Consider the following 112,108-nt stretch of genomic DNA (forward strand, 5'->3'; position numbering starts at 1 on the left):
GTGCCCGGCCCCGGAGCGCCCGCCGCGCGGCGGCGCTCCCCCGAGTTCGCGACGGCGTGCAACCTCACCGGGGCGGGGGCTCGTTTCAGTCCGAAGCGAGGGGGAGGCCCTATGCGCGAGCGGGCGCAAGAGGAGTACGTCGAGTACGTGACCGGCCGGCTGGCGTCCCTGCGCCGGCTCGCGTTCCTGCTGTGCGGCGACGAGCACCGCGGCGACGACGTCGTGCAGCTCACGATCGAGAAGCTCTACCAGCGCTGGCCGCGGGTCAGCGCGGTCGAGCATCTCGACCAGTACGTCAGGCAGATGCTCGTCCGGACGTTCCTCGACGAGCGCCGGCGGGCGTGGAGCCGCATCGGCCTGTTCGGCGCGACCGGGCCCGAGCCACCACCGCACGCGCCGCACGAGGCGGTCGACGACCGGCTGGCGCTGCGGGCGGCCCTGGAGAAGGTGCCGCGGCGGCAGCGGGCGGTGCTCGTGCTGCGGTACCTCTGCGACCTGTCCGTCGAGGAGACGGCCGCGATCCTGGGCTGCTCCCCCGGCACCGTGAAGAGCCAGTGCGCCCGGGGGCTGGCCACGCTTCGCCAGCTCGTGGGCGACGACCTGCAGAGGACGGTCTGAGATGGACTTCGACGACGAGCGGGCGGTCCGGCTGCTGACCCCGCTGCGGCAGGAGCCACAGCGGCCCTCCACGGTCGACGTGCGGCGGGCCGTGGTGCGCGGGGAGCGGCGGCGCATGACGCTCCGGGTCGCCTCCGTGGCGGTGGTCGTGCTGGCCGTCCTGGTGGGCGGGTGGGCGGTCGCGTCGCCCGAGGCAGGGCCGAAACCGGCGCCGTGGCCGGCGGCGTCCGGCACCAGGCCGCCGGACAGCGGGCTGTCACCGGGCGTGACGCCATTGCAGTGCACCGCCTACCCGCTGGAGTTGCCGCCGAGGGCCGCGGGCGGGGGCACGGTGACCGGGAGCGATCCGTCCGGGCAGTACATCATCGGCACGGGAATCGACGGCGGCACGGGCTTGGCGCTGCTGTGGGACGACACGAAGTACGGCGTCGTGAACGCGCCCGACGGGCTGCAGCTGCAGGGCGTCAACACGCACGGGGTGGCGGTGGGCGCGACCTACGGCAAGAAGCACGTGCCCTGGGTGGTGCAGGGCGGCGTCGCCCGCCTGCTGGCCCACCCGGACGGCGTCGACGCCGTGCCGTACGCCATCAACGGCAAGGGGCAGATCGCCGGGTCGATCCACAACCAGCCGGTGCTCTGGGCCGACCCCGACGCCGCGCCGGTGCCGCTGCGGCTGCCCGGGCCGGGGTACAGCGGCGTCGCCCGCGGGATCGCCGAGGACGGCACGGTGGTGGGCGAGCTGCTCAACGGCGACCGGTCGGCGGCCTACGTGTGGTCGCCCGACGGGACGCCGAGGATGCTGCCGGCGCCGGTCGTCGACGGCCGGCCGGCCACCAACTACGGGGCCGACCAGGTGCGCAACGGCTGGGCGTCCGGCCGGGTCGGCGAGAGGTGGGCGGTGTGGAACCTGGCGACCGACGAGGTGCGGGTCGTCACCGGCGGGGCGCCCGGCGTGGTGAACGGCTCGGGCTGGACGCTGGTGTCCACCGGCGCCGACGTCGTCATCGACACCCGGACGGCCGGGCTGATCATCCTGCCGACCCCGGCAGGGCAGGCCCCGCTCGCGATGCAGCCGGTAGTGCTCAGCGACGACGGGAGCATCGCCGCCGGCGTGGCGATCACGTCGGAGAACGGCCACCCGGTGCCGGTGCGATGGGTCTGCCGATGACCGCCCGGGCGCGGGCCACCTTCACGGCCGCCTTGAGGGTGCCGATGTCGTACGCCCCGTAGTGCCGGACGCCGTTGATGAAGAACGTGGGGGTACCGCCGACGCCACTGAGGTCGGCGGACTCCACGTCCTGGGCGATGCGCCCGGCGTGCTCGTGCCGGATGAGGTCCTCGTGGAACCGCTCGCGGTCCAGGCCGAGCCGCTCGGCGTAGCCGACCAGGTCCGCCGGCTTGAGCTCGTCCTGGTGGTCCAGCAGCAGGTCGTGCATCGGCCAGAAGGCGCCCTGGGCGGCCGCCGCCTCGGCCGCCTCCGCGGCCAGCTGGGCCTGCGGGTGGACGTCGGTGAGGGGCAGGTGGCGCCAGACGTAACGCAGGTCGGCGTCGGCCAGCAGCTCGCGCACGGCGGGTTCGGCCTGGCCGCAGTACGGGCACTGGAAGTCGCCGTACTCCACGATCGTCACCGAGGCCTCCGCCGCCCCGCGCACGTGGTCCGCGCTCACGTCCACGGCGGGGATGAGGTCCACGAGGGCTTCGGCCTCGCCCAGCAGGGCCCGGAGCCGGCGAGGCTTCGGCAGCATGGCGGTCACCCGGAAGACCACCCAGGTCAGCGCCGAGGCGAGCGCCGCGGCGGCGAGCACGCCCACCTTGGCCTCGGCCAGCTGGTCGCCGGTGAAGGCGAGGCTGGCGATGAGCAGCGAGACCGTGAAGCCGATGCCGGCGATGGTGCCGGAGCCCAGCACCGCGGCCCACCCGACGCCGGGGCGGACCCGGCCGCCGGAGACCCGGGTGACCAGCCAGGAGGCGCCGGCCACGGCGACCGGCTTGCCGAGCACGTAGCCGGCCAGCACGCCGAGGGTGACCGGGGAGGTGAACGCCCGGGACAGGAACGCGCCGTCGATCGGGATGCCGGCGTTGGCCAGGCCGAAGAGCGGGACGATGACGTAGCTGCTCCAGGGGTGGTACATCCGCTGGAGGCGGTCGTTGGGCGACAGCGTGCGGGTGAGGCCCAGCGACGCCGAGCGGGCCAGCTCCACGGTGGGCTGCTCGCGGAAGAGCTTGAACAGGCCGCTCGCCGCCTCCAGCGCGGTGCGGGCGGGGGTGTACGCGGTCGCGGTCAACCCGATGGCGAGGCCGGCCACGACCGGGTCGACGCCGCTGCGCAGCATGCAGTACCACAGCAGGAGGCACACCGGGGCGTAGACCGCGCCGCTCCTCACCCTGAGCGTGCGCAGGCCGAGCAGCAGGCCGAACACCGCGATCGCCGCGAGCAGCGGCATGACCTCGATGCTCTCGGAGTAGGCCACGGCGATGACGACCAGCGCCACCAGGTCGTCGACCACGAACACGGTCAGCAGGAAGACCCGCACCTGCTCCGGCACGTTGCGCCCGACGAGCGCGAGCAGGCCCAGCGCCAGCGCGGTGTCGGTGGACATGGCCACGCCCCAGCCGTGCGCGCCCGGGCCGCCCCGGTTGACCGCGAGGTAGATCGCCACCGGCACGAGCATGCCGGCCACCCCGGCCGCCATCGGCAGCACGAACCGGCGCCGGTCGCGCAGGTCGCCCAGATCGAGCTCGCGGCGCGCCTCCAGGCCGACGACCAGGAAGAACAGCGTCATGAGGCCGCTGTTGACCCAGGTGCGCAGGTCGAACGCCAGCGACCAGCCGCCGACGTGCAGGCCGAGCTCGGTCGCCCACAGCCGCTCGTAGCCGGCGTCGTCCACGTTGGCCCAGACCAGCGCCACCGCGATCGCGGCGACGAGGACGCCGGCGCTTCCGGACTCGGTGCGCATGAACGCCCGCACGGGCGCGGTGATGTCGCGCCGCCAGGCGGTCGTCTGCGGTTCGGTCACAGGGGGCAAGCCTATTACGCTCGCCCGGTGGGGATCACCGTGCTCATCGCCGACGACCAGGACATGGTCCGCGACGGGCTGCGCCGGATCCTGGGTGCGGCGCAGGACATCGAGGTGGTCGGGGAGGCCGCCGACGGGGTCGAGGCGCTGGAGCGGATCCGCGCGCTGCGGCCCGACGTGGCCCTCGTCGACATCCGGATGCCGCGCATGGACGGGCTCACCCTCACCCGCGAGCTGGCCGGCGGCCCCACCCGGGTGGTGGTCGTGACGACGTTCGACCTGGACGAGTACGTCTACACGGCCCTTCGCAACGGCGCGGCCGGCTTCCTGCTCAAGCGCTCCGGACCGGCCCTGCTGACCGAGGCGGTCCGGGCCGCCGTGTCGGGCGAGAGCCTGATCAGCCCGGCGATCACCGTCAAGCTGCTGCGCCACCTCTCCAGCCCCCGCCCGGAGTCCCCCGAGCCGCTCACCGAGCGCGAGCTGGAGATCGCCGGGCACGTGGCGGCCGGCCGCACCAACGCCGAGATCGGCGCGGAGCTGTTCATCTCGGCCGGCACGGTGAAGACCCACGTCGCCGCCGTGCAGCGCAAGCTCGGCGTGCGCAACCGGGTCGGCATCGCGGTCTGGGCCTGGAACCACGGGGTCGCGGCGCCGTGACCGCGGGATGGCCGCTGCTCGCCCTGGCGGCGGCGCTGGCCGTGGCCGCCGCGATCAGGCCCCGCCCGGCCGCCCTGCCCCTCGCCGCGGCGCTCGGCTCGCTGGCCGTCACCGCCGCCTACCGCGGGGCGCCGCAGCCGCCGGGGCTGTGGTTCCCGTTCGAGTTCTTTCCCCTGCTGGTACTGCAGGTCCGCCTGCTGCGCCGCGCCCCCGCCCGGACGGCCGCCGTCGCCGGCGCGCTGGTCGGGCTGGCCACCAGCGCGCTGCCGCTGCGGATCACCCTGCACACCCCCCACAACCGGCTCAACGCCTCCATCCTGCTCGTCGCGGTGGCCTTCTGCTGCGCGGTGGCGGCGGCCGGGACGGGGTTGCTCGTCCGGGCCGCCGACGCGCGGCGGGCGCGGGCGCTGGAGGCGGCGCGGCGTGCTCAGCGGCTGGAGCTGGCACGGGACCTGCACGACCTGGTGGCGCACGAGGTGACCGGGATCGTGGTGGAGGCGCAGGCGGCGCAGATCGCGCCCGATCCGCGGTCCTACGAGCGGATCGAGGCGGCGGGGCAGCGGGCGCTCGCGGCCATGGACGACATGGTCGCGGCGCTGCGCTCCCCGGACGCCCGGGTCCACGGCCTGGCGGACATTCCCTTGGCCGTTGCCCGCTACGGCCCCAACGCCTCGCTGTCCATCGACCCCGGCGCGGATCTGTCCCCCGCCGCCGGATCCGTGGCCTACTACGTGGTGATCGAGGCGTTGACGAACGTGCGGCGGCACGCGGCCCCGTCCGCGAAGGTTGTCGTTCGCCTCACCGATCGCGGCGTTCTGACGGTTGAGAGCGACATGTCCGAAGCCTCCCCGCAGCAGCGGCGCAGCGGGACCGGCCTCGCCTCGCTGGCCGAGCGGGTGCGGGCCGTCAGGGGCACGTTGCACGCCGGGCCCGGCGACGGGCGGTGGAAGGTGATCGCCGATCTCTCCCATTCGGCAGATGTGCGCCGCGGAGGGGTCGAACAGCCTTGAGGGCATGCTCGAACTGCTCGACATCACGAAGGTCTACAAGGGACAGAAACGGGCCGTCGACGGCCTGACGCTCCGGCTCGGCCCCGGGCTGGTCGGCCTGCTCGGGCCCAACGGCGCCGGCAAGTCCTCGCTGCTGCGCATCGCGGCCACGGTCACCCGCCCGACGTCCGGCCAGGTGCGCTACGAGGGGGTGGACGCGGTCGCCCGGCCCGACGGGCTGCGCCGGGCGCTGGGGTACCTGCCGCAGGACTTCGGGGTGTACCCGAACCTGTCGGCGGTGGAGTTCCTGGCGTACCTGGCGGCGGTCAAGGGCCTGTCCGCCCGCTCCGCCAGGGCGCGCATCGACGAGCTGCTGGAGCTGGTCAACCTCACCCACGCCGCCCGCCGCCCGCTCGGCGGCTACTCCGGCGGCATGCTGCGCCGGGTCGGCATCGCCCAGACGCTGCTGGCCGACCCGCGGGTGGTCATCGTCGACGAGCCCACCGCCGGGCTCGACCCGGAGGAGCGGGTGCGGTTCCGCAACCTGCTCAGCGACCTCGCCGCCGACCGGCTGGTGCTGCTGTCCACGCACATCGTCGGCGACGTCGAGTCGGTGGCCGGCCGGATCGTGGTGGTCAAGGGCGGGCGGGTCCGCCTCGACGGGCCGGCCGACGAGCTGCTGCGCGGGGTGACCGGCCACGTCTGGGAGGTCACCGTGCCGCCCGAGGCCGCCGCCGGGCTGCAGCAGCGGCTGCTCACCACCCGGGCCGTGCGCACACCGGCCGGCGTGCGGCTGCGCGTGCTGGCCACCGGCCAGCCGCTGGCCGACGCGGCGCCGGTCGCGCCGGACCTGGAGGACGCCTACGTGGGCGCGGTGCACCGGTGAACGCGCCGGCCGCCCTGGCACTGGCGGACTTCCGGGAGCGGGTGCGGCGCCCGGCGTACCTCCTCATGCTGATCTCGGCGATCGGCCTTGGCCTGCTGGCCGTCCCGCCGGTCGGCTCGCACTGGTCGGTGCTGGTGCTGGGCGGCTTCCGCGGCCGCTACACCAGCTCCTACGTCGGCCTCGTCACCGCCCTCACCAGCGCGCTGTGGCTGACCCTCGTCGGGTTCTACCTGGTGCGCGACGCGGTCGCCCGGGACGAGCGGACCGGGGTCGGGCAGCTGCTGGCCGCCACGCCGCTGCGCACGCCCGTGTACCTGGCCGGCAAGCTGCTCAGCAACGTCATGGTGCTCGGTTCGATGGTCGCCGTGCTGGCCGTCACCGCGCTGGCCCTGCAGCTGCTGCGGGGCGAGTCGCGGGCCGTCGACCCGGTCGCGCTGGCCCTGCCCTTCGTCCTGCTGGCCCTGCCGATGGTGCTCGTGACCGCGGCCCTGGCGATCTTCTTCGAGACGACGCCGGTACTGCGCGGGGGCCTCGGCAACGTCCTGTGGTTCTTCGTGTGGATGGTCGGCGTGCTCGGCGGCCAGTCGCCGAAGGCCCCCCTCGGCGGGCTGGGCCTGCCGCCCGTGAAGCTGCCGGACGGGGCGGGGCAGGACGTGGGGCTCGGCCTGATGTACGTCGACGATCCCCTGCGCACGTTCGACTTCCCCGGCCTGCGCCTCGACCCCGGTTTTCTCGCCGGCCGGCTGGCCCTCGTCGCCGTCGCGGTGGGGATCGCGGTGCTGCCGGCGCTGTGGTTCCACCGCTTCGACCGCCCGGCCCGGGCCGCCCGCGCGGGCGGCGGCCCCGAGCCGCGAACCGTGTACAAGGGGCTCCCCCGCACCGCGCCGGCCCGCGGCGGCACGGGCCTTCGCCTGCTCGCCGGGGAGCTGCGGATCCTCGTGCAGGGCGCGCCGCTGTGGTGGTGGCTGGGCGCGGGCGCCCTGGCGCTGGCCGGCCTGGCCGCCCCGCCCGGCCCGGTGCTGGCCGTCGCCTGGATCTGGCCGGTGCTGCTCTGGTCGCGGCTGGGCACCCAGCCGGCGACGTCGGGCGCGGCCGCCATCCTCGGCGCGTACCCGGCCCCGCGCCGCCGCGTGCTGGCCGAGTGGGGCGCGGGCGCGCTGCTGGCCGCGGCCACGGGCGCGGGCTCGGCGATCCGCATGGCGGTCACCGGCGACCTGCCGGGGCTGGGCGCGTGGGCGGCGGGCGCGGCGTTCGTCTCCGCGCTGGCGCTGGCCCTGGGCACGCTGACCGGGGCGCCGAGGGTCTTCCAGGCGGTCTACACCGTCATCTGGTACCTCCTGATCAACAACGCCGGCGCGGTGGACTTCATGGGCGCGCTGCGCGACCACGGCCGCCTCACCGGCCCGAGTCCCCTGCTGTGGGCCGCCCTGGCGGGCGCGGGGCTCCTCGCGGCCCTCTTCCGCACCGCCTGGCGCCAGGCCCGCCGCTGACGCTCGCGAGAGGCCGGCAAACCTGCCGGTCGCCGCGTGCAACGGCGGCGGGAGGATGCGGCGTGGTGCGGAGTGGGAGGCGGTGACAGAGTGATCAGCTTCGACGACTACGTCCGGCTGCGCGGCGAGCGGCTCGTGCGGCTGGCGCGGCTGCTGGTGCGGGACCGGCACCTGGCCGAGGACCTCGTGCAGGACGTCCTCGGCCGGGCCTTCGTGCGCTGGGAGCGGATCAGCCGCGCCGAGGATGTCGACACATACGTGAAGCGCATGCTGGTCAACCAGCACATCTCCTGGCGGCGCAAGCGGTCCTCGAGCGAGGTCGCGGTGGACACCAGCGCCGGGCATCTCGAGCGGGCCGATCCTGCGGACATCGGCGCCGAGGCGGCCGAGCGGGACGCGGCCTGGCAGCTCATCGCCGAGCTGCCGCCGAAGCAGCGCGCCACGCTCGTCCTGCGCTACTACGAGGACCTCGACGACGCCGCCATCGGGGAGATCCTGCGCTGCTCGCCGGTGACCGTGCGCACGCAGGCCATGCGGGCGCTGGCCACGCTGCGCCGGCGGCTGGTGGACGAGGCGGCCCTGACCCGGAAGGACGTGAACCGATGAGCGACCTCGACCCGATCATCGCGACCGCGCTGCGCGCCCGGGCCGACGGAGATGTGCGCATCGACTCGCTGCTCGAGGGGGCCCGCCGCAGCGGGGCACGACACCGCCGCAACCGCCGGTTGGCCGTGAGTGCCAGCGCGGCTGTCGTCGTCGCGGTGCTGCTCGCCGCGGTCGTGCTGCTGCCGCGCCAGTTCTCCGGGCCGCCCGCGAACACCCACACCCCGACCCCCGCCACCACGGCGAGCCCGACCACGGTGGCGCCCTCCCCGACGCCGCCGGAGCGGCCCCGCCCGCCGGAGGTGCCCGGGATGCGCCCGCTGGCCGGCGGCGGGCAGCTGGGCGAGGGGCGCCAGCTGCACCTCGACACCGCCGACCCCGACGTGATCGAGACGTCCTGGGGCTCCGGCGAGGGCGAGGAGATGTCCGTGACCCGCAACCCCCGCACGCCCTACCTCTACGAGCACTACGAGGTCGCCGGCCGGCCGACCGAGGGCGCCCGCGACGCGATGGCCGACGCGGACAGGGCGCACCGCGAAGGCACCGAGCACACGGACGACCTCGCCGTGACCGGCCGGCCGGCGACGCTGGAGTGGGGCCCCGACTGGGCGGCGCTGCGCTGGCGGCCGGTGGACACCGCGTGGCTGTACGCCGTGGTGTCGTTCCAGGAGCGTGAGCCCGACGCCACCAAGGCCGCCGAGCGGGCCCGCGGCGCGGTGCTGGAGGTGGCCGGGTTCCTGCGGCTGGACAAGGTGCGCCAGTGCGCGGTGGAGTTCCACCTCACGTGGAGCCTGTCGGACACGCACCTCGCGAGCTGCGCGACGACGTGGACCGCGACGGGCAAGGTGATCATGGCCACGGCCGGCTTCCGGCTCGCCGGCGGCTCCCCGTTCCTGATCACCGACACCGTGGCCACCGACCCGCCCCACGTCAACACCACGTACGACGGCAAGGGGCTCGAATACGACCCGACGAACGGCGCCACCATCTGGCTCGACGGGCACCAGTACACGTTCGAGCGCCGCCAGTCGGGCCTGCCCGAGGAGCCGATCCTGCACATGCTGACCAGCCTCGAACGCACGGCACCCACGACCGATCCTCTCGCACGATAGGACGATCTTCCGGGTGGGTCATTGCGGATATCGTGGCTGCGTGACCCGCCTGGAGTTCCGGATCCTCGGGCCGCTCGAGGCCTGCGTGCCCGATGGCGCGCCGATCGACCTGGGCGCCCGCAAGCAACGGGCGGTGCTCGCGATGCTGTTGCTGGAGCCGGGACGGGTGGTGTCGGTCGACCGGATCACCGGGGGGCTCTGGGGCGGGGAGGCGCCGGCCAGCGCGACCGGGACGCTGCAGGCCTACGTGTCACAGCTGCGCCGGGTGCTGGAGCCGGACCGGGCGCCCCGCACGCCGCCCGCGGTGCTGCTCACCCGGGACCCGGGCTACCTGCTGGCGGTGGACGGCGAGCAGGTCGACGCGGTCCGTTTCGCCGCCGGGGCCGAGGCCGGCCGGGCCGCGCTGGCCCGCGGCGACCTGGCCGCGGCCGAGCGGGGCCTGAACGCGGCGCTGCGGGAGTGGCGCGGCGAGCCGCTCGCCGACCTGGCCGACGAGGCCTTCGCCGCGGCCGCCGCCGCCCGCCTGAACGAGCTGCGCGACGCCGCGCTCGAGGACCTGGCCGAGGTCCAGCTGGGCACCGGGCGGACCGCGGCGGCGATCGCGAGCGCGCAGGCCCTGCTGGAGCGCCGGCCGTTCCGGGAGCGCTCGTGGGGCCAGCTCATGCTCGGCCTGTACCGCGAGGGCCGCCAGGCCGACGCCCTGGCCGCCTTCCGCCGGGCCCGGACGGTGCTGGACGAGGAGCTGGGCGTGCCCCCGGGGCCTCGGCTGCGCGAGCTGGAGTCCGCGATCCTGCGCCAGGACCCGGCCCTGTCCCTGCCGCCGCCGGCCCCCGCGCCGGCGGCACCGAACCCGGCCGCGCCGGCGCCCGAGCCGGAGGGGCCGCGGCTGGTCGGGCGGGCGACCGAGGAGGGGCGCATCGCGGAGCGGATCGAGCGGGCCACCGCCGGGGCCGGCGGGGTGCTGCTGATCGCCGGCGAGGCGGGCCTGGGCAAGAGCCGCCTCGCCGAGCGCGCGGCGCAGCTCGCCGCCGGGCGCGGCCTGGCGGTGGCCTGGAGCCGCTGCGTCGAGGCGAGCGCGACCCCGGCGTTCTGGCCCTGGACCCAGGTGCTGCGGGCGTTGCCGGAGACGCCCGAGACCAGGCGGCTGCTGGACGCGCTCGCCGGGCGCGGGGTCGATCGGCAGCGCGAGGACCCCGACGCCGCGCTGTTCCACCTGCACGAGGGGGTCGCGGAGGAGCTGCGGGGGCAGGCGGCCGCGCGGCCGCTGCTCGTGGTCGTGGACGACCTGCACGCCGCCGACGCGGCCTCGCTGCAGCTGCTGGCGCACCTCGCGGCCGGGCTGGCCCGCTCGGCGCTGCTCGTGCTGGGCACGATGCGGCCGGAGGCGGCCGACTCCGACCCGGCGCTGCGCGAGACGCTCGCGCTGCTGGCCAACGAGCGCGGGGCCGAGCGGCTGCGGCTGGCCGCGCTGACCGCCGGGGACATCGCCGAGTACACCGGGCGCCCTGCGGCGGTCGCCCGGGCGCTGCAGGAGCGCACCGGCGGCAACCCGTTCTACCTCAACGAGCTGCTGCGGCTGCTGGACAGCGAGCACCCCGACGGGTGGGCCGACGCCCACGCGGTGGCGGGCACCGGCGTGCCGGAGAGCGTCCGCGACGTCATCGAGCGGCGGCTGTCGCGGCTGCCCGAGCGGACCCGCGAGCTGCTGGCTACGGCGGCGGTGCTCGGCCGGGACGTCGACCTGCTCCTGCTGGAGGCGGCCACCGAGAACCGGGACAGCGGCGGGCACGAGCGGGTGATGGCCGCGCTCGAGCCGGCCGTCGCGGCCGGGGTGCTGCTGGAGGTACCGGACGGCTGGGATTATCGCTTCTCGCACGCCCTCGTCCGGGACGCCGTCTACGGCGGGCTGAGCCGCCTGGAGCGGGCGCGGCTGCACAAGCGGGTCGGTGAGGCGCTCGAGGCCTTCGACCGGCCCGACGACCCCAACCTGCTCGGGCGCCTGGTGCACCACTTCACGATGGCCGCGCGGCTGGGCGTCGCGGACCGGGCCGTGCGGCACGCGACCCGGGCCGCCGAGCTCGCCATGGCCCAGCTCGCCTACGACGAGGCCGCCCGCTACCTGGAGGCGGCGCTCGGCGCGCTGGACCCGACCCGGTCCGGGGCCGCCCAGCAGCGCTGCCGCCTGCTGGTGCAGCTCGGGGTGGCCCGGCGGGCGACCGGCGACGTGGCCGGCACCCAGGCCGTGCTCGACGAGGCGCTGACCCTGGCCCGGCAGCTCGGCGACGACGGGCTGGCGATGGACGCGGCGACGCTCTTCGGCGGGGTGACGCTGTGGGGGTGGCGGCCGTACCACACCTTCGACGAACGGATGATCGGCATCCTGCGCGAGCAGCTCGACCGGCTCGACCCCGCCGACATGTACCGGCGCGCGGTGCTGCTCGGCACGCTGGCCGTCGAGCTGTACCACCACCCCGACCGCGCGCAGGGTGAGCAGCTCGCCGAGGAGGCGGTGCGGCTGGCCCGCCGGCTCGGCGACCGGGAGCTGCTGGTCCGGACGCTGAACAACTACTGGAACGTGGCCTGGGTGCCGGAGCGGGCGGCCGAGCGCCGGGCGACGGTCGACGAGCTGCTCGGCATGGACGGGCTGCCGCGCACGGTGGAGGTGACCGCGCGGCTGCACCGGATGCACACCGAGTGCGGCGCGGGCGACGCGGCCGGGCTCGACGCCGACCTGGCCCGCTGCGTGCGGCTGGTCGAGGAGGTCCGCACCCCGGTGCTGCCCGCCCAGGTCCGCTACGCGCAGGCCGGGCAGGCGCTGCGGGCCGGCGACTGGGCCGCCGCCGAGCGGCTGGTCGGAGAGGCGTTCGGGCTGCAGGAGCACACCAGCCTGTGGGGAAGGCAGTGGATCCGGCTGGCGTTGGTGCACACCAGCCGGCGCTTCCAGGGCCGCCCCGGCGAGCTGCTCGACGAGCTGGTGCGCTGCGCCGACGAGCCGCAGCTGGAACTGCTGCGCCCGACCGCGGTGCTGGCCGCCGTCGAGTCGGGCGATGAGGACCTGGCCCGGGCCCTGGTCGCGCGCTGGGGGGCGGCCCGCGAGCGGCTATGGTGCTGGGAGTTCGTGGTCTTCCAGTGGGCGCTCGTCGCCGCCCGGCTCGGCACGCCCGATCCGCGGGAGCTGTACGCCGAGATCGCCCCCTACGCCGACCGCTTCACGGCGGTCGGCACGGGCTGCGCCACCTGGGGCTCGCTGCGGTTCGCGCAGGCGGCCCTGGCCGAGCGGCTGGGCGACCGGGCGGCGGCGCTGGAGCACGCGCTGGCGGCCCGGGCCGCGCACGAGCGGTTCGGCGGAGCCCACCTGGTCGCCGCCAGCGACAAGCAAGTCGCCGCCCTAGTGGATTGCAAGTGAACACCAACCGGGGTGCGCGACCGTGCTCCCATGACCACCGCACTGACTGATCTCCCGGTTGCGGCCGGGCCCGTATTTGTTCCCGGCGACGAGGGCTACGCGGCCGAGGTCGCGTCCTGGAACGCCGCCACCATCCACGAGCCGCTGGTCGTCGTCGGCGCCACCTGCGCCGAGGACGTCGCCGCGGCGGTGCGCTGGGCCGGCACCCAGGGCCTGCCGGTCGCGGTCCAGGCGACCGGGCACGGCGCCGTCCGCCCGGTCACCGGCGGCCTGCTGATCACCACCGGGCGGATGAACGAGGTCTCCGTCGACCCGGCGGCGCGCACCGCCCGGGCCGCGGCCGGCGTCCGCTGGGCCCAGGTGATCGAGGCGACCGCCCCGCACGGGCTGGCCCCGCTCAACGGCTCCTCGTCGCACGTGGGCGTGGTGGGGTACACCCTGGGCGGCGGCGCCGGCCCGCTCGGGCGCCGCTACGGCTTCGCCGCCGACCACGTCCGCTCGATCGAGATCGTGACCGCCGATGGCGCGCTGCGCACGATCGACGCCGGCCACGAGGCCGACCTGTTCTGGGCGGTCCGGGGCGGCAAGGGCAACTTCGGCATCGTGACCTCGATCGAGTTCGGCCTGGTCGAGGTGGCCGGGTTCTTCGGCGGCGGCATCTACTTCCCGGGCACCCACGCCGCCGAGGTGCTGCACGCGTACCGCGAGTGGTCGGCCGGCCTGCCGGAGGAGATGTCCACGTCGGTCGCGCTGCTGCGCCTGCCCGACCTGCCGGTCCTCCCCGAGCCGCTGCGCGGCGCGTTCGTGGCGCACCTGCGGGTGGCCTACCTGGGCGGGGCCGAGGAGGGCGACCGGCTGCTCGCCCCGATGCGGGCGGCCGCGCCGGCGCTGATCGACGACGTGCAGATGCTGCCGTACGCGGCGATCGACGCCGTGCACCGCGACCCGGTCGACCCGGTCCCGAGCCGCGAGCGCGGGGTCCTGCTCGGCGAGGTCACCGCGGAGACGGTCGAGCGGGTGCTGGCCGCGGCCGGGCCGCAGGTCGACGTGCCGATCGTCATGATCGAGCTGCGGCACCTGGGCGGCGGGCTGGCCCGGCCGCCGGCGGTGCCCAACGCGGTGAGCGGCCGCGGGGCCGGGTACTCCCTGTTCGTCATCGGCGTCGGCGTGCCCGAGCTGGCGCCGGTCGTGGACGCGGTGACCGACCGGATCCTCTCGGTCGACACGGTGCCCGGCGGCCTGATCAACTTCTCCGGCCACGCCGGCCCCGAGGCGCTCCTGGCCAACTGGGCGCCGGCCGACCGGGACCGGCTGCTGCGGATCAAGCGCGCCTACGACCCGACCAACGTGTTCTCCAGCGGCCAGGCGCTGGTCGGCTAACAGGTTTGCAACCGGGCCGCACTGTTGCGGCCCGGTTGCCGGCCGATGTGAGCGGCATGGGCTGGGCGATCGCATACCTGCGGCGTGACCTGCTGCGGGCGATGCGCATCGGGTTCGTGCTCGCCCTGTCGGCGGTCACCGCCGCGTCGTTGATCCAGATCGGCCTGCTGGACCTGTCCCCGCCGGCGCGGCTCACCAGCTTCGCCGTGGTGCTCGGCATGCTCGCCCTCCGGGCGGCCGAGTTCACGCGGGTCCGGCCGGTGCCGATCTGGGTCGACGCGCTCGAGCTGGCCGCGTTCCTGCCGGTCGCGGTCCAGGTCGCCGACATCGACGCGCTGCTCGGGCTGCTCTTCTTCCACCTGCTGTTCCGCTCGTCGGTGGCCGGCCTCGGGCGCATGCTGCCGCTGGCCGCCGGTTACGTCGCCGTCTGGGTGGGCGCGGCCCTGCTGGAGCCGCGCATCAAGGTGTACCCGGGCGCGATCGTCTCGCTCTGCGTGATCGGCTTCCTGGTGTACTCCATGAGGGTCCTCCTGCTGCGCCTGCAGGACCAGCACCGCTCCCAGAGCGCCCTGCTGCAGGCCGTGCTGCGCCGCTTCCCCTTCCCGGTGCTGGTCGCCGACCCGGCCGGCGGCGTGCGGCTGGCCAACCCGGCCGCCCGGGACCTGCTCGGCTGGCCGCCGGAGGGGGCGGCCTCGTGCGAGTCGCTGAACCTCACCGGCCCCGGCGGCGCGCCGGTCGACCTGCGCGCCCTCGGCCGGGCCGGCACCGCCGCCCAGGAGGTGCGCCTCACCCGCCCGGACGGCACGACCAGCGACGTGCTCGTCGAGGCGGTGCCGATCGAGGAGGGCGTCGGGACGGTCTTCGCCCTGCTCGACGTCAGCGCCCAGCGCGTCTACGAGGAGTCGCTGCACCACGCCGCGTACCACGACGCCCTCACCGGCCTGCCGAACCGCGCGATGCTCTGGCAGCACCTCAGCGCCGCCGCGGCCGAGCCCAGCCCCTACGCCGTGCTGCTGATCGACCTCAACGACTTCAAGACGGTCAACGACACCCACGGCCACCAGGCCGGCGACGACCTGCTCACGGGGGTCGCCCACCGCCTGCGCGACGCCGGCCTCGCCCTCGACCGGCGCGCGCTGGCCGCCCGCCTCGGCGGCGACGAGTTCGCGGTACTGCTGCCCGGCGCCGGCACCCAGCCGGCCGAGCGGCTGGCCGCGGCCCTGCGCGCCTGCTTCCTCCAGCCGTTCCCGACCAGCGCCGGCCGGCTGACCGCGCACGGCAGCGTGGGCGTGGCCGTGGCCGCGCCCGGCCAGCACCCGGACGAGGTCCTGGCCGACGCGGACGCCGCCATGTACCGCGCGAAGCCCCGCCGCATCGCGTCCTAGAGCCCCGCGACGTCCAGGGCCAGCGTCACCGCGCCGAAGGCCACCATCAGCCCGGTGACGAGGTTGACGCGCCCGGGGGACCCACCGGTCCGCCGCGCGGCCCGCCAGTACAGCGCGGACCCGACGAGCACGAGCAGCGCCTCGATGGCGGCGGTCAGCCAGTGGTACCGCCACAGCCCGAACCCCATCCGCGGCAGGTCGCCGAGGTTGCCCGGCAGCAGCGGCAGGTCGGCGTGGTGCACGAGCAGGTCGAGCAGCCAGTGCGAGAAGACCACCGCCCCGACGACCACACCGCCCCGCCGCCCCCACCAGCGGCTCATCAGCAGCCCGGTCAGCGCCGCGATGACCAGCGCGCCGACCAGCGAGTGGGTGTAGTCGGCGTAGATGATGCCGTCGCCGTAGCCGCCGTCGGTGCCCGGCAACGGGTCGATGTGCTCGACCCCGGAGATGTACAGCGGCACGAACACGACGTCGAGCCAGACCGTGCCGAGCATGAGCCCCCACAGCGGCACCGGCCGCTCGAATGACTTGACCGCCGCGGCCAGCCCGAAGTGCCCCGTGATCATCGCTGCTCCCCCTTGCCCGCCGCCGGCCACGGCAGCTTCGCGTCCAATGCCCCGACCAGCGCGGCGAACAGGATCGCGCCAACGAAGAACGCCATGATCGCCCCTCACTACTAAGTGAACTGCAGTTGCGTTAACCTGTCACGAGGAGCATGACAGCCCACCGCGCTAAACGCAACTGGAGTTTCATTGCAACCCACTGGCTCAGTAAGGCCGGGCGGGCGCACCGCCCGCACGAAGGCCGCGGTGACCGAGGCGCTGGTCGCCGAGCTGCTGGAAGTCGGGTACGCGGGCACCACGATCGAGCGCATCGCCCAGCGGGCGGGGGTGGCGAAGACGACGGTGTACCGCCGCTGGGGCAGCCTCGCCCAGCTGGTCGTCGACGCCTTCGCCGACACGGCGGGCGCCCAGGTGCCGCTGCCCGACACCGGCAGCCTGGAAGGCGACCTGCGCGAGCTGGGCCGGGCGAGCATCGCCATGCTGCGGATGCCCCACCTGCGCGCGGTCTTCGACGTGGTGGTGCGCGAGGCCATCCACGACCCGGCCGCCCGCTCGGCCCTGACCGAGTTCTTCGCCGCCCGGATCGCGAACGGCGCGGCCATCGTGGAGCGCGCGGTCGCCCGCGGCGAGGCGGCCGAGGGCACCGACCCGGCGGAGGTGATCCGCATGGTCGGCGCCCCGTACTACGCCCGCGCCTACATCACCGGCGAGCCCCTGGACCCGGCCCTGGCCGACCGCACCGCCGCGGTCATCGCCCTGGCCGCCCGCGAGGGCCTGCTGCTCCGCTAGTGGGCGTCGCGGTGGAGCATGGCGGCCTGGACGCGGTTGGTGCAGTCCAGCTTGGTGAGCACACGACTCACGTAGGTCTTCGCGCTGGGCTCGCTCATGCGCAGGCGGGCGGCGATGTCGGCGTTGGACAGGCCCTCGGCGATCAGGCGCAGGACGTCGGCCTCGCGCGGGCTCAGCACGGACAGGCGGGCGGCGGCCGAACGGCGGCGCTCGGCCTCCTCAACCCCGGCCGCGCCGACCAGGCCGATCAGGTGGCGGGTGACCGGTGGGGACAGGAAGGCCTCGCCGGCGTGCGCGGCCCGCACCGCGCGCAGCAGTTCCTCCGGGGCGCACGACTTCAGCACGAAGCCGGCCGCGCCCTGGCGCAGGGCGCGCAGCACGTTGGGCTCGTCGCCGAAGGAGGTCAGGATCACCACGCGGATGCCGGGCAGGGACAGCATCGCGTCCAGGCCGCCCAGGATGGGCATGCGCACGTCCAGCAGGGCCACGTCGACCTCGACCCGCCGGGCCTCGGCGACCGCGGCGGCGCCGTCCGCGGCGGTGCCGGCCACCTCGATGTCGGCGGCGGACTCGAGCACGGCGCGGATGCCGGCCAGGATCAGCGGCTCGTCGTCGGCGATGAGGACGCGGATCGGGGCCACTAGGCGACGCCGACCATGAGGCTCAGCGGGACGAACCCGAACATGAGGCCGGCGACGGCGATGCCCAGCAGGGCGGGGCGGCGGGCGGCCACGGCGAGCGGGAACACCGCCCACAGCCGGAACTCGCCGCCGCCGGCCGCGTGTCCGACGAGGGCGCCGGCCGGCTCGGCCCGCTCGGCCAGGCCCAGCAGGCCGCGGCCGGGCACGACGGGCGCCCGGTCCGGTGGGACCGGGTTGGTCACCGACAGCACCAGCGCGTCGTCCTCCCACTCGGCCCGGATCAGCAGGGGCACGCCCGGCGCGTGCTTGACGCCGTTGGTCAGGCCCTCCTGGACCAGGCGGTAGGCGACCGGGCCCGCCTCCTCGGGCAGCTCGCGCCGCGGGCCGCGGATCTCCAGGCGCGCGTCGACGCCGGCCGCGCGGGCGCCGGCCACCAGGTCGGCGATCGCGGTCAGGCCGGGGCGCGGGGCGCGCAGGCCGCCGACGAGCTCGTGCAGGTCGCCGACGGCGCCGCGGACGGACTCGGCCAGGCGGCGCACGGCGGCGCGCTGCTCGTCCGGCAGGCCCGCCACCTCCAGCACGGCCGCCTGGACCGACACCAGGCTCAGGCGGTGGCCCAGGGCGTCGTGCATGTCACGGGCGATGCGCAGCCGCTCCTGCGCGGCGAGTGCGGCGGCCTGGCGCTCCTGCTGGGCGACGTACCGTCCGGCCAGCACCGGCAGCAGCACGAAGACCACCGACGCGATGACCAGCTGCGCCGCCTGCTGCGGGCGCAGCGCGATCTCGGCGCCGAGGGCGGCGACGGCGGCCGTCGTCATGAAAGACCCGGATGTCGTACCGCGAACAGCCCGCCCGGCCTGATAGGCGCTCCACGGCAGCAGCGCGCAGGCCCCGCCGACCACGACGGCCGGGCCGAGCGCGCAGGCGAAGGCGGCCACCGGGCTGCGGTAGCGCAGCCGGATGACCGCCGCCACGACCAGCGCCCAGACCGGCAGCAGCAGCGGCGTGACCGGCGCCGGGTGGGCGAAGGTCAGCAGCACGCTGTCGACCGCCACGATGCCGGCAGCGGCGAGAAATCGGCGCATGCCAGCAGGCTACTGCGCGACGATCGGCGACGGTGCGGCGCGACTTTCGGCGACTGCGGTGCCGGCCGGGCTGCTCCTAGCGTCCGGGGCATGATCCTCGCCGAGCAGCTGAGCAAGCGGTACGGGCGCACCGTCGCGGTCGACGGGCTCTCCTTCGCCGTGCGCCCGGGCCACGTGACGGGCTTCCTGGGGCCCAACGGGTCGGGCAAGTCCACGACCATGCGCATGTTCCTGGGGCTGGACCGGCCGAGCGCCGGGCGCGCGCTGATCGGCGGGAGGCGGTACGACTCCCTCCGCCATCCCCTGCGGGAGGTCGGCGCGCTGCTGGAGGGGCGCTGCGCGCACCCGGGCCGGCGGGCGGCGCACCACCTGCTGTACCTCGCCCGCAGCAACGGCATCCCGGCGCGCCGCGTCGACGAGGTGCTCGCCCTGGCCGGCCTGGACGGGGCGGCGGCCCGGCGGCGGGGGCGCGGGCTGTCGCTCGGCATGGCCCAGCGCCTCGGCATCGCGGCCGCCCTGCTCGGCGACCCGCCGGTGCTGCTGCTCGACGAGCCGGTCAACGGGCTGGATCCCGAGGGGGTGCACTGGCTGCGCGCGCTGCTGCGCCGCTACGCCGCCGAGGGGCGCACGGTGCTCGTCTCCAGCCACCTGATGGCCGAGACGGCGCTGACGGCCGACCGGCTGGTGGTCATCGCCCGCGGGCGGCTCGTCGCCGACTCCACTGTGGACGATTTCGTGGCCGGGGCGCCCAGCCTGGAGGACGCGTTCCTGCGGGCGGTGGCCGGATGAGCGCCTTCGCCGCCGAGTGGATCAAGATTCGGACGCTTCGGTCCTCGGCGTGGACGCTCGGGCTGACCGTCGCGGCCGCGGGCGGGCTGGCGTACTTCGTCGGCTCGACCTTCCGCCACATCGACCCGGAGGTGGGGCGCTTCGACGCGGTCGTGGCCACCTTCTACGGCCTGTCGCTGGCCCAGCTCGCCCTGGTGGTGTTCGCGGTGCTGGCGGTGGGCGGCGAGTACGGCTCCGGCACCATCCGCCCGTCGCTGGGCGCGGTCCCCCGCCGGGGCGCCTTCTTCGCGGGCAAGGTGGCCGCGGTCGCGGCGTGCGCGGCGGTCACCTCGGCGGCCAGCGTGGCCGTGGCGTTCGCGGCCGGCCAGGCCGGTCTCGGGCCGCGGCACACCTCGCTGACCGCCCCCGGGATACCTCAGGCCGTCGCCGGCGCGTTCCTGTACCTGGTGCTGATCGCGCTCTTCGCCACCGGCCTGGCCCAGGTGCTACGCAGCTCGGCGGTCGCGCTGGGCGTGCTGCTGCCGCTGTTCTTCCTCGGCTCGCAGGGGCTGGCGAACATTCCGGAGGCCAAGCGGTATCTGCAGTACCTGCCCGACCAGGCCGGCGTGGCCATCCTGCACTTCTGGGGGGCGCCGGGCAGCCCGGAGTACAACCGCGACTTCGGACCCTGGACCGGGATCGGCATTCTCGCGCTGTGGGCGGCCGCCGCCCTGGCCGCGGGCTACCTGACCCTCCGCCGCAGGGACGCCTGACCGTCTCCGGCATGCTTTGGCCGTGATCAATCGGGCCGTCGTCTGGTGCGCCGCGGCCGGGATCGTCCTCGGCCTGACCGCCTACGCCGGGGACGAGCTCGACGGGCTCACCGGCACCGTGGTGCGCTTCGCGGCCGGGAGCGGCTTCGCGTGGGCCTGCGCCGGGCTGCTCGCCGGCTACCTGCTGCGCCCGCGCCGGACCGCGGCGGCCGGGGCGGTCGCGCTGCTGATCGCGGCGACGGTGGCGTACTACACGACGTACGCCGTCACCGGCGTGCGGTGGTACCGGATGTTCCACGAGGACGGCACCTCGGCCGCGCCCGACGCCATGCGCAGCCTCGCCCTGGCGGCGGCGTTCTGGCTGGTCGCCTCGGTCGCCGGCGGGGCCGTGCTGGGGCTCCTCGGGCACGCGATCCGGCGGGCCCCGGCCCGGCTCGCGCTGGCCGCCACGGGGCTCGCCTTCGTGCTGATGGCCGTGGCCGGGCTGGCGATCTCGATGGACTCGGTCGTGCCGGCCTGCGTGGCAGCCGTTGTCCTGCTGTCCCTTAGACCAGTTTTACGTTCAACTTAGATCTCGTCGGAGGTCTTGAGAGAGCGCTCTCCCAGGCCTACGGTCTCGGCATGCCGATGGATCAACGGCCGCCGAAGCGCCGCCGCACGCTGCTGGCCCTGCTCGCGGTGCCGGTCGCAGGGGCCGTGGCCACGAGCGTCATCGTCACCACGACGGCCGGGGCCGAGCAGACGGACACCGCCGGCATGGTCCAGGCCGAGGCGTGGAGCGCCCAGCAGGGTGCGCGCACCGAGAACACCACGGACGTGGGCGGCGGGCGCAACGTGGGCTGGCTCGCCGACGGGGACTGGATGCGGTACGACAACGTCGACCTCGGCGGCCAGGGCACCCTGACCGCGAGCGTGCGGGTCGCCGCGGCCAGCCGCGCGGGCGGCACGATCGAGCTGCGGGCCGGCACGCGGGACGGCGAGCTGCTGGCCAGCTACCCGGTCGGGTACACCGGCGGGTGGCAGAGCTGGACCACCAAGACCTCGGTGAGCACCACCGGCCTGACCGGCAAGCAGACCGTGTTCCTGCTGCTCAAGAGCGCCCAGAGCGGCGACTTCACGAACGTCAACTGGCTGCAGTTCCGGCGCACGCCGACGGCGACGCTGCCGGGGTCGCCCAGCGCCTCCCCCTCTGCCGCCGCGCCCACCTCCGCGGCCCCTCCTCCGGTCGTGACCGGGTGGCCCGCCGTCGACCCGGCGAAGCAGGCCGCCGACACGGCCGCGTTCTTCGCGCGCAAGCCGGCGCCGATCACCAACAACCCGGTGAAGGTGCCCGAGTTCCACGCCACCTGCACGGTGAGCCACCACGCCCCGGACGACCCGATCGTGTTCCCCGGGCTGCCCGGCGCCTCGCACGACCACACGTTCCTCGGCAACAAGTCGACGAGCGCGGCCTCGACCGCCGAGTCGCTCTTCGCCGCCGGGACGACCTGCACGCCGGCGCAGGACCACTCGGCGTACTGGATTCCGACGCTGTACCAGAACGGCAAGGTCGTCGACCCGAAGGAGGTGACCGTGTACTACGGCTCGCGCCTGAAGGACCCGAGCAAGACCCAGCCCTTCCCGTTCGGCCTGCGCATGATCACCGGCGACGCCAAGAACCAGAGCGACACCCCGGACCACCAGGGCAACCACTTCTGGTGCGCGGGCATCGGCGGGGAGGTCGGGCGGACGGCCGACGGGCAGTACCCGATCTGCGCCAAGACGGCCGAACTGGTCCGGCAGATCACGTTCCCGGACTGCTGGGACGGCGTGCACCTGGACAGCCCGGACCACAAGGCACACATGGCCAACGGCGACCACACCGGAGCCTGCCCGGCCAGCCACCCGGTGCCGATCCCGTCGGTGTCGTTCGTCATCGCGTACCCGCTGAACACCGACACCAACGGGATCACGCTCTCGTCGGGCAACGGCTTCTCGATGCACGCGGACTTCTTCAACGCCTGGGAGCCCGCCGCCCTCGCGCAGCGGGTCCGCGACTGCCTCGACCAGGGCTACAAGTGCAACGCCCAGGGCACGTTCTGACGACGGACGTTCCCCTCCGGACCGGGAAGGCCACCCGCCGCCACGGGTGGCCTTTCCCGTTTCCGCACTCGTTTCCCGTTAGCCGCAAGGCCGGACCACCCGCCGCGGTGTCAAAGTGTTGGCATGACGATCCGTTGCGTCATCGTCGACGACTCGGAGCGCTTCCGGTCCAGCGCGCAGCGCCTGCTGACGGACCAGGGCATCGTGGTCGTCGCGACGGCGTCGGACAGCAGGCAGGCGCTCCGGGCGGTCGAGGAGGAGCATCCGGACGTCGTACTGGTGGATGTCGGCCTGGGCGCGGAGAACGGCTTCGAACTCGCCGCGCGGATCCGGCTCAGCCCCGTCATCATGGTCTCCAGCCTGTCCCCGGAGGACGTGATCGACATGCTCGCGGAGAGCCCGGCGATCGGCTTCCTCCCGAAGGACCAGCTCTCCGGCTACGCCATCTGCCACCTGCTGGAGTCGTGACCGGCAGGCCGGGAGCTACGAGCTCGCGGCTTCCAGGAAGGTCAGGACGGCCAGCACCCGGCGGTGCGTCTCGTCCGTCTCGGGCAGGTCGAGCTTGGTCAGAATCGAGCGGACGTGCTTCTCGATCGTCCCCTCTGTCACCCACAGCGCCTTGGCCACGCCGGCGTTGGAGCGGCCCTCGGCCATCAGCGCCAGCACCTCGCGCTCGCGCGGGCTGAGCACGTCGAGCGGGTCCTTGCGGCGGTGCGCGGCGACGAGCTCCTGGACCACGGCCGGGTCGACCACCGTCCCGCCGTCGTGCACCCGGTGCAGGGTCTCGATGAACTCCTCGACGTCGGTCACCCGGGTCTTGAGCAGGTACCCGATCCGCTCACCGCTGGCCAGTAGCTCGATGGCGTGCTCGACCTCCACGAACGCCGAGAGCACGAGGATGGCCACCTTCGGGAAGCGCAGCCGGATCTCCCGGGCCGCGGCCAGGCCCTCGGTGGTGTGCGTCGGGGGCATGCGGATGTCGACCACGGCGATGTCCGGCGCCGTCTTCTCGACCAGGTCCAGCAGGTGGGTGCCGTCGTCGGCAAGGCCGGTCACGTTGAAACCATGCCGGTCGAGGAGGCTCGCTAGTCCCTCGCGCAGCAACACGTCGTCGTCCGCGATCACCACCGTTCGACGGAGGGCCGCGCTCGCCTCGAATGCCATCAAATCCAACATATCCCCGCGAGCCGGGGTAGACACCCCCCCATGCACGGGGGATTGACCGTCCGCCTGGCGCTGACCAGCGCGTTGTTCACCCTGATGATCAGCGCAGCGTTCGCCGTGATCCTCCTTTCCGTGTACCAGCTGCGGGCTTCGGTCATGGTGGTCACCCGGGCGGAGCAGGCCGTGTCCGCGTCCAACAGCCTGGAGCGGCTCGTGCTGGACGTCGAGGCCGGCCGGCGCGGCTACGCGCTGACCCACGACCGGGCGCTGCTGGAGCCGTGGATCGAGGCCCAGCAGCAGATCCCGCTGGACCAGCAGGAACTCGCCGCCGCGGTCTCCGGCAGCAAGGTCCAGGCGGCCCGCGTCACCCGGCTCAACGGCGACGTCACCGTCTACCTGGACAACTACGCCGACCCGGCGATCGCCGACAACCAGTCGGGTGAACCGCAGAACATCGACCCGCAGTCGATCATGGCCGGGCAGCAGCACATCGCCGCCCTGCGCGACGAGTTCGACGACTTCGTGACCAGCCAGCGGGCGGCCGTCGACCTCGCCCACGCCGAGGCGGACCGGGCCGGGCTGCGGGCCGTCACGGCCGGCATCGCCGGCTTCGTGGTCGCCCTCATCGCCGTCGGCCTGCTCACCCGCTCGCTCGCGGTCGTGGTGGTCCGCCCGCTGCGGCGCATGGTGATGGCGGCCGACCAGGTGGCCGGCGGCGACCTCACCGTGCGCGTGGCCACCGACGCCCCGGTCGAGGTGGGCGCGCTGCAACGCACGTTCAACTCGATGGTCGAGGCGCTCGACAAGGGCCGGGTCATGCTCGGCGCGGTGGCGGCCGAGCAGGCGGCGCTGCGCCGGGTGGCCACGGTGGCGGCCCAGGGCCGACCGGCCGACGACGTCTTCGCCGCGGTGACCGAGGAGGCGGGCAAGCTCTTCGCCGCCGACGCCGCCGTACTGCTGCGCTTCGAGCCCGACGGCAACGCCACCGTGGTGGCCAGCTGGAGCCAGGACCCGCGGCACCGGATCGGGCTGGGCAAGGTGGACCTGGCCGAGGAGGGCATCAGCGAGTCGGTGCTGCGCTCCGGGCGCCCGATCCGCCTGGCCGGCCCGGGCAGCGCCGACTTCCTGCAGCAGGAGTTCGGCGACACCTCGATCCGCTCGGCCATCGGCGCCCCGGTGCTCGTCGCCGGCCGCACCTGGGGCGTCCTCAAGGCGCTGTCCACCTGCGCCCAGCCACTGGAGCAGCACGACGCCGAGCGGGCGGCCGAGTTCACCGAGCTGGTGGCCAGCGCCATCGCCAACTCGCAGGCCCGGGCCGACCTCACCGCCTCGCGGGCCCGCGTGGTCGCCGCCACCGACGAGAGCCGCCGGCGCATCGAGCGCGACCTGCACGACGGCACCCAGCAGCGGCTCATCGCCCTGCTACTGGCCCTGCGGGCGACCGAGACCCAGGCCGACGGCCCCGTCCAGGACCGCCTGCACACCATCGGCGGCGACTTGTCGGAGGCCATCGACGAGCTGCGCGAGCTGGCCCGCGGCATCCACCCGTCGATCCTGTCCGAGGGTGGGCTCACCCCGGCGCTCAGGTCCCTGGCCCGCCGCTCCCCGGTGCCGGTGGAGCTGTCCCTCGAGCTGCCCGAGCGGCTCGGCGCCCAGATCGAGATCGGGGTGTACTACATCGTCGCCGAGGCCATGACCAACGCCGTCCGCCACGCGCACGCCAACCTGATCTGCGTGCGCGCCTCCGTGCGCGACGGCCGCCTCGGCCTGGTCGTCGAGGACGACGGCATCGGGGGCGCCGACCCGGGCACCGGCACCGGCCTGACGGGCCTCGGCGACCGGGTCGCGGCACTCGGCGGCAGCATGCAGATCGCCAGCCGCCCCGGCACCGGCACCCGCCTGGGCATCACCATCCCCCTCGCGACCCCTCTGGAGGGTGATACCGGTTGAGTCGGCCATGGAGGCCAGCCGGTACTGGCGGGTGCGGAAACCCGCAGCCACAGAGGCCTGCTGGCGCCGACGCCGCACCCCACTCATCGGGAGCACGGTGGAACAGTCATCCACGCCCCCATGAACAGGTGATTCCCATGACGGCCTGCCTGGTTGATCCAGTGAAGTGCATGGCACTGTTCGTCTCCGACACCCCGTGCTTCTCCGATCCCGACGCCGCCACCGTCCGCGCCGCGGTCGACTCGACCCTCGAGCGCCTGGGGGCCGAGGAGTGCTACGCCCGGGCCGCCGAAGTCTTCGGCGACCGGCCTGACGTCGCGTTCGACCGCATCCAGTGGGCCCGCAGCGTGTGCGAGCGCGCCCTGACCTCGGCGACGCCCGTTCCCTGCTGAGCGCGCAGCGCTCTTTTGAGGCGCAGCGCTCTTCCGCGGCCATAGCGCTCTTCTGCGCCGATTCCCGATAAGTCGGGCACGCCGTGCCACGACTTATCCGATTTTCCGCCTGTCAGGGCATAAATCCGACATGTCGTTGGCACGGAGTGCCCGACATGTCGGGAAGGCCCACTTGCCGCCCCAATTCCGCGTTGCCACCCGGGTCGCCTTTACCGCCCCGGCTTCGCCTTAGCGCCCAGGCCCGCCTTACCGCCCGGGGTCCACCTCCCCGCCCGGCTCCGCGTTACCGCCCAGGCCCGCCTTACCGCCCGACTCCGCGTCGCCGCTCAGGTCGCCTTGCCGCCCAATTCCGCGTTGCCGCCCGGGTCCGCGTTGCCGCCCGATCCCGCGTTGCCGGCCGATCCCGCGTTGCCGGCCGATCCCGCGTTGCCGGCCGATCCCGCGTTGCCGGCCGATCCCGCGTTGCCGGCCGATCCCGCGTTGCTGGCCGATTCCGCGTTAGGCCGAGTCCTCGCCCAGGCGGGCCACGATGTCACCCAGCGTCTCCAGCTCGGCCGCGGACAGGGCCAGCATCTGGGGCGGGGGCTGAGTCATGATCGCCTCGGCCCGGGCCGCCTCGGCTCGGCCGCGAGCGGTCGCCGTCACGAGTTTGGCACGGCGGTCGGCGGGGTGCGGCTCCCGGCGTACGAGGCCTCGTTTTTCCAGGTCGTCCACGACGAGCGTCGTATACGGCGCATCCGTCTGCAGCCGCGCCGCCAGCTCGCGCATCGTGAGCGGCTCGCCGGCCAGGCGGCGCAATGCCTTGATCCGCACGAAGCTCAGGTCGAGCGCCTCGCACACCTCCTTGCGGCGGTCGTGGCGCTCGTGCACCAGGGCCAGCAGGTCGCGCCAGACCTGCGCGGCCCGGTCGGGGGTTTCCGGGTCAGGCATCGACGAGCTCCGCCTCGGGTTGTCTGCTCTTCGCCCAGCGTCCGGTGGTGATGGTACCGATGGCAAGGATCGCGGCCCCGCAACCGGCAACGATCCACCAGCCAGCGTGGCTGGCCGGCGTAAAGCCGTCGGCCATGGCGCGGTCGTGCAGGCCGGCGTTGACCACGGCGCCGAGGACCGCGATGCCCAGCGTCGAGCCGAACTGGCGGCTCGTGGAGGCGAACGCGGCGGCCACGCCGGCCTGGGCGGTCGGCAGGCCCGACACGGCGGTGACCGTGATCGGCGGGTTGACCATGGCGAAGCCGATGCCGAAGGCGACGTACGCGGCGAGGACCCACACCAGGGGCGTATCCGGGGCCAGCACGGTCAGCAGCACTCCGGAGACGCCGATGCCGGCCCCGCCGACGAGCAGCGGCAGGCGCGGGCCACGGGCGCCGACCAGGCGGCCCGACACCGGGCCGAGGACCACCGTGATGGCCGCGATCGGCAGCGTCAGCAGGCCGGCGTGCATCGGCGAGAGGTGCCGCACCTCCTGCAGATAGAGGGTGTTGAGCAGCAGGAAGCCGGCCAGGGCGCCGAAGGCCGCGACCGCGATCATCGTGGCGCCCGCGAAGGGCGGGCTGCGGAACAGCGCGATGTCGACCAGCGGCTCGGGGCGGCGCGGCTCGACCAGCAGCAGGGCCACCAGCGCGACCAGGGCCACGATCCCGGCCCGCCAGTCGTGCTCGATGATCGCGTAGGTGGCGCTGGCCAGCAGTACCAGGACGATGATCTGACCCGGCACGTCGACCCGCCGCGGCCGCGGGGCGCGCGACTCGGGCACGAACAGCGCGGTGAGCACGATCGCGGCGATGCCGATCGGCACGTTGATCCAGAAGATCGTGCGCCAGCCGACGGTCTGCACGAGCAGGCCGCCGACCACCGGGCCGAGGGCCATGCTGATGCCGACGACGCCCGCCCAGACGCCGACCGCCTGGGCCCGCTCGCGCCGATCGGTGAAGACGTTGGTGATGATCGACATGGCGACCGGGTTGAGCATCGAGCCGCCGATCGCCTGCAGCACCCGGAAGACGATGAGCCACTCCAGCGACGGGGCGAGGCCGCACAGCAGCGAGCCGACCGAGAACACGACGAGCCCGGTCTGGAAGGTCCGGCGGCGGCCGATCCGGTCGGCGGTGGAGCCGGCCATGAGCAGGAGGCTGGCCAGAACGAGGGTGTACGCGTCGATCGTCCACTGCAGCCCGGACAGCGGCGCGTCGAGGTCGTGGCCGATCGCCGGCACCGCGATGTTCACGATGGTGTTGTCGAGCCCGACGATGAGCAGGCTCATGCAGCAGATGCCGAGCACCAGGAGGCGCCGGCGGCGTTCTTGTACGACCACAACTATTATATTCGTACAAGCTTTGCCGTTTGTGCAATCGGCAGCGAGGGGTTCGCGGCGGCCGGGGTGGCGCTCGGGTGCTGGGCGATCGCGCGGAGGGGCACGTCGCCCGGCGTGCGGCGGTGGCGCCGCTCGGGCGTCCGTGAGATCGGCGCGGCCGGCGAGGTCCTTGCACAGGTCCCCGTCGGCCGCGACTCAGAGGGCGTCGAGCAGGTCGTGTACGAATGCCGGGAGGCCCTTAGTTGCTGGTGCCGTTGCCCTGCGGGGCGCCGCCACCACCCGGCATGCCGTTGCCGTTGCCGCCGCCCTGCTGCTGGTTGCCGCCGTTGGCCTGGCTGAGCGTGGTGTCCGTGATGCTGGTCGCGGTGACCGTCGAGCCGTCGACCGTTCCCACCACGGTCACGGTGTCGCCGGTCTTGACGTCGGAGATCTGGTCGTTGCCGTTGTCCACCGTGGTCGACGAGCCGATGACGAAGGTCGTGGCGTGGCCGTCGGCGCTCTTGGCGGTGATCGACGTGGTGCTCACCTCGGTCACCGTGCCGCTCTGCAGGCGCTTGGTGGTGTAGCCGCCGTTGCCGTCGGAGGCGGTGAAGTCGCCGTACAGGGCGCCGGACAAGCCGTTGGCGCCGCGGTCCATGAAGCCCCCGCCGAAGCCACCCGGGCCGCCTTGACCGTTGCCGCCGGGGCCGGCCTGCTGGGAGGTCGACGACGAGTCGCCGCTGGCCGCCTTGATGACGGCGAACCCGCCGCCGCCGATGACCAGCGCGGCCACCACGCCGACGATGACGGTCTTCATCCGCGACGATTTCGGCGGGGTGGCCGGCGGCTGGGGAGCGGGGGCGGCGGGGGCGGCGGGCGTCGGCTGGGCCCAGACGGGGGCGGCGGGCTGCTGGTCGAGGTGGCTGCTCATCGAGGCTCCTGAGGGTCGTCGTCCGGCGGCTCGTACTCCGGGGAGCCGCTCACCAGCAACGATCCCGAGACTGCCTGGCACGCCGCCCCGCGAACCTTGGCAACCAGCTGTGAAGCGCAGGCCGCAACCAGCTGTGCAGCGCAGGCCGCGACCAGCCTGAGCAGCGCAGGCCGCGGCCAGCCTGTGCAGGGCAGGCCGCGGCCAGCTGTGCAGCTCAGGCCGCGACCAGCTCACCCGCCGGCGCCTCGGCCCGGCGGGCGCGTGGGCGCAGCGCGGCGACGACGACGAGCACCAGCCCGAAGAGCGCCCAGGCGGCGAGCACCAACACGTGCGGCCCCGCCCCCGCGCCGTCGAAGAAGGCGGTACTGCGAAGCAGCGACCCCGCGGCCCCCGGCGGCAGGTACTGCCCGAACGCGCCCCACCCCGAGGGCAACATCTCCGGCGCGCTGGTCAGCCCCGACAGCGGGTTGCCCAGCAGCATCATGACCGCCGCACCGAGCCCGAGCCCGCGGAACCCCAGCAGCGACTCCAGCCCCAGGAGCGTGAGCGCGGTGGCGGCGATGGACAGCGCGACGACACCGCTGTTGGCCCAGTAGTCGCCGGCGAGGGAGCCCAGCCAGTACTGCAGGATCCCCACGAGTGCCAGACCGCCCGTCACCGCGAAGGCCAGCGCGCCGGCGATGCGCCGCCCCAGCCCGACGATGAGGCTGGTGAGCATCCCCGCCGCCGCGATGCCGCCGAGTACCAGCGGCAGCGCGCCAGCGGACAGTCCCGCGCCGCGCGGGTCGTCGGCTGGCAGCGGTACGAGGTCCCGCACGACCGTGGCGTCCCCCTGCGGCGGGGCCAGCGCGAGCGCCACCTGCTGCAGCGCCTGCGCCACCACCGGGCTGGCCGCCGACGCGACGATCAGCTGGGGCTTGCCGGAGGTGAGGTCGATGGCGCCGTACACCTCGCGGTCCTTGATGAGCCGCTCGGCCGCCGCCGTGTCTCCGACGACCCTGACGTCGAACGCGCCCGGCCGCTTCGCCTCCAGCTGCTGCACGACCTGCGAGGTCGCCTGCGGCGGCCCGGCCACCGCCAGCGGGATGTCGTGCACGCCGGCCCGCGTGGCCGGCCACGCGAACGCCACCATGATGAGGCTGAGCAGTGCGGTCAGCAGGAGCACGATCGCACCGACCCGCCCCCACCCAGAACGCCCCTGCGTCACCTGCGCGGCCATCTCGCCTCCTAAAAAGAACGGTCGTTCGTTCTTTTAGAGTGAAACCGCTCGGCCGCCGCGTCAAGAACGAACGTTCGCTCGAGGATGCGACCCAGCTCACGCCCGCCGGACGGCGTTGGTCAACGCGGTCTCGGCCTGGGCGGCCAGCCGCTCGACCAGGTCGGCGGCGAGGGGCAGGTCGGTGATCAGGTCGACCGCCTCGCCGGCCCAGATCGGGAGCGTCGGGATCGCGCCGCGCTCGACGTCGGCCCGGTACTGCTCGCGCACCCCGGCATCGCCCTCCAGCTCGGCCTCGCGGCCGCGCCAGCGGTCGAGGTACGGGTGGCCGAGCGTCCGCGCCGTGTACCGCGCCGGCCAGGCCGAGCCCCGCGCGATGTCCAGCACCCGGCTGCGCTCGGTGTCCTCGGTCCGGCCGGCGACGATCGCCCTGGCCACGGCCGGGTCGACCAGCGCCTCGGCGGTGGCCTGGAAGCGCGTGCCGATCAGCGCGCCCGCGGCGCCGAGGGCCAGCGCGGCAGCCAGGCCGCGGCCGTCCGCGATGCCGCCGGCCGCCAGGACCGGGATCGGGCCGGCCAGGTCCACCACGGCCGGCACGAAGGGCAGGGTGGAGCGCCCGCGCCGGGCGCCGTGCCCGCCGGCCTCGGTGCCCTGGGCCACGATGACGTCGGCGCCCAGGTCGACCGCCCGGCGGGCCTCCTCAAGGTCGGTGACCTGCAAGATCAGGGCGGCGCCGGAGCTGTGCACGATTTCGGCGTACGGCCCGGGGTCCCCGAACGACAACATGACCGCCCGCGGGTCGTGTTCGAGCGCGCGCTCGACGGCGCCGGGCTCGATCGCCCAGGTGAGGAAGCCGACGCCCCACGCGCCTTCGACGAGCCGCAGCTCGCGGTCCAGCCACTCGCGCGCGCCGCCGCCGGCCCCCAGCAACCCGAGGCCGCCGCCCCGGGAGACGGCCGCGGCCAGCGCCCCGCCGGCCGAGCCGCCCATCGGGGCCAGCGCGATCGGGTGCCGCAGGCCGAACATCTCGGTGAACCTCGTGGTCAACGCCATGACCGGCATCATCGCGCGACCGGTCCGGTGGCACGATCCCCCGCCCGGCGCGCGGGGGAAGGGGCCTACGAGCGGGCGGGCACCGGGGCCGGCACGGTCGAGGCCGGCAGCGTGAAGGTGAAGCGCGAGCCCCCTCCCGGATTGTCCGCCGCCGCGATCGTCCCGCCGTGCCGTTCCACGATCCGCTTGCAGATGGCCAGCCCGAGGCCGGTCCCCGCGTAGCCGCTCGACCGGTGCGCCCGGTGGAAGTTGGTGAAGATGGCGTCGTGGTGCCCGGGCGGGATGCCGATGCCGTTGTCGGAGATCTCGACGCGCACCAGCCCGGCGTCGTCCGGGCTGGACGAGATGGCGATGCGCGGCACCGTGCCCGGCGCCGTGTACTTCACCGCGTTGCCCACCAGGTTGTCCAGCAACTGGCGCAGCAGGACCGGGTCGGCGCGCACCTCGTCGAGGTGGCCCAGGCTGAACTGCGGGGACGGCGCGCCGGCCGCGGCCGCCAGGTCGGCGCGGGCCGTGGTCACGTCGACGACCAGGGCGCGCAGGGCCAGGTCGACCGGGGCTATGGCGGCGTTGCGGGCCGTCGTGTAGGCCAGCAGGTCGTTGATGAGGTGCCGCATGCGGGCCGAGGCGCGGGTGATGCGGACCAGGCTGTCGCCGGCGTCGCGGACCGCGGGGTCGGCCGGCGGCATGGCGGCCAGCGTCTCGCCCAGGTTCTCGGCCCAGCCGTCGATCGTGGTCAGCGGGTTGAGCAGGTCGTGGGCGACCACGCCGGCGAAGGAGGAGAGCTCGTCGCGGTGCCGGCGCTCGGCGGTGACGTCGTGGAAGACCACCACGGCGCCGCCCTCGTCGGCGCCGTCGGCCGGCAGCCGCGTGGCGCTCACGCTGATGAAGCGGCCGTCGGGCACGCCGGCGTTGCGCACCAGCAGCTCCAGGTTGTGCACGTCCTCGCCCTGCAGCGCGCGGGTGTGGGCCATCTCCTCCTCCGGCAGCGGGGTGCCGTCGGGGTGGAAGAGGCCGTAGTGGCCGGGGTGCGCGACGGCCTGCGTGCGGCTGGTGACGCCGCCGAGGAGGGAGACGGCGGCCGGGTTGCGCATGATCCAGCGGCCGTCGGGGCGGATCACCGACACGCCGTCGCTCATGGCGTTGACGATCGTGGTGAGCAGGCGGGCCTGGGTGGCAGCCTCGCGGCCGGCGGCGGCCAGGCGGGTCATCAGATCGGCGCGCTCGTCACGGCCCAGCGCGATGGACAGGCCGACGATCGCGAGCATGCCGACGAAGCCCTGGGCCACCAGGGCGCGCACCGGGTAGGAGGCCACGGCGGCGAAGGGGCCGGTGCCGTGCAGCGTGAAGAGCACCGCGGCGACGCCGAAGGCCAGGTCGTGCAGGACGACGAAGGTGGTGTGCAGCCGCAGCGCGGCCCAGACGGTGAGCACGAGAAGCGGGAAGACCAGGGGGAGGCGGGTGCCGCCGAAGGCGATCCAGTACGCCGCGGCCGAGCATGCGATGAGCGCCGCGTACTCGGCCAGGCGGGCCGGGCGCGCGAGCCGCAGCGGGCGGCCGGACGAACGGTGGTACCCGAGCCGGAACCCCACCGCCGAGATGATCAGGATGCTGACGGCGTTGCGCAGGAACCACACCAGCCCGTCGGACCACTGGAACTCGCCGGTGGTGGCCCAGATGGCGGTCGGGCCGACCAGGGCGCCGGCCGCCGACCCGGCCACGGTCGCGGCCATGAGCCGCCACAGGTCGGCCGAGCGGGACAGCGGCTCGGTGCCGCCCGCGCCCCACAGGTGCGGTCCGAGCCGGGTCAGCATCCGCATGAACACGGCGACCTGGACCAGGTTGGCCGCCGTGAACCAGGCGGTCAGCATCACGGAGGCGCCGGTGGCCAGGTCGACGGCGACGGTGGCGGCGGCCAGCACGAGCGGGTCGAGCCGGCGCAGCGGGGCGCGGCGCTGGGTGGCGAACCAGATGGCGGCGACCCCGGCGGCCGGCCAAACCAGGCTCAGGCTGCTGCCGTCCATGATGGTCAGGCGACCGGCGATGGTGGCCAGGACGTACAGCAACGCCCAGAGGCCGGTCCGCAGCAGCGACGCCGACATCAGGCCGCCTGCAGCGCCTTCGCCAGCCCGGCCCGCAGGGTCTCGGCGGTGAACGGCTTGCGCACGTAGAGCGCGCCGGTCGCGAGGGCGCGGGCCAGCACCTCGCCGTCCCACAGCACGGTGAGGAACATGGCCGGCAGGTCGGCCCGGTGCCGGCGCAGCCGCGCGAGCAGCTCGATGCCGTCCATGCCGGGCAGGTCCACGTCGAGGATGGCCGCCTCGGGCAGGCCGTGACGGGCCACCGCGGCCAGGGCGGCGGCGCCGTTCTCGGCGGCGAGCACGTCGTGGCCGTCGGTGCGCAGCCGCTTGACGATCAGGTCGCGCACGTCCTGCTCGTCGTCCACCACCAGCAAACGGGCCATTCCGGCACCTCCCGCCCTCCCATCGGCAGGCGGGAGGTGCGACTGACGGTTTCAGCCCTTACCGGGGGATGATGCCCTGCAGGTGACGGCCGTTGACGGCGGAGCGGCGGCCGGCGTCGGCCTCCGTCTTCCAGGTGCGCACGTAGTTGGAGGCGGTCAGCCGCTCCACGTCGTCGAGGTCGAGCAGGTCGCCGACCATGGTGGTCAGCTCGACGACGTCGCGGCGGTCGTTCGCCGGGACGTTGTCGTGCAGGATCTGGTACACCTGGTTGCGCAGCGACCCCTCCCGGACCATCGGGCTCGGGGTGAGGGTCGGCTCCTCGGCGATGTCGACGATCTCGCCGGCCTCGTGGGTCACCGGCACGCCGCGGCTGCGCGAGCGCCGGGGCGTCGGCGTGGTGGCCGGGAGCATGCCCTCGAACTGGCCGCGCAGCGGGCCCAGCGGCGAGGGCGCCTCGGCGGCGGGCTCGGCCATGGCCCGGACGACGGCCTCGCGGGCGGCGCGGCGCTCTTCCTCCTCGCGCTCCTCACGCACGGCCTTCGCCTCTTCGACGGTCGGCAGCGCGCGCTGCTCCTCGGTGTCGATGACCAAGGGCTCCGGTTCCGCGGCGACGGCGGGGACCGGCTGGCCGGCCACCGCGGCCAGCCGGGCCGGGGCCAGGTCGGCGGCGATGAGCGAGGTCAGCCCGTCGTAGTCGGCCCCGTCGGCGAGCCGCAGCGCGATCTCGTCGAGGTCGTAGACGGCGACGGCGATGTCGGCGGTGGTCGGGTCGACGGCGGCGCGGATCTTGCGGTGCAGCACCTTGGCGATCGCCTTCGTACGCTGCTCCTTGCGCTTCTCCGCCTTGGCCGCCGCGATCGAGCTGTAGAGCCCGAGCTGCTGGTTGGCCTTGGCGAGATTCTTCGCGCGCAGGGTCATCCACGGATGGCGCACCCAGTGGCCGACCACCTCGTAGGCCGGCGAGGTGGGGGGCAGGTCGCCCTTGGCCCGCAGCCGGTCGCGCCGCTGGTTCTCGGTGTGCATCAGCCAGACGAGGTACCCCAGCGCCGACATCCCCGCGAAGAAGCCCGCGAGCAGCTTGTTGTCGTGGGCCATCCAGTTGAAGGCGACGGCGAACCCCGCGATGGCGGCGGAAAGCACCCGCGAGGCGACCGCGCGCTCGCCGAGCCGGCGCCGCACGTCGGCGTTGGCCAGCACGACGATGCCGCCGACCTCCAGCGCGCCGACGGCCGGGATGGCCCAGATCAGCGGGATGCCGAGCGCCTCGACCGCGCCGGACACCTGGCCGGCCATCGCGGTGAGCAGCACGACGATGTAGAAGAGCTGTCGCATGTAGGAGGTACGCCGGATCGTCTTCTGCAGATCCGCGTCGAGCTCGTTGATGCCCGGCGTGCTCACCGGTTTCTCCCGTCGTCGTCCGGCTGGGGCAACGGATAGCCCCGGGCCGCGAGGAACTCGGCCAGCGCCAGGTCCACGGAGCTCTGCACCGTGGTGTTGTGATCGACGACGAACCGCTGCAGGGTCTGCTCGATCTCCACCCGGACCCGGGTGTTGAGCTGCACCCGCTCGAACCGCGGCCGCTGCGGCGGCATCGCCACCGTCTTCTCTGTCGATTCCAACATCACTCCCGCTAGCCGTTTGCTAGCGCGCACGCTAGCAAAGCCGGCGTCGATGGCCGAATCCGACACGCCGGACACGTGTTCGAATCCGAACGAGGGCGACGGTCGGTAGTCGCCCGGGAGCGTTCTTCGCCCTGTGCCCGGACAGGACGAGCCAATACACTCACCGCATGCGAAGCCGGGCACGCACGTTCGTGATTGCCTTGCTCGTCCTGATCTGCGCCTGGGCCGGCCCCGCGGCCGCCGAGCCGGGCGACCCGACCGCCCCGCCGGACGAGGGCGCGGCCAACCTCACGCTGGGTGACAAGCTCGACGCGGCCAACACCGGCTGGCTCAACGCGCAGGCGGCGCTGGAGGCGTCCAAGAAGCGCCAGGCCGACCTGGTCAAGCAGATGGCGGACCTGCAGGCCGAGCTGGAGCCGGTGCGGGCCAGCGTGAACGTGATCGCGGCGGCGGCCTACCGCACCGGCGGCAAGATCCGGCTCAGCGCCGCGCTGGTCGACACCGACTCGCCGGACGCGTTCATGGACCGCGTGGTGCTGATCAACGAGATCGCGATGTACAACGACCGGGTCATCGGCCGGCTGACCAAGCTCGAGGCGGACCTCGCGGGCGCCAAGAAGGCGATCGACCAGGAGGTCGCCACGCAGCAGGCCCAGGCCGACGTCCAGGCCAAGAAGAAGGCCGACGCGGAGGCCGCCCTGGCCAAGATGCGCGGCAAGGCCGACGGCTACGTGAGCGTCAACTCACCGCTGGCCACGCCGGCCCCGCGCAACGCCGACGGCAGCTGGCCCTCGGAGAACTGCATCATCGACGACCCGACCACGACGGGCTGCATCACGCCGCGGTTGCTGCACGCGTCCCAGGAGGCCCGCAAGAACGGGTTCACCCACTTCTACTCGTGCTTCCGCCCCTCGGGGCCTTATGAGCATCCCAAGGGGCGGGCGTGCGACTTCGCGGCCGCCTCCGACGGTTTCGGGGGCGTCGCGACCGGCAACGACAAGACGTACGGCACCAACCTGGCCGCGTTCTTCGTCAAGAACGCGTCGTCGCTCGGCGTGCTGTACGTGATCTGGTTCCGCCAGGTGTGGACCCCGGCGGCCGGCTGGCACGCCTACAGCGGCGGCAACGGCGACCCGTCCAGCGACCACACCAACCACGTGCACCTGTCGGTGATCTAGCGCCTGTTGTGCAACAGGCGCTGAGGCCTCACGCCCGCCGCAGCGACCAGCCGAACGGGTCCTCGGCCAGCCCGCGCTGGATGCCCACGATCGCGTCGCGGATCGACGACGTCACCGGGCCCTCGGCCGCGCCCCCGATGAGGAACTCGCCGTCGCGGCTGCGGGCGGTGCCGATCGAGGTGATCACCACGCCGGTGCCGCAGGCGAAGGTCTCGCGCAGCGCGCCGCTGATGGCGTCCGAGCGCCACTCCTCGAGCGAGTACGGCCGCTCCTCGACGCCCCAGCCGCGGTGCCGGGCCAGCGTCAGCACCGAGTCGCGGGTCACGCCCGGCAGGATCGAGCCGTTGAGCGGCGGGGTGACCAGCAGCGGGGCGCCGTCGCGCTCGTACACGAAGAACAGGTTCATGCTGCCCGACTCCTCGATCCAGCGGTGCTCCACCGCGTCGAGGAAGACGGTCTGGTCGCAGCCGGCCTCCTGGGCCTGGGCCTGCGCGCGCAGGCTGACCGCGTAGTTGGCGGCCGCCTTCACCGCGCCCGTTCCGCCCGGCGCCGCGCGCGAGTAGTCCTGCGACACCCACACCGTGACCGGCTTGGCGCCGCCGGCGAAGTAGGAGCCCGAGGGCGAGGCGATGACCACGAAGAGGTACTCCGAGGAAGGCCGGACCCCCAGGAACGGATCCGTGGCGATCATGAACGGCCGCAGGTACAGGCTCTGTCCCTCGCCCGTCGGCACCCACTCCCGGTCGGCCTCGACCAGGGTCCACACCGCGCGCAGGAACAGCTCCTCGGGCAGCTGGGGCATGGCCAGCCGCTCGGCGGTCGTGTTCAGGCGGCGGGCGTTGGCCTGGGGACGGAAGAGCCCGACCTCGCCGTCGGGCAGCGCGTACGCCTTCAGCCCCTCGAAGAGCTCCTGGCTGTAGTGCAGCGCGGCCGTGGCCGGCGACAGCGAGAGCGGCCCGAAGGGTTCCAGGCGGGCGTCGTACCACCCTTTGCCCTCGGCGTAACGGATGGTGACCATGTGGTCGGTGAAGACGCGGCCGAACCCGGGGTCGGCGAGCAACGCGGCGCGCTCCTCGGCCGGGCGGCGCTCGGCGGGAACTGTGTCGAATTCGAGCATTCAGGAACTGTAAGCGGAACCTGAACGATCCCTAAGCGCCTTCCCGCCGACTGGGAGGTAACCAGGCGTGACTGCTATTCGCCCGAAATGCCGGGACATTCGCATCGTGATGTTTCGGACTTATGGGAAATCGGGGTGGCGGCTTGTCGCGCTCGGCCCGGGTCAGAACAGACCGGCCGGCGGGGAGGGCGAGGCCACCGCGGTCGCGTCCGTGGCGACCGCCGCGCCGGCGATCAGCCTGATCAGGTCGTCGCCGGAGACCAGCCGGGCCGGGAACGGATCCGCCGCGGCCGCCCGGGCCAGCGGGGCCTGCGGGATGCGCCCCGCCTCCGCGGACGCCACCAGGACCACGTTGCCGAACCGCCGCCCGCGCAGCACCGAGGGCTCGGCCAGCAGCACCAGGTCGCCGTAGACCCGGCGCAGCGTGGCCGCCTGTCCGCGGGCGAAGGCCAGCCCGGAGCCGTCGGCCAGGTTGGCCACGTAGAGCCCGCCCGGGCGCAGCAGCCGGGCCGCCGCGGTCAGGAACTCCAGCGACGCCAGGTGGGCCGGCACCCGGGCGCCGGCGTAGACGTCGGCGATGACCAGGTCGAAGCGGCCCGGGGCGAGGGACTCCACGGCCTCGCGGGCGTCGGCCGCCCGCACCCGGATGTCGGCCCCGCGGGGCAGGGGCAGCTCCCGGCGTACGAAGTCGATGAGGGCCGCGTCGCGCTCGACCACCCGCTGGGCCGAGCCGGGCCGGGTGGCCGCCACGTACCGCGGCAGGGTGAGCGCGCCCCCGCCGAGGTGCAGCACCGACAGCGGGGCCCCGGGCGGCGCCATCGCGTCGAGCACCGATGCGATGCGCCGCATGTACTCGAAGTCGAGCCGGCGCGGGTCCTCGACGTCCAGCGCGGACTGCGGGTACCCGTCCAGCAGCAGCGTCCAGCGGCCGGGCCGCCCGTCGTCCGGGCACAGCTCGGCCACTCCGCCGTCGACCTGCGCGACCGTGCTGGTCACCCGTTTGCGCCCACCCACGCCCGCAATCTTGCCCGCCGCGCCCGTCCAGACCCGCCGCCGGGCAACCGAAACTACGCTGCGTATACAGATCAACTACCGTGGCGGAGTTGTCCGTTCTCGCCTTTAGGACGACGATTCTGTCGACCTTCTGCTCATTGTCCGGACCCGAAAAACCGGAGGCGCGATGCAAGTACCCGCCGCATTCGAATACGCGAAAGCCACAAGCGTCGGCCAGACCCTGCAGCTGCTCGAGCAGTGGGGTGAGGACGCCCGTGTGATCGCCGGCGGCCACAGCCTCATTCCGATGATGAAGCTGCGCCTGGCCCGGCCGACCGCGCTCATCGACATCAACGACGTTGCCGAGCTGGCCTATATCCGGGTCGAAGGCGATGAACTGCGCATCGGCGCGCTCACCCGGCACGCCGAGCTGCTCGCCTCGCCCCTCGTCGAGGAGCACTACCGGATCTTCGCCGACGCCGAGCGCGTCATCGCCGACCCGTTGGTGCGCAACCGCGGTACCGTCGGCGGCTCGTTGTGCCAGGCCGATCCGGCCGAGGACCTCTCCGCCGCGTTCGCCGCGGTGGGCGCCTCGGCGGTGATCCAGGGTGCGCGGGGGTCGCGCACCGTGCCGCTGACCGAGTTCCACGTGGGGCCGTACGAGACCGTCGTCGAGCCCGGCGAGCTGCTCACCGAGGTCCGGGTGCCGATCCGGCCGGGCGGCGGCTCGGCGTACCACAAGGTCGAGCGCCGCGTCGGCGACTGGGCGGTCGCGGCCGCCGGTGCCGCCGTCTGGCTGGACGGCGACGCCGTGAAGGCGGCCGGCATCGGCCTGGCCGCGGTCGGGGCCGAGCACTTCCGGGCGGCCGAGGCGGAGGCGTTCCTCGTGGGCAAGCCGGCCACGGAGGAGACGTTCGCCGAGGCGGGGCGGATCGCCGCCGAGCACACCAACCCGGTCGCGGACCAGCGCGGGCCGGTCGACTACAAGCGGCACCTCGCCGGCGAGCTGACCGCGCGCGCACTGCGCACCGCGGCCGCCCGCGCGCGAGGGCAGGAGGCGTAGAACATGCAGATCACCGTGACGGTGAACGGCGAGCAGTACACCCGCGACGTGGAGCCCCGGCTGTTGCTGGTGCACTTCCTGCGCAACGAGCTCGGCCTCACCGGTACGCACTGGGGCTGCGACACGTCCAACTGCGGCGTGTGCACCGTCTCGCTCGACGGGGTCCCCGTGAAGTCCTGCACCGTGCTGGCGGTCATGGCCGACGGCAAGACGGTCGGCACCGTCGAGGGCCTCGAGGGCCCGGACGGCCTCGACCCGGTCCAGCAGGGCTTCGTGCAGTGCCACGGCCTGCAGTGCGGCTTCTGCACGCCGGGCATGATGATCACCGCCCGCGCGCTGCTGAACGAGAACCCCGACCCGTCCGAGCAGCAGATCCGCGAGGCCATCTCCGGCCAGCTCTGCCGCTGCACCGGATACGAGAACATCGTCCGGTCCGTTCGCTGGGCGGCCGAGCACCAGGCACAGGCAAAGGAAGGTGCGGACGCGTGACCGTCACCGAGAACCCCACGCCCATGGGCTTCGGGCGGATGCACCGCAAGGAGGACGCGCGGTTCGTCCGGGGCAAGGGCAACTACGTCGACGACATCCAGCTGCCCGGCATGCTGCACGGCTCCTTCCTGCGCAGCCCCTACGCGCACGCGAAGATCGTCTCGATCGACACCAGCGCCGCCGAGGCGCTGCCCGGCGTCAAGGCGGTCATCACCGGCGCGACGCTCGAGTCGCTGAAGCTGGCCTGGATGCCGACCCTGTCGTACGACACCCAGGCGGTGCTCGCGACCGACAAGGTGCGCTTCCAGAACCAGGAAGTCGCGTTCGTGGTGGCCGAGAACCACTACATCGCGCGCGACGCCCTGGAGCTCATCGAGGTCGACTACGAGCCGCTGCCCGTCGTCGCCGACGCCAAGCAGGCCCTCGCGCCGGGCGCCCCGGTCATCCGGGACGACAAGGAGGGCAAGACCGACAACCACATCTTCGACTGGACCGCCGGGGACAAGGAGAAGACCGACGCGGTCTTCGCCGGCGCCGAGGTCGTCGTGGCCGAGGACGTGCTCTACCCGCGGGTGCACCCGTCGCCGCTGGAGACCTGCGGCGCGGTCGCCGACTTCGACAAGGTCAGCGGCAAGCTCACCATCTACTCGACGACCCAGGCGCCGCACGCCCACCGCACGGTGTACGCGCTGGTGGCCGGGCTGCCCGAGCACAAGATCCGGGTCGTCTCCCCCGACATCGGCGGCGGCTTCGGCGGCAAGGTCGGCATCTACCCCGGCTACGTGCTGGCGATCGTCGGCTCGATCGTCACGGGCAAGCCGGTCAAGTGGATGGAGGACCGCAACGAGCACCTGACCGCGACCGCGTTCGCCCGCGACTACCACATGCACGGCGAGATCGCGGCGACGAAGGACGGCAAGATCAAGGCCCTGCGGGTCAAGGTCCTCGCCGATCACGGAGCCTTCAACGGTACGGCCCAGCCCACCAAGTTCCCGGCGGGCTTCTTCCACATCTTCACCGGCTCCTACGACCTGGAGGCGGCCTTCTGCGACGTCACCGGCGTCTACACCAACAAGGCGCCGGGCGGCGTGGCGTACGCCTGCTCGTTCCGCATCACCGAGGCCGTCTACCTCGTCGAGCGCATGATCGACGCGCTGGCCTTCGAGCTGAAGATGGACCCGGCCGAGCTGCGGATGAAGAACCTGCTCAGGCCGGAGCAGTTCCCCTACACCACGCCCACCGGCTGGGAGTACGACTCGGGTGACTACCCGAAGGCGCTGCGCCTGGCCATGGACATGGTCGGGTACGAGAAGCTGCGCCAGGAGCAGGCCGAGAAGCGCGAGCGCGGCGAGTACATGGGCATCGGCATCAGCTTCTTCACCGAGGGCGTCGGCGCGGGCCCGCGCAAGCACATGGACATCCTCGGGCTGGGCATGGCCGACGGCGCCGAGCTGCGCGTGCACCCGACCGGCAAGGCCGTGCTGCGGCTGTCGGTGCAGACCCAGGGCCAGGGCCACGAGACGACGTTCGCCCAGATCGTCGCCGAGGAGCTCGGCATCTCCCCGGACGACATCGAGGTCGTGCACGGCGACACCGACCAGACGCCGTTCGGCCTGGGCACCTACGGCTCGCGCTCGACCCCGGTCTCCGGGGCGGCCACCGCGATCGTGGCCCGCAAGGTGCGCGACCGGGCCCGGATCGTGGCCTCGGCGATGCTCGAGGTCTCCCCGGACGACCTGGACTGGGAGAAGGGCCGCTTCTTCGTCAAGGGCGACCCGGACCAGGGCAAGACCATCCAGGAGATCGCGATGGCCGCGCACTCCAGCCTCGAGCTGCCCGAGGGCGTCGAGGGCCACCTGGACGCGACCACCGTCTACAACCCGCCGAACCTCACCTACCCGTTCGGCGCGTACATCTGCGTCGTCGACGTCGACCCGGCCACCGGCCAGGTCAAGGTGCGCCGGTTCATCGCGGTCGACGACTGCGGCGTGCGGATCAACCCGATGATCGTCGAGGGCCAGGTGCACGGCGGGCTCGCCGACGGCATCGGCATGGCGCTCATGCAGCTCATGGCGTTCGACGAGGACGGCAACCACCTCGGCGCCTCGCTCATGGACTACCTGCTGCCGACGGCGCTGGAGTGCCCCTCGTGGGAGCTCGGCGAGACCGTCACCCCGTCGCCGCACCACCCGATCGGCGCCAAGGGCGTCGGCGAGTCCGCCACGGTCGGCTCCCCGGCCGCGGTGGTCAACGCCGTCCTCGACGCGATCAAGCCCTTCGGGGTCCGGCACGCGGACATGCCCCTCACCCCGTCGAACGTCTGGCGGGCCGTGCAGGGCAACCCGATCCGCACCGACCTCGCGATCAGCTAAGTAAGGGAAACCGATGAACCTCCTCGTTCGTGCCGACCAGCTCCGCGTGGGCCGGACCCCGTTCGTGCTCGCGACCGTGGTCCGGGCCGAGCGTCCGACCAGCGCCAAGGCCGGCGACCGCGCCCTGGTGCTGCCCGACGGCACGATCGAGGGGTTCGTCGGCGGCACCTGCGCCGAGTCGACCGTCCGTCTCCAGGGGCTCAAGCTGCTGGAGACGGGCGAGTCGACGCTGCTGCGCATCACCCCGGACGCCGAGGGGCCCGAGGACCGTCCCGGCGCCGAAGGGCTACTCACGGTCGCGAATCCGTGTCTTTCCGGCGGTACCCTCGAAATCTTCCTCGAGGCGATGATCCCGGCGCCGCTGGTCTTCGTCTACGGCGAGGCGCCCGTCGCCCGGGCCCTCGCCGACGTGGCCCGCGCCGTGGGCTGGGAAGGGTCCCGCGCCGAGACCGCGCAGACCTCGATCCCCCTCGACGCGAGCGCCGTCGTGGTCGCCTCGCACGGGCGGGACGAGGCCGAGATCCTCACCGCGGCGGTGAAGGCGCGGATTCCGTACGTCGCCCTCGTCGCCAGCCGCAAGCGCGCGACGGCGGTGCTGGCCGAGCTGGAGCTGAGCGACGCCGAGAAGGCCACCATCCACGCGCCGGCCGGCCTCGACATCGGCGCGCGGACCGCGCCCGAGATCGCGCTGTCGGTCCTGGCCGAGATCATCTCGTCCCGTCCCCGGCAGACCGCCCCGCCGCCCGGCGAGCCGGTCCGCATCATGCTGCCGTTGCTGGAGAAGCCTCCCGCGGTACAGATCGCTCCCGCGGCGCAGATCGCCTCCGCGGCGCAGATCGCCTCCGCGGCGCAGATCGCCTCCGCGGTACAGATCGCGAAGGACCCCGTCTGCAACATGGACGTCGCCGTGGTCCCGGACGCGCTGCACTACCAGCACGAGGGCACGGTCTACTACTTCTGCGGCACCGGCTGCCGCCGCGCGTTCGCCGACGCCCCGGGCCGATACCTGTGATCGACACCGTCGACGCGCTGGTCGAGGGCCTCGACCGGCAGGGCTACCTCGCCGACGCCGGGCTGGCCACCGCGCTGTACCTGGCCCTGCACATGCGCCAGCCGATCCTGCTCGAAGGCGAGCCCGGCGTGGGCAAGACGGCCGCCGCCGCCGCGCTGGCCGCGGCCCTGGACACGCCGCTCATCCGGCTGCAGTGCTACGAGGGGCTCAGCGCCGCCGAGGCCCTCTACGAGTGGAACTACCCGCGCCAGCTGCTCGGCATCCGGCTGGCCGAGGCGCGCGGCGAGACCCCGCGCGAGGCCGACCTCTTCGCCCCCGAGTACCTGCTGCGCCGGCCGCTGCTGGCCGCGATCGAGCACCCGGGCCCGCGCCCGGCCGTGCTGCTCATCGACGAGGTCGACCGGGCCGACGACGAGTTCGAGGCGTTCCTCTTCGAGCTGCTGGCCGAGGGCTCGGTCACCATCCCGGAGCTGGGCACCCGCAAGGCGATCGTGCCGCCGATCGTGCTGCTCACCTCGAACCGGACCCGGGACCTGCACGACGCGCTGCTGCGCCGCTGCCTGTACCACTGGATCGCCTACCCGCAGGCGGACCGCGTGGCCGCCATCATCCGCCGCCGGGTGCCCGCGGCCGGCGAGCCGCTCGCCGACCGGGTGGCCGGCGCGGTGTCCAAGCTGCGCGCCACCGACCTGGTCAAGCCGCCCGGCGTGGCCGAGGCGATCTCGTGGGCCAACGCCCTGCAGCTGCTCGGCCTGCCGCTCAACGTGGCGTCGGCGGAGGCGACGCTCGGCGCGGTGCTGAAGTACCGCGAGGACGAGGAGGCGGCCCGTGCCGTTCTCGCCGACATCGCTGGCTGACCTCGTCGGCCGGTTCGGCGCCGCGCTGCACCGGGCGGGCCTGCCCGTCGGGCCGGACCGCGCCTCGCGGTTCGCGCAGTCCATCACGCTGCTGGAGCCGCGGACCGTCGACGAGCTGCACCGGTGCGCCCGCACGACGCTCGTGTCCGATCCGGCGCACTTCGAGATCCTGGACGCCGTCTTCGACGCGGTCTTCCGGGGGTACGAGGACGTCGCCGAATTCCGGGGCGACCTCAACGCGGCCGGGGCGACCACCCACTCGAAGGCCTCGAGTCCGTCGCTTTCGGACGGCTCCGGCGGGTCCTCGCAGGTGGTGGAGGTGCCCGTCGGGGTGGCCGGGAGCGCGGCCGAGCGGCTGGCCGGCCGGGACTTCGCCACCCTCTCCGAGGAGGAGCTGGCCCGGCTGGCCGAGCTGATGCGGCACCTGCGCTTCGCCACGCCGCCCCGGCGCAGCCGCCGCTTCCGCCCCGCCGCCGACGGCCGGCTGGTCGACCTGCGGGCCGCGCTGCGCCGCGCCCGGCGCACCGGCGGCGAGCCGCTGCGGCTGCCCCGCCGGGCCCACCGCGAGAAGCCCCGCCGCCTGGTGGTGCTGTGCGACATCTCCGGGTCGATGGAGCCCTACGCGCGGGCGATGATCCAGCTGCTGTACTGCGCGGCCGGCGCCTCCCGGGCCGAGGTCTTCACGTTCGCCACCCGGCTGACCCGGCTGACCCGGCTGCTGGCCCGCCGCACCCGCCCGGCGCTCGCCCTGCACCGGGCCGGGCAGGCCGCCCCGGACTGGTCGGGCGGCACCCGCATCGGCGCGGCGCTCAAGCGCTTCAACGACGAGCACGGCCGGCGGGGCCTGGCCCGCGGCGCGGTCGTGCTCATCGTCTCCGACGGCTGGGAGACCGGCGACCCCGCGCAGGTGGGCGCCGAGATGGCCCGCCTGCGCCGCCTTGCTCACCGCATCGTCTGGGTCAATCCCCGGACCCAGAGCCCGCGCTACCAGCCGCTGGTCGGCGGCATGGCGGCCGCGTGGCCCCACTGCGACGCCGTGGTCAGCGGGCACTCGCTGACCGCCGTCGCGCCACTCCTCGACGCCCTCACCGGAGGTTCCCCCACTCATGCTGCTCACCAACGAGTTCGTCGTCGCGCGGCCGCTCGATGAGACCTGGAAGGTCCTCACCGACATCGAGCGGATCGCCCCCTGCATGCCCGGCGCCCAGCTGACGGGGGTGTCCGGCGACGAGTACCAGGGCAAGGTCAAGGTCAAGGTCGGCCCCATGACCGCGCAGTTCTCCGGGACCGCGGTGTTCAAGGAGCAGGACGAGACCGCGCACCGGGCCGTCATCGAGGCCAAGGGCCGCGACGCGAGCGGGAAGGGCCGCGCCTCGGCCCTCGTCACGGCGGTCCTCGTGCCGGAAGGCTCGTCGACGAAGGTCCAGGTGGAGACGGACCTGAACATCGCCGGGCCGCTGGCGCAGATGGGCCGCAGCACGATCGCCGACATCAGCACCCGCCTGCTGACCCAGTTCGTGACCAACCTCGAGGAGCAGCTCACCGCCGATCAGTCCACCGCCGATCAGTCCACTGTGGATGTCGTGGAGGAGGCGCCGGTGACCGCCCTGGAGGCGAAGCCCGAGGTCGAGGCGGTCAACCTCACCGCGGTGGCCGGCACCGGCACGCTGCTCAAGCTGGCGCTGCCCGTCGTCGTGGTGGTCGCCGCGATCGTCGCGCTGGTGGTCTGGCTGGTGTGACCACGAGGGGTCCGGCGCCTTTGCGGCGCCGGACCCCTTCGCTTCACCAGCTGCACGTTCGCTTCACTAGCTGAACGTTCGCTTCACTAGCCGAACGTTCGCTTCGCTAGCTGCACGCGAACACCGATGGGCTGGAGTTCGGGCCCCACGGGGTCTTGCCGACGATCAGGATCGTCGTCTGCTCGCCGGGCCGCAGCCGCGACTGGCGGGGCGTGATCTCCACGTTCGCCGCGGTCTGGGCCGCCGAGCCGTTGACCGCGAGCTGGACCTGCTGGGTGCCGGTGTAGGAGTACCGGAGGCGCCAGTTCTGCAGGTCCTGACGGCTCGTGTTCTTCACCGTCGCCTGGGCGATGAACACGCCGCCGAGGTCGAGCAGGGTGCTGTAGTGCACCGAGCACGCCGACGCCGGCGCGGCCCCGCCCTCGCCCTGGTCGGCCACGAACGAGGCCACCCAGGACAGCGTCGAGTTCCAGTTGATGGCGATCTCATTGGTGGAGTACGAGTTGATGTCGTCCACGTAGCAGAACTGCGGCGCGCAGCCGGCCAGCAGCTTGGCCGCGAGCGGGTCCTGCAGGTTGGAGTTCGGCCCGCCGGCCAGCGAACCGTTGGGCGGGTGCGGCAGCGACTGGTTGAGCTGGTGCGCGTAGATGCGCGTGTGCTGGTTCTGCGACGCGCGCTCGCCGAAGCCGGTGACGTAGGACTGGTTCAGCGCGTTGCGGCCGAGCAGGTAGTCCATGCCGGTGACCACGCCGTTGCGGAAGTCCGCCGCGCCGGTGAGGTCGTAGGCGGTCGCGACGACCACGAGGTTGTTCAGCACCGAGCTGTTCGAGCCCCACTCGTACTTGCCGGAGCTGGGCGCGTACGCGATGCCGTACGGGTTGGCGTTGATCGTGGCGAGGTAGCCCTTCGCCCCGTCGACCACCGACTGGCGCACCCGGTCGCGGTCCGGCAGTCCATTGGGGACGGTCGCGAGGTCCAGCCGGCCCAGCGCCGCGGTGCCCTGCCAGCCGAAGCCCTCCGGCTTGAAGATGTCGGCCGTGTGCCACTTGCTGGCGGTGACCGCGTCGCGGAAGGCCTTCTCGCCGGTGCTGATGTACAGCTCGGCGGCCGCCCAGTAGAACTCGTCGGTCACGTCGGCGTCGTCGTAGGCGCCGCCGCCGTTGCCGTCGCTGGCCGGGGCGTAGATCGCCGGGTGGGCCAGCGCCGCCGCGTACGCGGTGCGGGCCGCCGCCAGGAGCTTGTCCGCGAAGGCCTTGTCGTACGGGGCGAACAGGCGCGCGCCCTGGGCCGCGGTGGCCGCCAGGTTCAGCGTGGCCGCGGTCGACGGCGGGTGCAGCTCGCGCGGCTGCGGGTCGGCCGCCGGGTCGAGCGGCAGGCCGGTCCAGTTCTGGTCGTGCACCTTGTGGTGCACCATGCCGGCGAGCGGCTGCCCGGCCGGGACCTGCATGCGGAGCATGAACTCGAGCTCCCAGCGGGCCTCGTCGAGCACGTCGGGCGTGGCGTTGCCGTGCTCGGGCAGGCGCAGCGTGCCGTCGGCCAGCGACTGCGGGCGGCTGTTCGCCGCGGTCTTGGTCCGCTCGAAGGTGCTCATGAGCTGGTACGCGGCGATGCCGCCGTTCACGACGTACTTGCCGTGGTCGCCGGCGTCGTACCAGCCGCCCCGCACGTCGAGCCGGTAGTCGCACACCCCGGCCTGGCACGGGACGTCGGTGTCGCCCTGGTTGGGCGCGACCCCGAGGTGCCCGGCCGCGCGGCCGTACCCGGGCGCGATCGCGTCGGAGATCGCGATGCCGCTGCGCTGGACGTAGAACCAGGACAGCGCGTCCGTGCGCAGCTTCTCGTAGGCGGCGTTCGCCCCGATGTCGAACGGCACGCTGGTCTCGCCGTCGGCGGTCAGCGTGAAGCCGGTCCCCTTGGTGGCGTACGCCGAGAAGTCCACCGTCTGCACGTTCTGCCCGCTGGTGGCGTCGACCCCGCGCGGGACGGTGTTGCCGCTGGCCACGACGGAACCGGCGGCGCTGCGCAGCTGCCAGGGCAGCGGCGTGGTCGCGTCGGTGACGACGGTGGCCTGCTTCGGGCCGCCGGCGAGGTATCCGACCTGGTTGACCCGCACCCGCGGGCCGGTGTCCGGCACGTACACGGGCGGCGGCGCCCCTCCCTGCAGCGAGACGTTGTCGACGCAGAACGTCCACGCGGTGGCGCTCCCGCCGACCTGGAACGCGACCTGCCCGCCGCTGGTGGAGGCGGCCGCGGTGAAGGTGTAGCTGAAGTCCTGCGGCTGCGGACCGAGGGCCGGCGCCTCGGAGATTTCCTGGGTGTACGGCGGGTCGGCCAACTGCACGTTGGCTCGCACGGTCACCGGGATCGTGGCGCTGGCCGTGAACGCGAGGCGGTACGACTCGCCGGCCTGCAGGTTGATCGCGTTCTGCCCGATGATGGCGTCCCACGGATTGGTGGTGCCGGCGGGAATGTTCGCGCATAGGCGCCCGTCGACCACGGCGGCCGGCGAGTTGCCGGTCCACCACCACGGATCGGTCCCGCTGTCGAAGGTCCCGTTGACGATCTGTTCCGGTGCGTCGGCATACGCGACGGAGGCGGCCAGCGGCACGGCCAGCAACGCCGCCGCAACGGCCATGGGGAATTTGCGCTGCACAGACACCCCTTTTGGCGGAAAGGAAATGGGAGCGCTCCCACTGTCGCTTAGCGCACAGTCGGTGTCAAGTGCCGTGCCGCGTCGTTCAGCGCTTGAGGGCCGGAAGGACGTACCAGATGCCGATGAAAGCTACAGCGAACGCCGCGCCGACCGCGATCGCCCAGGACGTTCCCACGACCACTTCGAAGATCAGGAAAATGGCGCCCACGATCGAAAGCCACAGGAAGAACAGGCCGATGCCGGCGAGATTGCTGCTCAGCGCGACCAGTTCCTGCTTTCGGCCGCGGCGGAACAGAATGCGATGGTGGCTCACCGGGGCGATGAGGCAGACCGTCGCGATCGCGGTGCACACGATCGTGGCGACATAGGTGGCCTTCTGTCCCGGGGACACCTGGCCGAATCGGTTGTTGAACGGCAGCGTCAGCAGGAACGCGAACAGAAACTGCACGCCGGTCTGGGCCACGCGCAGCTCCTGGAGCAGCTCCGCCCAGTTGCGGTCGTACCGCTCGACCGGGGTCTCGTCGCGATCCGCCATGCGGGTCCAATTACCCACCGGACGAACCCGGCGAACCTGGAGGTTCGGCCCATCCGCGGGTGCGGCGCGCATTCTGGGGCTGTGTTTGCCCGCCTGCTGGGCTTATCGTCGCGAGGTGAGCGCACCCTTCGACGAGCTGACCGCCGGGCGCCGGGCGTGGATCGCGCGGGCCGGGCTGGCCGAGCTCGCCTCCACCATCGGGCGGCCGGGCCGGGCCGCCGTGGCCGCCCGCCCTGACCTGCTGGCCCGGGTCGACCAGCACGCGGCCGCCATCCGCGAGTCGCTCGGCGGGGCACTGCTCGACCCGGTGGCCCTGGCCGGCTACTCGGCGGCGATCCGCGACGCGGCCCGCGACGCCGGCGACGCCCTCGACGACTGGTCGCGCCCGTCCTGGGCGATGCTGCGCCTGCTGGCGGTGTGCAGCCTGGTTCCCTGATCGGGCCGCACATGCGGCCCGACCCTAGGGAGGGCTCGTGAACCCCTTCTAGACTTTCTGTGTCATCTCCCCGAGCAGCGTGTGTAGCCGCCCGACCACGCCCGGCCCATCGGCGATCTTCCCACTGTCCACGTAGTACACCAGGGAAGCGCGAAGCACGAGGTCGCCGTCGGAGGTCTCGACGTACGCCTGGCCGTCATCGAAGAACGAGAACGTCTTCGCGTCGACGTCCCGCGCGCCCTGCGCGGCCGACTTGTCGAAGCTCACCTGCTCGCTCGCGGCCATGGTGGGCCGGACCACGGACAGGAAGACGTAGAAGTCGCCGGACGCACCGTCGACCGCGCAGGCCTTGAGCGCGTCGGTGTCGCGGCGCTCCTTGTTGGCGGCGTTCTCGCCCAGGGCGGACTTGAGCTGGTCGTCGGTGGCGAGGTTGCACACATCGACCTTGTCGTACGCGGCGGCGTTGCTCTTGGCCTCGGGAGGGGGCGCCGTCTTGCCGCCACCGCAGCCGGCGAGCGCCAGGGCGGCGCCCGCCAGCAGCAGCACTTTGCGGGGGGTGTTCACCCTCGCTTTCTACACCTCTGGTGCTGGTGAGGCGCGTCAGACCCGCCCGAAGTCCTGGGTCCAGTACGGGGTGCCGTCGGTCTTGTAGGCCAGCCCGACGCCGACCGCGACGCTCGAGCAGTTCAGCATGTTGGCGCGGTGCCCGGGGCTGTTGATCCAGCCGTTGACCACGTCCTGGGCGGTGCGGTACCCCCAGGCGATGTTCTCGGCGGAGGCCCCGGTGGTGTACCCGGCGGCCGCCTCGCGCTGCACGAAGCTGCTGCCGTTCGAGCCGGCGTGGTCGAAGAAGTTGTTCGTCACCATGTCGGTGCTGTGCGCCCGCGCGGCGGCCACGAGACGGCTGTCGACGCGCAGCGCGCCACACCCGTTGGCCTGCCGGAAGTTGTTGGTCAGGGTGACCACGTCGTTCTCGATCGCGGCGTACTTCGCGTCACCGGCCGGCGTCGTGACCGGCGCGGCGGGCGTCGTGGCCGGCGTGGTCGGCGTCGTCGGCTGGGACTCGGGCTTGCTCGGCGTCTTCTTGGCGGTGGACTTCTTCTTCTTTTTCTTCTTCTTGCTGAGCTTGGTGGCGGCGTCTTCGCCGGTGGCGGCGCTCGCCACGTTGGCCCCCACGGCCTCGACGACGTGGGCGACGCCGGCCGTGACGGGCGCGCCGGCCGCGAGGGCCTGTGGTCCGGTGGTCGTGACGATCGCGAGGCCGAGGGCGGCCGCCAGACCGGCGGCGGCGATGGTGGTGGCACGGCGGGCAAACCGGGTCACTGTGCGAAGCCTTCCGTTCGGGTCGTTGGACGCACCTGTTATCGGGCCCGCCAACCGCCCGCTGAGCCCCCTCACCACCCCGCAACGCACGGCAACCGATCGGCTACCCGTGCGGAGCATTCCCTAGTGGTCGGCCGCCCGGATTTCCGCCAAAGGTTGGAGGGCGGGCGCCGCGGGCATTTCTACGGTTGAGGTACACATCGATCAGAGGAGCCAGTGATGCCCAGTCTCGTCCGCCCTCGCGACAATCGCTGGATCGCCGGCGTCTGCTCGGGCCTGGCCCGCCGGTTCGGCATGTCACCCAACCTGATGCGCCTGATCTTCCTCATCTCGTGCCTGCTCCCGGGCCCGCAGTTCGTGATCTACCTCGTCCTCTGGGTACTCATGCCGGACGAGTCCAAGGCCCGCGGCTACATCTGAGCCCGCCCCCTCCACAGCGAGGCTCAGCGCGGGACTGGGAGTGGCCCGGGGTGCGGCCCGGGCCACTCCCACCCACCTGCGCGGCGGCCCGGTGCGGCGGCCCGGTGCGGCGGCCCTGCGCGGCGGCCCGGTGCGGCGGCCCTGCGCGGCGGCCCGGTGCGGCGGCCCTGCGTGGCGGCCTGCGTGGCGGCCCTGCGTGGCGCGATTTCCGCCCGCACCCAACCGTTCCCGCGTCCGTCCATATCCGCGCCCACCCACAGCCCGGCCATCCCGCGCCCGCCCGCAGCCCCGGGAGGTCAACTCGCCCGGCGCAGCCCGGCCATTCCCGCGCCGGTCTCGGCCCTTGCCTCCGACGTCGCGGCGCCTTCGCGCCCGCCCACGTCGTAACCCTTTCCGTCAGCGCAGGGCCGCCCTCGACCTTCAACGTTGGCGCGGGCCGATCCATCTCATTCCCGGCCGTGCGGCCCAACGCGTCGTCGGCGCAGTCTCCGGCGAAGGTGGCGCGGGGGCGTGAGCGGTGGTTCGGGAGCGGGGTGGGTGGAACGGGGTGCGGCCCGGGTTTACCCATCAGGCGGCGGACGGCCCCGCCGAAGTCGGTGGCATGTCCAACGACACCAGCTTCACCACCGCCGGGCCCGGGGCGTTCGGGGACTTCTCCGAGGCCAACCGGCGCAGCGTCGCCCGCTCAACGCTCAACGGCCTCATGCACTGGCTCGGCGAGCCCGGACTGGCCGCGGCCCGCGAGTCGGCCGGACTGCAGGCGATCATCGACCAGCACGCGGCGGCGGTGCGGGATGCGCTCGGGGATCCGGAGCACGGGCCCGGGGCGGTGCCGCTGGCCGGGTACGCGACCGGCGTCCGCGACGCCCTCATCGAAGCGCAGTGGCAGCTCCCGCCGACCAACGAGGTCGACTGGGCCCACGTCGAGTGGCCCGCGCTCCGGCTCATCGCCATCTGCGCGCTCGCCCGGGCCGGCGGCCACATCTGATCGCCGGACCCGACGCATACCGAGAAGTCGCCAATACGTCCCGAAGATCCCCGATGCCCGGCGGTATTGGGGATTTTCGGACTTTCGGCCTGACGGGGTATAAATCCGATAAGTCGTGGCGCGGAGCGCCCGACTTATCGCTTTCGCGGCTTACAGCGGGCTCACGCAAGTCGCGGGCTCACGCAAGTCGCGGGCTCACGCAAGTCGCGGGCTCACGCAAGTCGCGGGCTCACGCAAGTCGCGGGCTCACGCAAGTCGCGGGCTCACGCAAGTCGCGGGCTCACGTTGGTGACACGGAGCGCCCCACTTATCGCTTTCGCCGGTTGCGGCGGGCGCGCGGGGTAGCGGTTCTCACGGGTGGCGTTTGAGGCGCGTCAGGGGCGGTCAGGGCGTGGTGGTGTCCGAGCGCGGGGAGCGGGACTGCAGCAGCAGGGCGCAGGCCGCCCCCAGCAGGCAGATGGCGGCCGTGGCCAGGAAGATCTCCCGGTACTCCGTGCGCAGCGCCGCCTGCAGGGCCGCCTTGTAGGCGTCCATCAGGCGCTTCTGCTCGTCCGCCGGCTTGCCGAAGACCAGCGGGAAGTTCAGGCGGGCGGTCAGCTCGTGGAAGCGGTGCAGGCCCCAGGCCGTCAGGGCGGCCACGCCGATCAGCATGCCCATCATGCGGGCGACCACGACGGCCGAGGACGATACGCCGTGCTGCGGTGGCGGGGTGGCGCGCAGGACCGCGCTGGACAGCGGGGCGATGGCCAGGCCCAGGCCCAGGCCGGCCAGCGCCAGGTCGGTGTCCAGGCGCGGCAGGACGGTCAGGTAGTGCCGATCGAGCACGTCGGCCGGCCAGCCCGCGATCAGCAGGTAGCCGGCGGTGGCCAGGAGCAGGCCGGCCGCGGCGGTCCAGCGCTCGCCCAGACGGGCGACCAGCCAGCCGCCCAGCACGGCGCCGATGGGCAGGGCGATCAAGAAGCGGGTCAGGACAAGCGTGGCGTGCACGCCGTCGCGGCCGAGCAGGGTCTGGGCGACGAGCTCGACGTCGACCAGGGTGACCATCAGCGCGGCGCCGGCGCAGAAGCTGGCGGCCAGGGCGGCGAAGAAGGGGCGGGGGCGGGCGTCGCGCAGGTCGACCAGGCGGGTGCGGGCGCGCAGCTCCCAGGCGACGAAGAGGGCGCCGGCGGCCGCGGCGCCGGCCAGGGTCCACGGGCCCCACGGAGGCAGGACCGCCTTCTCCGGGTCGGGGTTGTAGAGGGCGACGACGGCGGCGCCCAGCGCCACGGCCAGCAGCAGGCCACCGACGACGTCCGTGCGGCGGGCCTCCGCGCGCGGGCGGCCGGGCAGGGCGAACCACACGAGCGCGATCGCCACGGCGGCCAGCGGCAGGTTGAGCCAGAAGATGCCGCGCCAGGAGCCGAGCAGGGCGGCGATGGCCACGCCGTAGAGCGGGCCGAGGACGCTGCCCAGCTCCTGGGCCGCGCCGACGGCGCCGAGGACGGTGGCGCGGCGCCGCTCGGACCACAGGTCGCCGGCCAGGGCCAGGGTGACCGGGAGCAGGGCGCCGCCGGCCAGGCCCTGCACGGTGCGGCCGGCGGTCAGCAGCCAGACCGAGTCGGACGAGGCGGCGGTCAGGGCCGAGCCGGCCGCGAAGCCGGCCAGGCAGGCGATCAGCACCGGGCGGCGGCCCAGGCGGTCGGAGAGGGAGCCGAGCAGCGGCATGCCGGCGATGTAGCCGAGCAGGAAGCCGGTGACGACCGGCGTGACCCGCTCCAGCCGGTTGGTCGCGATGTGCAGCGCGTCGAGGATGTCGGTCAGCACGCCCACGACGACGTACGCGTCCAGCGCCGCCAGCAGCACCGTCGCGCCGCCGACGCCGATGGCGAGGCGGCGGCGCGAACCATCGGCCGGCGCGGCGGCCGCTTCGGTGCCCGCCTCGGCCCGCAGGGTCATCGCCGCGGCTACTTCGGCGCGGTGATGGTGGCGGGGGCGTCGAACTCCGTGAAGGTCACGGTGACCGTGCCGCCCTTGGCGTCGCCGACGGCCGGCAGGTCGAACGCGGCCTTGAGCAGCCGCTTGTTGTCCTTGGCGAGCCACAGGCGGCCGGGGACGCTGCCGGTCACGCCGGGGACGACCTTGGAGAGGTGCTCGGCGGGGAACTTCGCGCTCACGCGGTAGGTGTCCTTGCCGTCGACGGACTCGGAGGCCTCCGTCTTGCCCTCGGTGGCCGTGCCGATGACCTTCGCGATGCCGCGCTCGGGGTCGAGGATGGCCGACGGGTCGTAGACGGACGCGGCCAGCGCCAGCGGGATCTGCTGGTAGTCGCCGGTCGGGCCCTTGAGCCACATCGTCTGGCCGACGATCGTGAACGACAGGTCGGCCGTGGTGCCCATCTGCTCGACCTGGGCGGTGCCCTGGGCGTTGCCCTCCTTGGTCAGCACGCCGTCGGCGCGCTTGATGGCGACGCCGGCGATCGTGCCGTCCGCGGCGATGAGGAACTTGGCGGTCTTGATGCCCGCCATCGCCGTCGCGGCGTCCTTGAGCAGCCCGTCGGCGGCCGGCAGGTTGGGGTCGGCGGCCGGCGCGCCGCCCTTCTTGTCGGACTTGTCCGAGCAGCCCGTGAGGGCGACGAGCAGGGCCGTGAGGGCGGCGACGCCGGCTACGAGCAGACCGCGGCGGGACTGGGTGGGGGACATACCGGCATGCTAGACCGGGTGGGGAAACAACGCCGGTGCCGTCGCTGAGCGGCGTCTCAGGGTTACGCCGCCGTCGCGCAAGGCTATGCGCCCCGAGCCGGTCACGCGAATCACGCGAAGCGGTGACCGACGAGCAGCTCGGCTACCGCGCGGCCGGCCGCGGCCGTGGCACCGAAGGTCGCGATGTGCACCTCGCCGCGCGGATCGGCCGGGACGCCCATCTCGACCACGACGGCATCGGGACGTACCGCCAAGGAGGCATTCAAGGCATCGGTCATCCACGGATAGCGGTGCGGGTCGCGCACGACCAGGACCAGCGGGCTGCCCACCGACGCGTGCAGCGCGGCCGGCAGCCCCTCCTCCGAGGCCAGCGTCGCGCCGGAGGTGGCCGGGGCCAGCTCGGACAACGGCGCCATGAGCCCCCACGGCGTCTCGGGCGCGATCGCCATGTTGAGCTGCGGCTGGAACTCGATCACGTACGGCGCGCCCGCGAGTGGGAAGGTCGCGTCCGGCGCGGTGATCCGCAGCGCCCGGCGGGCCGCCGACAGCCCGATCTCGTTCGCCCGCGGGTCCCGGGCGATCTTCGGCGCGGCCACCGACCAGGCGGCCAGCCGGGCGACCCGGGCGGCCGCGTCGGCGAGGCGCTCCTCGGGCAGCTCGCCCGAGCGCACCGCGGCCACGATGGCGTCGCGCAGCATGACCGCGGTCTCCTCGTCGGCGTGGTCGCCGCCGACGCAGATCGCGTCCGCGCCGGCCGCCAGGGCCAGCACGGTGGCGTGGGCCAGGCCGTAGCGGCCGGAGATGGCGCGCATCTCGATGCCGTCGGTGACGATCAGGCCGTCGAAGCCGAGCTCGCCGCGCAGCAGCTCGGTCATGATCTTGTAGCTGAGGGTGGCCGGGAAGTCGGGGTCCAGCGCCGGGACCCGCATGTGGGCGCTCATCACGGCCTGGACGCCGGCGGTGATGGCGGCCCGGAAGGGGACCAGCTCGACGGCGTCGAGGTCGGCCCGGCCGGCCTTGATCAGCGGTACGTCGAGATGAGAGTCGACGCTGGTGTTCCCGTGCCCGGGAAAGTGCTTGGCGCAGGCCGCGACGCCGGCCCCCTGCAGCCCGGCGATCCAGGCCGCGGTGTGCCGGGCGACCCGCTCGGGCTCGGCCCCGAAGGCCCGCGAGCCGATCACCGGGTTGTTGGGGTCGTTGTTCACGTCGGCGTCGGGCGCGTAGTCGAAGGTGATGCCGACGGCGGCCAGGTCCCGCCCGATGTGCCCGGCGATCTCGCGGGTCAGCGCCGGGTCGTCGATGGCGCCCAGGGCCAGGTTGCCCGGCCAGGGGCTGCCGGTGTGCGCGTCGATCCGGGTGACGTCCCCGGCCTCCTCGTCGATGGCCACGATGACGTCTGGCTTCTCGGCCCGCAGGGCGGCGGTCAGCTCGGCCACCTGGTCGCGGTCGACGACATTGCGCGCGAACAGCACGACGCCGCCCAGCCCTTCGGCGAGGCGGCGGCGTAACCAGGTTGGTGGCTCCTTGCCGACGAACCCCGGCTGCAGCACGGCGTCCGCCATGCGCCCCAGGTCGACCCCCGTGCTTGCGTCCATGCGTGACCACCCCTTCGAGCCTGGCGATGATGGTCACATCACATCTCAGTAATAGTCAAGAAACCTTCCAGTAGTTAACCGGCTTGTACCACCGCCCGAACGCTCAGTTGTTGGGACGCAGTGTCCACACGACGGTCATCGTGGTGGTGACCGCGCCGTCCTCGCGGGTGATCTCGACGGCCACCGGGAACTCCGGGCGGCCGCCCGCGGCCAGTTCGTCGATCACGTCCTGGACCGGCCGGCCGAGGGTGGCGGTGGCCCGGACGGCGCCCCGGGCCAGCTTCGCGTAGGCGATGTCGGCGCGCACCGCCAGCGGCGTGCCGACCGCGAGGTGCGGGCCGAAGGCGGCCATCACCACCGCGCCGGAGGCGGTCTCGCCCAGCGCGAACAGGGCACCGGCGTGCGGGCCGGCCACGTGGTTGTGCAGCCGCGGCTCGTCCGGGAGGGTCGCGACGGCCCGCACGTCGTCGCCGTCCACCGTCACGTCGGCGATCTCGATGCCGACGGTGCGTGCGAACGGCACGGCCGAGATGAGGCCCTCGGCCAGCGCCTTCGAGTCAATGCTCATGCCGGCGATGTTACCGGCGGGTAGCAACTCAGGAGAACAGCTCGCCGATCGCCCGGACGATGTCGACGTAGAAGTTGCCCTCGATCTTGCGGAAGATCTCGAACGGCTCGCCCGGGGAGCCGACGAATGGCCGCAGCGTCCAGGCCAGCTGCGTGCCGACGAAGCCGAACAGCAGGATCCACACGTTGAGCAGGGTCATGCTGGCCGGCCGCTCCCCCGGTGCCAGCGGCGGCGGCACGGCCTGGGGCTGGCGCATCACGGGCACCAGCGGCTGCGGATAGGCCAGCGGATAGATGGTTCGGCCGTCGGGCATGACGAGCGGCTGCCCCGGCCCACCATGCGCCGGGGCAACCGGGTCGGCAGCGGCAACAGGGCCGACCTGGGCGGCAGGGCCAACAGGAACGGGCTCGGGGGCCGGGGCCGGAGCCGGGGAGACCGGCGCATTCTCGTCGGGCGTGGCCAGCGCCGCCAGGGCGACGGCCTCCTCGCGCTCGATGCGCTCCTTCTCGGCCCGCCGGGCGGCGGCCAGCCTGGCCGTGTGCTCATTGAGGGCCCGCATGCCGCTGGTGAGGAACCGCAGGCCGACGAACGCGGTCAGCGTCAGGATGGCCACGTTCAGGATCTTGTAGAACTCGTAGCTGAACGCGGTGATGAGGAAGAACAGGCTGATGGGCGCGAACGCCAGGGACAGCACCGAGGTCACCGTGATCGTGACCATGACCAACGCCAACGCCTGCTTGACCTGCAGCCTGGCCCCGAAGACCAAGTTGAACAGGTACAGCGTGGGAAGGCAGATCGCCAGCGTCATGAGGAACAGCAGCGGCAGCTTCGCGGCCGACAACACGGCCTGAAGGACGCTGCTGGAGGCGCCGAGCACAGCTCCGTAGCAGGCCAGTGCCACCACGGAGCTGTACAACATCTGCTTCGTCAGCTTGCCAAGGTCTCGCTCTTCGCCGATCTGCCGCCAGATGCCCTCACGATCGCGCAGGATGCGCTCGATGATGAGCAGACCGGAACCGGACTCGCCATAGGCCGCCATCGGCGCAGGCTATGTGATACCTGTCACTCAGCGCCAGCCCACGTCGATGCGTTGTCCTCTTTCGTCGAAAAAGTGCAGTGCTTCCATGCGCACAGAGACGGTCAAGGGGTGACCGTGCGTGACATTCGGGTACGGCGCGAGCCGCACCGCCAGCTCCGCGGGGCGGCGGTGGTGCCGGCCCGGGTCGGACAGCACACTCTCGCGGTTGGCCGGGCGGCGCTGCTGCGGGACGCGCCCGTTCACGCCGGCGCCGACGAGCTCGTCGTCCATGCCCCCGGAGCCGCGGCCGGTGAACTTGCTGACGAACCGGCGCAGGCCACCGCCGTTGATCGGCACGTCGGTCGGCGGCTTGCCGATCTCGTCGACGATCACCGCGGTCGCCCCGATGTCGAGGAACGCCAGCGACTCGTGGCCGTGGTGCTCGAGGTACCGGATCCGGCCCCGCAACACGTCGCCGGTGGTCGAGTCCGGCACCGGGGTCAACGCCTCCGCCCGGACCCCGATGACGATGCGCTCGCCGTGGAAGTGGGCCACCTGCCGCGAGCGCAGGTCGTTCCAGGGCAGGTGCAGCACCTGGTCGCCCATGTGCAGCGCGATGTGCCGGTCGAGGTGCACGTACACCTCGGCCTCGAGCAGGTTCATCCGGGGGCTGCCGAGGAAGGCCGCGACGTAGAGCGTCGCCGGGCGCCCGTACACCTGCGTCGGGGTCCCGACGTCCTGCAGCACGCCCTTGCGCAGGATCGCCACCCGGTCGGCCATGGTCAGCGCCTCGGCCTGGTCGTGGGTGACGTAGATCGTGGTCACGCCGAGCTCGCGGACCAGCCCGGAGATCTCGGCGCGCAGCTCGGCGCGCAGGCCGCTGTCCAGGTTGGACAGCGGCTCGTCCATGAGGAAGAGCTTCGGCCGGCGCACGATGGCGCGGCCCATCGCGACGCGCTGGCGCTGGCCACCGGAGAGCTGTCCGGGCTTGCGGGCCAGCACGTCGCCGATGCCCAGCGCGCTGGCCACCTCGGCGACCTGCTCGGCCCGGGGCTCAGGCTCGATGCCGGACAGCCGCAGCGGGAAGCCGATGTTCTCGCCGACCGTCATGTGCGGGTACAGGGCGAAGTCCTGGAAGACCATGGCGACCCCGCGCTCGCGCGGCGGCAGGTCGTTGGCCAGCTCGCCGTCCATGATGATCGCGCCGGAGGTGGGGTCCTCCAGGCCGGCCACCATGCGCAGCAGCGTCGACTTGCCGCAGCCGCTGGGGCCGAGCAACACCATGAACTCGCCCTGGCCCACGTCCAGGTTCACACGGTCAACGGCAACAGTGCCGTCAGCGAATACCTTCATCACATCTTTGAGCGCGACGGTAGCCACCGTCACCTCCGCCCCAGGTCAGCAATTCGCGAATCGGCCAGTTACCCCGAGTCAAATACTGTGATGAGGCGCACGCAACTTGGTCCATCGGGTGAATGACCAGTGTTCGGGGTGTTACCGCACAACTACTGTTACGGAACTTTGCAGTTCGGGCCGACGATCAGGCCGCCGCAAAGTTCACGGTCACTGATGTGTACCCCAGCGCGGCCAGGAACTGCTGGAGCATCTTGCGGGTGTTGTCCTCCGCGCGCTTCTGCAGGCCGGCGTCCTTGGCCGCGTCGCCGATCTTCTGCTCGGCGAGCTTGTAGACCTCCTGCAGACGGTTCGGGTCCGAACTGAAGGCGTCACCGATGCGGTTGAAGACGCCGCGGTCCTCTTGGTAGACGTAGCTGTGGTCGTTGTCGATCCGGACCGGCCGCAGCTGGGGCGCCGGAAGGTTGATCTCGGCCGTGCGACGGTCCTCCGACTCCTTCACCGCGCCCTGGCCGATGCTGGCGAAGTCGACGTACACCTCGACGGAGCCCGCGGCCACGAACAGGATGCGCTCGTTGAGCAGGAAGTCCGGGATGTACTTGCGGTCCTTCTGCACGTCGACGATGACCTGGAAGTTGCCCTCGGCGGCGACGAACTGGTTGAGGTCCTGCACGGACTTGAGCAGGGCCGGGCCGCTGCGGTCGGTCTGCTCCTGCGCGAAGGGGTTCTTCAGCCCGGGGAACAGCCCGATGGTCTTGGCCCCGAGCACCAGCGCGACGACCAGGCCGATCGAGGCGACCAGCCAGAACAGCCCGCGCATCGCGCCGCCGCCCTGCTTGATCACGATCGGCTCGCGATTGTCGACGATCTGGCCCTCGATCGGGCGCCGCTCTTCACTCGGTCGCGGATCGACCGGATCCCCTATCTGCGGGTTCCAGCCGGCGCCGGAAGTGACCTCGGGGTACTCCGAGGTCTTCGACTCGTCCTTGTCGGCCATACTCGACTCCGTTGATGGGAGGATCGTCTCCCCGTCAACGGTAAGGGCCGCCGCAAAACGTCGCGAGTCGATCTCAGGAGAACGCGGACACCCCCGTGAGCGCCTGGCCGATGACCAGCTGATGGATCTCCGAGGTTCCCTCGTACGTGAGCACCGTCTCCAGGTTGGCGGCGTGGCGCATGACCGGATACTCGGCGCTGATGCCGTTGGCGCCGAGGATCGTGCGGCACGACCGGGCGATGGCGAGGGCCTCCCGCACGTTGTTGAGCTTGCCCACGCTGACCTGCTCCGGCCGCAGCTTGCCGGCGTCGGCCAGCCGGCCCAGATGCAGCGCCAGCAGGTAGCCCTTCTGCAGCTCGACCGCGGCGTCGGCCAGCTTGGCCTGGGTGAGCTGGAAGCCGGAGATGGGGCGGCCGAACTGCTCGCGGGCGCCGGCGTAGTCCAACGCGGCGTGCAGGCTGTCGCGGCCGGCGCCGATCGCGCCCCACACGATGCCGTAGCGGGCCTCGGTGAGGCAGGACAGCGGCGCCTTCAGCCCGCGGGCCAGCGGCAGCCGCGCCGAGTCCGGCAGGCGGACGTCGTCGAGGAAGATCTGCCCGGTGCAGGAGGCCCGCAGGGAGAGCTTGTGGTGCACCTCGCGGGTGCTGACGCCGGGGGTGTTCAGCGGTACCGCGAAACCCACCACGCCTTCGTCGGCGCGCGCCCACACGACGGCCACGTCGGCCACCGGCGCGTTGGTGATCCACATCTTGCCGCCGCTGAGCACCCAGTCGTCGCCGTCGCGGCGGGCCCGCGTGCTCATCGAGCCGGGGTCGGAGCCGTGGTCGGGCTCGGTCAGCCCGAAGCAGCCGATGGCATCGCCGGACGCCATGCGCGGCAGCCACTCGTCCTTCTGCTCCTCCGAGCCGTACTTCCAGATCGCGAACATCGCCAGCGATCCCTGTACCGAGACCAGGCTTCGCACCCCGGAGTCGCCGGCCTCGAGCTCCAGGCAGGCCAGCCCGTAGGCGACCGCACTCGCCCCGGCGCAGCCGTAGCCCTCCAGGTGCATGCCGAGCAGCCCGACCTTGGCCAGTTCCTTGGCGAGGTCGCGGACCGGCACCTGGCCGCGCTCGTACCACTCGGCCACGTTGGGCCGGACGTGATCGTCGACGACGCGGCGGACCACGCCGCGGATGGCCAGCTCCTCCTCGGAGTGCAGGCCGTCGAGATCAAGCAGGTCGAGGGGGCGCGGCGTCGTCGTCACGCCCCCCAGACTAAGCGTCTACGCCTGCAGTACCCGTGCGTGGATGGACGTGCGCTGCTGCAACGCGGCCCGCAGCGCGCGGTGCAGGCCGTCCTCCAGATAGAGGGCGCCCTCCCACTGCACGACGTGCGGGAACAGGTCGCCGTAGAAGGTCGAGTCCTCCGCCAGCAGCTTGTCCAGGGCGAGCTCACGCTTGGTGGTGATGAGCTGGTCGAGCCGCACCGGACGGGGCGGGATCTCGGACCACTGCTTCAGTGTCAGCCCATGCTCCGGATACGGCCGACCGTCGCGGACCGCCTTGAAGATCATGAACGTTTCACCCCCCTGACCGTGCCAGGGTACCGACTGGGTGCGACAAAAAGCGGATCACGAGTCGTCTCGGTTACCCCAGTTGCCACGGTGCGTAATGCTCGGCGATTCCCGGCGCCCCCGTTTGAGCGACGGCGAGCGCTTGTCCTGGGCCCGGTAGCCGATGGTCATCGCGCCGATCGGGAAGTAGGCCTCGGGCACCCCGAACTCGGTCCGGAACTGCGCGATCCGGTCCGGGGTGATGCCGAAGAAGCAGGCACCGAGGCCCTCGTCGACCGCGCCGAGCAGGACCAGCAGGCTGGCCATCCCGGTGTCGATGTGCCAGTAGGGCACTGGCCAGCGGGCCTCGTCCCGGTCGGTCCAGCCCTTGTCCGGCTGGGCGTAGCGGTCCAGGTAGGCGTCGCGGTGGCTGAGCGGGACGACGACGACCGGCGCCCGGCTCATCCCCTCCAGCCACCCCGTCGGGAGCTGCTCCTCCGGCGAGGTCGCGGCCCAGAAGCGGGCCACGTCCTCGGGAGTGTCGAGCAGCAGGAACTCCCAGCCCTGGGAGAAGCCCGCCGACGGCGCGTGGGTGGCGTACCCCAGCAGCCGTTCGACGGTCTCCGCCGGCACCGGACGGTCGGGGTCGTAGTTGCGCACCATCCGCCGCCGGCGGATCACCTCGGAAAGCTCCACGCATGCAGCCTAGATCGCGCGGATCCCCCACGTGCCACGCCAGCTCGAACCCGGGTCCAAGGTCACCACGTCGCGACCCGACCGGAATGCGTCGGGCGGGCAGGTCATCGGCTCGATCGCCAGCGCCTTGCGCAGCCGGTCGGCGGGGAGGGTGTCGGAGGAGTACACCTGCCACCAGGAGAAGGCGGCGTCGGCCCAGACGGTGACGCCCCGGCCGTCGGGGGCGGTGATCTCGACCCGCGAGCCGCCGTCGGCGTCGGCCTCCACCTCGCCGAAGGCCGTGTCGAGCACGGTGGCGCCGAGCCGGCGGCCCTCCGTGAAGTCGTACTCGCTGCCGGCCACCCGGGCCGCGCCGATCGGCAGGAGGCGGGCGTCGACGAGCAGGCGGCTGCGGGCCGGCACGCGCAGGGTGAGGTCGTCCACGGCCACGCCGGGCACGAGGACGTACGGGTGGGTGGCGAGGCCGAACGGGGCCGCCGTGTCGCCGCCGTTGGTCACCAGGTGCTCCGCCTTCAGCCCGGCCTCGCTCACCGACCAGGTGGTCTGCAGGCGCAGCGGCCACGCGTACCCCGGCTGCGGCACCAGGTCGTGCGCGACCGTGATGCGGTCCTCGGCCACCTCGACGGCCTCCCAGCGGGTCCAGTTCACCAGGCCGTGGATGGCGTTGTGGCGCTCCGGCTCGGTCAGCGGCAGCTGCAGGTGCTCGCCGCCGAAGGCGTACTGCCCGTCACGGATCCGGTTCGGCCACGGCGCCAGCACCTGGCCGGCGCAGCCGACCGCGCGCTCGCGCTCGTCGAAACCGGCGACGACGTCCCGCCCGTCGGAGGTGAAGGTGCGCACGCCCCCGCCCACCTCGACGATGACGGCCTCCTGGCCGCCCGAGCGGATCGTCCACTGTGTACCCGAGGGCGCGTGCGAGAGCTGCGCGGAGGCGGCGGTTTCCATGGGCGCGACAATATCCTCAGTGCGTCGTGTCGGTGTAGCGGAGGAGGACGGGAAAAGTCAGCCCGAGGATGACCGCCACCACGGCGGCCGCGATCCCGCCGCTGACCCACGAGAAGCTCGCGCTGGTCACGTCGGCCACGGATCCAGCCCGAAGGTCACCCAGACGTGGACCTCCGGCCACCACCGCGAAGAAGACGCCCTGCAGCCGGCCGCGCATCGCGTCGGGAGCGCTGAGCAGCACGGTCTGGCGGTACACACCGCTGATCATGTCGGCCGCGCCGGCCACCGCCATGAAAGCTACACACGCCCACAGCCACGGGACGGCGCCCGCCGCGGCGACGGCGAGGCCCCAGCCGACCACGGCGAGCACGAGCGCGATCCCCTGCCGGCGCACCCGCCCGATCCAGCCCGACGACACGCCGGCCAGCACGGCGCCGATCGCGATCGAGGAGTACAGCCACCCCAGCGACGACGCCCCGAAGTGCTGGTCGGCGACGACCGGGAACAGCGCCTTCGGCATGGCCAGGACCATCGCCGCGATGTCGATGGCGAAGGTGAGCAGGATGAGCCTGTGCCCGGCCAGGAAGCGCAGCCCGTCGCGCACGTCACGTACTCCCGCGCGGTTGCTCGAACCGGTGGGCGGCAGCGCGGGCAGGCGCAGCGCGGCCCAGAGCACCACGGTGAAGAGCACGGCGTCGACCGCGTAGGCGGCGGAGAAGTCGAACGCGGCGATCACCACGCCGGCGCCGACCGGGCCGCCGATCGCCGCCACGTTGGACACCGTGAAGCCCAGCGTGTTGGCCGCGGCCACCTCCTCGCCGCTGACGAGGGCCGGGATGATCGCCTGGCGGACGGGGCTGTTGATGCCGAAGGCCGCGGACTGGGCCGCGATCAGGGCCAGCATCAGCCAGGCGTTGTCGAGGTGCAGCACCGCCTGGGCCAGCAGGCCGAGCGTGGTCAGCCACATCAGGGTGGAGCTGACGACCAGGACCTTGCGCCGGTCGTAGGCGTCGGCGATCGCGCCGCCCCAGATGGAGAACACGATGAGCGGCACCAGGCCGACGAAGCTCGACACGCCGACCCACAGCGCGGACTTCGTGATGGCGTAGACCTGCACCGGTACCGCCACGGCCGTGAACTGCACGCCGAAGAACGACACCGCGTTGCCGACGAAGATGCGGCGGTACGCCGGATGCTTCAACGGCCTGATGTCGATGGCGTGCCGGCGCAGCCAGCCCCCGGCCTCCTGTTTGTTCTCTTCCTCGACCGCCGTCACGGCGCGAGCCGCTCGAGCTTGCCGTCGCGGAAGCGCAGCCGGTCGTGCAGGCGGCTGGCCCGCCCCTGCCAGAACTCGACCTCGTCCGGCGCCACGAGGTAGCCGCCCCAGTGCGGCGGCGGGTCGACCGGCCCGTCACCGAAGCGCTCGCCGGCCTCCTCCCACCATCGCTCCAGGTCGGCCCGCGAGCCGATCACGCTGGACTGGGGGCTGGCCCACGCGCCGAGCTGGGCGCCCCGCGGGCGGACCGCGAAGTACTCCTCGGTCTCCTCCCGCGAGACCTTCCGCACCGCGCCGCTCACGATGACCTGACGGTGGAGGTGGTACCACGGGAAGACCAGCGACGCCCGGGGGTTCCCGGCGAGGTCGCGCCCCTTGCGCGACTCGTAGTTGGTGAAGAAGGTGAAGCCCCTCTGGTCGTAGCCTTTGAGGAGAACGGTCCGGGCCGACGGGCGCCCGTCCGCGTCGGCGGTGGCCAGCAGCATCGCGTTGGGCTCCGGGAGGCCGGCCTCGATGGCATCGGCGAACCAGGTGGCGAACTGGTCGAGCCAGTTGCCGGCGATCGATTCCTCGTCGAACTGGCCCTCGTACTCGGTGCGCATGCGCGACAAATTTTGCGGTGATGTGCTGGGTCTCACGCTCACATCCTTCCTCCGGCGATCGGATTTGCGTGAAGATGTGTCATGCAGGACACATCTGAGCCACCGTTCAGTCGGCAGCCGGCAGTGCCCGGGGCGAGGATGTCCAAAGGGAGCGTTGACACCCCGATTCAGCAGGAGTGCGTGATGTCCGATTTCAAGCCGGGACTCGAGGGCGTAATCGCCTTCGAATCCGAAATCGCGGAGCCCGACAAGGAAGGCGGCGCGCTGCGCTATCGCGGCGTCGACATCGAGGATCTCATCGGCCAGGTGTCCTTCGGCAACGTTTGGGCGTTGCTGGTCGACGGGAAGTTCGGCCCGGGCCTGCCGCCGGCCGAGCCGTTCCCGGTGCCCGTGCACTCGGGCGACATCCGGGTTGACGTGCAGTCCGCGGTCGCGATGCTCGCGCCCTACTGGGGCCTGGGCCAGCTGCTGGACATCGAGACGCCGCAGGCGCGCGAGGACCTCGCCCGGGTGAGCGTCACGGCCCTGTCGTTCGTCGCGCAGGCGGCGCGGGGGCTGGGGCTGCCCGCCGTACCGCAGAAGGAAATCGACAAGGCCGAGACCATCGTCGAGCGCTTCATGCGCCGCTGGCGGGGCGAGCCGGACCCGCGCCACGTCAAGGCGGTCGACGCCTACTTCATCTCCGCCGCCGAGCACGGCATGAACGCCTCCACGTTCACCACCCGCGTGGTCGCCTCCACGGGCGCCGACGCGGCCGCGTGCATCTCCTCCGGCATCGGCGCCCTGTCCGGCCCGCTGCACGGCGGCGCGCCGTCGCGGGTCCTCGGCATGATCGAGGCCGTCGAGCGCAGCGGGGACGCCGAGGGGTACGTCAAGAGCGTCCTCGACCGCGGCGAGCGCCTCATGGGCTTCGGCCACCGGGTGTACCGCGCCGAGGACCCCCGCGCCCGCGTGCTGCGGCGCACCGCCAAGGAGCTCGGCGCGCCGCGCTTCGAGATCGCCGAGGCGCTGGAGAAGGCGGCGCTCGAGGAGCTGCACGCCCGCCGGCCCGACCGGGTGCTCGCCACCAACGTCGAGTTCTGGTCGGCCGTGGTGCTCGACTTCGCCGAGGTACCGGCGCACATGTTCACGTCGATGTTCACCTGTGCCCGGGTGGCCGGCTGGAGCGCCCACATCCTGGAGCAGAAGGAGCTGGGCCGCCTGGTCCGGCCGTCGGCGACGTACGTCGGGCCCGCGCCTCGCAAGCCGCAGGATGTCGAGGGTTGGGACAGGATCCCGCACGGCGTGTGACCCTGGTTATTTTCTTCGGGGGTGCGGCGTGGAAAGTGGCAGGATCCGCGAGGTACCCGTCACGCCCGCCGCACCCCGGAGTACTCCATGGCTGAAATCCGCATCCCCGATGAGATCAAGCCCGCCGACGGGCGCTTCGGGTCCGGCCCGAGCAAGGTGCGGCCCGAGGGGGTGCGAGCGCTCGCCGACCTGGCCACCACCTGGATGGGCACCAGCCACCGGCAGAAGCCGGTCCGCGACCAGGTCGCCCGGCTCCGCCGCGGCCTCGCCGACCTGTTCAGCCTGCCGGACGGCTACGAGGTCGTGCTCGGCAACGGCGGCAGCACCGCCTTCTGGGAGATCGCGGTCTTCGGCCTGATCCGCGACCGGGCGCAGTTCGCCAGCTTCGGCGAGTTCGGCGCCAAGTTCGCCTCGGCCGCCAAGAAGGCGCCGTTCCTCGGCGAGCCGACCGTGATCAAGGCCGAGCCCGGCACCGGCGCGTTCCTGCGGGCCGAGGAGGGCATCGACGCCTACTGCTCGCCGCACAACGAGACCTCGACGGGCGTCGCGGTGCCGGTCCAGCGGCTCGGCGGTACCGATGAAGGCGCCTTGCACCTGACGGACGCGACGTCGGGCGCCGGCGGCCTCGATGTGGACGTCAGCCAGACGGACGTCTACTACTTCGCGCCGCAGAAGGGCTTCGGCTCCGACGGCGGGCTGTGGATCGCGCTCATGTCGCCCGCCGCCATCGCGCGCGCCGCGGAGATCAAGGAGTCCGGCCGGTACATCCCGGACTTCTTCGACCTGCAGACGGCGATCGACAACTCGCGGCTCGAGCAGACCTACAACACCCCGGCGCTGGCCACCATCTTCCTGATGGCCGAGCAGATCGACTGGATGCTCGCCGGCGGCGGGCTGTCGTTCGCGGCCAAGCGCAGCGAGGAGTCGGCCTCGATCCTCTACGGCTGGGCCGATCGCTCCCCCGTCGCGACGCCGTTCGTCGCCGACCCGGCGGTGCGCTCCAACGTCGTGGGGACGGTCGACTTCGATGCCTCGATCGACGCGGCCGCGATCTCCAAGGCGCTGCGCGCGAACGGGATCGTGGACACCGAGCCGTACCGCAAGCTCGGCCGCAACCAGCTGCGGATCGCGATGTTCCCGGGCGTCGACCCGGCGGACGTCGAGGCGCTGACGGTCTGCATCGACTACGTCATCGAACGGCTCTGATCAGCGGGGTTTCGCTTTTTCGTCGGCGCGGCGCGCGTCCGTCCAGCTAGGGTTGCCGTACTGTAACCAGAAGGCGCCGGCCGAAAGGCGCCTGAAGCGGGTGGGACGGAGGCACGCTATGCGGCCTGTGCGATTCGTCGCCCTCTCGGAGGACGGGCAGGCGTTCGTCCTGGCCGACGAGGTTGGGCGGCTGCTGGCGCTGCCCATCGACGAACGTGTGCAGAGTGCGCTGCGCCCCGATCACAGCCATCCGACCAGCACCGTCGAGACCGGCTCCTCGCAGCTCGCCCCGCGCGACATCCAGGCCCGCATCCGCTCCGGCGAGTCGGCCGAGGAGGTCGCGCGGGTGGCCGGCGTGCCCGTCGACCGCGTGCTGCGCTACGCCGGCCCGGTGCTGCAGGAGCGCGCGATGCTCGCCCAGCACGCCCGCCGCACCCGGCTGAAGACCTCGGAGAAGGGCTCCTCGCTGGCCGAGGTCGTGGACACCCGGCTGGGCCAGCACGGCATCGACACCGAGAAGATCTCCTGGGACGCGTACCGGCGCGAGGACGGCACCTGGCGGATCACCGCGACCTGGCCCAGCGGCAAGGCGACCGCCCAGGCCGTCTGGGAGCTGGACAAGGCCCGTCAGCTGGTGGCGCCGCACGACGACATGGCGCAGTACCTGTGCACCGAGCGCGGCCCCGGCATCCTCGGCCAGGAGCCCCCGGCGGCCGAGCGCGCCACGCCGGCCCGCGGCGAGACCAGCCGCGGCGACCTGGGCCTGCGCCCCGACGCCGTGCGCAGCGGCGGCCACGAGCCGATGCGCCCGGCCGCGCCGGAGCGCCGCCCGGGCGGCCGCACGCTGGGCAACGACCCGATCCGGGCCGGCCGGGACGCGCTGCTGGCGTCGCTGGACCGCCCGCTCGGCAACACCCCGGCGGCGGCCGCCGAGGACCCGGTGGTGACCCCGCCGCCGGTGAAGCACGACAACCGCGCACGCGGCGCGGCCGCGCTCATCGGCCGCTCCCCGTTCGACGACGACGGCACCGACCCGGCGAAGGAGATCCCGGCCGTGCCCTCGCTGGCCGTGCTCCGCCCGCGGCGCAACACCGCCTCGGCCGCGGCCGCGGTCGAGCAGCCCTCGGCGACCGCCGAGAAGCCGCGCAAGCGCCTGCCGAGCTGGGACGACGTCCTCTTCGGCGGCGCCCCGGCGGCCCGCGAGACGAGCTGATCCACAGGCCGTAGGTTGGTGTACATGGAGTACACCAACCTCGGCCGGACCGGCCTCTCCGTCAGCCGGCTGTGCCTGGGCACCATGAACTTCGGCCCCAAGACCACCGAGCCCGACAGCTTCGCGATCATGGACCGCGCGCTGGACCATGGCATCAACTTCTTCGACACCGCCAACGTCTACGGCTGGAAGCTGGGCGAGGGCGTCACCGAGAACATCCTGGGCCGCTGGTTCGCCCAGGGCGGCGGCCGCCGCGAGAAGGTCGTGCTGGCCACCAAGGTCTACGGCAAGATGCAGGAATGGCCCAACGGCCAGGGCCTCTCCGCGCGCCACATCATCGCCGAGGCCAACGCATCCCTGAAGCGCCTCCAGACCGACTACATCGACCTGTACCAGATGCACCACATCTCCCGGACCACGCCCTGGGAGGAGATCTGGCAGGCGATGGAGGTCCTCGTCGCCCAGGGCAAGGTGTTGTACGTCGGGTCCTCCAACTTCGCCGGCTGGCACATCGCCGCCGCCCAGGAGTCGGCCCGCTCGCGGCACTTCCTGGGCCTCGTCGCCGAGCAGTGCATCTACAACCTCATGGCCCGCACGGTCGAGCTGGAGGTCCTGCCGGCCGCCCGCCACTACGGCCTGGGCGTCATCCCCTGGTCCCCGCTGCACGGCGGCCTGCTGAGCGGCGCCCTGGCCAAGCTCGCCGCCGGCTCGGCGGCCCGCACGGGCGAGGGCCGCGCCGCCGACGACCTGGAGAAGCACCGCGTCGCCCTGGAGGCCTTCGAGAAGCTGGCCGCGGACCTGGGTGCCACCCCGTCCAACCTGGCCCTGTCGTGGCTGCTGGCCCAGCCGGCCGTGACCGCCCCGATCATCGGCCCTCGCACGATGGAGCAGCTGGACAGCACCCTCGGGGCGCTGGAGCTGGAGCTGTCGCAGGAGACGCTGGACCGCCTGGACGAGCTGTTCCCGCCCGTCGGCAATGGCGGCGCGGGCCCGGAGGCCTGGGCCTGGTAGGACCGCTTCTCGGCCGTGGCGCTGGCCAACCCGGCGCCACGGCCGGCCGCGATCTCGTACTCCGGTTCCCGGCCTTGGCCCTGGCCAACAAGGTGCCACGGCCGGCCGCGGTCTCGTACTCCGGCCCCTGGCGCTGGCCAACCCGGCGCTACGGCCGCTGCGGTCTCGTACTCGGTTCTCGGCCCTGGCGCTGGTCAGCCCAGTGCCACGGCTGCCAGGATCTCGTACTCCGGCTTGGGGCCGAGGTGGCTGCGCATGAGTCGCACCTCGTCCACGCGCCACAGCGGGCCCCGGTAGGCGGCCAGGATCGCCAGGTCCTCGCTCAGCTCCTCCCGGCTGAGCACCTCCCCCGGCCGCGCGATCGTGACGTGCGGCTGCCAGTCCCGCCTGTCGTACGGCAGCCGGCGCCGCTTGAGCGCCTTTCGCGTGGCCGCGCCGAGGGGCCGCAGGTCGTCGCTCTCGAGCCCCGCGACGAGATGCCTGAACCGGCCGCGGCCGATCGTCTTGCCGCCCGCGATGCGCACCGTCGGCGGCGTGACTCCCGCGAGCTCCTGCAGCGCCTCGACCGACGGCCCTTCGTCCGCCACGTCGCCGATGAACGCCACGGTCATGTGCCACCGGTCGGGGGTGGCCAGGCGGACGGAGCGCTCCCGCGGCCGCGCGATCGCCAGGCCGTCCACCATCTGCTTGAAGTGCTCGCGCACGTCCGGCGGTGGGTACGCCGCCATGAAGACCCTCACCGCCCCATCCTCGCGCCTCGGGGCGGCCTCAGCGCTGCTGAGCGCCCAAGTTGCGCAGGACGAGCCCGGCCCGCTGCAGCTCCCCCTCGACCCGCAGGCGTTCGAGCTCGAGGTCCACGCCGGCGAGCTCCTGCAGATGCTCCTCGACGTCGAGCTGGGCGCAGGCGGTGCGCAGCCCCTCGTCGTACGCTTCCTGCACCGCCACGAACCACACCCGCGACCGCTTGGCCACGCTCTGCCGCAGCTGGTTGAGCCGGCGCAGGTCGCCCGCCACCTGCTCGATCGGCGGCCCGGCGGCTCGCGGTGGCCGGACGCGCGTGACCTCGTCGACCCCGCGCCCGAACCGGCTGAGCTGCCACCTTCGCCCCAGCCTCGTCGCGCTCCACCGCCCGCCGAGCACCGACCTCCGGCGCCGCCGCCACGGCAGCCAACGCCGCGCCCCCTCGACCCCGCGCGAGATGATCTCGTCGGCCGACAGCAGCAGGGCACAGACGAGACACGGCGCCACGGCGATCAGCCCGATGACGCCGGCCACCAGCAGGCCGTGCAACACGCCCACAAACTGAGATTAGGCTCACAAGAAAGCGATCGCTACCGATTCACTCCTTTCCTTTCTTGCCAACCTCGCGCCATCCCGGCGGAACCACGCCGCTCGTCCGCAGGGGCGAGGGCCACGACCTGGGCCAGGGGTCACCCGCGCCCGCTTCGACGCAGCCCGGGTCACGCCCCTGACCTGGGACCCGGCCGAGTCACTTTGGTCGGCGTGACCGCCTCAGGGGCGGTTAGGGGGCCGCAGAACCTCGACCGGCCACGGAACCCCAGGCCCCGGGCCTCCTGAGAACCGATGTGAGCGCGGGGAAGTAGCCGGGCACAGAGTCTGGACCGGCCGCGAGGGCCGAGTCGGTCGCGGGGAGCCTGTCCGGTCGCGGGGAGCCTGTCCGGTCGCGGGCCGGACAGGCCGCAGAAGCCCGCCGCGGCGCCCGTGTCCGGGTGCGGTCCTAGCCGGTCGCGCCGACGGAGGTGGCCCGGGCCGACGGGAGGTTCGTGCGGAGCGCAGCGGGTTCGGTAAAGGCGGCGGGGAGCCGGCACCCGGGTCGAACGGGCCGGTGATGGGGTCGGGCAGGCGGCGCCCCCTCGCCGCCGCCTGCCCGGCCTCACCGCCGCCGCCCGGTCGGGGCTTGGCCCGCGCGCGGGAGCGGCCGGTCCGTTGCTACTGCGTTGCCGCCGTCAGAAGGGCTCGAAGTCCTTTGATGGCCTCCTCGTCACCATCCACCCGGATCGGCGAATGCACATCGGTCATTGGGATTGATTCGCGTGCCCAGAGCCACCGGAGAAGGTGGTCCGCAGGGCCCGTTACCACCGCGTCGGCCGAGGTGCTTGTGGCCTGGGGTGCGAGGGCGGTGGCCACCACGCCGTCAGGGCCGATCCGCATCAGCCAGGCGGCGATCACCGGCGCCGCGGACGCATCCCCGGAGCCGGTCGCCGAGGAGCCGGGCAGCGGGTCAGGCGAGGAGCCGTCCAGGGCCGAGGGCGGCGCCGGCGGTGGGCCGGCCGTGGCCGTGGAGGCGGTTGCCGCGGCCGCGTAGGCGGTCACGAGGGTGGACGGCGAGGCGGCGGGGGAAACGGGGGCGGTGGCCTCGATGCGGACCGAGTGGGCCCCCATGCCGGACAGGACGGCGGCAAATTCCTCCGGGTAGGTCTTCACCAGGTAGGCGACGAACAGCTGCAGGATCTCGTCGATGCCGTCCACCGCCAGGTCGGCGGGGATGGGATCGGGATCGGCGTGGTGGGCCAGCTCGGCGTCGAGGCGGTGGATGACGGACTCCTGGGCCATGCGGCGGATCCAGAACATCACCGTCTGGTCTGGGCCGTGCCAGGTCTGACAGGGGTCGGTGTCGCCGCGCCGGGAGAACTCGTGGGTCAGGGCGGCGTAGCCGCGGTCGAGCAGGGCGAGCGGCTCCTCCGTCTCGACCTCGGCGGGCGGCCACGGGTCGGGCCAGGCGCCTGTCTGCATCACCGCGGCCTTGTGCAGGTAGACCTGAGCGACGTGGCGAACCAGGTCGGCAACGGTCCAGCCTGGGCAGCTAGGCACCGCGGCGGTCAGGCCCGTGCCGGCGACGTCGCGGAGGCGCATGTAGTCGAAGGCGAGGCACTGGAGCAAGCGCGAACGTTCCATGCCCCGACTCAACCACATGGGTACGACAAAAAGTCAGCGCACGGCTGGCCGTACCGCGGGAACTCCAGCCGTCTCGTGCACCCGCACGTGCAGGCGAGGGCGCAGGCCGACGTGGATGTGGCCCCGCACGCGGCGCAGCTGGACGATGGCCACGGCCAGGGCGGCGAGCAGGGAGATCAGGCCGCCGAGCCACAGGCCGGAGCGGGGGCCGTAGCGCTCGGCGCACCAGCCGATGATCAGCGAGCCGATGGGGGTGGTGCCGAGGAACACCAGCACGTAGAGGGCCATCACGCGGCCGCGGAAGGCGGCGTCCGTGCCGAGCTGCACTCGCTGGTTGGCGGCCTGGGCGAAGTAGATCATGAAGAAGCCGGTCGGGACGAGCAGGATCACCGCGGTCACGAAGTTCGGGGCGAACCCGACGAGCGTCTCGAAGCCGGCGAAGAGGATGGCCGCGGCGAGGATGCGGTACACCGACGGGCGGTTGCGGCGCCGGGAGCTGGCCAGCGCGCCGGCCAGGGCGCCGATGGCGATGGCGGTGGTGAGCAGGCCGAAGTACTTCGCGTCGACCCGGAACTCGACCCTCGCCAGCACCGCCAGGGTCAGCTGGAAGTTGAACCCGAACAGGCCGACGATCAGCACGAGCAGGATGGCGAGGCTCAGGTCGGGGCGCTGCCAGACGTACTTCAACCCGTCGATCGTGCGCGCCTCGCTCGCCGACACCGTCGTCCCCTCGACGCGGAACAGCTCCGCGGTGCGCATCCGCGACAGGCAGAGCAGCGGGGCCGTGCACAGGATGGCGGTGAGCAGGAAGATCGGGCCGGTGCGGTCGTGCAGCACAGCGATGATCACGCCGGCGAGCGCCGGGCCGACGATGCGGGCCGTGTTGAAGGTGGCCGACGACAGCGACAGCGCGTTGGGCAGCAGCTCCCTGCCGACCAGCTCGGAGACGAACGACTGGCGCACCGGGGTCTCGATCGCGCTGATGACGCCGAAGAGGGCGGCCGTCACGAAGACCCACCACAGGTTGGCCAGGCCGGAGACCACGAGCGCACCGAGCAGGGTGGCGACCACCGCTGAGGCCGCATTGGCCAGGAGGAGCAGGCGTCGCTTGTCGAACCGGTCGGCCAGCTGCCCGCCGTACAACGTGAGGAGCAGAACCGGCATGAACTGCAGCGCAGTGACGACGCCCAATGCGGAGGCGGAATTGTTCGACAGCTGCAGGACGAGCCAGTCCTGCGCGGTGAAAAGCATCCAGGTGCCGAGAAGCTTGACGAGCTGACCGATGGAGAAGAGCCGATAGTTGCGAACTTGCAAAGAGCCGAACGTGGTACCTGTCATGCGCTGCGTCCGATCCTCCCCATAATCTCGGCGGCCCTGGTCAGCACCTCGCGCTCCTCCGGCGTGAGGGCCATGAGCTGTTTGGCGAGCCATTCGTCGCGGGTGCGGCGGTGCTCGGCGACGACCGCGCGGCCCGACTCGCTGGCGGACAGCAGAACCTGCCGGCCGTCGGTCGGGTGCGGTGAGCGCTGGACCAGTCCGCGCTCCTCCAGCTTCGCGACGATCTTGGTGAGGGTCGGCGGCTGGACCCGCTCGACCTCGGCGAGCTCGCGCGGCGTCAGCGCGCCGCCCAGCTCGAGGCTCGTCAGGGCGGACAGCTGAGTGATCGTGAGATCGCCCATCGGCCGTGCCTGGCGCAGGCGCCGGTTCAGCCGGGTGATGCTGTCGCGCAGGGCCGCCGCGAGCTGGGCGGCCGCGAGCTTGGGGGTCCGGACCATCACGTTAGTTAGCTTACCTAATGAGCATGGCTAACGACCTGTGCCATCGGTCACCATGCACCTGCGGGTGACGCCACCGGGCGAGTACCGTGATCAGCGTGACGAGGCCCTCCCAGCCACCCAAGCCGCTCGACCCGCCGATGGTGCCCTTCGCCGTGGCGGGCATCGTGCTGTGGGTCATCGCCGCGCTGATCATGCTGCCGTTCCACGACCGGCTGGCCGACTCGGGGCGCGGCGACTGGCTGCACATCGCGATCGCGGGCGCACTGTGGGGCATCCCGGGGCTGCTCACGATGATCGTGCACGACCGGAACCGGCGGCGGCGCCGGGCGCGGGCGGCGTCCGATTCCTTCAAGACGGACGAGCCGGCCGCCCCCTAGCTTGGAGCCATGGCACTTCGACTCAACGTCATCGGCATCGTCGTGGCCGACATGGCCCGCTCGCTCGCGTTCTACCGCCGCCTCGGGCTCGATGTGCCCGCGTCGGAGGACGCCAACCCGCACGTCGAGCACGTGCTGCCCGGCGGCGTGAAGCTGGCGTGGGACACCGTGGCGACGATCCACTCGTTCGACCCCGAATGGACGCCGCCGGTCGGGGGCGGGCGGATCGGGCTCGCCTTCGAATGCGACTCGCCGGCCGACGTGGACAAGGTTCACGACGAGCTGGTCGCGGCCGGGTACGACGGCCACAAGGCGCCTTGGGATGCCTTCTGGGGTCAGCGGTACGCCGTCGTGCACGATCCGGACGGCAACGGCATCGACCTGTATGCGTCCCTGTCGTAATTTGCTCTTGCCACGGCGGAGCCGGTAGGGAGGCCCCCCAGGGGCCGACCGGTGTCTGACGGGAGCAACGGTCTCCAGTTGTACGGACCGGAGCCCAGAATCATTTCAGTAATTCACTGAGGGTTATTCCGGTCAGCGCCTTCACCTCGCGCGAGAGGTGGGCCTGATCGGCATAACCCGAATTCGCGGCGACGGCGGCATAGGCCATCCCGCGGCGTGCCTGATCGAGGGCGCCGTTGAGCCGGAGGATACGGTCGAGGGTCTTGAGACCGTATCCGTAGAGGAACAATCCGCGCCTATGCAGTTGTCGCTCGCTCATGCCAATTTCGGCGGCCACGCCGGCGACCGGGTGCCCGGTGCGCAGGTGGGCGAGCACCCGCGTGGCCAGCGGATCGGGGTCGGCCTCCACCGCGAGCAGGACGTCCTCCAGCAGCGACGCCCGGTCGGAGGCCTCGTCGAGCCGCTCGGTCAGCCGGCGCACACGCCCGGACGGCCACAGGTCCCGCAGCGGAACCCGCCGATTGCGCAGCTCACTGGCGGCCACACCGAGGAACGCCGGTCCGGTCCCGGGCGCGAACCGCACCGCCGTGGAGCGCCGGCCGGCGGCACTCCACGTCAGATGCGCGGTCGTGTCAGGCCCGGCGACGAACAGCTCGCCGTCGGAGTGGATGACGTCCATGCAGCCGTCGGGAAGGATACGGCTCGAGTGGGACCGATGGGGGGCGAGCCGCCAGACGACCGCACCGGGTATACGGGACGGTCGCTCTGTGTAGTTCGACTCAGCCGTGCCCATAGGGTTCGGCCGGCTCGTCGGCGTCGACCGAGCCCGAGGCGCGGCTCACGGAGACCGCCTCGACCTCGCTGTCGTCGAACACCGTCGGCAGCTCGTCGACCGGCTGGACCTGCTCGACGAGGACCTCGGAGTGCGCGCCGCAGCCGTGGTCGACCGAGACGACCTGCGCGTCGTCGGGCGCGTACTCGTTGCCGCACACGCCGAACGCCTGCCGCATCGAGCCGGCCAGCTGCAGGTAGAAGCCGCACGTGCCGCAGCGGGCCGAGGACGGGGCGGCGACGGAGATGGGCGCGTTGGGGCCGCGGTCGCCGTCGTACCAGCGCTGGGCCGCGTCGAGGCGCCCCTCGCGGGACAGCACGCGGGTGCGGCCGAGGCCCAGCTCAAAGTTGGCCTCTTCGACCGCGGGATCGTCGGACTGCACGTAACCGGGCTGGAGGCGCGGGTCGTCCGACGGGGTCGGCAGCAGGTCGCCCACGCCGAGGTCGCCCGGCTGCAGCCGCTCCTGCCAGGGCACCCACTCCGGCGCGCGCAGCGCGTCGGGGCCGGGCAACAGCGTCGACTCGCAGATCGTGACCTGCTTGCTGCGCGGAATGCGGGTGACGGTGACGGCCCAGCGCCAGCCGCGGTACCCGGGCAGGCCGCACTCGAAGAAATGCGTGACGAGGCGCTCACCCTCGGCGACGACACCCAGGTGCTCGCCGATGTGATCCGGATCGACGACGTCCAGACCCTGGAGCGCGACCTCGACGGCGTCCGTCAGGACCTGGTCGGGCTTGGCGGCGCGGCCGCTTCCGCGCGCGGGTGCAGTCGAGGCAGTCACTCCACCATTGTTCCTCATCGCCACGCCCTGTGGGCACGGCGGCCCCGGCGCGCCCCCGAAACTGTCGTACCCATGGTTCAGGATGGTGGCATGTCCGTGATTCGAGGAGTGGCTCAGACCGTGGTCACCACCGTGCGTGCGGCACGGGTCGCGACCGTCGGCACGACCAGGGCCGGCCGGTTCCTCGGGCGCAACATCCTGCGGGTCCGCGAGCGCGGGGCCGGCGGCGAGACGGGCATGCTGCGACTGCTCGATCTGCACGCGGCGTCCTGCGCCGGGGACACCCTGGTCGCGCTCGGTCTCGCCGGGACCATCTTCTTCTCGGTGCCGGCCGGGGACGCCCGGGGCCGCGTCGCGCTCTACCTGGTCGTCACGATGCTGCCGTTCGCGCTGCTCGCACCGGTGATCGGCCCCGTCCTCGACCGGTTCCGCCACGGCCGGCGATATGCGCTGGCCGTGACCATGCTGGGCCGGGCGTTCCTGGCGTTCATGCTCTCCGAGCACCTCACCGGCTGGGCGCTCTATCCGGCCGCGTTCGGCATGCTCGTGCTGTCCCGGGCCTACGGCGTGGCCCGCAGCGCCGCCGTGCCGCGCCTGCTGCCGGCGGGCCTCGGCCTGTCCGAGGCGGGCGCGCGGGCCTCGGTGTTCGGCACGTTCGCCGGCGCCATCGTGCTCCCCGTCGGCCTCCTGTTCGGGCAGTTCGGGGCGCCGTGGCCACTGCGGCTGGCGATCCTGGTCTTCCTCTACGGCATGGTCACCGCCCTGCGCCTGCCGCCCCGCGCCGACTCCGACCCGCCGGAGACGATGCCGAGCATCCTGCGGCCGATGGGCCGCCGCGGGGTGAAGGTCCTCAGTGGCCGCGTGGTGGTGGCCGCCCTGATCGGCGGGGCCACGCTCAGGGCCCTGTTCGGGTTCCTGACGTTGTACCTCGCTTTCGCCGTCAAAGCGGGCACGGTGCCGGTCCGGCTCGCCGCCTGGCAGCTCTCCCAGCAGCAGGCGATCGTGGTCGTCGCGGCGGCGCTCGGCGTCGGGTCCTTCCTGGCCACCGCGATCGGCACGCGGCTGCGCATCCACCGGCCGGCGCTGCTGCAGGGGGTCGGCATCGTGCTCACCGCCCTGGTGGCGATCCTGGCCGCGCAGCGCAACTCGCTCGGCACGATCGCCCTGCTGTGCCTGTTCACCGCCATCGCCAGCGGCCTGGCCAAGCTCGCCCTCGACGCCTCGATCCAGGAACGGGTCGACGAGCACGTCCGGGCGAGCGCCTTCGCCCACTCCGAGACACTGCTCATGATCGCCTGGGTGCTGGGCGGCGCCGTCGGCCTCATCCCGTTCGGCGGCTCGTGGGGGCTGCTGCTCGCCGCCGCGTTCGCGACGCTGGGCGCGGTGCGCGCGGTGTACTCCGCGGTGGTGCTGCGCAAGGAGCGGCTGCGCGGGGCCCCGCCCGACGTCGCCGCCTCCGACGCCACCACGGTCGCCACGCCGGCGGCCGCGTCCTCGGGCACCGCTGCCGCCGGGGCCTCCGGCGGGCAGGCGCCCCCGACGGCGCGGATGCCGGCCGGAGACGCGACCACGGTGCCGCGGCCCGCGGAGACGGTCACCGTGCCGCGACCGGCCCCGGCCGACGACGACGGGGAGCGGCGGCGCTTCGGCTGGCGACGGCGGACCACGGCGGGCGAGACGGCGGCCGAGGCGGACCGCGAGCGCGCGCAGCCGGAGCCGGCGGCCGCGCCGACCGCGACGCGCAAGATGCCCACGGTGGACGGCGAGGACGGCGGGTCGCCGTTGGCGCCGCCGGGGTACACGCTGTACCGGCCGTCGGGCACCGATCCGACCGCCCGCCTCCGGGACGACGACCGATGAGCGGCCGCAGGCCGGGCCGCGGATTGCCACCTGCACCGCGTGGGTACTCACCGGCTCTGACGGTTATGCCACGGGGGCCGGTCGTGAGTGGCACGGGCTGGTCGATCGGGCGCGGCCTCGGTGTTGGCGGCGGCGGGCGCGCGGGGCTTGGAAGCGCGCGGCGGTCATGGGGGAACGGGTCGGGGACCCGGCTGGAGGGGGACAACGGATGAGGCGATTCCTCGGGTACGAGCGGGCGTTGATCGTGACCGCCGTCGAGGCGGAGCGGGCCGCGGTGCTCGGCGGGCTCGGCGTCGACGGGCAGGCGCCCGATGCGCTCGAGACCGGGGCGCCGGTCGTCGTGGTGGCCTGCGGCGTCGGTCCGGCGGCTGCGGCGGCGGTGACCTCGCAGTTCCTGACCATGGCGATGCAGCAGGGCGCGCCGTTCGACGTGGTGGTGTCGGCCGGCATCGCGGGCGGGTTCGCCGGGCGGGTCGAGATCGGCGGGCTGGTCGTGGCGACCGAGTCGATCGCGGCCGACCTCGGCGCCGAGGGGCCGGACGGGTACCAGAGCGTGGACGACCTGGGCTTCGGCACGTCCCGGCACGACGCCGACCCGGCGCTGCTGCGGCAGCTGCGCCAGGCCCTGCCCGAGGCCGTCGGCGGGCCCGTGCTGACCGTGTCGACGGTGACCGGCACCGCCCACTCGAAGGAGCTGATCGAGAAGCGCCACCCCGACGCCGTCGCCGAGGCGATGGAGGGCTTCGGCGTCGCCACCGCCGCGCGCCTGTGGCCGGCCGCCGCCTTCGGCGAGATCCGGTCGGTCTCCAACGCCGTCGGGCCGCGCGACCGCGCCGCCTGGCGCATCCCGCAGGCCCTCGCCACCCTGCGCGAGACCTTCGCCATCCTGACCGGGCGCGGCCTCTAACCCGCCAGGGGTCACCCCCGGCCGGGCGGGGCACAGGGCGGTCCACCGGGGCAGGACGACGGGGCGGCACGGCGTCGGGGCACCCCGCATCGAGGGGGCGGTCGCGGGGTAGCGGGACACCCGTGGTCAGGCGCACCGCTGCGGGGCCACCAGGGCGCTGGAGACGGCCGCGCGGCACCCAGGTCGGGTGGCGGGGACACCCGAGGTCTGGCATGGCGCTGCGGGCAACCCGAGATGGGCTCGGGGCAACGCGGCGTGGGCTGATCCCGACGGAGCCGACCCGGGCGAGTGCAGCGCCAACGAGACACGTCCCGAGCCGGGTCAGGGGTGGTCGAGCCCGGGCTGAACTGGAGGTGGCCGGGCCTCACGCGGCGGCGGACCGGCCGGGGCCGAGGCCGCGAGTCGGGCCAGCAGCCCCGGGAGGCCCGGCGGGGCAGCGGCCCGGGATGCGAGGCGGGCCAACAGCCCAGGGCGCGGCGAGCCAGCAGCCCCCGGCGCGCGGCGGGGCAGCGGCCCGGGATGCGAGGCGGGCCAGCAGCCCCGACGCGCGGCGAGCCAACAGCCCCCGACGCGCGGCGAGCCAACAGCCCAGGACGCGCGGCGGAGCGGGGCCTGGTGGTTCGCGTGGCGCGTGGCGGGATCGATCGCGGGGGCGTTGCGGCCGTGGCCGGACCGCGGCGGCGAGGTGGTGGCGAACCCGAGGGCTCAGCTTCGGAGCGGGCATCCCGGGCGGTGGGGCGGGAGAGTCGCGAGGGTCACACCGGGGGTTTCGTGACTCGGGGTGCGGGCTGCGCCCCGAGGTCTAGATTCGGGTTTGTGACGCTTTCGCTCGCATTCTCGCCGTGCCCCAACGACACGTTTGTGTTTCACGCGCTGACGCACGGGCTGGTGGCCGGGGCGCCCGGCTTCGACGTGACGTTCGCCGATGTCGATGTTACGAACACGGCGGCGCTGAACGGGGAGTTCGACCTCGTCAAGGTCAGCTACGCGGCGTTGCCCTGGCTGCTCGACAAGTACACGCTGCTGCCCTGCGGCGGGGCGCTCGGCCGCGGCTGCGGGCCCCTCGTGCTCGTCAAGGATCCCAGCATCGGCTCGCTGGCGGGCAAGCGCGTGGCGGTGCCCGGGGACCGTACGACCGCGTATCTGCTCATGCGGCTCTGGTCGGCCGCCGAGCCGCCGGCCTCCGTCGAGGTCGTGCCGTTCGCGGAGATCATGCCCGCGGTGGCGGCGGGGCGGTTCGACGCCGGGCTGGTGATTCACGAGGCGCGGTTCACGTTCCAGCGGTACGGGCTGCGGGCGCTGGTCGATCTCGGGGAGTGGTGGGAGAACGACACCGGGCTGCCGATCCCGCTCGGGGCGATCATCGCGCACCGCGATCGGGTCGATCCCGAGCAGGCGACCGCGTGGATCAAGGAGTCGGTGCGGCTGGCCTGGGAGAATCCGCGGGCGAGCCGGGAGTTCGTGCTGGAGCACGCGCAGGAGATGGAGCAGGCGGTCGTCGATCAGCACATCGCGCTGTACGTCAACGAGTTCACCGCCTCGCTCGGGCCCGACGGGCACGCCGCCGTCGACGCGCTGCTCAACCGGGCCGCGGCCGAGGGGCTGGTGCCGGCCACTCCGCTGGTTGGGGCATAAGCCGCAACAACGGTATAAAGGAGGCCCGTGCGCGAACGGCGCACGGGCCCATGTGAGCGGGGCTAGACCTCCAGCTCCCGCGCCACCAGGTGCACGGCCTCGGCGACCGTGCGGGACGTCTTGCGGTCCGGGAAGCGGCCGCGCTGCAGGTCCGGCTGGATCTTGGCCTCCAGCACCTTGATCATGTCCTCGATCAGGCCGTGGAGTTCCTCCGGCGGGCGGCGGTTGGCCACCGCCCGGGCCTCGGTGACGGACGGCGGCGCATCGAGCAACTTCACCTGCAGGGCCTGACTGCCCTTGCGGCTCTCGACCACCCCGAACTCGACCCGCTGACCGGTCTTCAGTTCACCCACGCCCGACGGCAGGGCCGCCTTGTGCACGAAGACGTCTCCCCCGTCGTCGCTGGTGAGGAACCCGAAACCCTTCTCCTGGTCGTACCACTTCACTCGACCCGTCGGCACGCTGCCCTGCTCCCCAGTGTCGGACCCGTCCCGGGCGCGCCTCACGCGCGGCACGCGGGATTGCACACCAAGGCTAGTCACCCGAAACGACCCGGCCAACCGAGATCATGCCTTGGAGAAATGCCGGGAACGGGTGCAGATCGGGGTAGACCACCGCGGCGCCGGCCGCGCGGAGTTCCTCGGCGGAACACGGGCCCGTGGTCACGCCCACGCCCGGGATGCCGGCCAGCGCGGCGGCCTGCATGTCGGCCACGTGGTCGCCGACGTAGGCGGTGGCGCCGATCTCGCGCAGCACCTGAGCCTTGCCGGCGTGGAAGACGTCGCCGTAGACCCGGTCGACCGCGATGCCCAGGTGCGCCAGGTGCGCCTCGGCCAGGCGGCCCAGCTTCGAGGTGATGACGACGATCCGGGCAGGCACCCGGCGTACCGATGCCAGGGCTTCCAATGCTCCTGGGAGGGCCACCGCGGGCGTTATGGCGTGGTCCACGTAGAGCGCCCGGAAGATGCCGACCGCCTCCTCCACCCGCTCGGGCGGGAACCACTCGGCCATTTCCTGCCGCAGCGGCGGGCCGAGCCTGGTCACCGCGAGGTCGGCATCGATGGGAACGCCCGTGCGTGCGGCTAGCGCGCGCCACGTGGCGGCGATGCCGGGCCGGGTGTCGAGGAGCGTCATGTCAAGGTCAAAGCCAATGACAACCGGTTGTTGAGACACCCTTAAGGATGCCCAGGTCAAAGTAGGTGGGCCATCGAGAAAGGGGCCCGTCTCCTATTGACGGGCTGAGACGTTGACCACTACCGTCACGATCACTTTTAGGAAAGTTTCCTAAGGGAACATCCAGGAGACGCGATGAAACGATCTGTCCGCAACGGCCTCATCGTCGCCGCCGCGTTGGCGGCGGCCGGGGCCGTCGTGCCTATCGTCACGACTAACGCCAACGCCGCCGGCAACCTCAGCGCCACGTTCACGGTCGACCAGGACTGGGGCACGGGCTGGGGCGCCAGCTACAAGATCACCAACGGCACCGCGAGCGCGATCAACGGGTGGACGCTCGAGTTCGACCTTCCCGCGGGCGGTTCGATCACCAGCTTCTGGGACGCCGACGTGACCCAGACGGGTCAGCACTACGTCGCGAAGAACAAGTCCTGGTCCACGACGCTCGCCGCCGGCGCCAGCTTCAGCTGGGGCATGAACGGCGCCGGCGCCAAGCCGCCGCTCAACTGCAAGATCAACGGCGTGAGCTGCAGCGGCGGGACCCCGACCACGGCGCCGCCGACCACCACCACGCCCCCGACCACGCCGCCGGTGACGACCTCGCCGACCACCAAGCCGCCGACCACGCCCCCGCCGACCACCAGCACCCCGCCGTCCACGGGCAGCAAGAAGGTCGTCGCGTACTTCACCGACTGGGGCATCTACGGCCGCAACTACCAGGTCAAGAACATCGAGACCAGCGGCTCGGCCTCGAAGCTGACCCACATCATGTACGCGTTCGGCAACACCACGGGCGGCCAGTGCTCGATCGGTGACAGCTACGCGGACTACGACAAGGCGTTCACCGCGGCCGAGTCGGTCGACGGCGTCGCGGACACCTGGGACCAGCCGCTGCGCGGCAACTTCAACCAGCTCAAGAAGCTCAAGGCCAAGCACCCCGGCCTGAAGGTCATCTGGTCCTTCGGCGGCTGGAGCTGGTCGGCCGGCTTCACGCAGGCGGCGGCGAACCCGACCGCGTTCGCCAACTCCTGCTACAACCTGGTCAACGACCCGCGCTGGGCCGGTGTCTTCGACGGCATCGACATCGACTGGGAGTACCCGAACGCCTGTGGCCTGCAGTGCGACGCGAGCGGCCCCAACTCGTTCAAGAGCCTGATCGCGGCGGTCCGCGCCAAGTTCGGCTCGAGCGCCCTGGTCACCGCGGCCATCACGGCCGACGGCTCCAACGGCGGCAAGATCGACCTGGCCGACTACGCCGGCGCCATCTCGAACCTCGACTTCATCGACCCGATGACGTACGACTACTTCGGCGCCTTCAACGCGCAGGGCCCGACCGCCCCGCACTCGCCGCTGACCTGCTACTCGGGCATCCCGACGGCCGGCTTCTGCTCCGACGCGGCGATCCAGAAGCTCAAGTCCAAGGGCATCCCGGCCAGCAAGCTCCTGCTCGGCATCGGCTTCTACGGCCGCGGCTGGACGGGCGTCACCCAGGACGCGCCCGGTGGCACCGCGACCGGCGCGGCCCCCGGCACCTACGAGGCGGGCATCGAGGACTACAAGGTCCTGAAGAACAGCTGCCCGTCGACCGGCACCGTCGGTGGCACCGCCTACGCCAAGTGCGGCAACAACTGGTGGAGCTACGACACGCCTTCGACGATCAACAGCAAGATGGCGTACGCCAAGCAGCAGAGCCTGGGCGGCGCGTTCGTCTGGGAGCTCTCCGGCGACACGTCCAACGGCGAGCTGATGACCGCCGTGAGCGGTGGCCTGAAGTAACGGGAAGTACTGCACTACGAGGGCGGGCCCGCCGGGCCCGCCCTCGTTCGTCGTTCGGGCCGGTTAGCGTATGAGGCGAGATGACGACGACGACGCTGGCCGACCATTTGCGCGCCCTGCCCGACGAGGAGCTGGCCGCGCTGATCCGGCTGCGCCCCGACCTGGTCATCCCGCCGCCGTCGGACTTCTCCGCCCTGGCCCACCGGGCGCAGTCGCGGGTGGCCGTGGCCCGCGCGCTGGACGCCCTCGACCAGTTCACCCTGGAAATCCTCGACGCGTTGCGGTACACCCGCGTGGGTCACACCTCGTCCGTCGAGGCGGTCCTCGCGCTCACCGCGCAGTCCGGGGTGGAGGCTGCCCGGGTGCGCGCCGCGATCGACCGGCTGCGCGCGTTCGCGGTGATCTTCGGGCCGGATGAGGCGCTGCGCATCGTGGGGGCGGTAGAGGAGGTCTGCTCGCCGTACCCCGCGGGACTCGGAAGGCCGGCGGAGGAGCTCGACCCGATGGCGGGCGTCCTGGCCGCCGACGCCGCCGGGCTGCGCCGCACCCTGCTGGCCGCCCCACCCGCCGCCCGCGCGGTCCTCGACCGGCTCGCCGCCGGTCCCCCGGTGGGCACGGTCGCCGTCGCCAGCCTGCAGCCCGGCTCCGACTCGCCCGTGCGCTGGCTGGTCGAACGCCACCTGCTGGTCATCGTCGGGCGCGACGCCGTGGAGCTACCGGTCGAGGTGTCGCTGGTGCTGCGCCGCGAGTCCGGGCCGCTCGGCCAGCTGCACCCCGACCCCCCGCCGATGGACACCCCCCAGCGCGACCCTGCCCAGCTGGACCGGGCGGGCGCGGGGCAGGTCCTGGATCTGGTGCGCAACGCCGAGACGCTGATCGAGGCCATCGGTCAGGAGCCGCCGTCGGTACTTCGCTCAGGCGGCCTCGGCGTGCGCGAGCTGCGCCGCTACGCCAAGACCGTCGGGGTGGACGAGCCGCAGGCGGCGCTGCTGGCCGAGGTGGTCACCGCGGCCGGGCTGATCGGCGAGGAGATCATCGACAACAAGCGGGTCGAGAGCGTCTTCCTGCCGACCGTGGCGTACGACGCCTGGCGGGCCGGCGGCATCGCGGCCCGCTGGCACCGGCTCGCGGTCGGCTGGCTCACCATGACGCGCGCCCCGGCCCTGGTCGGCCAGCGCGACGACCGCGACCGGCCGATCAACGCGCTCGCACCGGAGCTGTCCCGGCCGGGCGCGCCGGCCCAGCGCCGGGCCGCGCTGCAGGTGCTCGCCGACCTGGCGCCGGGCTGCACGGTGGCCGCGGCCGGGGTGGTGGAGACGCTGGCCTGGCGGGCGCCGCGGCGGATCAACCGGGGCGCCTCGGCCGGCATCGAGGCGAGCCTGGCCGAGGCCGCGTTCCTGGGCCTGACCGGCTTCGACGGGCTGACCGGCTACGGCCGGCTGCTGCTGGCGGAGCTGCAGGCAGACGGCCTCGACCCCGAGGACCCGCTGGGCATCGACGCCCCCGGGGGCTTCGCGCTGGCCGGCTCGGCCGCGCTGCTCGACACGCTGCTGCCCGCCCCCGTCGACCACGTGCTGCTGCAGGCCGACCTCTCGGTGATCGTGCCCGGCCCGCCGGAGCCCACCCTGGCCGGCGAGCTTGAGCTGCTGGGCCAGCAGGAGTCGGCCAGCGTCTACCGGATCACCGCCGAGACGGTGCGCCGCAGCCTGGACGCCGGCTACTCGGCCGCCGACCTGCACGCGCTGCTGGCCCGCCGCTCGCGCACGCCGGTGCCGCAGACGCTGACGTACCTCGTCGACGACGTCGCCCGCCGCCACGGCGGGATGCGGATCGGCTCGGCCAACTCCTACGTGCGCAGCGACGACGAGTCGGTGATCGCCGAGGTGCTCGCCGACCGGCGGCTGCAGTCGCTCGGCCTGCGCCGGCTGGCCCCCACGGTGCTGGCCTGCCGCCACACGCCGGCCCGGCTGCTGGAGGCGCTGCGCGATGCCGGCTACCCGCCGGTGCAGGAGGACTCGACCGGCGCCGCCGTCCTCACCCGGCCCAAGGCCCGGCGGGGTTCGCCGCGGCCGGCATGGGCCGCCAGGGGTGTCGAAGATCCCGCCGCATCGGTACGGCTTTCCGCACCCCGCCTGGCCGGGGTCATCGAGCAGATCCGCCGGGGCGACGCGGCGGCCCGGGTGGCGCGGCGGGCCCCGGTGACGGTGCGGGCCAACGGGGCCAACGGGGCATCGCACACCGAGGCCCTCGAGGTGCTCCAGCAGGCGCTGCGGGACAAGACGCGGGTGTGGGTCGGGTACGTCGACGCGCACGGGGCCACGGCGTCGCGGCTGGTCCGGCCCGTCTCGATGGGGTCGGGGTACCTGCGGGCGGAGGACGAGCGCACGGAGATGCTGCACACCTTCGCGCTGCACCGCATCACCGGAGCGGTTCCCGAGTCCGAGGTGTAAGCGCTATTCGCTGGCTCGCACCGTGCCGATGACGGACACGACGAGCAGGACGCCGGCCAGGACGCCGGCGGTCTCGCCGATCGCGTCGGTGAGCGGGCTGTGCAGCACCAGCCAGGAGACCAGGAACCAGGCCAGGGTGGCGATCGCGACGACGGCGACGCCGAGCTTGGCCATGCATCGATGGTAGTTGCGCCATCTGTCCGGCGGATCAGGTGATTTTCCTGATCCGCCCCCGATGTGCCCGGAGCCCGGATCGGACGACGCGCCCGCCCCCGAACTGATTCGACCACCCGGATCGCTGACCGGGTGGTCCCGAACGCGCCCGTCCGGCTCCGCGGCGACGGCCGCGAGACCGTCAACCTCCAAAACGCGCCCCGGGTGGCGGGCGGTTGCAAGGGGGTCCTCTCTTCCCACTATCCGGGAATGTCATACCCGCATGCGACACTGGTTCGGTGCCAGAAGGTCCATTGATCGTCCAGTCCGACAAGACCCTGCTGCTCGAGGTCGACCACCCCGACGCTCAGGCGTGCCGCATGGCCATCGCGCCGTTCGCGGAGCTGGAGCGCTCGCCGGAGCACGTGCACACCTACCGGCTGACCCCCCTCGGGCTGTGGAACGCGCGCGCCGCGGGCCACGACGCGGAGAGCGTGGTCGACTCGCTCCTGCGCTACTCCCGCTACCCGGTCCCCCACGCGCTGCTGGTGGACATCGCCGAGACGATGGACCGCTACGGGCGGCTCCAGCTGCTCAACGACCCGGTCCACGGCCTGGTCCTGCGCGCCTCCGACCGGGCGGTGCTGATCGAGGTCGCCAAGAGCAAGAAGCTCGCCGGGATGCTCGGCGCCCATATCGACGCCGACACCGTCATCGTCCACGCCTCCGAGCGCGGGCGGCTCAAGCAGGCGCTGCTGAAGCTGGGCTGGCCGGCGGAGGACCTGGCCGGCTACGTCGACGGCGAGGCGCACCCGATCCACCTGGCCGAGAGCGACTGGAAGCTGCGCTCCTACCAGCGCGAGGCGGTCGACTCGTTCTGGGCCGGCGGCTCGGGCGTGGTGGTGCTCCCCTGCGGCGCCGGAAAGACGCTGGTCGGCGCGGCCGCGATGGCCGAGGCCCAGGCGACGACACTGATCCTGGTCACCAACACGGTCGCCGGGCGGCAGTGGAAGCGTGAGCTGATCGCCCGCACGTCGCTGACCGAGCAGGAGATCGGCGAATACTCCGGCGAGCGCAAGGAGATCCGGCCGGTCACCATCGCGACCTACCAGGTGCTGACCACCCGCCGGAGCGGCCAGTTCGCGCACCTGGACCTGTTCAACGCCCGCGACTGGGGCCTGGTCGTCTACGACGAGGTGCACCTGCTGCCCGCCCCGATCTTCCGGTTCACCGCCGACCTGCAGGCCCGGCGGCGGCTGGGGCTGACCGCGACGCTGGTGCGCGAGGACGGGCGCGAGGGCGACGTGTTCTCGCTGATCGGGCCGAAGCGCTACGACGCGCCGTGGAAGGACATCGAGTCGCAGGGCTGGATCGCGCCGGCCGAGTGCGTCGAGGTGCGGGTGACGCTGACCGACGCCGAGCGGATGGCGTATGCGGTGGCGGAGCCGGAGGAGCGGTACCGGGTGGCGGCGACGGCGCGGACCAAGCTGCCGGTGGTGCGCGCGCTGATCGACCGGCACAAGCACGAGCAGATCCTGGTCATCGGGGGGTACATCGACCAGCTGCACGAGCTCGGGGAGTTCCTCCAGGCGCCGATCGTGCAGGGGTCGACCACGAACCGGGAGCGGGAGAAGCTCTTCGACGCGTTCCGGGCGGGGGACCTGCGGACACTGGTGATCTCCAAGGTCGGGAACTTCTCGATCGACCTGCCGGAGGCGGCGGTCGCGGTGCAGGTGTCGGGGACGTACGGGTCGCGGCAGGAGGAGGCGCAGCGGCTCGGGCGGGTGCTTCGACCCAAGGCCGATGGGCGGCAGGCGCACTTCTACACGGTCGTGGCCCGGGACACGATCGACACGGAGTACGCGGCGCATCGGCAGCGGTTCCTGGCCGAGCAGGGGTATGCCTACACGATTACCGACGCCGACGACGTGCTGGCCTGATTCGCGCTGCTCAGGTCTTGATTCGGTAGCGGAGGTACACGACACCGCTGCCGAGCTGGCTGCCGTGTTCGTCCTCGATGTAGCCGTCGAGGGACACGTTCGACACGTAGATCAGCTTGGCCATGGCGCTGCGGCGTGGTTGGTTACGGGCCCTCGGTCAGCACCGACAAGGCCTCGGTTATCAGGGCGGAGACGTCGTCGGTGGACTCGGCGGTCTCCGCCCAGGCCATCAGGGCGTTGATCATGGCGCCCACGCAGGCGCCGACGAAGGCCTGGCAGCGGAAGTCGTCGGCGGGGCGGCCCAGGCGTTCGGCCAGCGGGGCGGCCAGATGGCGGATGGACTCCTGCATGACGTCCAGGGCGCGCATGCGCAGGGCCGGGACCGAGAACTGGAGCCTGGCCCGCTGCAGGACCTGCTCCGTCTCCTCCTCGGTCACGCCGGCGATGGTCGTCAGGAAGGCGTTGCGGACGACGTCCAGCGGGGGCAGGCCCGGCGGGGCGTTGCGGATCTCCTCGGCCATGAGGTCGTCGTAGCGGTCCTGGATGACCACGTCTTCCTTGGTCTTGAAGTAGCGGAAGAAGGTGCTCGGGGAGATCTCCGCGGCCTCCGCTATCTGCTCCACGGTGGTGGCCTCGTAGCCCTGCTGGACGAACAGGCGCACGGCGTGCTCCTGAATCGTCCAGCGGGTCTTCTGCTTCTTGCGCTCACGCAAGCCGGGAGAGCTCATCAACCGATTCTTTCGCAGCGTCGGGCGATTGCGCATGGGGCAGGAAGAACGCCACCAGAATGGCGCCCACCACGGCGATGGCGGCGCAGACGAGCAGCACCGCGGCCATGGCGTCCAGGAAGGACGTGCGGGCGGCCAGGGCCAGGGCGTGGTCGCCCGTCTTGGCGGCCAGGTGCACGGCGGAGGAGATGGACTGGCGGGCGGCTTCCGGGGCGTTGTCCAGGCGGTCGCGGTACACGGCGGAGGTCAGGCTGCCCAGCAGGGCCACGCCCAGGGCGCCGCCGACCTGGCGCAGGGTCATCGTGATCGCGGTGCCCGAGCCGGCGTCGTCGCGCGGCAGGGAGCCGAGCACGGCGTCCATGGCCGGGGTCAGGGCCAGGCCCACGCCGGCGCCGGTGATGGCCAGCCAGGCGGCCACGTAGCCGTAGCCCGAGCCGATGCCGGTCTGCGCGCCCATGACCATGCCGGCGGCCCCGATGAGCAGGCCCACGGCGATCGGGATGCGGGTCTGGGTGAGGCGGGCCAGGCGCTCGCCGAAGGGCGCGCCGAAGAACATGCCGCCGATCAGCGGCAGCAGGCGCAGGCCCACGCCCAGGGCGTCGCTGCCGCGGACCGCCTGCAGGTACTGCGGCAGGATGAACAGCGCGCCGAAGAGGGCGAACGAGGCCAGGACGCCGGCGGCGGTGCCCCAGGCGAAGCGCGGCAGGCGGAACAGCCGCAGGTCGATCATGGGCTGGGCCAGGCGCCGCTCGACGAGGGCGAAGGCCAGCAGGAGGAGCGCGCCGGCGGCGAGGGCGGCGAGGACCCTCGCGTCGGTCCAGCCGCGGGTGGGGGCCTCGATCACGCCGTACACCAGGGCGACCAGGCCCAGCGTGGACAGCGCGGCGCCGAGGTAGTCGATGCGCTTGGGGTTGGCCGAGCGCGACTCGGGGATGAGGAAGGCGACGGCGACCAGCGCGATCAGGGCCACTGGCACGTTGATGACGAAGATCGAGCCCCACCAGAAGTGCTCGAGCAGGTAGCCGCCGATGATCGGACCGAGCGGCAGGCCGATGCCCATGCCCATCGTGACCAGGGCGATCGCCTTGCCCCGGTCGCGCTCGTCGAACAGCACCGGCAGGACGGCCATCGTGAGCGGGGTCAGGATGGCGCCGCCGACGCCCATGAGCGCGCGGGCCGCGATGACCTGGCCGGCGCTGTCGGCGTAGACGGCGACCAGCGAGGCGGCGGCGAACACGAACAGCCCGGCCATGAGCAGCCGCTTGCGGCCGTAGCGGTCGCCGAGCGCACCCATGACGAGCAGCAGGCCGGCGAAGACCAGCACGTATGCGTTGACGATCCACTGCAGGTCGTCGCTGCCGGCGTTGAGCGCGGTGGCGAGGGTGGGCAGGGCGACGTTGAGGATCGTCGTGTCGAAGCCGACGGTGAGCACGCTGAGCACGATCGCGACCAGCGCCCACCACCGCCGTGGGCTGGAAGTGACAGCATCCATGATTTGAGAGTAACTGTCACTTGGTAGCCGCTGTCAATCAACGCCGGGTATCCGTTTTACACCCCGCCAGGGCATAAATCGGATAAGTCGTGGGAGCCGCCGCGGGTCTTGGCACAGCGGAGCTGGCAGGGAGGCCCCCCGGGGCCGACCGGTTCGCCCAGTCTGGCTCGATGCGGCTTCGCTCTGATCGACCCAGACCAGGCGCCGACGGGAGCAACGGTCCCTGGTTGCGCGGACCGGAGTCCCGAAAAAACTAGGCGGCCCGGAACTCCGCGGACAGCAGCTCCGCGATCTGGGCCGTGTTCAGCGCCGCGCCCTTGCGCAGGTTGTCGCCGGTCACGAAGAAGTCGAGCGCGCGGGGATCGTCCACCGAGCGGCGGATGCGGCCGACCCACGACGGGTCCGTGCCCACGGCGTCGATCGGCATCGGGAACTCGCCGGCGGCCGGGTCGTCGACCAGGATCACGCCCGGCGCGTGGCGCAGCACCTCGCGGGCGCCCTCCGCGTCGACCTCCGCGCCGAAGACCGCGTGCACGGCGACGGAGTGCCCGGTCACGACGGGGACGCGGACACAGGTCGCGGAGACCTTCAGGTCGGGCAGGCCGAGGATCTTGCGCGACTCGTTGCGCAGCTTGAGCTCCTCGGAGGACCAGCCGGCGTCGCGCAGGGAGCCGGCCCACGGCACCACGTTGAGCGCCAGCGGGGCCGGGAACGGGCCGAGGTCGTCGCCCACGGCCTGGCGCACGTTGCCGGAGCGCGAGCCCAGCGTGCGGTCGCCCGCGACCCGCCGCACCTGGTCGAGCAGGGTGTCGACGCCGTCCTTGCCGGCGCCGGAGACCGCCTGGTAGGAGGCCAGGACGAGCTCCTTGAGGCCGTACTCCCGGTGCAGCGGCGCCAGCGCGACGATCATCGTCAGGGTCGTGCAGTTGGCGTTCGCGATGATGCCCTTGACCCGGTTGCGCACCTGCTCGGGGTTGATCTCGGGCACGACGAGCGGCACGTCGGGGTCCATGCGGAAGGCGCCGGAGTTGTCCACGGCGATCGCGCCGCGCGACACCGCGACCGGCGCCCACTCGGCCGAGACCTCGTCGGGCACGTCGAACATGGCCACGTCGATGCCGTCGAAGACCTCGGGGGCCAGCTCGTGCACGAGCAGCTCCTCGCCGCGCACGGTGAGTCGCCGGCCCGCCGAGCGCTTCGACGCGACGAGCCGGATCTCACCCCACACGTTCTTGCGCGACGACAACAGGTCGCACATCACGGAGCCGACCGCCCCGGTTGCTCCGACCACGGCCAGGCTCGGCAGAGCGCCCATGGGGACGACCTACCTTCCGGTCCCCGCGTACACCACAGCCTCCTCGTCGCCGCCGAGCTCGAAGGCGTCGTGGATGGCGCGCACGGCCACGTCGAGGTCGGTGTCGCGGCACACGACCGAGACCCGGATCTCCGAGGTCGAGATCATCTCGATGTTGACCCCGGCCTCGGCCAGCGCGGCGAAGAGCTTGGCCGCGACGCCCGGGTTGGAGCGCATGCCGGCGCCGATGAGGGAGACCTTGCCGACGTGGTCGTCGAACAGGATCGTCTTGTAGTCGACCGTGGCCTTGATGCGCTCGAGCGCGGCCTTCGCGGCGGGGCCGTCGGTCTTGGGCAGCGTGAAGGAGATGTCGGTGCGGCCGGTGCTCTCGGTCGACACGTTCTGCACGATCATGTCGATGTTGGTCTCCGCGGCCGCGACGGTCTGGAAGATCCGCGCGGCGACACCGGGCTGGTCGGGCACGCCGACGATGGTGATCTTCGCCTCGCTGCGGTCGTGCGCGACGCCGGTGATGAGCGCTTGCTCCACGGGAAGGTCCTCCATCGATCCGGTGACCATGGTGCCGTTTGCGGTTGAGTACGAGGAACGGACGTGGATCGGCAGCGAGAAGCGCCGCGCGTACTCGACGCTGCGCAGGTGCAGCACCTTCGCGCCGCACGCGGCCAGCTCGAGCATCTCCTCGTAGGTGATCTGGTTGATGTGCCGGGCGTTCTTGGCCACCCGCGGGTCGGCGGTGAAGATGCCGTCGACGTCGGTGTAGATCTCGCAGACGTCGGAGTGCAGGGCGGCGGCCAGGGCCACGGCGGTGGTGTCCGAGCCGCCCCGGCCCAGCGTGGTGATGTCCTTGGTGTCCTGGGAGACGCCCTGGAAGCCGGCCACGATGGCGATCGCGCCCTCGTCGAGCGCGCTGCGCAGCCGCCCGGGGGTGACGTCGATGATCCGGGCCCGGCCGTGCGTCGACGTGGTGATCACGCCGGCCTGGCTGCCGGTGTAGGAGCGGGCCTCGAAGCCCAGGTTGTTGATCGCCATCGCCAGCAGCGCCATCGAGATGCGCTCGCCCGCGGTGAGCAGCATGTCCAGCTCGCGACCGGCGGGCACCGGGCTGACCTGCGAGGCGAGGTCCAGCAGCTCGTCGGTCGTGTCGCCCATCGCGGACACCACCACGACGACCTCGTGGCCCGCCTTGCGCGTATCGACGATCCGCTCGGCGACGCGCTTGATGCGCTCGGCGTTGGCGACGGACGAACCGCCATATTTCTGCACGATCAGCGCCACCGCCGTCGAGCTCCTTCCAGGTCACACGAGAGGTCGCACGCGAGTACACGCGAGGTCAACGCAGCCGAGCGTACCGGGGTGGGATGCCCCTCGGGAGTGGCGTTCCACGATCCGGCCGCCCCGCCGGGCGAGAATACGCGGGTGCTGCAGCATCGGGTCGGCAATCGTGCGATCACTGTGACCACCGGCACGGCCTTGGCCGTGCTCACCGGCCTGCTGGTCGCCGCCTGCGGCTCGTCGGGGGCGCCGGACACGCCCGTGGCGAGCGCGAGCGCGGAGCCGGCCCAGCCCGACCCGAGGGCCCTGCTGGCCGCCCGGGTGGCGGTGGCCAAGGACAAGCGGTACGTGGCTGCCTACACGCTGACGGCGCAGGGCAAGGCGCCGCGCTCGATCCTGGTCACCGTCGCCACCGACCGCACCTGGCGGGTTGACGTCCAGGGCGGCGCGCTCGGCGGCACCCAGGACGTGGCGATCGCGAGCCGGCCCGAAGGGCTCTACCAGTGCCCGATCAACCCGGCCAGCGGCTGCGTGCGGGTGGCCGCCAGCGGCAAGCGGCTCCCGGCGGCGGTCGACCCCCGCCTGCAGTACGTCTTCGTGGCCTGGCTCGACGTGCTGCTGGACCGGCAGATCCCGCTGGCCGTGGCGCCGGCCGAGGCGCTGGCCGACACGTCGGCGCCCTGCTTCGCGGTCGAGCCGGGGGTGACCGCGATCGCGCCGCCGATCGACCCGGGCACCTTCTGCTACAACGACGACGGCATCCTCACCGCGGCCAAGTTCGCGTTCGGTCAGCTGACGCTGACCGGCGAGGTGGTCGCGGCGCCGGGCACCATCTCGCTGCCCGGGCCGGTGGTGGACGGCTCGCCGCTGTCCACGTCCGCCCCGCCCCCGCCGCCGTCCGCCCCAGCCTCGCCCACGCACTCCTGACCGGGTACAGTGGCGCTTGACATGTGGCAGACGCTTCTTCTTGGTCGCCGCGACGAGGCCCTCCAGGCCGGCACCTCGTCGCGGGGATAACGCGCGCGTCTGCGCTCCTTGCCGGTCGTTCCTCGAAGATCGCGCAAACTCATCCAGGAGCAGATAGAGCATGTCCGAAATCGCCCGTCAGAACGCCAGCCGTATGCCCATCCACCGCTACCGGCCCTTCTCTGAACAGTTCCCGATCCCGCTGACCGATCGGCAATGGCCGGGCAACGAGGTCAAGGTCGCCCCCCGGTGGTGCGCCGTCGACCTGCGCGACGGCAACCAGGCCCTCATCGACCCGATGTCGGTCGAGCGCAAGCGGCGGATGTTCAACCTGCTGGTACGCATGGGCTACAAGGAGATCGAGGTCGGCTTCCCGGCCGCCTCGCAGACCGACTTCGACTTCGTGCGCACCCTGATCGAGCAGGACCTCATCCCCGAGGACGTCACGATCCAGGTGCTGACCCAGTGCCGGGACAACCTGATCGAGCGCACCTTCCAGTCGCTGGTCGGGGCCCGCCGGGCGATCGTGCACTTCTACAACTCGACCTCGACGCTGCAGCGCCGGGTGGTGTTCGGCCTGGACCGGGCCGGGATCACCGACATCGCCACCACGGGCGCGCGGCTGTGCCAGAAGTACGCCGAGGCGATCACCCCCGACACCCAGATCTTCTACGAGTACTCCCCGGAGTCCTACACCGGCACCGAGCTGGACTACGCGCTCGAGGTGTGCAGCGCGGTCATCGAGGTGCTGCAGCCCACCCCGGACCGCCCGCTGATCGTCAACCTGCCGGCCACGGTGGAGATGGCGACCCCGAACGTCTACGCCGACTCCATCGAGTGGATGTCGCGCAACCTGCCCCGGCGCGAGTCGGTGGTGCTGTCGCTGCACCCGCACAACGACCGCGGCACCGCGGTGGCCGCCGCCGAGCTGGGCCTGCTGGCCGGGGCCGACCGGGTGGAGGGCTGCCTGTTCGGCAACGGCGAGCGCACCGGCAACGTCGACCTGGTGACGCTGGGCCTGAACCTCTTCTCGCAGGGTGTCGACCCGCAGATCGACTTCTCCGACATCGACGAGATCAAGCGCACGGTGGAGTACTGCAACCAGCTGCCCGTCCACGAGCGCCACCCCTACGCGGGCGACCTGGTGTACACCGCCTTCTCCGGCTCCCACCAGGACGCCATCAAGAAGGGCTTCGAGTGGCTGGAGCGCGACGCCGCCAAGGCGGGCGTGCCGGTTGAGCAGTTCACGTGGGGCGTGCCGTACCTGCCCGTCGACCCGAAGGACCTGGGCCGCTCCTACGAGGCGGTCATCCGGGTCAACTCGCAGTCCGGCAAGGGCGGCGTCGCGTACGTCATGAAGAGCGAGCACCACCTGGACCTGCCCCGCCGGCTGCAGATCGAGTTCTCCGGCGTCGTGCAGCGGCACACCGACGACGAGGGCGGCGAGGTCAACCCGCAGGCGATGTGGGACTTCTTCGCCGGCGAGTACTTCAGCGACCGCCGCTTCGCGCTGGTCGGGTACGAGGCCACCACCGCCGACGGCAAGGTCACGCTGACCGCCGAGATCACCGCCGACGGCGAGGCCCGCACGGTGAGCGCCACCGGCAACGGCCCGATCGACGCGTTCGTGCACGCCCTGGGCGACGTCGGCGCCGACGTGCGGGTGCTGGACTACGCCGAGCACGCGCTCACCTCCGGCGAGGGCGCGCAGGCCGCGGCCTACGTCGAGTGTTCCGTCAACGGCGTCACGTACTGGGGCGTCGGCGTCGATGCGAACATCGTCACCGCCTCGCTGCGTGCCGTATTGAGCGCCGCCAACCGCGGTTAGTCGCCAATCGGACCCGCCCGTGAGGATCAACACGGGCGGGTCCTCCGGGCGCAACGGGCGCTGATGCCGCACAGTAATGGCGTGCGCCCCCTCACCAACGGCAAAGCCGTCCTCATCGCCCTCGCGATCGCCACGGTGCTGACCAGCGCCGGCAGCTGCGACGTCTCCTCCCCCTCAGACGGGAGCCAGCCCGCGTCAGGTGCGCCGGCCAACCCGGGCAACACCGGTAATGCCGGGAACGCCGGGAACGCCGGCAGCGCGACCGCTTCCCTGAACGCGCTGACCGTTGCCGCCGCCGGCTCGATGTCCGGCTACAGCCGCGAGAAGTTCCCCCACTGGATCGGGCAGGGCAGCGGCTGCGACACCCGCGAAGTCGTCCTCAAGCGCGACGGCAAGGACGTCAAGACGGGCGCCGACTGCAAGGTCACCGCGGGCAGCTGGGTCAGCCCGTACGACGACAAGGCGGTCACCGACCCGGGCGCCCTCGACATCGACCACATGGTCCCGCTCGCCGCCGCCTGGCGCTCGGGCGCGGCGGCGTGGACCGACGAACAGCGCAAGGGTTTCGCGAACGATCTGACCCGGCCGCAACTGTTCGCGGTTAGCCTGCAGTCCAATAGGGCAAAGGGCGACCAGGATCCGTCGACCTGGAAGCCGCCGTCGCACACGTACTGGTGCACGTACGCGCAAAACTGGGTCACGGTGAAGGCGTTCTACAAGCTCACCGTCACGCAGGCGGAGAAGACCGCGCTCGCCGACATGCTCGCGACCTGTAAGTAGCTTTCAGAGGGGGCCGGACAAAATGACGGAATCGACGACACCAAATCCGGCCCCTTCGGCCCCTGAGACCCCTGCCTCGACCCCGCCGGAAACTCCGGCCGCCCCGGAACCGCCGGCCGCGCCGGCCGCGCCGGAAGCTCCGGCCGCTCCGGCCGCTCCGGCCGCTCCGGAAGCTCCGCTGCAGACCGACATCATGGCCGGACCGGGCGGGGTCATGACCGACGAGGTCGGCGTCGTCACCGGCGAGCTGACGCTGCGCTCCGAGCTCGGCGCCGATGGGTCCTTCGTCGTCAAGGTCCAATACAAGGACGCCGATGAGTGGTACGTCGTGACCGGCGCAAAGGGCACCGTGAAGGACCCCGCCGACCTGGCCGCCGTGCACGCCGTCGTCGCCGGGATCCTCAATCGGCCCGAGGGTTAGACGGCTCTTCTTCCCTCGAAGGCGCGCCCGAGCGTGATCTCGTCGGCGTACTCCAGGTCGCCGCCGACCGGGAGCCCGCTGGCCAGCCGCGTGACGTTGAGGCCCATCGGCTTGACCAGCAGGGCGAGGTACGTCGCCGTGGCCTCGCCCTCGGTGTTGGGGTCGGTGGCGAGGATGAGCTCCTTGCACGCCCCGTCGGCCAGCCGCGTCATCAGCTCGCGGATGCGCAGGTTGTCCGGGCCGATGCCCTCCAGCGGGTTGATCGCCCCGCCGAGCACGTGGTAGCGGCCCCGGAACTCGCCCGTGCGCTCGATCGCGACGACGTCCTTGGGCTCCTCGACCACGCAGAACACCTCGTCACTGCGGCGCGGGTCGCGGCAGATGCGGCACAGCTCGGCCTCGGCCACGTTGAAGCAGCGCGTGCAGAACCGCACGAGCTCCTTGACCCGCTGCAGCGCCTGGGCGAGCCGCTTGACGTCGGTGGGGTCGGCCGAGAGCACGTGGAACGCGATGCGCTGCGCGCTCTTCGGCCCGACCCCCGGCAGCCGGCCGAGCTCGTCGATCAGGTCCTGGATGGCGCCTTCGTACACGCCCGATGCCCGCTCTTAGAACCCGGGCAGGCCGAGCCCGCCGCCCAGGCCTCCCAGCCCGGCGGTCAGCGGCCCCATCTTCTGCTCGGTGAGGTCCCGCGCCGCCTGGGCCGCGTTGTGCACGGCCGCCACGATCAGGTCCTCCAGCGTCTCCACGTCGTCCGGGTCGACCGCCTTGGGATCGATCTTGACCGCCACGACCTCGCCGGTACCTTTCACGGTCGCCGTGACGAGCCCGCCCCCGGCCGTGCCGGTGAGCTCCGCCTCGGCCAGCTCGGCCTGCGCGGCGACCATCTGCTGCTGCATCTTCTGCGCCTGCTTCATCATCTGCTGCAGGTTGGGCTGTCCACCGGGCCGCACGGGCCGCTCCTTCAACTCGTGTGACGGATGTTCCGACCAGCTTATGCCCTACCCAAATACGTAGTTGCCTGACCCGATCCGGCATACGACTCTGGGTGGGATGGGTGGCACGGACCGGACGGCAGCACAGGGCGAGCGGCGGCGTTGCGGCACCTAGCGATATGGCAGCTTGTGGTCTGGCGATCTGTGACGCGGCTGACTCATACTGTTCGACGAAGGCTAAGGGGGGAACCGATGCCTACCGTCATCTACCGAGATCCGGACTTGGTCATCACGGACGACGTCTTCGCCGTCTGGAATCCCGAGCCCCAGGTCTACGACCTGGAGGGCCTCGATCGGCCGCGCGTCGAGCACGACGGGCACCCTGCACGCATCGTACTGCTCGTCGCCGGGGCGCTGGTCACCGTGGGGGCGGCGGCCGTGCTCACGTTCAGGTACACGGATGCGGCCGGGCCGTACGTGATCACCGCGGCCGCGCTGGCCGTCTCGCCGCTGACCAACCGGGCGCTCCGGGTCTTCACGCCGGTCGTGTGGTCACTGCGCGCCCGGTACGCGGGCGCCGACGTCACGCTGTTCTCCACGACCAGCGCCGTGTCCGTCATGCGCGTGCGGCGGTGCCTGATGCGCGCGTTCGCGGCCAACGCCGCGAGCGTGGAGCGCCTCGACCGCGCCGGCTACGCCGAGGCCTACCGGAGGTTGAACTCCCTGCTCTGAGGACGCGCCGTGAAGGTTGCCCGCGGGAATGTTGGTCCCGCGGGCAGTGCCCGTTGCCCGGTTTGCCGGAAATACGCATTCATGGGCCAACTTCGCATGCTCACGTGGTGTATGACACGCCGCTCACTATGCTGAAGGTTCACGTCCTTGGGTTTGAAGGAGGCCGACCCGTGGCCGAGAACAACAACCCCCTGGTGTGGCGCAAGGCCGCGATCTGTGGCAACACTACGTGCGTGGAAGTGGCGTTCATCGCCGATGGCATCCTGGTTCGTGATTCGGAAGACCCCAGCGGTGCTCGTCTGGAATTCGGCTCGGCGGATTGGCGCACGTTCCTAGCGGGATTGCGCATCGACAGCCTCACTCCGCCGCGTTGAGCGCTACTGCCTGTCGAACCGGCCGGCCTTGATGCCGCCGACGAACGCGGCCCACGTCTCGCGTTCGAACGACAACACCGACCCGTCCAGCTCCTTGGCGTCACGAACAGCAATCCCGTCGTGCGCGCGGTCGGCGACCTCGACGCAGGTCTGGTTGGCGCAGTAGCTGCTCTTTCGCCAGGCAGGCGTGACCGCCATGTGCATATCGATCCCCTTCTGAGATGGTCTCCGGAAAGCTATTCAGTCCGAAGATCACTGCCGGCCGGATAGGCGCCGGCGCTGGCGGCCGCGGCGGCGATCCTTCTGGCCGAATTCTTCTCGTCGAGCGCGCCGTCCCACGTGCGGTCCCAGCCCTCGCGATGGCGCGCGATCCGGACCGCGTCGTCGACGATCTCGTCGTAGAGGCCGCTCTCCCGGTAGAGCACCGCATGCCCGTCCGCCTCACCCGCCAGGTTCAGCAGGTCGAAATGGCCGAAGGGGGGCATCGGACGCGAGGACGGGTGGATGCGCACGACGACCAGGCCGTCCTCGATCGCCGCGCTGATCGCGGCGAGCTGCTCGCGCAGGACCTCCACCCCGCCGACCTCGCGCAGGAGGATGGACTCGTCGACGAGGGCGTGCAGCGCCGGCCGGGGCTCGCGCCCGCGCAGCATCTTCTGGCGCTCCATCCGGATCGACATGCGGGCCTCGATGACGTCCTCGGCGATCTCGTACGCGTAGCCCTCGAGGATCGCCCGGGCGTACCGCTCGGTCTGCAGCCATCCGGGGAACGTCGTCGGCGCGAAGCTGCGGATGGAGGACGCCTCGGCCTCGAAGCTGATCAGCTGGCGCGTCGCCTGGGTCAGCAGGGCGCCCTGGTAGCGCTTGTCGTCCCACCACTGCTTGCGCTGCCGGGCCGCCGCCGTGGCCTCCAGCAGCTCCTCGACGACCTTGCGGTCCTTGACCCCGAGATAGGCCAGCAGCGGGCGCAGGTCGTTCTTCGAGATCGTGACCTCGCCGGACTCGATGCGCATCACCTTGGAGAGCGACCACTCCATGGCCTCGGCCACCTGGGTCTGCGTGTCACCCTTGGCGCTGCGGGCGTCCTTGATCGCGAGCCGGACCTTCCGGCGAGCGACGGCGGGCGTGTCACCCGGACTCATGACGTCGTCGTGTCCCTCGTTGGACGTATGCCTACTTGCCGCATAGCTGCTGGTGTAACCCTACGTCGCCGGTAGGCGTTCGGTTGACAGACACCGTCAAGCGCCTACCCGCTCGTCGCGGAACAGGCCGCCCGTTCCGGGTGGTCTCGTTCGAGCCGCGGTAACTATACGGCCTTTCTGCCATACGGCTGTTCGGGATATGGCACGTTCGCCGGATCGTTACCTACCGGCTAGTAGGGTCACAGTGCGGCATACCGCCGCCGCTCCCGCTCCCGCCACTCCAGTGCCCTGATCAGGGCGCGCCGGACCTGGCCGAAGGTCCGCGGGTCACTGCTGTGGAAGAGGCGCACGTCGTGGAGACCGTACTGGGCACGGATCTCCTGCGCGGCGCGGGTGCGGCCGACGCGGGGGTGCTCCAGGACGTACACCTTCTCCAGGAAGTCGATGCGGTACTCCACCCGCGCGGGTCTCAGGATCACGAAGTAGTCGGTGGCCACGATCAGGTCGGGACTTCTGTAGAACATTCGCATCCCCCTCACCAACGAGAACAGCGCCCGGTTGCCGCCCGGGCGCTGTTGCGTGTCGGCCACTCGCCCCCTCGTGGCTCAACTACTGTCGATGGTCGCATGCCGTATGCCTGGGCGCTAGGCAACTACCTGCCATATCGCTGGTTGCCCTACTCAGATAGGTAGGGGGTGGCCGCGCTGCTCCAGGGCGCGGATCAGCGCCCGGCGCACCGCCCCGAAGGTGGACCGGTTGGTGGTGAAGAAGATGCGCACGTCCGCGGCCTCGTACCGCGCCCGGATCTCGTGCCCCGCCCGGAAACCGGCCCCCCGACCGTGCCGGACGATGTACGGGGACTGGATCCCCTCGAGATGGAACCGCATTGGATTGGGTTGCAGAATGACCACGTAGGTGCTGGTGATCAGGATGTCCGAGCTCCGATAGAACATCGCCGCCCCCTCAACAGCGTGCCGATGCACCGATGGTCCCATGGCCCGTCACGCCCGAACACCCTTCAACCTGCCGTACCGCAGATGGCGATATGACAAGTGGCCGTCCAGTGGATGACGTTCCGGGTGTGACGTGCGTCATGACACCCCGACGTGCGTCATGACACCCCGACGGGGGGCCAAACGCCGCCGGGCCGGCCCCCGGATGGGGACCGGCCCGGCGTTTCGCCTGGTAGGCGGTGCGGAGGATACGAGATTCGAACTCGTGAGGGTTTTATCCCAACACGCTTTCCAAGCGTGCGCCCTAGGCCTCTAGGCGAATCCTCCGTGCGACAGGATACCCATTGCTCGCGGGGTCTGTGCACCAGGGTATTGTGGTGTCCAAGCCACTCGTGCGGCGACACCTCATGAACCTCCCCAGGGCCGGAAGGCAGCAAGGATAAGTGAGCTCTGTCGGGTGCACGGGTGGCCTCTTTGCATCCGGCGCCCCCGCCCGCCCGCGTGACGGCTGCCGGAAAGTGTCGGTGGTGCGGAGTACGGTGGTCCCGGCTCTAGTCGAACGGAGGGACCGCAGGTGGCGCTCGCGCTCTACCGAAAGTACCGGCCTCGCACGTTCGCCGAGATCATCGGGCAGGAACACGTCACCGAGCCGCTGTCGCAGGCGCTGCGCTCGGGGCGGCTCAACCACGCCTACCTCTTCTCGGGTCCCCGCGGCTGCGGCAAGACGTCCAGCGCCCGCATCCTGGCCCGGTCGCTCAACTGCGAGCGCGGGCCGACCCCCGAGCCGTGCGGCGAGTGCCAGTCCTGCCGCGACCTGGCCCCCGACGGCGCCGGCTCGATCGACGTCATCGAGATCGACGCGGCCAGCCACGGCGGCGTGGACGACGCCCGCGACCTGCGCGAGCGCGCCTTCTTCGCCCCGGTGTCGAGCCGCTTCAAGGTGTACGTGATCGACGAGGCCCACATGGTGTCCTCGGCCGGCTTCAACGCCCTCCTCAAGCTGGTCGAGGAGCCGCCGGAGTACGTCAAGTTCGTCTTCGCCACCACCGAGCCCGAGAAGGTGCTGGGCACGATCAAGTCCCGCACCCACCACTACCCCTTCCGCCTGATCCCCCCGGGCGTCCTGCGGCCCTATCTGGAGCAGCTGACCGCGGCCGAGGGCGTAAAGGTCGAGCCCGCCGTGTTTCCTCTGGTGGTACGGGCGGGGGCCGGCTCGGCCCGTGACAGCCTCTCGGTCCTCGACCAGCTGATCGCCGGCGCCGGCGACGAGGGCGTCACCTACGCCCGCGCGGTGGCCCTGCTCGGCGTCACCGACGTGGCCCTCATCGACGAGATGTGCGACGCCCTGGCCGCCGACGACGGCCGCAGCGCCTACGGCGTCATCGACCGCGTCGTCGAGGCCGGCCACGACCCGCGCCGCTTCGCCTCCGACCTGCTCGAGCGCCTGCGCGACCTGATCGTCCTGCAGCAGATCCCCGACGCCGTCACCAAGGGCCTGCTGGACGCGCCGCACGACCAGCTCGAGCGGATGGGCGCCCAGGCCACCCAGCTCGGCCAGGCGGCCCTGTCCCGCTACGCCGACATCGTCCACAACGGCCTGACCGAGATGCGCGGCACGACCGCCCCGCGCCTGCTGCTGGAGCTGATCACCGCCCGCATGCTGCTGCCGGGGGCCGACTCCTCCAGTTCCGCGCTGCTGCAGCGGCTGGAGCGCATGGAGCGGCGCCTGCAGGCCGGCGGGGTGCCCGCCGCCGAGGCCCCGGCGGCGCCGCCGATCGCGCGCGGCGCGGTCGAGGGCAACCGCGGCCTGGACTACATCCGCGGTGCGGCCGTGGAGGCGGCGCCGGCGGCTCCCCAGGTGCCGCCCGCGCCCGCCCCGGCCGCCTGGTCGGACGCCCCCGCGGCTGCCCCACCTCCGGCGGCTGCCCCACCTCCGGCGACTACCCCGGCGGCACAGGTCGAGGCCGCTCCGGAGCCGGCGCCCGCACCCGTCGCTCCCCGCCCGGCCCCGACCCCTTCCGCGGCCGCGGGCGGCGGCGGAAGCCTGGACGCCGACGCGATGCGCCGGGCCTGGCCCGACGTCCTGTCGCTGGTCAACGACAAGAGCAAGAAGACCGGCGCCATCCTGCGCGACGCCACCGTCCAGGCCGTGGAGTCCAACACCCTGGTCCTGGGCTTCAAGTACTCCACACACGCCAACATGCTCAACGCCGGCCCCGAGGTGCTGATCAGCGCCCTGCAGGAGCTCTTCGGTGGCCGCTGGCAGGTCCGCTGCGAGGTCGGCGGTCAGCCGGGCGGCGGTGGTGGGGGCGGCAACCGCCCGACGCCGCCGCAGCCCACCCCGTCGCCGGCCGGACCGTCGGCTCCCCCGCCGGCCCCTTCCGGAGCGTCCATCGAGCCCCAGTACCGCCCGGCGCCTCCACAGGCCTCCGGCGACCACGGCTCCCCGCGCCGCTCGGCCCCAGCTCCCGCCCCCGCCGCCACGGCGGTGATGGCGGCGACCGGCGACGGCGACTGGCCGACGCCCGCGGTGCCGGGCGGCGCCGCACCGCAGCCGGCGGCCGCCGAGGACTGGCCCACCCCGGCGACGCTGGGCTCCGCCGCTGCCGCCGTCGTGGCGCCACCGGTCCCGCCCGCCCCCAGCGCCGCGTCGGCGGGCTCGGCGATCTCCGTGGTCCCTGCGCCACCGGCCCCGCCCGCCCCCAGCGCCGCGTCGGCGGGCTCGGCGATCTCCGTGGTCCCTGAGGCGCCCGCAGCCCCGCCCGCGCCGCCGGCTCCGGCCCAGCCCCGCCAGACGGGCTCCAGCGCCCTGGAACGCGCCCGCGAGGCGGCCAGCCGCGCCGCGGCCAACGGCGCCCGCCGCGCCCCCAACACCCCCGCCGCCCCGCCGGCCCCCGCCACGAACGGCGGCCGCCCGGCCTCTCCACCGCCCCCGGCGAACGGCCGCCGCCCGGCCGCCGCGAGCGCCGAGTCGGCCTGGGAGGGCACCGGCGGCGACGAGCCCCCGTGGGACCCCGAGTTCGACTCGCCGGTGGCCGCCGATCCGCGCTTCCCAGGGCTGGACCCGGGCGACGAGCTGCTGGACGACGCCAGCGAGGTCCGCGAGACGAGCGAGGAGGCCGCCCTGCGGCTCCTGATCGAGGCCCTGGGCGCCGAGAAGATCGGCGAGACCACCGGCTGACCTCCCACGCCCGGCCGCCGGTCCTGTCGGGTGAACGGTCCGAGAGGTCTCGGGTGGCTCCATCGCCGCACAGAGCGCATCGACGGGTCGGTTCGTAGCACGGGAGCCCTGGCGGTGTTGCGCAGCAGTCGCTGAGGCCCGAAGTTGTTGTGCCGTATTCGCCATGCGGGCTGGACAATTCGCATGGCAGCGACGTCAATAACTGGATGAGCCCTCCCGCCGATCGCCGAGTGGCAGGCCCGGCCCGGCGGTCAGTGCGTTGCGCGCTCGGGGTGGCGCGACAGTACGGTGCGCGTGCGGGCCAGGGTGGAGAACGGGTTGGCGAACTGCAGGACCAGGGTGGCGAACTCGGCGCCCGGCAGGCACGTGATGATGAGGAGCTGGTCGCCCCGGCGGACATCCCAGAAGGTGTCGCCCTGGGCGCCGGCGGTGATGATCCCGTTGACGTGCAGGCCGCCCCGCGGCGGCAGGGCCTCGGAGCGCGGGGCGATGCGGATCGCGGCGATGGCGGACACCGGGACCTCGATGCGCGCGCGGCGGGTCCACCAGCGGTCAAGGCCCTGAGGCTCGACGACCAGAGCCGTCTCGGTGACGGTCAGCTGGAGGTTGGTCGGGACCTTCATCAACGCGAGCAGGGCCGCGGCCATGACGATCGGGATCGCCGCGAGCGCCAACAACATGGAGCTCATGAAACCGAATGTACGCGCGTCAACGTGAGTGGTTGGCGATTTCATGAAAGCGGACCGAACGGGCGAATCCGGTAGGGGTAACGGGATTGATTCACACCATTGACTGGATTGACGGCGCGGTGGTGGTCGTGGATCAGACACGGCTGCCCGGCGAGACCGTGTACCTGCGGCTGGAAACGGTCGAGGCGCTGGTGGACGCCATTGTGCGGCTGGCCGTGCGCGGGGCGCCGGCGCTCGGGGTGGCGGGGGCGTTCGGGGTCGCGCTGGCCGCCGTTCAGCATCAGGATGCGCAGGCCCGGGCTCATGCCGTACGCCTCATTGAAACGGCGCGGCCGACGGCGGTGAACCTGGCCCGCGGCGCGCGGCGGGCGGCGGCGCTGTTGCCGTCCTTCGACGCCGTGCTCGCGGAGGCTTTTCGCATTCGCGACGAGGAAATCGCCAGTTCGGCGGCGATGGCGCGGCTCGGGGCGGATCTCGTCGAGACGCTGTGCGGCAGTGGCATGCGGCTTCTCACGCACTGCAACGCCGGCGGGCTGGCCACCGTCGTGGAGGGCACCGCCTTGGCCGTGGTGTTCGAGTTGTACCGCCGCAAAGCCCTCCACAGCGTCATCGCCAGCGAGACGCGGCCGCTGCTGCAGGGGGCCCGGCTGACCACGTGGGAGCTCGGGCGGGCCGGGGTGCCGCACCGGCTGGCGGTCGACTCGGCCGGGCCGTTCCTGATGGCGCGCGGGGAGGTCGACGCGGTGATCCTCGGTGCGGACCGGATCTGCGCCAACGGGGACGTGGTGAACAAGGTCGGCACGTACTCGCACGCGCTCGGGGCATGGGCCGCCGGCATCCCGTTCATCTGCGTCGCGCCGGAGTCCACCGTGGACCTCGACACGGCGTCGGGGGCCGACGTGGAGATCGAGGACCGCGGGTCGGCCGAGGTCGTCGGGGCCGCGCCGGCGGGGACGGAGGCGGTCAACCCGGCGTTCGACGTGACGCCGGCCGCGCTGGTCACCGCGGTGGTGACCGATACGAGGGTCTTCTCAGGCCGGGCGGACGGCGCGGACGGTCCGGCCGTCGGCCGAGACCGACTCGATCCAGCCGCCGACCCGGCCCAGGCGCAGCAGCACGTCGGCCCGGGCCGGCAGGTCGGCCGACTCGCCCGCCTGGGGCGGCCAGGCCAGCCGGCTGTTGTGGCCGGGAGTGAGCCAGGGGGTCAGGGCGGCGATCGGGTCGGCCCCGTCCAGCGCGGCCCGGGCCGCGTTGAGATCGGCCAGCACGGTGTCCAGGGATCGGCCCACGGCCGGGGCGTTGCCGCCGCACATCGCCGCGGTGAGCTCCGGCCGGGCGGCGGCGACGCGGGTGCCGTCGCGGAAGGAGCCGGCGCCGAGCGTGCCGGCCAGGGGGTCGTTGGAGATGAGGGCGGCGACCGCGGCGGCGACCAGGTGGGGCACGTGTGAGATCGCGGCCACGGCGGCGTCGTGCTCGTCCGCGGTGGCCGGCACGACGCGGGCGCCCAGGCCGGTGATCAGGGCGGCCAGCTCCACCCAGTCGCGCAGGCCGGCGCCGTCCTCGGTCAGGCAGAGCACCCAGGAGCAGCCGTCGAAGAGCCGCGGGTCGGCGGCGGTGAAGCCGGACGTCTCGCGGCCGGCCATCGGGTGGCCGCCGATGAACGTGGCCAGGGCCTGGCCGCCGGTGCGCAGCCGATCGGCGGCCAGGTCGCGGACCGGGCCCTTGACCGAGGTGACGTCGGTGACCACGCCGACGTAGGCGAGGGAGGCCAGCTCGTCGAAGACCGCGCCGACGGCCGGCAGCGGCACCGCGACCACGGCGAGGTCGGCGTCGCGCACGGCGTCGCCGATCGACGCCGTCACGTGCCAGCGGGCGTTGGCCGGGGCCTGCGCGGCCGCCGTGCGCGCCGTGGCCCGGGTCGCCGGGTCGGCGTCGTAACCCTGCACGCGGTGTCCGTGCATCGCGAGCGCCCGCAGGACCGATCCGCCGATCAGCCCGAGCCCGATCACCGCCACGTTCAACGTCGCATCACGCACTGCGGAACTGTCGCACACTCGCCGATCACCCGTTCGGCTCGGGACGGCCGCCGAACGACTTATGCCGACCGATTCATGGCAAATCATGCGATTACGTGTAGTTACCGTGCCGTTCGTACGACTTATCCGATTTGCGGTGGCGGCGGTCGTCGCCGGGGCGTTGTTCGCCGGCGGCTCGGCCAGCGCGGCCACGGTGCAGCACAACCCGCTGCGCACGCCGCAGTTCGACGGGGCCGTGTTCGCCACCGCCTGTCTGGGCGACCACCCTTGCCGCCAGCGAGACGCTGCACCAGCTGACGGCGGGCGGCGAGTTCACGACGGTCGGCGGGGCGAGCCAGAAGCGGCTCGCGGTCTTCGCCTGACGCCCGGGATAAGCTGCTGGTGTGGCACTGAGCGAGTCGCAGCAGTGGAAGGAACCGGGCGGGCCGCCGAGCCCGCCGCTCGGCCAGCTCCAGGCGACCGCCGGACAACCGCGCCAGCCCTGGCCGGGCGCGATGGGGCCGCCCGTGATGGGGCAGCCGGTGGTGGGCCCGCCGCCGCGGCTGACCACAGCCCGCCCACCGACGCCGGCCGCCGCCTACGGGGCCTGGCAGGGCGTGCTGAAGCCGCCGACGTTCCGGGTCAGCACGCCCCGGCCGACATACCGCGAGGCGCTGCCCATCCGCGGCCAGATGGTCGCCATCGGGGGAGCCGTCGGCGCGGCCTGGATGCTGCTGTTCGGCCTGATGATGAACGGGTCCGCGCGGGGGTACGTCTGGATCACCATCGTCGCCGGAATCCTCGCCTGGGCGGCGGCCGCGATCCTCGCCCGCTTCGGCGACCGCGGCGTGGCCGTGGGGGTGGCCGCCTCCAGCGGCGTCGCGGTGGCCATTGCCGGCGTCCTCGTGGCCTACCGCCTGGCCGGCGGAGATTGGCTCCTCTGGTAGTCGAGAGCCAGCGGAAATTGGCTCCTCTAGTAGTCGAGAGCCAGCGGAAATTGGCTCCTCTAGTAGTCGAGAGCCAGCGGAAATTGGCTCCTCTGGTAGTCGAGAGCGGTAGGCGAGGCGAACGCCAAGGCAAGAAAACCGATACTTCGGCCCCGACTCTTGACGTGGATACCGCCGAGGATCACCCTCAGCAACATGGCTTTGAGGCTGCAGCGGCTCGACCCCGAGCGGCGTCGCCGGCGGCTCGCGCTGCTGGTCGAACTCGCGGACGCCAAGGCGCTCCGCGAGCGGCTCCACCCCCGCCGTCTGCGCTCGGACCGCCTCCGCCAGCTGATCGCCAGCCGGCGTCGCATCGTCGACTGACGACTCGCCGACTGAACTCCGGGGCCCTTTGCCGCCAAGCGGCGACCCGCTCGAATAGTGTTCACCGCGTACCGACGAGCACCGACCGGGGGGACCGTGTCGCACTTCGCTGCCGCTGTCACGCGCGGCGCTGATGGCTGGGCCGCTACCGAGCTCGACCTCAGCGGCGTCGCCGACATCGAAGAGATCACCGATCGCCTGCGTGACGCCGATCCGGAGGCGTCCGTCTCGCTGCTGTTCGTCGAGTCCGACGACGCCTATCTGGCGATCCTGCGCCTCGACGAGGGCGAGGACCTGCGCGTCTTCGGCTCGGACTCGGTCTTCGCCGAGGAGTCGCGCCTCGGCGCCATCCTCCTGGGTGACATCGAGGACACGCTGCCGGAGCTCGCGGGTGAGGACGGCGAGGACGGCGAGGCTTCCGACGAGGATGAGGACCGGCCCTCGGCCGAGCCCGACGTCGAGCCGGTCGGCGACTCCGAGCTGCTGGCCGACCTGGGCATGCCGGGCGGGCGGCTGCTGGAGCTGTGCTCCCAGGAGGGCATGCTGCCGGCCGACCTGACCGCTGAGATCTGCCAGGCCATCGGGGCCGGCGACGAGATCGAGGAAATGCGCGAGGTGTGAGCGGCACGAGCGGTCCGCAGCGAAGCGGGGCGGCCGCGACCAGTCGGCCCGGCCCGGCCCGCGCCGATGGCGAACCGCGCGGGGGCGACGGCCGCGACGCCGTCCGGCGCCGCTGGGAGCCGGCCATGCGCCGGGCCCTGGAGGTCGCGGCCACGGCCGGCCCGGACGTGCCCATCGGCGCGGTTCTGCTCGGCCCCGACGGCGTGGAGCTGGCCGCCGCGCACAATGAGCGCGAGCTGACCGGCGACCCCACCGCGCACGCCGAGATGCTCGCCCTGCGCCGGGCCGCGACGCACACCAACGCCTGGCGGCTGGAGGACTGCGCCCTGGTGGTCACCGTCGAGCCCTGCACCATGTGCGCGGGCGCGATCGTGCTGGCCCGGGTGGGCATGGTCGTCTTCGGCGCCTGGGAGCCCAAGACCGGCGCCGCCGGCTCGCTGTGGGACGTGCTACGCGACCGGCGGCTCACCCACCGCCCCGAGGTGGTCGGCGGGGTGCTGGAGGACGAGTCGGCGGCCCTACTGCGCGGGTTCTTCGGCGGGCACCGCGAGTAAGGGACGGCAGATCTCCCGGGCGGCGTCGGTCCACGGGGACGGACGCAGCGTGCGGGGGTCGAGCTTCACGTTGACCCGCCGGCCCTCCGCGTGCACCGTCTGCCCGTCGACCGAGAGGATCCGGAAGCGGTACACCGCGCTGCTGTCCCCGAGCGACTCCAGCCAGAAGTGCACGCCGATCTCGCCGGTGCCGCGGACCGGCGCGCGGTAGGAGATCGAGTACTCCACGACGGCGTGGGTGACGTCCGGAGTGGTCGGGCGGCCGCCGGCGAACGAGTGGCCGCGCTGGGCCCACCAGTCGGACAGGGCGCGTTCGAGAAACACCGCGTACCGCGCGTTGTGGACGATGCCCATCGCGTCGAGGTCGTCGAAGTGCACGGTGAACGGCTGGACGGCTCCGGGTAGTACCGCTGCGGTCATGTCAGGCCTCCGGAAGAAGTTCGGGCGTCGGGCTCAGGCCGCGCAGGCGCACCAGGGCGGCCGTGCGCGCGAAGGTGTAGATGCGGCTCGCCGGCAGCAGCCGGGACTCGTAGATGGCCGCGGTCTCGTGCGCGTTGAGCTCGAAGGACAGCTGCTCCGGGTCGGTCTCCGGGCCCAGCTCGCCGAGCTCGACCGCCTCGTTGATCAGCCGCTGGAGCAGCACGTGCCAGAGCTGCAGCGCCTCGGCCAGCCGGTCGTGCACCGGGCCGGGGCGGGCGACGAACTCGAACTGGGCGTTGCAGAAGAAGCAGCCGCCGGGCAGGGCGCCGGAGGCCACGTCGGCGAGGCGCCGCTCGTGCATGGCCCACAGCCGGCGCAGCCCGCGCGGCTCCTTCAGCGCCGGGAGGACCACCACCCGGGTGTAGCGGTCCTGCGCGTGCTCGATGGCCGCGAGCTGCAGCTCCTCCTTGGTCCGCCAGTGCGCGAAGAGGCCGGACTTGCTCACCCCGAGCCGCTCGGCGAGCTGGCTGAAGGAGAGCCCGTCCAGGCCGGACTCGGTGGCGAGCACGATGGCGGCGTCGAGCGCGGCGGTCCGCGCCCGTTCGCCGCGCGCCAGGCGACCGTCGATCACGAGATGACGGTACCAAACAATAAAAGCGATCGGTCGGTTAGTTTTGTGTGGGCAGGGTCACCGTGACCCTGAGCCCTCCCCCGTCCCGGGGTTCGGCGTCGGCCGCGCCACCGTGCGCGACCGCGACCGAGCGCACGATCGACAGGCCGAGGCCGGTCCCCCGGGCCGATCCGGTCCGCGAGCGCAGACGCCGGAAGGGCTCGAAAAGGCCCGGGATCTCGTACTGCGGAACCACCGGCCCGGTGTTCTCCACCACCAGCCGCACGACCCCGCCGGACCGGCCCGTCG

111 protein-coding genes, 1 tRNA gene, 1 other RNA gene and 1 pseudogene (1 of these 114 cut by a window edge) are annotated in these 112,108 nt (G+C 72.7%); 55 read left to right on the forward strand and 59 right to left on the reverse strand.

What is annotated here, in order from left to right; translation table 11 throughout:
- Window positions 1–618: SigE family RNA polymerase sigma factor (locus ABD352_RS20145; protein ID WP_344613968.1), on the forward strand; the 618-nt coding region annotated here is incomplete at its 5' end.
- A 1-nt stretch (window position 619) separates the two neighbouring features.
- On the forward strand, window positions 620–1,786 hold the full coding sequence (locus ABD352_RS20150; protein ID WP_344613969.1) for a hypothetical protein: 1,167 nt from the start codon (window positions 620–622) through the stop codon (window positions 1,784–1,786).
- On the opposite strand, the gene nhaA is transcribed toward ABD352_RS20150, so the two are convergent.
- Entirely contained in the window at window positions 1,737–3,575 is a 1,839-nt protein-coding gene (gene nhaA / locus ABD352_RS20155) for a Na+/H+ antiporter NhaA (protein WP_344614089.1), read from the reverse strand. The two genes, ABD352_RS20150 and nhaA, sit on opposite strands and share 50 nt — an antisense overlap.
- Window positions 3,576–3,662: 87 nt before the next feature.
- Here nhaA and ABD352_RS20160 point away from each other — a divergent pair, with 87 nt between their 5' ends.
- The 9 genes from ABD352_RS20160 to ABD352_RS20200 all read left to right on the forward strand — a co-directional run bounded on the left by ABD352_RS20160 (window position 3,663) and on the right by ABD352_RS20200 (window position 15,543).
- On the forward strand, window positions 3,663–4,292 hold the full coding sequence (locus tag ABD352_RS20160; protein WP_344613970.1) for a response regulator: 630 nt from the start codon (window positions 3,663–3,665) through the stop codon (window positions 4,290–4,292).
- On the forward strand, window positions 4,289–5,302 hold the full coding sequence (locus tag ABD352_RS20165; protein ID WP_344613971.1) for a sensor histidine kinase: 1,014 nt from the start codon (window positions 4,289–4,291) through the stop codon (window positions 5,300–5,302). The genes ABD352_RS20160 and ABD352_RS20165 overlap by 4 nt, the downstream gene beginning before the upstream one ends.
- A 4-nt stretch (window positions 5,303–5,306) precedes the next feature.
- The gene (locus ABD352_RS20170) at window positions 5,307–6,167 is read left to right on the forward strand and encodes an ATP-binding cassette domain-containing protein (protein WP_344613972.1); all 861 of its coding nucleotides are present in this window, start codon (window positions 5,307–5,309) and stop codon (window positions 6,165–6,167) included.
- A complete protein-coding gene (locus ABD352_RS20175) occupies window positions 6,164–7,657 on the forward strand; it encodes an ABC transporter permease (RefSeq protein WP_344613973.1) in 1,494 nt (497 codons plus the stop codon). The genes ABD352_RS20170 and ABD352_RS20175 overlap by 4 nt, the downstream gene beginning before the upstream one ends.
- Before the next feature lie 93 nt (window positions 7,658–7,750).
- Complete coding sequence (locus tag ABD352_RS20180; RefSeq protein ID WP_344614090.1) at window positions 7,751–8,263, forward strand: SigE family RNA polymerase sigma factor; 513 nt, start codon at window positions 7,751–7,753, stop codon at window positions 8,261–8,263.
- Window positions 8,260–9,372, forward strand: coding sequence for a hypothetical protein (locus ABD352_RS20185; protein WP_344613974.1), 1,113 nt, complete (start codon window positions 8,260–8,262; stop codon window positions 9,370–9,372). Before ABD352_RS20180 ends, ABD352_RS20185 begins: the two co-directional genes overlap by 4 nt.
- Before the next feature lie 40 nt (window positions 9,373–9,412).
- Window positions 9,413–12,778: an ATP-binding protein gene (locus tag ABD352_RS20190; RefSeq protein ID WP_344613975.1), complete on the forward strand. Its 3,366-nt coding sequence runs from the start codon at window positions 9,413–9,415 to the stop codon at window positions 12,776–12,778.
- A 30-nt stretch (window positions 12,779–12,808) separates the two neighbouring features.
- Complete coding sequence (locus ABD352_RS20195; protein WP_344613976.1) at window positions 12,809–14,158, forward strand: FAD-binding oxidoreductase; 1,350 nt, start codon at window positions 12,809–12,811, stop codon at window positions 14,156–14,158.
- A gap of 56 nt (window positions 14,159–14,214) precedes the next feature.
- On the forward strand, window positions 14,215–15,543 hold the full coding sequence (locus ABD352_RS20200; RefSeq protein ID WP_344613977.1) for a diguanylate cyclase domain-containing protein: 1,329 nt from the start codon (window positions 14,215–14,217) through the stop codon (window positions 15,541–15,543).
- On the opposite strand, the gene ABD352_RS20205 is transcribed toward ABD352_RS20200, so the two are convergent.
- On the reverse strand, window positions 15,540–16,109 hold the full coding sequence (locus ABD352_RS20205) for a permease (protein ID WP_344613978.1): 570 nt from the start codon (window positions 16,107–16,109) through the stop codon (window positions 15,540–15,542). The two genes, ABD352_RS20200 and ABD352_RS20205, sit on opposite strands and share 4 nt — an antisense overlap.
- 243 nt (window positions 16,110–16,352) lie before the next feature.
- Between ABD352_RS20205 and ABD352_RS20210 the strand changes: the two genes are divergently transcribed.
- A complete protein-coding gene (locus ABD352_RS20210) occupies window positions 16,353–16,895 on the forward strand; it encodes a TetR/AcrR family transcriptional regulator (protein WP_344613979.1) in 543 nt (180 codons plus the stop codon).
- Here the strand turns inward: ABD352_RS20210 and ABD352_RS20215 are convergent.
- Window positions 16,892–17,536 (reverse strand): response regulator, encoded by a 645-nt coding sequence (locus tag ABD352_RS20215; RefSeq protein WP_344613980.1) that lies wholly within the window; start codon window positions 17,534–17,536, stop codon window positions 16,892–16,894. The genes ABD352_RS20210 and ABD352_RS20215 overlap by 4 nt on opposite strands.
- A complete protein-coding gene (locus tag ABD352_RS20220; RefSeq protein ID WP_344613981.1) occupies window positions 17,536–18,621 on the reverse strand; it encodes a sensor histidine kinase in 1,086 nt (361 codons plus the stop codon). Before ABD352_RS20220 ends, ABD352_RS20215 begins: the two co-directional genes overlap by 1 nt.
- 90 nt (window positions 18,622–18,711) lie before the next feature.
- Here ABD352_RS20220 and ABD352_RS20225 point away from each other — a divergent pair, with 90 nt between their 5' ends.
- From ABD352_RS20225 to ABD352_RS20245, 5 genes are all read left to right on the forward strand, one after another.
- A complete protein-coding gene (locus ABD352_RS20225; RefSeq protein ID WP_344613982.1) occupies window positions 18,712–19,410 on the forward strand; it encodes an ABC transporter ATP-binding protein in 699 nt (232 codons plus the stop codon).
- A complete protein-coding gene (locus ABD352_RS20230; protein ID WP_344613983.1) occupies window positions 19,407–20,162 on the forward strand; it encodes an ABC transporter permease subunit in 756 nt (251 codons plus the stop codon). The genes ABD352_RS20225 and ABD352_RS20230 overlap by 4 nt, the downstream gene beginning before the upstream one ends.
- A 22-nt stretch (window positions 20,163–20,184) precedes the next feature.
- Window positions 20,185–20,733, forward strand: a complete 549-nt coding sequence (locus tag ABD352_RS20235; RefSeq protein ID WP_344613984.1) for a hypothetical protein — start codon at window positions 20,185–20,187, stop codon at window positions 20,731–20,733.
- A gap of 50 nt (window positions 20,734–20,783) precedes the next feature.
- Window positions 20,784–22,244: a DUF1996 domain-containing protein gene (locus tag ABD352_RS20240; protein ID WP_344613985.1), complete on the forward strand. Its 1,461-nt coding sequence runs from the start codon at window positions 20,784–20,786 to the stop codon at window positions 22,242–22,244.
- 123 nt (window positions 22,245–22,367) lie between these two features.
- Window positions 22,368–22,712, forward strand: coding sequence for a response regulator (locus tag ABD352_RS20245; RefSeq protein WP_344613986.1), 345 nt, complete (start codon window positions 22,368–22,370; stop codon window positions 22,710–22,712).
- A gap of 15 nt (window positions 22,713–22,727) precedes the next feature.
- On the opposite strand, the gene ABD352_RS20250 is transcribed toward ABD352_RS20245, so the two are convergent.
- Window positions 22,728–23,408, reverse strand: a complete 681-nt coding sequence (locus ABD352_RS20250; protein ID WP_344613987.1) for a response regulator transcription factor — start codon at window positions 23,406–23,408, stop codon at window positions 22,728–22,730.
- A gap of 42 nt (window positions 23,409–23,450) precedes the next feature.
- On the opposite strand from ABD352_RS20250, the gene ABD352_RS20255 reads away from it, so the two are divergent.
- Window positions 23,451–25,358, forward strand: coding sequence for a CHASE3 domain-containing protein (locus ABD352_RS20255; RefSeq protein WP_344613988.1), 1,908 nt, complete (start codon window positions 23,451–23,453; stop codon window positions 25,356–25,358).
- A gap of 170 nt (window positions 25,359–25,528) precedes the next feature.
- Window positions 25,529–25,750 carry a hypothetical protein gene (locus ABD352_RS20260; RefSeq protein ID WP_344613989.1) on the forward strand — a complete coding sequence of 74 codons (222 nt, stop codon included), beginning with the start codon at window positions 25,529–25,531 and terminating at the stop codon, window positions 25,748–25,750.
- A gap of 498 nt (window positions 25,751–26,248) precedes the next feature.
- On the opposite strand, the gene ABD352_RS20265 is transcribed toward ABD352_RS20260, so the two are convergent.
- From ABD352_RS20265 to ABD352_RS20305, 9 genes are all read right to left on the reverse strand, one after another.
- Window positions 26,249–26,680, reverse strand: a complete 432-nt coding sequence (locus tag ABD352_RS20265; protein ID WP_344613990.1) for a MarR family winged helix-turn-helix transcriptional regulator — start codon at window positions 26,678–26,680, stop codon at window positions 26,249–26,251.
- Window positions 26,673–28,061: an MFS transporter gene (locus ABD352_RS20270; RefSeq protein ID WP_344613991.1), complete on the reverse strand. Its 1,389-nt coding sequence runs from the start codon at window positions 28,059–28,061 to the stop codon at window positions 26,673–26,675. Before ABD352_RS20270 ends, ABD352_RS20265 begins: the two co-directional genes overlap by 8 nt.
- Before the next feature lie 238 nt (window positions 28,062–28,299).
- Entirely contained in the window at window positions 28,300–28,971 is a 672-nt protein-coding gene (locus ABD352_RS20275; protein ID WP_344613992.1) for a hypothetical protein, read from the reverse strand.
- 214 nt (window positions 28,972–29,185) lie between these two features.
- A complete protein-coding gene (locus ABD352_RS20280; RefSeq protein ID WP_344613993.1) occupies window positions 29,186–30,190 on the reverse strand; it encodes a hypothetical protein in 1,005 nt (334 codons plus the stop codon).
- Between the two features lie 96 nt (window positions 30,191–30,286).
- The gene (locus ABD352_RS20285) at window positions 30,287–31,240 is read right to left on the reverse strand and encodes an NAD(P)H-dependent flavin oxidoreductase (RefSeq protein WP_344613994.1); all 954 of its coding nucleotides are present in this window, start codon (window positions 31,238–31,240) and stop codon (window positions 30,287–30,289) included.
- A 65-nt stretch (window positions 31,241–31,305) separates the two neighbouring features.
- Window positions 31,306–33,342 carry an ATP-binding protein gene (locus ABD352_RS20290; protein WP_344613995.1) on the reverse strand — a complete coding sequence of 679 codons (2,037 nt, stop codon included), beginning with the start codon at window positions 33,340–33,342 and terminating at the stop codon, window positions 31,306–31,308.
- Entirely contained in the window at window positions 33,342–33,704 is a 363-nt protein-coding gene (locus ABD352_RS20295; protein ID WP_344613996.1) for a response regulator, read from the reverse strand. The genes ABD352_RS20290 and ABD352_RS20295 overlap by 1 nt, the downstream gene beginning before the upstream one ends.
- A 58-nt stretch (window positions 33,705–33,762) precedes the next feature.
- Window positions 33,763–35,103, reverse strand: a complete 1,341-nt coding sequence (locus ABD352_RS20300; protein WP_344613997.1) for a hypothetical protein — start codon at window positions 35,101–35,103, stop codon at window positions 33,763–33,765.
- A complete protein-coding gene (locus tag ABD352_RS20305; protein ID WP_344613998.1) occupies window positions 35,100–35,327 on the reverse strand; it encodes a hypothetical protein in 228 nt (75 codons plus the stop codon). Before ABD352_RS20305 ends, ABD352_RS20300 begins: the two co-directional genes overlap by 4 nt.
- Window positions 35,328–35,494: 167 nt before the next feature.
- Between ABD352_RS20305 and ABD352_RS20310 the strand changes: the two genes are divergently transcribed.
- The gene (locus tag ABD352_RS20310; protein WP_344613999.1) at window positions 35,495–36,505 is read left to right on the forward strand and encodes a coiled-coil domain-containing protein; all 1,011 of its coding nucleotides are present in this window, start codon (window positions 35,495–35,497) and stop codon (window positions 36,503–36,505) included.
- 28 nt (window positions 36,506–36,533) lie between these two features.
- Here the strand turns inward: ABD352_RS20310 and ABD352_RS20315 are convergent, their stop codons facing one another.
- Both ABD352_RS20315 and ABD352_RS20320 read right to left on the reverse strand, forming a co-directional pair.
- Window positions 36,534–37,622 carry a branched-chain amino acid aminotransferase gene (locus ABD352_RS20315; RefSeq protein ID WP_344614000.1) on the reverse strand — a complete coding sequence of 363 codons (1,089 nt, stop codon included), beginning with the start codon at window positions 37,620–37,622 and terminating at the stop codon, window positions 36,534–36,536.
- 162 nt (window positions 37,623–37,784) lie between these two features.
- Complete coding sequence (locus ABD352_RS20320; protein ID WP_344614001.1) at window positions 37,785–38,636, reverse strand: spermidine synthase; 852 nt, start codon at window positions 38,634–38,636, stop codon at window positions 37,785–37,787.
- Between the two features lie 166 nt (window positions 38,637–38,802).
- Between ABD352_RS20320 and ABD352_RS20325 the strand changes: the two genes are divergently transcribed.
- From ABD352_RS20325 to ABD352_RS20355, 7 genes are read left to right on the forward strand one after another with little or no spacing between them, the layout of a single operon-like run.
- Window positions 38,803–39,678, forward strand: a complete 876-nt coding sequence (locus ABD352_RS20325; RefSeq protein ID WP_344614002.1) for an FAD binding domain-containing protein — start codon at window positions 38,803–38,805, stop codon at window positions 39,676–39,678.
- A gap of 3 nt (window positions 39,679–39,681) precedes the next feature.
- On the forward strand, window positions 39,682–40,167 hold the full coding sequence (locus ABD352_RS20330) for a (2Fe-2S)-binding protein (protein ID WP_344614003.1): 486 nt from the start codon (window positions 39,682–39,684) through the stop codon (window positions 40,165–40,167).
- Window positions 40,164–42,539 carry an aerobic carbon-monoxide dehydrogenase large subunit gene (locus ABD352_RS20335; RefSeq protein WP_344614004.1) on the forward strand — a complete coding sequence of 792 codons (2,376 nt, stop codon included), beginning with the start codon at window positions 40,164–40,166 and terminating at the stop codon, window positions 42,537–42,539. Before ABD352_RS20330 ends, ABD352_RS20335 begins: the two co-directional genes overlap by 4 nt.
- 13 nt (window positions 42,540–42,552) lie before the next feature.
- Window positions 42,553–43,551 carry an XdhC family protein gene (locus ABD352_RS20340; RefSeq protein WP_344614005.1) on the forward strand — a complete coding sequence of 333 codons (999 nt, stop codon included), beginning with the start codon at window positions 42,553–42,555 and terminating at the stop codon, window positions 43,549–43,551.
- Entirely contained in the window at window positions 43,548–44,408 is an 861-nt protein-coding gene (locus ABD352_RS20345; protein WP_344614006.1) for an AAA family ATPase, read from the forward strand. The genes ABD352_RS20340 and ABD352_RS20345 overlap by 4 nt, the downstream gene beginning before the upstream one ends.
- Window positions 44,380–45,558, forward strand: a complete 1,179-nt coding sequence (locus ABD352_RS20350; RefSeq protein WP_344614007.1) for a vWA domain-containing protein — start codon at window positions 44,380–44,382, stop codon at window positions 45,556–45,558. The genes ABD352_RS20345 and ABD352_RS20350 overlap by 29 nt, the downstream gene beginning before the upstream one ends.
- Window positions 45,515–46,147, forward strand: coding sequence for an SRPBCC family protein (locus tag ABD352_RS20355; RefSeq protein WP_344614008.1), 633 nt, complete (start codon window positions 45,515–45,517; stop codon window positions 46,145–46,147). Before ABD352_RS20350 ends, ABD352_RS20355 begins: the two co-directional genes overlap by 44 nt.
- A 106-nt stretch (window positions 46,148–46,253) precedes the next feature.
- On the opposite strand, the gene ABD352_RS20360 is transcribed toward ABD352_RS20355, so the two are convergent.
- Both ABD352_RS20360 and ABD352_RS20365 read right to left on the reverse strand, forming a co-directional pair.
- Window positions 46,254–48,782 carry a glycoside hydrolase family 9 protein gene (locus ABD352_RS20360; RefSeq protein WP_344614091.1) on the reverse strand — a complete coding sequence of 843 codons (2,529 nt, stop codon included), beginning with the start codon at window positions 48,780–48,782 and terminating at the stop codon, window positions 46,254–46,256.
- A gap of 103 nt (window positions 48,783–48,885) precedes the next feature.
- A complete protein-coding gene (locus ABD352_RS20365; protein ID WP_344614009.1) occupies window positions 48,886–49,407 on the reverse strand; it encodes a DUF6328 family protein in 522 nt (173 codons plus the stop codon).
- A gap of 43 nt (window positions 49,408–49,450) precedes the next feature.
- Between ABD352_RS20365 and ABD352_RS20370 the strand changes: the two genes are divergently transcribed.
- Window positions 49,451–49,771, forward strand: a complete 321-nt coding sequence (locus ABD352_RS20370) for a DUF6401 family natural product biosynthesis protein (protein ID WP_344614010.1) — start codon at window positions 49,451–49,453, stop codon at window positions 49,769–49,771.
- A gap of 48 nt (window positions 49,772–49,819) precedes the next feature.
- Here the strand turns inward: ABD352_RS20370 and ABD352_RS20375 are convergent, their stop codons facing one another.
- Window positions 49,820–50,335: a hypothetical protein gene (locus tag ABD352_RS20375; protein WP_344614011.1), complete on the reverse strand. Its 516-nt coding sequence runs from the start codon at window positions 50,333–50,335 to the stop codon at window positions 49,820–49,822.
- A gap of 36 nt (window positions 50,336–50,371) precedes the next feature.
- Window positions 50,372–51,094, reverse strand: a complete 723-nt coding sequence (locus ABD352_RS20380; RefSeq protein WP_344614012.1) for a CAP domain-containing protein — start codon at window positions 51,092–51,094, stop codon at window positions 50,372–50,374.
- Window positions 51,095–51,313: 219 nt separating this feature from the next.
- On the opposite strand from ABD352_RS20380, the gene ABD352_RS20385 reads away from it, so the two are divergent.
- Window positions 51,314–51,514 carry a PspC domain-containing protein gene (locus tag ABD352_RS20385; protein WP_344614013.1) on the forward strand — a complete coding sequence of 67 codons (201 nt, stop codon included), beginning with the start codon at window positions 51,314–51,316 and terminating at the stop codon, window positions 51,512–51,514.
- A gap of 601 nt (window positions 51,515–52,115) precedes the next feature.
- The gene (locus ABD352_RS20390; protein ID WP_344614014.1) at window positions 52,116–52,502 is read left to right on the forward strand and encodes a DUF6401 family natural product biosynthesis protein; all 387 of its coding nucleotides are present in this window, start codon (window positions 52,116–52,118) and stop codon (window positions 52,500–52,502) included.
- Window positions 52,503–52,886: 384 nt separating this feature from the next.
- Here ABD352_RS20390 and ABD352_RS20395 read toward each other — a convergent pair whose 3' ends face one another.
- The 13 genes from ABD352_RS20395 to pdxH form a co-directional block, all read right to left on the reverse strand.
- On the reverse strand, window positions 52,887–54,437 hold the full coding sequence (locus ABD352_RS20395) for an MFS transporter (RefSeq protein ID WP_344614015.1): 1,551 nt from the start codon (window positions 54,435–54,437) through the stop codon (window positions 52,887–52,889).
- 8 nt (window positions 54,438–54,445) lie between these two features.
- On the reverse strand, window positions 54,446–55,180 hold the full coding sequence (locus tag ABD352_RS20400; RefSeq protein WP_344614016.1) for an LppX_LprAFG lipoprotein: 735 nt from the start codon (window positions 55,178–55,180) through the stop codon (window positions 54,446–54,448).
- Window positions 55,181–55,290: 110 nt separating this feature from the next.
- A complete protein-coding gene (locus tag ABD352_RS20405) occupies window positions 55,291–56,775 on the reverse strand; it encodes a glycoside hydrolase family 3 protein (RefSeq protein WP_344614017.1) in 1,485 nt (494 codons plus the stop codon).
- Window positions 56,776–56,878: 103 nt separating this feature from the next.
- Window positions 56,879–57,343: a DUF4442 domain-containing protein gene (locus tag ABD352_RS20410; protein ID WP_344614018.1), complete on the reverse strand. Its 465-nt coding sequence runs from the start codon at window positions 57,341–57,343 to the stop codon at window positions 56,879–56,881.
- A 28-nt stretch (window positions 57,344–57,371) separates the two neighbouring features.
- A complete protein-coding gene (locus tag ABD352_RS20415; RefSeq protein ID WP_344614019.1) occupies window positions 57,372–58,382 on the reverse strand; it encodes a hypothetical protein in 1,011 nt (336 codons plus the stop codon).
- A gap of 27 nt (window positions 58,383–58,409) precedes the next feature.
- On the reverse strand, window positions 58,410–59,741 hold the full coding sequence (locus tag ABD352_RS20420) for an ABC transporter ATP-binding protein (RefSeq protein ID WP_344614020.1): 1,332 nt from the start codon (window positions 59,739–59,741) through the stop codon (window positions 58,410–58,412).
- Between the two features lie 160 nt (window positions 59,742–59,901).
- Window positions 59,902–60,711 carry a DUF4230 domain-containing protein gene (locus ABD352_RS20425; protein WP_344614021.1) on the reverse strand — a complete coding sequence of 270 codons (810 nt, stop codon included), beginning with the start codon at window positions 60,709–60,711 and terminating at the stop codon, window positions 59,902–59,904.
- Between the two features lie 73 nt (window positions 60,712–60,784).
- Window positions 60,785–61,957, reverse strand: a complete 1,173-nt coding sequence (locus ABD352_RS20430; RefSeq protein WP_344614022.1) for an acyl-CoA dehydrogenase family protein — start codon at window positions 61,955–61,957, stop codon at window positions 60,785–60,787.
- An 18-nt stretch (window positions 61,958–61,975) separates the two neighbouring features.
- Window positions 61,976–62,266, reverse strand: a complete 291-nt coding sequence (locus ABD352_RS20435; RefSeq protein WP_344614023.1) for a type II toxin-antitoxin system VapB family antitoxin — start codon at window positions 62,264–62,266, stop codon at window positions 61,976–61,978.
- Between the two features lie 57 nt (window positions 62,267–62,323).
- The gene (locus tag ABD352_RS20440) at window positions 62,324–62,941 is read right to left on the reverse strand and encodes a nitroreductase family protein (RefSeq protein WP_344614024.1); all 618 of its coding nucleotides are present in this window, start codon (window positions 62,939–62,941) and stop codon (window positions 62,324–62,326) included.
- A gap of 9 nt (window positions 62,942–62,950) precedes the next feature.
- Window positions 62,951–63,886, reverse strand: coding sequence for an aldose 1-epimerase family protein (locus ABD352_RS20445; protein ID WP_344614025.1), 936 nt, complete (start codon window positions 63,884–63,886; stop codon window positions 62,951–62,953).
- Between the two features lie 16 nt (window positions 63,887–63,902).
- The gene (locus ABD352_RS20450) at window positions 63,903–65,162 is read right to left on the reverse strand and encodes an MFS transporter (protein WP_344614026.1); all 1,260 of its coding nucleotides are present in this window, start codon (window positions 65,160–65,162) and stop codon (window positions 63,903–63,905) included.
- Complete coding sequence (gene pdxH / locus ABD352_RS20455) at window positions 65,159–65,764, reverse strand: pyridoxamine 5'-phosphate oxidase (RefSeq protein ID WP_344614027.1); 606 nt, start codon at window positions 65,762–65,764, stop codon at window positions 65,159–65,161. The genes ABD352_RS20450 and pdxH overlap by 4 nt, the downstream gene beginning before the upstream one ends.
- Window positions 65,765–65,947: 183 nt before the next feature.
- On the opposite strand from pdxH, the gene ABD352_RS20460 reads away from it, so the two are divergent.
- From ABD352_RS20460 to ABD352_RS20475, 4 genes are all read left to right on the forward strand, one after another.
- Complete coding sequence (locus ABD352_RS20460; RefSeq protein ID WP_344614028.1) at window positions 65,948–67,054, forward strand: citrate synthase 2; 1,107 nt, start codon at window positions 65,948–65,950, stop codon at window positions 67,052–67,054.
- A gap of 87 nt (window positions 67,055–67,141) precedes the next feature.
- Window positions 67,142–68,260 carry a phosphoserine transaminase gene (gene serC / locus ABD352_RS20465; RefSeq protein ID WP_344614029.1) on the forward strand — a complete coding sequence of 373 codons (1,119 nt, stop codon included), beginning with the start codon at window positions 67,142–67,144 and terminating at the stop codon, window positions 68,258–68,260.
- Between the two features lie 118 nt (window positions 68,261–68,378).
- A complete protein-coding gene (gene sepH / locus ABD352_RS20470; protein ID WP_344614030.1) occupies window positions 68,379–69,473 on the forward strand; it encodes a septation protein SepH in 1,095 nt (364 codons plus the stop codon).
- Between the two features lie 24 nt (window positions 69,474–69,497).
- Window positions 69,498–70,484, forward strand: coding sequence for an aldo/keto reductase (locus ABD352_RS20475; RefSeq protein WP_344614031.1), 987 nt, complete (start codon window positions 69,498–69,500; stop codon window positions 70,482–70,484).
- Window positions 70,485–70,678: 194 nt separating this feature from the next.
- On the opposite strand, the gene thpR is transcribed toward ABD352_RS20475, so the two are convergent.
- From thpR to ABD352_RS20500, 5 genes are all read right to left on the reverse strand, one after another.
- A complete protein-coding gene (thpR, locus tag ABD352_RS20480) occupies window positions 70,679–71,224 on the reverse strand; it encodes an RNA 2',3'-cyclic phosphodiesterase (RefSeq protein WP_344614032.1) in 546 nt (181 codons plus the stop codon).
- Between the two features lie 28 nt (window positions 71,225–71,252).
- The gene (locus ABD352_RS20485; RefSeq protein WP_344614033.1) at window positions 71,253–71,783 is read right to left on the reverse strand and encodes a hypothetical protein; all 531 of its coding nucleotides are present in this window, start codon (window positions 71,781–71,783) and stop codon (window positions 71,253–71,255) included.
- A 651-nt stretch (window positions 71,784–72,434) separates the two neighbouring features.
- Window positions 72,435–73,400: a maleylpyruvate isomerase N-terminal domain-containing protein gene (locus tag ABD352_RS20490; RefSeq protein WP_344614034.1), complete on the reverse strand. Its 966-nt coding sequence runs from the start codon at window positions 73,398–73,400 to the stop codon at window positions 72,435–72,437.
- A gap of 33 nt (window positions 73,401–73,433) precedes the next feature.
- Complete coding sequence (locus ABD352_RS20495) at window positions 73,434–74,738, reverse strand: MFS transporter (protein WP_344614035.1); 1,305 nt, start codon at window positions 74,736–74,738, stop codon at window positions 73,434–73,436.
- Window positions 74,735–75,175, reverse strand: coding sequence for a MarR family winged helix-turn-helix transcriptional regulator (locus ABD352_RS20500; RefSeq protein ID WP_344614092.1), 441 nt, complete (start codon window positions 75,173–75,175; stop codon window positions 74,735–74,737). Before ABD352_RS20500 ends, ABD352_RS20495 begins: the two co-directional genes overlap by 4 nt.
- A 140-nt stretch (window positions 75,176–75,315) precedes the next feature.
- Between ABD352_RS20500 and ABD352_RS20505 the strand changes: the two genes are divergently transcribed.
- Together ABD352_RS20505 and ABD352_RS20510 are read left to right on the forward strand one after the other, a co-directional pair.
- On the forward strand, window positions 75,316–75,555 hold the full coding sequence (locus ABD352_RS20505) for a DUF2530 domain-containing protein (RefSeq protein ID WP_344614093.1): 240 nt from the start codon (window positions 75,316–75,318) through the stop codon (window positions 75,553–75,555).
- Window positions 75,556–75,564: 9 nt separating this feature from the next.
- The gene (locus ABD352_RS20510; RefSeq protein WP_344614036.1) at window positions 75,565–75,957 is read left to right on the forward strand and encodes a VOC family protein; all 393 of its coding nucleotides are present in this window, start codon (window positions 75,565–75,567) and stop codon (window positions 75,955–75,957) included.
- A gap of 100 nt (window positions 75,958–76,057) precedes the next feature.
- Here ABD352_RS20510 and ABD352_RS20515 read toward each other — a convergent pair whose 3' ends face one another.
- The gene (locus ABD352_RS20515; protein ID WP_344614037.1) at window positions 76,058–76,750 is read right to left on the reverse strand and encodes a DUF6597 domain-containing transcriptional factor; all 693 of its coding nucleotides are present in this window, start codon (window positions 76,748–76,750) and stop codon (window positions 76,058–76,060) included.
- Window positions 76,737–77,588: a DUF3027 domain-containing protein gene (locus ABD352_RS20520; protein WP_344614038.1), complete on the reverse strand. Its 852-nt coding sequence runs from the start codon at window positions 77,586–77,588 to the stop codon at window positions 76,737–76,739. The genes ABD352_RS20515 and ABD352_RS20520 overlap by 14 nt, the downstream gene beginning before the upstream one ends.
- 72 nt (window positions 77,589–77,660) lie before the next feature.
- On the opposite strand from ABD352_RS20520, the gene ABD352_RS20525 reads away from it, so the two are divergent.
- From ABD352_RS20525 to ABD352_RS20535, 3 genes are all read left to right on the forward strand, one after another.
- Complete coding sequence (locus ABD352_RS20525; protein WP_425553578.1) at window positions 77,661–79,430, forward strand: MFS transporter; 1,770 nt, start codon at window positions 77,661–77,663, stop codon at window positions 79,428–79,430.
- 208 nt (window positions 79,431–79,638) lie between these two features.
- A complete protein-coding gene (locus ABD352_RS20530) occupies window positions 79,639–80,337 on the forward strand; it encodes a futalosine hydrolase (RefSeq protein ID WP_344614039.1) in 699 nt (232 codons plus the stop codon).
- Between the two features lie 816 nt (window positions 80,338–81,153).
- Window positions 81,154–81,972, forward strand: a complete 819-nt coding sequence (locus ABD352_RS20535; RefSeq protein WP_344614040.1) for a 1,4-dihydroxy-6-naphtoate synthase — start codon at window positions 81,154–81,156, stop codon at window positions 81,970–81,972.
- Between the two features lie 62 nt (window positions 81,973–82,034).
- Here ABD352_RS20535 and ABD352_RS20540 read toward each other — a convergent pair whose 3' ends face one another.
- Complete coding sequence (locus ABD352_RS20540) at window positions 82,035–82,433, reverse strand: cold-shock protein (RefSeq protein ID WP_344614041.1); 399 nt, start codon at window positions 82,431–82,433, stop codon at window positions 82,035–82,037.
- Window positions 82,434–82,506: 73 nt separating this feature from the next.
- On the reverse strand, window positions 82,507–83,145 hold the full coding sequence (locus tag ABD352_RS20545; RefSeq protein WP_344614094.1) for an HAD family hydrolase: 639 nt from the start codon (window positions 83,143–83,145) through the stop codon (window positions 82,507–82,509).
- A 135-nt stretch (window positions 83,146–83,280) separates the two neighbouring features.
- Here ABD352_RS20545 and ABD352_RS20550 point away from each other — a divergent pair, with 135 nt between their 5' ends.
- Window positions 83,281–84,921 carry a glycosyl hydrolase family 18 protein gene (locus ABD352_RS20550; RefSeq protein ID WP_344614042.1) on the forward strand — a complete coding sequence of 547 codons (1,641 nt, stop codon included), beginning with the start codon at window positions 83,281–83,283 and terminating at the stop codon, window positions 84,919–84,921.
- 80 nt (window positions 84,922–85,001) lie between these two features.
- A complete protein-coding gene (locus ABD352_RS20555; protein WP_344614043.1) occupies window positions 85,002–87,371 on the forward strand; it encodes a helicase-associated domain-containing protein in 2,370 nt (789 codons plus the stop codon).
- 3 nt (window positions 87,372–87,374) lie between these two features.
- Here the strand turns inward: ABD352_RS20555 and ABD352_RS20560 are convergent, their stop codons facing one another.
- Entirely contained in the window at window positions 87,375–87,545 is a 171-nt protein-coding gene (locus ABD352_RS20560; RefSeq protein WP_344614044.1) for a hypothetical protein, read from the reverse strand.
- A gap of 278 nt (window positions 87,546–87,823) precedes the next feature.
- Between ABD352_RS20560 and ABD352_RS20565 the strand changes: the two genes are divergently transcribed.
- Window positions 87,824–89,464, forward strand: coding sequence for a DNA repair helicase XPB (locus ABD352_RS20565; protein ID WP_344614045.1), 1,641 nt, complete (start codon window positions 87,824–87,826; stop codon window positions 89,462–89,464).
- Between the two features lie 143 nt (window positions 89,465–89,607).
- On the opposite strand, the gene ABD352_RS20570 is transcribed toward ABD352_RS20565, so the two are convergent.
- The 4 genes from ABD352_RS20570 to ABD352_RS20585 form a co-directional block, all read right to left on the reverse strand.
- Complete coding sequence (locus tag ABD352_RS20570; protein WP_344614046.1) at window positions 89,608–90,192, reverse strand: acyl-CoA-like ligand-binding transcription factor; 585 nt, start codon at window positions 90,190–90,192, stop codon at window positions 89,608–89,610.
- A complete protein-coding gene (locus ABD352_RS20575; RefSeq protein WP_344614047.1) occupies window positions 90,170–91,684 on the reverse strand; it encodes an MFS transporter in 1,515 nt (504 codons plus the stop codon). The genes ABD352_RS20570 and ABD352_RS20575 overlap by 23 nt, the downstream gene beginning before the upstream one ends.
- A gap of 253 nt (window positions 91,685–91,937) precedes the next feature.
- Complete coding sequence (locus ABD352_RS20580; protein ID WP_344614048.1) at window positions 91,938–92,999, reverse strand: aspartate-semialdehyde dehydrogenase; 1,062 nt, start codon at window positions 92,997–92,999, stop codon at window positions 91,938–91,940.
- Window positions 93,000–93,008: 9 nt separating this feature from the next.
- Window positions 93,009–94,274 carry an aspartate kinase gene (locus ABD352_RS20585; RefSeq protein ID WP_344614049.1) on the reverse strand — a complete coding sequence of 422 codons (1,266 nt, stop codon included), beginning with the start codon at window positions 94,272–94,274 and terminating at the stop codon, window positions 93,009–93,011.
- Between the two features lie 177 nt (window positions 94,275–94,451).
- Here ABD352_RS20585 and ABD352_RS20590 point away from each other — a divergent pair, with 177 nt between their 5' ends.
- The 4 genes from ABD352_RS20590 (at window position 94,452) to ABD352_RS57660 (ending at window position 98,266) form a co-directional block, all read left to right on the forward strand.
- The gene (locus ABD352_RS20590; protein ID WP_344614050.1) at window positions 94,452–95,198 is read left to right on the forward strand and encodes a hypothetical protein; all 747 of its coding nucleotides are present in this window, start codon (window positions 94,452–94,454) and stop codon (window positions 95,196–95,198) included.
- 160 nt (window positions 95,199–95,358) lie between these two features.
- Entirely contained in the window at window positions 95,359–97,065 is a 1,707-nt protein-coding gene (gene leuA, locus ABD352_RS20595; protein WP_344614051.1) for a 2-isopropylmalate synthase, read from the forward strand.
- Window positions 97,066–97,128: 63 nt separating this feature from the next.
- Entirely contained in the window at window positions 97,129–97,845 is a 717-nt protein-coding gene (locus ABD352_RS20600; protein WP_425553579.1) for a GmrSD restriction endonuclease domain-containing protein, read from the forward strand.
- Between the two features lie 214 nt (window positions 97,846–98,059).
- Complete coding sequence (locus ABD352_RS57660; protein ID WP_425553580.1) at window positions 98,060–98,266, forward strand: hypothetical protein; 207 nt, start codon at window positions 98,060–98,062, stop codon at window positions 98,264–98,266.
- Here ABD352_RS57660 and recR read toward each other — a convergent pair.
- Together recR and ABD352_RS20615 are read right to left on the reverse strand one after the other, a co-directional pair.
- On the reverse strand, window positions 98,263–98,856 hold the full coding sequence (recR, locus tag ABD352_RS20610) for a recombination mediator RecR (protein WP_344614054.1): 594 nt from the start codon (window positions 98,854–98,856) through the stop codon (window positions 98,263–98,265). The two genes, ABD352_RS57660 and recR, sit on opposite strands and share 4 nt — an antisense overlap.
- Before the next feature lie 15 nt (window positions 98,857–98,871).
- Window positions 98,872–99,192, reverse strand: coding sequence for a YbaB/EbfC family nucleoid-associated protein (locus ABD352_RS20615; RefSeq protein WP_344614095.1), 321 nt, complete (start codon window positions 99,190–99,192; stop codon window positions 98,872–98,874).
- 258 nt (window positions 99,193–99,450) lie between these two features.
- Between ABD352_RS20615 and ABD352_RS20620 the strand changes: the two genes are divergently transcribed.
- Together ABD352_RS20620 and ABD352_RS20625 are read left to right on the forward strand one after the other, a co-directional pair.
- Window positions 99,451–99,930, forward strand: coding sequence for a DUF6232 family protein (locus tag ABD352_RS20620; RefSeq protein ID WP_344614055.1), 480 nt, complete (start codon window positions 99,451–99,453; stop codon window positions 99,928–99,930).
- Between the two features lie 170 nt (window positions 99,931–100,100).
- Window positions 100,101–100,304, forward strand: a complete 204-nt coding sequence (locus ABD352_RS20625) for a DUF397 domain-containing protein (protein ID WP_344614056.1) — start codon at window positions 100,101–100,103, stop codon at window positions 100,302–100,304.
- Window positions 100,305–100,307: 3 nt separating this feature from the next.
- On the opposite strand, the gene ABD352_RS20630 is transcribed toward ABD352_RS20625, so the two are convergent.
- From ABD352_RS20630 to ABD352_RS20650, 5 genes are all read right to left on the reverse strand, one after another.
- The gene (locus ABD352_RS20630) at window positions 100,308–100,508 is read right to left on the reverse strand and encodes a DUF397 domain-containing protein (protein ID WP_344614057.1); all 201 of its coding nucleotides are present in this window, start codon (window positions 100,506–100,508) and stop codon (window positions 100,308–100,310) included.
- A 32-nt stretch (window positions 100,509–100,540) separates the two neighbouring features.
- On the reverse strand, window positions 100,541–101,446 hold the full coding sequence (locus ABD352_RS20635; protein WP_344614058.1) for a helix-turn-helix domain-containing protein: 906 nt from the start codon (window positions 101,444–101,446) through the stop codon (window positions 100,541–100,543).
- A 239-nt stretch (window positions 101,447–101,685) separates the two neighbouring features.
- On the reverse strand, window positions 101,686–101,976 hold the full coding sequence (locus tag ABD352_RS20640; RefSeq protein ID WP_344614059.1) for a hypothetical protein: 291 nt from the start codon (window positions 101,974–101,976) through the stop codon (window positions 101,686–101,688).
- Between the two features lie 150 nt (window positions 101,977–102,126).
- Window positions 102,127–102,399, reverse strand: coding sequence for a hypothetical protein (locus tag ABD352_RS20645; RefSeq protein ID WP_344614060.1), 273 nt, complete (start codon window positions 102,397–102,399; stop codon window positions 102,127–102,129).
- Between the two features lie 242 nt (window positions 102,400–102,641).
- A tRNA-Ser gene (locus tag ABD352_RS20650) sits at window positions 102,642–102,726 on the reverse strand.
- A gap of 55 nt (window positions 102,727–102,781) precedes the next feature.
- Between ABD352_RS20650 and ffs the strand changes: the two genes are divergently transcribed.
- Both ffs and ABD352_RS20660 read left to right on the forward strand, forming a co-directional pair.
- An RNA gene (ffs, locus tag ABD352_RS20655) (signal recognition particle sRNA small type) lies at window positions 102,782–102,875 on the forward strand.
- A gap of 98 nt (window positions 102,876–102,973) precedes the next feature.
- Entirely contained in the window at window positions 102,974–105,580 is a 2,607-nt protein-coding gene (locus ABD352_RS20660) for a DNA polymerase III subunit gamma and tau (protein ID WP_344614061.1), read from the forward strand.
- A 251-nt stretch (window positions 105,581–105,831) separates the two neighbouring features.
- Here ABD352_RS20660 and ABD352_RS20665 read toward each other — a convergent pair whose 3' ends face one another.
- Window positions 105,832–106,269, reverse strand: a complete 438-nt coding sequence (locus tag ABD352_RS20665) for a hypothetical protein (protein WP_344614062.1) — start codon at window positions 106,267–106,269, stop codon at window positions 105,832–105,834.
- 128 nt (window positions 106,270–106,397) lie between these two features.
- On the opposite strand from ABD352_RS20665, the pseudogene mtnA reads away from it, so the two are divergent.
- A pseudogene (mtnA, locus tag ABD352_RS20670) lies at window positions 106,398–107,246 on the forward strand (S-methyl-5-thioribose-1-phosphate isomerase); the annotation flags it as partial.
- Between the two features lie 54 nt (window positions 107,247–107,300).
- Here the strand turns inward: mtnA and ABD352_RS20675 are convergent.
- Complete coding sequence (locus ABD352_RS20675; RefSeq protein ID WP_344614063.1) at window positions 107,301–108,305, reverse strand: prephenate dehydrogenase/arogenate dehydrogenase family protein; 1,005 nt, start codon at window positions 108,303–108,305, stop codon at window positions 107,301–107,303.
- 383 nt (window positions 108,306–108,688) lie between these two features.
- Between ABD352_RS20675 and ABD352_RS20680 the strand changes: the two genes are divergently transcribed.
- The 4 genes from ABD352_RS20680 to ABD352_RS20695 all read left to right on the forward strand — a co-directional run bounded on the left by ABD352_RS20680 (window position 108,689) and on the right by ABD352_RS20695 (window position 110,769).
- Complete coding sequence (locus ABD352_RS20680; protein ID WP_344614064.1) at window positions 108,689–109,231, forward strand: hypothetical protein; 543 nt, start codon at window positions 108,689–108,691, stop codon at window positions 109,229–109,231.
- Between the two features lie 195 nt (window positions 109,232–109,426).
- Complete coding sequence (locus ABD352_RS20685) at window positions 109,427–109,594, forward strand: hypothetical protein (protein WP_344614065.1); 168 nt, start codon at window positions 109,427–109,429, stop codon at window positions 109,592–109,594.
- Between the two features lie 96 nt (window positions 109,595–109,690).
- Window positions 109,691–110,215 carry a tRNA adenosine deaminase-associated protein gene (locus tag ABD352_RS20690; protein ID WP_344614066.1) on the forward strand — a complete coding sequence of 175 codons (525 nt, stop codon included), beginning with the start codon at window positions 109,691–109,693 and terminating at the stop codon, window positions 110,213–110,215.
- 125 nt (window positions 110,216–110,340) lie between these two features.
- The gene (locus ABD352_RS20695) at window positions 110,341–110,769 is read left to right on the forward strand and encodes a nucleoside deaminase (protein ID WP_344614067.1); all 429 of its coding nucleotides are present in this window, start codon (window positions 110,341–110,343) and stop codon (window positions 110,767–110,769) included.
- On the opposite strand, the gene ABD352_RS20700 is transcribed toward ABD352_RS20695, so the two are convergent.
- The 3 genes in view from ABD352_RS20700 to ABD352_RS20710 are tightly spaced (at most 37 nt apart) and all read right to left on the reverse strand, a layout consistent with a single transcriptional unit that may run on beyond the window.
- Window positions 110,734–111,189 carry an acyl-CoA thioesterase gene (locus ABD352_RS20700; protein ID WP_344614068.1) on the reverse strand — a complete coding sequence of 152 codons (456 nt, stop codon included), beginning with the start codon at window positions 111,187–111,189 and terminating at the stop codon, window positions 110,734–110,736. The genes ABD352_RS20695 and ABD352_RS20700 overlap by 36 nt on opposite strands.
- A 1-nt stretch (window position 111,190) precedes the next feature.
- Window positions 111,191–111,820, reverse strand: coding sequence for a TetR/AcrR family transcriptional regulator (locus ABD352_RS20705; RefSeq protein WP_344614069.1), 630 nt, complete (start codon window positions 111,818–111,820; stop codon window positions 111,191–111,193).
- 37 nt (window positions 111,821–111,857) lie between these two features.
- Window positions 111,858–112,108 carry the final stretch of a sensor histidine kinase gene (locus tag ABD352_RS20710; protein ID WP_344614070.1) on the reverse strand. The gene runs 871 nt beyond the window's last position, so only the last 251 of its 1,122 coding nucleotides appear in the window; its start codon lies beyond the right edge, outside the window; its stop codon occupies window positions 111,858–111,860.

Source organism: Dactylosporangium salmoneum (assembly GCF_039532525.1).
Classification (GTDB): domain Bacteria; phylum Actinomycetota; class Actinomycetes; order Mycobacteriales; family Micromonosporaceae; genus Dactylosporangium; species Dactylosporangium salmoneum.

Bases quoted from the DNA above. Each gene is read 5' to 3' on its own strand.
- ABD352_RS20150 (WP_344613969.1), top strand. From the start codon at position 620: ATGGACTTCGACGACGAGCGGGCGGTCCGGCTGCTGACCCCGCTGCGG.
- nhaA (WP_344614089.1), bottom strand. From the start codon at position 3,575: ATGCGCACCGAGTCCGGAAGCGCCGGCGTCCTCGTCGCCGCGATCGCG.
- ABD352_RS20170 (WP_344613972.1), top strand. From the start codon at position 5,307: ATGCTCGAACTGCTCGACATCACGAAGGTCTACAAGGGACAGAAACGG.
- ABD352_RS20185 (WP_344613974.1), top strand. From the start codon at position 8,260: ATGAGCGACCTCGACCCGATCATCGCGACCGCGCTGCGCGCCCGGGCC.
- ABD352_RS20195 (WP_344613976.1), top strand. From the start codon at position 12,809: ATGACCACCGCACTGACTGATCTCCCGGTTGCGGCCGGGCCCGTATTT.
- ABD352_RS20200 (WP_344613977.1), top strand. From the start codon at position 14,215: ATGGGCTGGGCGATCGCATACCTGCGGCGTGACCTGCTGCGGGCGATG.
- ABD352_RS20205 (WP_344613978.1), bottom strand. From the start codon at position 16,109: ATGATCACGGGGCACTTCGGGCTGGCCGCGGCGGTCAAGTCATTCGAG.
- ABD352_RS20220 (WP_344613981.1), bottom strand. From the start codon at position 18,621: ATGCGCCGATTTCTCGCCGCTGCCGGCATCGTGGCGGTCGACAGCGTG.
- ABD352_RS20225 (WP_344613982.1), top strand. From the start codon at position 18,712: ATGATCCTCGCCGAGCAGCTGAGCAAGCGGTACGGGCGCACCGTCGCG.
- ABD352_RS20230 (WP_344613983.1), top strand. From the start codon at position 19,407: ATGAGCGCCTTCGCCGCCGAGTGGATCAAGATTCGGACGCTTCGGTCC.
- ABD352_RS20240 (WP_344613985.1), top strand. From the start codon at position 20,784: ATGCCGATGGATCAACGGCCGCCGAAGCGCCGCCGCACGCTGCTGGCC.
- ABD352_RS20245 (WP_344613986.1), top strand. From the start codon at position 22,368: ATGACGATCCGTTGCGTCATCGTCGACGACTCGGAGCGCTTCCGGTCC.
- ABD352_RS20250 (WP_344613987.1), bottom strand. From the start codon at position 23,408: ATGGCATTCGAGGCGAGCGCGGCCCTCCGTCGAACGGTGGTGATCGCG.
- ABD352_RS20255 (WP_344613988.1), top strand. From the start codon at position 23,451: ATGCACGGGGGATTGACCGTCCGCCTGGCGCTGACCAGCGCGTTGTTC.
- ABD352_RS20260 (WP_344613989.1), top strand. From the start codon at position 25,529: ATGGCACTGTTCGTCTCCGACACCCCGTGCTTCTCCGATCCCGACGCC.
- ABD352_RS20265 (WP_344613990.1), bottom strand. From the start codon at position 26,680: ATGCCTGACCCGGAAACCCCCGACCGGGCCGCGCAGGTCTGGCGCGAC.
- ABD352_RS20275 (WP_344613992.1), bottom strand. From the start codon at position 28,971: ATGAGCAGCCACCTCGACCAGCAGCCCGCCGCCCCCGTCTGGGCCCAG.
- ABD352_RS20280 (WP_344613993.1), bottom strand. From the start codon at position 30,190: ATGGCCGCGCAGGTGACGCAGGGGCGTTCTGGGTGGGGGCGGGTCGGT.
- ABD352_RS20285 (WP_344613994.1), bottom strand. From the start codon at position 31,240: ATGGCGTTGACCACGAGGTTCACCGAGATGTTCGGCCTGCGGCACCCG.
- ABD352_RS20290 (WP_344613995.1), bottom strand. From the start codon at position 33,342: ATGTCGGCGTCGCTGCTGCGGACCGGCCTCTGGGCGTTGCTGTACGTC.
- ABD352_RS20295 (WP_344613996.1), bottom strand. From the start codon at position 33,704: ATGGCCCGTTTGCTGGTGGTGGACGACGAGCAGGACGTGCGCGACCTG.
- ABD352_RS20305 (WP_344613998.1), bottom strand. From the start codon at position 35,327: ATGTTGGAATCGACAGAGAAGACGGTGGCGATGCCGCCGCAGCGGCCG.
- ABD352_RS20310 (WP_344613999.1), top strand. From the start codon at position 35,495: ATGCGAAGCCGGGCACGCACGTTCGTGATTGCCTTGCTCGTCCTGATC.
- ABD352_RS20315 (WP_344614000.1), bottom strand. From the start codon at position 37,622: ATGCTCGAATTCGACACAGTTCCCGCCGAGCGCCGCCCGGCCGAGGAG.
- ABD352_RS20325 (WP_344614002.1), top strand. From the start codon at position 38,803: ATGCAAGTACCCGCCGCATTCGAATACGCGAAAGCCACAAGCGTCGGC.
- ABD352_RS20330 (WP_344614003.1), top strand. From the start codon at position 39,682: ATGCAGATCACCGTGACGGTGAACGGCGAGCAGTACACCCGCGACGTG.
- ABD352_RS20340 (WP_344614005.1), top strand. From the start codon at position 42,553: ATGAACCTCCTCGTTCGTGCCGACCAGCTCCGCGTGGGCCGGACCCCG.
- ABD352_RS20355 (WP_344614008.1), top strand. From the start codon at position 45,515: ATGCTGCTCACCAACGAGTTCGTCGTCGCGCGGCCGCTCGATGAGACC.
- ABD352_RS20360 (WP_344614091.1), bottom strand. From the start codon at position 48,782: ATGGCCGTTGCGGCGGCGTTGCTGGCCGTGCCGCTGGCCGCCTCCGTC.
- ABD352_RS20365 (WP_344614009.1), bottom strand. From the start codon at position 49,407: ATGCGCGCCGCACCCGCGGATGGGCCGAACCTCCAGGTTCGCCGGGTT.
- ABD352_RS20385 (WP_344614013.1), top strand. From the start codon at position 51,314: ATGCCCAGTCTCGTCCGCCCTCGCGACAATCGCTGGATCGCCGGCGTC.
- ABD352_RS20390 (WP_344614014.1), top strand. From the start codon at position 52,116: ATGTCCAACGACACCAGCTTCACCACCGCCGGGCCCGGGGCGTTCGGG.
- ABD352_RS20395 (WP_344614015.1), bottom strand. From the start codon at position 54,437: ATGACCCTGCGGGCCGAGGCGGGCACCGAAGCGGCCGCCGCGCCGGCC.
- ABD352_RS20400 (WP_344614016.1), bottom strand. From the start codon at position 55,180: ATGTCCCCCACCCAGTCCCGCCGCGGTCTGCTCGTAGCCGGCGTCGCC.
- ABD352_RS20405 (WP_344614017.1), bottom strand. From the start codon at position 56,775: ATGGACGCAAGCACGGGGGTCGACCTGGGGCGCATGGCGGACGCCGTG.
- ABD352_RS20410 (WP_344614018.1), bottom strand. From the start codon at position 57,343: ATGAGCATTGACTCGAAGGCGCTGGCCGAGGGCCTCATCTCGGCCGTG.
- ABD352_RS20415 (WP_344614019.1), bottom strand. From the start codon at position 58,382: ATGGCGGCCTATGGCGAGTCCGGTTCCGGTCTGCTCATCATCGAGCGC.
- ABD352_RS20425 (WP_344614021.1), bottom strand. From the start codon at position 60,711: ATGGCCGACAAGGACGAGTCGAAGACCTCGGAGTACCCCGAGGTCACT.
- ABD352_RS20435 (WP_344614023.1), bottom strand. From the start codon at position 62,266: ATGATCTTCAAGGCGGTCCGCGACGGTCGGCCGTATCCGGAGCATGGG.
- ABD352_RS20445 (WP_344614025.1), bottom strand. From the start codon at position 63,886: ATGGAAACCGCCGCCTCCGCGCAGCTCTCGCACGCGCCCTCGGGTACA.
- pdxH (WP_344614027.1), bottom strand. From the start codon at position 65,764: ATGCGCACCGAGTACGAGGGCCAGTTCGACGAGGAATCGATCGCCGGC.
- ABD352_RS20460 (WP_344614028.1), top strand. From the start codon at position 65,948: ATGTCCGATTTCAAGCCGGGACTCGAGGGCGTAATCGCCTTCGAATCC.
- serC (WP_344614029.1), top strand. From the start codon at position 67,142: ATGGCTGAAATCCGCATCCCCGATGAGATCAAGCCCGCCGACGGGCGC.
- sepH (WP_344614030.1), top strand. From the start codon at position 68,379: ATGCGGCCTGTGCGATTCGTCGCCCTCTCGGAGGACGGGCAGGCGTTC.
- ABD352_RS20475 (WP_344614031.1), top strand. From the start codon at position 69,498: ATGGAGTACACCAACCTCGGCCGGACCGGCCTCTCCGTCAGCCGGCTG.
- ABD352_RS20490 (WP_344614034.1), bottom strand. From the start codon at position 73,400: ATGGAACGTTCGCGCTTGCTCCAGTGCCTCGCCTTCGACTACATGCGC.
- ABD352_RS20495 (WP_344614035.1), bottom strand. From the start codon at position 74,738: ATGACAGGTACCACGTTCGGCTCTTTGCAAGTTCGCAACTATCGGCTC.
- ABD352_RS20500 (WP_344614092.1), bottom strand. From the start codon at position 75,175: ATGGTCCGGACCCCCAAGCTCGCGGCCGCCCAGCTCGCGGCGGCCCTG.
- ABD352_RS20505 (WP_344614093.1), top strand. From the start codon at position 75,316: ATGGTGCCCTTCGCCGTGGCGGGCATCGTGCTGTGGGTCATCGCCGCG.
- ABD352_RS20510 (WP_344614036.1), top strand. From the start codon at position 75,565: ATGGCACTTCGACTCAACGTCATCGGCATCGTCGTGGCCGACATGGCC.
- ABD352_RS20515 (WP_344614037.1), bottom strand. From the start codon at position 76,750: ATGGGCACGGCTGAGTCGAACTACACAGAGCGACCGTCCCGTATACCC.
- ABD352_RS20520 (WP_344614038.1), bottom strand. From the start codon at position 77,588: ATGAGGAACAATGGTGGAGTGACTGCCTCGACTGCACCCGCGCGCGGA.
- ABD352_RS20525 (WP_425553578.1), top strand. From the start codon at position 77,661: ATGTCCGTGATTCGAGGAGTGGCTCAGACCGTGGTCACCACCGTGCGT.
- ABD352_RS20530 (WP_344614039.1), top strand. From the start codon at position 79,639: ATGAGGCGATTCCTCGGGTACGAGCGGGCGTTGATCGTGACCGCCGTC.
- ABD352_RS20550 (WP_344614042.1), top strand. From the start codon at position 83,281: ATGAAACGATCTGTCCGCAACGGCCTCATCGTCGCCGCCGCGTTGGCG.
- ABD352_RS20555 (WP_344614043.1), top strand. From the start codon at position 85,002: ATGACGACGACGACGCTGGCCGACCATTTGCGCGCCCTGCCCGACGAG.
- ABD352_RS20560 (WP_344614044.1), bottom strand. From the start codon at position 87,545: ATGGCCAAGCTCGGCGTCGCCGTCGTCGCGATCGCCACCCTGGCCTGG.
- ABD352_RS20570 (WP_344614046.1), bottom strand. From the start codon at position 90,192: ATGAGCTCTCCCGGCTTGCGTGAGCGCAAGAAGCAGAAGACCCGCTGG.
- ABD352_RS20575 (WP_344614047.1), bottom strand. From the start codon at position 91,684: ATGGATGCTGTCACTTCCAGCCCACGGCGGTGGTGGGCGCTGGTCGCG.
- ABD352_RS20580 (WP_344614048.1), bottom strand. From the start codon at position 92,999: ATGGGCGCTCTGCCGAGCCTGGCCGTGGTCGGAGCAACCGGGGCGGTC.
- leuA (WP_344614051.1), top strand. From the start codon at position 95,359: ATGTCCGAAATCGCCCGTCAGAACGCCAGCCGTATGCCCATCCACCGC.
- ABD352_RS20600 (WP_425553579.1), top strand. From the start codon at position 97,129: ATGCCGCACAGTAATGGCGTGCGCCCCCTCACCAACGGCAAAGCCGTC.
- ABD352_RS57660 (WP_425553580.1), top strand. From the start codon at position 98,060: ATGACCGACGAGGTCGGCGTCGTCACCGGCGAGCTGACGCTGCGCTCC.
- ABD352_RS20620 (WP_344614055.1), top strand. From the start codon at position 99,451: ATGCCTACCGTCATCTACCGAGATCCGGACTTGGTCATCACGGACGAC.
- ABD352_RS20630 (WP_344614057.1), bottom strand. From the start codon at position 100,508: ATGCACATGGCGGTCACGCCTGCCTGGCGAAAGAGCAGCTACTGCGCC.
- ABD352_RS20635 (WP_344614058.1), bottom strand. From the start codon at position 101,446: ATGAGTCCGGGTGACACGCCCGCCGTCGCTCGCCGGAAGGTCCGGCTC.
- ABD352_RS20640 (WP_344614059.1), bottom strand. From the start codon at position 101,976: ATGCGAATGTTCTACAGAAGTCCCGACCTGATCGTGGCCACCGACTAC.
- ABD352_RS20645 (WP_344614060.1), bottom strand. From the start codon at position 102,399: ATGTTCTATCGGAGCTCGGACATCCTGATCACCAGCACCTACGTGGTC.
- ABD352_RS20665 (WP_344614062.1), bottom strand. From the start codon at position 106,269: ATGAGCTCCATGTTGTTGGCGCTCGCGGCGATCCCGATCGTCATGGCC.
- ABD352_RS20685 (WP_344614065.1), top strand. From the start codon at position 109,427: ATGGCTTTGAGGCTGCAGCGGCTCGACCCCGAGCGGCGTCGCCGGCGG.
- ABD352_RS20695 (WP_344614067.1), top strand. From the start codon at position 110,341: ATGCGCCGGGCCCTGGAGGTCGCGGCCACGGCCGGCCCGGACGTGCCC.
- ABD352_RS20700 (WP_344614068.1), bottom strand. From the start codon at position 111,189: ATGACCGCAGCGGTACTACCCGGAGCCGTCCAGCCGTTCACCGTGCAC.